General features: G+C 69.5%; 124 protein-coding genes and 2 tRNA genes (2 of these 126 running past the window's edge). 32 read left to right on the top strand and 94 right to left on the bottom strand.

The features are described 5' to 3' along the window. Positions 1-1,679 carry the 3' portion of an MDR family MFS transporter gene (locus tag G6G98_RS14975; protein WP_164234403.1) on the top strand. The gene continues 22 nt to the left of window position 1, outside the view, so 1,679 of the gene's 1,701 nt are visible here — the last part of the coding sequence; the start codon falls outside the window, past its left edge; its stop codon occupies positions 1,677-1,679. Further along, on the top strand, positions 1,666-2,160 hold the full coding sequence (locus tag G6G98_RS14970) for a MarR family winged helix-turn-helix transcriptional regulator (RefSeq protein ID WP_164234402.1): 495 nt from the start codon (positions 1,666-1,668) through the stop codon (positions 2,158-2,160). The genes G6G98_RS14975 and G6G98_RS14970 overlap by 14 nt, the downstream gene beginning before the upstream one ends. Here G6G98_RS14970 and G6G98_RS14965 read toward each other — a convergent pair. Beyond that, on the bottom strand, positions 2,157-3,026 hold the full coding sequence (locus G6G98_RS14965) for a LysR family transcriptional regulator ArgP (RefSeq protein ID WP_208321510.1): 870 nt from the start codon (positions 3,024-3,026) through the stop codon (positions 2,157-2,159). The two genes, G6G98_RS14970 and G6G98_RS14965, sit on opposite strands and share 4 nt — an antisense overlap. 70 nt (positions 3,027-3,096) lie before the next feature. Here G6G98_RS14965 and G6G98_RS14960 point away from each other — a divergent pair, with 70 nt between their 5' ends. Beyond that, positions 3,097-3,771 carry a LysE/ArgO family amino acid transporter gene (locus G6G98_RS14960; protein ID WP_067354467.1) on the top strand — a complete coding sequence of 225 codons (675 nt, stop codon included), beginning with the start codon at positions 3,097-3,099 and terminating at the stop codon, positions 3,769-3,771. A gap of 8 nt (positions 3,772-3,779) precedes the next feature. On the opposite strand, the gene G6G98_RS14955 is transcribed toward G6G98_RS14960, so the two are convergent. From G6G98_RS14955 to rplK, 5 genes are all read right to left on the bottom strand, one after another. Next, positions 3,780-4,562: an amino acid ABC transporter ATP-binding protein gene (locus tag G6G98_RS14955; RefSeq protein ID WP_067354464.1), complete on the bottom strand. Its 783-nt coding sequence runs from the start codon at positions 4,560-4,562 to the stop codon at positions 3,780-3,782. Further along, a complete protein-coding gene (locus tag G6G98_RS14950; protein WP_067354460.1) occupies positions 4,549-5,223 on the bottom strand; it encodes an amino acid ABC transporter permease in 675 nt (224 codons plus the stop codon). The genes G6G98_RS14955 and G6G98_RS14950 overlap by 14 nt, the downstream gene beginning before the upstream one ends. A gap of 3 nt (positions 5,224-5,226) precedes the next feature. Beyond that, entirely contained in the window at positions 5,227-6,045 is an 819-nt protein-coding gene (locus tag G6G98_RS14945; RefSeq protein WP_067354457.1) for an amino acid ABC transporter substrate-binding protein, read from the bottom strand. Between the two features lie 181 nt (positions 6,046-6,226). Further along, entirely contained in the window at positions 6,227-6,916 is a 690-nt protein-coding gene (rplA, locus tag G6G98_RS14940) for a 50S ribosomal protein L1 (RefSeq protein WP_067354455.1), read from the bottom strand. Between the two features lie 11 nt (positions 6,917-6,927). Continuing rightward, positions 6,928-7,359 carry a 50S ribosomal protein L11 gene (gene rplK / locus G6G98_RS14935; RefSeq protein ID WP_067354452.1) on the bottom strand — a complete coding sequence of 144 codons (432 nt, stop codon included), beginning with the start codon at positions 7,357-7,359 and terminating at the stop codon, positions 6,928-6,930. 183 nt (positions 7,360-7,542) lie between these two features. Between rplK and G6G98_RS14930 the strand changes: the two genes are divergently transcribed. Then, positions 7,543-8,079 (top strand): putative glycolipid-binding domain-containing protein, encoded by a 537-nt coding sequence (locus G6G98_RS14930; protein WP_164234401.1) that lies wholly within the window; start codon positions 7,543-7,545, stop codon positions 8,077-8,079. Between the two features lie 19 nt (positions 8,080-8,098). Here G6G98_RS14930 and G6G98_RS14925 read toward each other — a convergent pair whose 3' ends face one another. Continuing rightward, complete coding sequence (locus G6G98_RS14925; protein ID WP_164234400.1) at positions 8,099-9,055, bottom strand: helix-turn-helix transcriptional regulator; 957 nt, start codon at positions 9,053-9,055, stop codon at positions 8,099-8,101. Positions 9,056-9,146: 91 nt separating this feature from the next. On the opposite strand from G6G98_RS14925, the gene G6G98_RS14920 reads away from it, so the two are divergent. Next, complete coding sequence (locus G6G98_RS14920; RefSeq protein ID WP_067354447.1) at positions 9,147-9,545, top strand: VOC family protein; 399 nt, start codon at positions 9,147-9,149, stop codon at positions 9,543-9,545. 69 nt (positions 9,546-9,614) lie between these two features. Here G6G98_RS14920 and nusG read toward each other — a convergent pair whose 3' ends face one another. From nusG to gabT, 9 genes are all read right to left on the bottom strand, one after another. Further along, positions 9,615-10,628 carry a transcription termination/antitermination protein NusG gene (gene nusG, locus G6G98_RS14915; RefSeq protein WP_067354444.1) on the bottom strand — a complete coding sequence of 338 codons (1,014 nt, stop codon included), beginning with the start codon at positions 10,626-10,628 and terminating at the stop codon, positions 9,615-9,617. Between the two features lie 40 nt (positions 10,629-10,668). Then, positions 10,669-10,944 carry a preprotein translocase subunit SecE gene (gene secE / locus G6G98_RS14910; protein WP_067354441.1) on the bottom strand — a complete coding sequence of 92 codons (276 nt, stop codon included), beginning with the start codon at positions 10,942-10,944 and terminating at the stop codon, positions 10,669-10,671. 40 nt (positions 10,945-10,984) lie between these two features. Continuing rightward, positions 10,985-11,057: transfer RNA gene (locus tag G6G98_RS14905), tRNA-Trp, on the bottom strand. 137 nt (positions 11,058-11,194) lie between these two features. Then, on the bottom strand, positions 11,195-12,556 hold the full coding sequence (locus tag G6G98_RS14900) for an NAD-dependent succinate-semialdehyde dehydrogenase (RefSeq protein WP_067354439.1): 1,362 nt from the start codon (positions 12,554-12,556) through the stop codon (positions 11,195-11,197). Positions 12,557-12,594: 38 nt separating this feature from the next. Further along, on the bottom strand, positions 12,595-14,061 hold the full coding sequence (locus G6G98_RS14895; RefSeq protein WP_067354436.1) for an NAD-dependent succinate-semialdehyde dehydrogenase: 1,467 nt from the start codon (positions 14,059-14,061) through the stop codon (positions 12,595-12,597). A 28-nt stretch (positions 14,062-14,089) separates the two neighbouring features. After that, positions 14,090-15,631, bottom strand: coding sequence for an APC family permease (locus tag G6G98_RS14890; RefSeq protein ID WP_067354432.1), 1,542 nt, complete (start codon positions 15,629-15,631; stop codon positions 14,090-14,092). Further along, positions 15,631-16,515, bottom strand: a complete 885-nt coding sequence (locus tag G6G98_RS14885; protein WP_067354429.1) for a universal stress protein — start codon at positions 16,513-16,515, stop codon at positions 15,631-15,633. Before G6G98_RS14885 ends, G6G98_RS14890 begins: the two co-directional genes overlap by 1 nt. Continuing rightward, positions 16,515-17,900 carry a flavin monoamine oxidase family protein gene (locus tag G6G98_RS14880; protein WP_067354425.1) on the bottom strand — a complete coding sequence of 462 codons (1,386 nt, stop codon included), beginning with the start codon at positions 17,898-17,900 and terminating at the stop codon, positions 16,515-16,517. Before G6G98_RS14880 ends, G6G98_RS14885 begins: the two co-directional genes overlap by 1 nt. Before the next feature lie 134 nt (positions 17,901-18,034). Further along, on the bottom strand, positions 18,035-19,396 hold the full coding sequence (gene gabT, locus G6G98_RS14875) for a 4-aminobutyrate--2-oxoglutarate transaminase (protein ID WP_067354422.1): 1,362 nt from the start codon (positions 19,394-19,396) through the stop codon (positions 18,035-18,037). A gap of 98 nt (positions 19,397-19,494) precedes the next feature. Between gabT and G6G98_RS14870 the strand changes: the two genes are divergently transcribed. After that, positions 19,495-21,003, top strand: a complete 1,509-nt coding sequence (locus tag G6G98_RS14870) for a PucR family transcriptional regulator (protein ID WP_067354419.1) — start codon at positions 19,495-19,497, stop codon at positions 21,001-21,003. A 21-nt stretch (positions 21,004-21,024) separates the two neighbouring features. On the opposite strand, the gene G6G98_RS14865 is transcribed toward G6G98_RS14870, so the two are convergent. Next, on the bottom strand, positions 21,025-21,723 hold the full coding sequence (locus G6G98_RS14865) for an MBL fold metallo-hydrolase (RefSeq protein WP_067354415.1): 699 nt from the start codon (positions 21,721-21,723) through the stop codon (positions 21,025-21,027). A gap of 66 nt (positions 21,724-21,789) precedes the next feature. Between G6G98_RS14865 and G6G98_RS14860 the strand changes: the two genes are divergently transcribed. Then, entirely contained in the window at positions 21,790-22,347 is a 558-nt protein-coding gene (locus G6G98_RS14860; RefSeq protein ID WP_067354412.1) for a TetR-like C-terminal domain-containing protein, read from the top strand. Between the two features lie 7 nt (positions 22,348-22,354). On the opposite strand, the gene G6G98_RS14855 is transcribed toward G6G98_RS14860, so the two are convergent. After that, the gene (locus G6G98_RS14855) at positions 22,355-23,806 is read right to left on the bottom strand and encodes a helix-turn-helix transcriptional regulator (RefSeq protein ID WP_067354408.1); all 1,452 of its coding nucleotides are present in this window, start codon (positions 23,804-23,806) and stop codon (positions 22,355-22,357) included. A 139-nt stretch (positions 23,807-23,945) separates the two neighbouring features. Here G6G98_RS14855 and aceB point away from each other — a divergent pair, with 139 nt between their 5' ends. The 4 genes from aceB (at position 23,946) to G6G98_RS14835 (ending at position 28,126) form a co-directional block, all read left to right on the top strand. After that, positions 23,946-25,592 (top strand): malate synthase A, encoded by a 1,647-nt coding sequence (gene aceB / locus G6G98_RS14850; protein ID WP_067354405.1) that lies wholly within the window; start codon positions 23,946-23,948, stop codon positions 25,590-25,592. 28 nt (positions 25,593-25,620) lie between these two features. Beyond that, a complete protein-coding gene (locus G6G98_RS14845; RefSeq protein WP_067354402.1) occupies positions 25,621-27,216 on the top strand; it encodes an isocitrate lyase in 1,596 nt (531 codons plus the stop codon). 102 nt (positions 27,217-27,318) lie between these two features. Continuing rightward, complete coding sequence (locus tag G6G98_RS14840) at positions 27,319-27,657, top strand: hypothetical protein (RefSeq protein ID WP_164234399.1); 339 nt, start codon at positions 27,319-27,321, stop codon at positions 27,655-27,657. Positions 27,658-27,691: 34 nt separating this feature from the next. Further along, the gene (locus G6G98_RS14835) at positions 27,692-28,126 is read left to right on the top strand and encodes a hypothetical protein (RefSeq protein ID WP_067354396.1); all 435 of its coding nucleotides are present in this window, start codon (positions 27,692-27,694) and stop codon (positions 28,124-28,126) included. Positions 28,127-28,145: 19 nt separating this feature from the next. Here G6G98_RS14835 and G6G98_RS14830 read toward each other — a convergent pair whose 3' ends face one another. Continuing rightward, positions 28,146-28,655 carry an Lrp/AsnC family transcriptional regulator gene (locus G6G98_RS14830; RefSeq protein ID WP_067354392.1) on the bottom strand — a complete coding sequence of 170 codons (510 nt, stop codon included), beginning with the start codon at positions 28,653-28,655 and terminating at the stop codon, positions 28,146-28,148. 122 nt (positions 28,656-28,777) lie between these two features. Between G6G98_RS14830 and ald the strand changes: the two genes are divergently transcribed. After that, on the top strand, positions 28,778-29,872 hold the full coding sequence (ald, locus tag G6G98_RS14825) for an alanine dehydrogenase (protein WP_067354388.1): 1,095 nt from the start codon (positions 28,778-28,780) through the stop codon (positions 29,870-29,872). Between the two features lie 85 nt (positions 29,873-29,957). Further along, on the top strand, positions 29,958-31,172 hold the full coding sequence (locus G6G98_RS14820) for a pyridoxal phosphate-dependent aminotransferase (protein WP_164234398.1): 1,215 nt from the start codon (positions 29,958-29,960) through the stop codon (positions 31,170-31,172). 109 nt (positions 31,173-31,281) lie between these two features. Here G6G98_RS14820 and G6G98_RS14815 read toward each other — a convergent pair whose 3' ends face one another. The 8 genes from G6G98_RS14815 to G6G98_RS14780 are packed head-to-tail and all read right to left on the bottom strand — an operon-like array spanning position 31,282 to position 37,670. Further along, positions 31,282-31,683 (bottom strand): VOC family protein, encoded by a 402-nt coding sequence (locus G6G98_RS14815; RefSeq protein ID WP_067354383.1) that lies wholly within the window; start codon positions 31,681-31,683, stop codon positions 31,282-31,284. Positions 31,684-31,714: 31 nt separating this feature from the next. Beyond that, positions 31,715-32,845: a UDP-N-acetylmuramate dehydrogenase gene (locus G6G98_RS14810; RefSeq protein ID WP_067354380.1), complete on the bottom strand. Its 1,131-nt coding sequence runs from the start codon at positions 32,843-32,845 to the stop codon at positions 31,715-31,717. A gap of 1 nt (position 32,846) precedes the next feature. Further along, the gene (locus tag G6G98_RS14805; RefSeq protein WP_067354377.1) at positions 32,847-33,245 is read right to left on the bottom strand and encodes a MaoC/PaaZ C-terminal domain-containing protein; all 399 of its coding nucleotides are present in this window, start codon (positions 33,243-33,245) and stop codon (positions 32,847-32,849) included. Continuing rightward, complete coding sequence (locus G6G98_RS14800; RefSeq protein ID WP_067354373.1) at positions 33,245-33,691, bottom strand: FAS1-like dehydratase domain-containing protein; 447 nt, start codon at positions 33,689-33,691, stop codon at positions 33,245-33,247. Before G6G98_RS14800 ends, G6G98_RS14805 begins: the two co-directional genes overlap by 1 nt. A gap of 30 nt (positions 33,692-33,721) precedes the next feature. Further along, positions 33,722-34,519, bottom strand: coding sequence for a sulfite exporter TauE/SafE family protein (locus G6G98_RS14795; RefSeq protein ID WP_067354370.1), 798 nt, complete (start codon positions 34,517-34,519; stop codon positions 33,722-33,724). A gap of 37 nt (positions 34,520-34,556) precedes the next feature. Then, positions 34,557-36,104, bottom strand: a complete 1,548-nt coding sequence (locus tag G6G98_RS14790) for a tripartite tricarboxylate transporter permease (RefSeq protein ID WP_067354366.1) — start codon at positions 36,102-36,104, stop codon at positions 34,557-34,559. After that, positions 36,104-36,649, bottom strand: coding sequence for a tripartite tricarboxylate transporter TctB family protein (locus tag G6G98_RS14785; protein ID WP_067354363.1), 546 nt, complete (start codon positions 36,647-36,649; stop codon positions 36,104-36,106). Before G6G98_RS14785 ends, G6G98_RS14790 begins: the two co-directional genes overlap by 1 nt. 1 nt (position 36,650) lies before the next feature. Further along, positions 36,651-37,670: a Bug family tripartite tricarboxylate transporter substrate binding protein gene (locus G6G98_RS14780; RefSeq protein WP_067354360.1), complete on the bottom strand. Its 1,020-nt coding sequence runs from the start codon at positions 37,668-37,670 to the stop codon at positions 36,651-36,653. A 162-nt stretch (positions 37,671-37,832) separates the two neighbouring features. Between G6G98_RS14780 and G6G98_RS14775 the strand changes: the two genes are divergently transcribed. After that, positions 37,833-39,053, top strand: coding sequence for a PAS domain-containing protein (locus G6G98_RS14775; protein ID WP_067354357.1), 1,221 nt, complete (start codon positions 37,833-37,835; stop codon positions 39,051-39,053). 100 nt (positions 39,054-39,153) lie between these two features. Beyond that, positions 39,154-40,728, top strand: a complete 1,575-nt coding sequence (locus G6G98_RS14770; protein ID WP_067354354.1) for an AMP-binding protein — start codon at positions 39,154-39,156, stop codon at positions 40,726-40,728. 70 nt (positions 40,729-40,798) lie between these two features. Here G6G98_RS14770 and rplQ read toward each other — a convergent pair whose 3' ends face one another. The 42 genes from rplQ to G6G98_RS14560 all read right to left on the bottom strand — a co-directional run bounded on the left by rplQ (position 40,799) and on the right by G6G98_RS14560 (position 70,656). Next, positions 40,799-41,362, bottom strand: a complete 564-nt coding sequence (gene rplQ / locus G6G98_RS14765) for a 50S ribosomal protein L17 (RefSeq protein WP_067354350.1) — start codon at positions 41,360-41,362, stop codon at positions 40,799-40,801. 34 nt (positions 41,363-41,396) lie between these two features. Further along, positions 41,397-42,386 carry a DNA-directed RNA polymerase subunit alpha gene (locus tag G6G98_RS14760; RefSeq protein WP_050722516.1) on the bottom strand — a complete coding sequence of 330 codons (990 nt, stop codon included), beginning with the start codon at positions 42,384-42,386 and terminating at the stop codon, positions 41,397-41,399. A 163-nt stretch (positions 42,387-42,549) separates the two neighbouring features. Beyond that, a complete protein-coding gene (gene rpsK / locus G6G98_RS14755; RefSeq protein ID WP_045249905.1) occupies positions 42,550-42,948 on the bottom strand; it encodes a 30S ribosomal protein S11 in 399 nt (132 codons plus the stop codon). A gap of 33 nt (positions 42,949-42,981) precedes the next feature. Then, complete coding sequence (rpsM, locus tag G6G98_RS14750; protein ID WP_067354346.1) at positions 42,982-43,356, bottom strand: 30S ribosomal protein S13; 375 nt, start codon at positions 43,354-43,356, stop codon at positions 42,982-42,984. A gap of 131 nt (positions 43,357-43,487) precedes the next feature. Further along, on the bottom strand, positions 43,488-43,604 hold the full coding sequence (rpmJ, locus tag G6G98_RS14745; RefSeq protein ID WP_005050492.1) for a 50S ribosomal protein L36: 117 nt from the start codon (positions 43,602-43,604) through the stop codon (positions 43,488-43,490). 61 nt (positions 43,605-43,665) lie between these two features. Beyond that, entirely contained in the window at positions 43,666-43,887 is a 222-nt protein-coding gene (infA, locus tag G6G98_RS14740; protein ID WP_005050493.1) for a translation initiation factor IF-1, read from the bottom strand. 164 nt (positions 43,888-44,051) lie between these two features. Continuing rightward, positions 44,052-44,714 carry a DsbA family protein gene (locus G6G98_RS14735; RefSeq protein ID WP_067354343.1) on the bottom strand — a complete coding sequence of 221 codons (663 nt, stop codon included), beginning with the start codon at positions 44,712-44,714 and terminating at the stop codon, positions 44,052-44,054. Between the two features lie 132 nt (positions 44,715-44,846). Next, a complete protein-coding gene (gene map, locus G6G98_RS14730) occupies positions 44,847-45,695 on the bottom strand; it encodes a type I methionyl aminopeptidase (RefSeq protein ID WP_067354340.1) in 849 nt (282 codons plus the stop codon). 11 nt (positions 45,696-45,706) lie between these two features. Continuing rightward, positions 45,707-46,303, bottom strand: coding sequence for an adenylate kinase (locus tag G6G98_RS14725; RefSeq protein ID WP_067354338.1), 597 nt, complete (start codon positions 46,301-46,303; stop codon positions 45,707-45,709). Beyond that, positions 46,300-47,622, bottom strand: a complete 1,323-nt coding sequence (secY, locus tag G6G98_RS14720; protein ID WP_067354333.1) for a preprotein translocase subunit SecY — start codon at positions 47,620-47,622, stop codon at positions 46,300-46,302. Before secY ends, G6G98_RS14725 begins: the two co-directional genes overlap by 4 nt. A gap of 153 nt (positions 47,623-47,775) precedes the next feature. Next, positions 47,776-48,396, bottom strand: a complete 621-nt coding sequence (gene rplO / locus G6G98_RS14715; protein ID WP_084788368.1) for a 50S ribosomal protein L15 — start codon at positions 48,394-48,396, stop codon at positions 47,776-47,778. Continuing rightward, positions 48,396-48,581, bottom strand: coding sequence for a 50S ribosomal protein L30 (gene rpmD, locus G6G98_RS14710; protein ID WP_067354331.1), 186 nt, complete (start codon positions 48,579-48,581; stop codon positions 48,396-48,398). The genes rplO and rpmD overlap by 1 nt, the downstream gene beginning before the upstream one ends. Then, entirely contained in the window at positions 48,581-49,261 is a 681-nt protein-coding gene (gene rpsE / locus G6G98_RS14705) for a 30S ribosomal protein S5 (protein ID WP_084788367.1), read from the bottom strand. The genes rpmD and rpsE overlap by 1 nt, the downstream gene beginning before the upstream one ends. Then, a complete protein-coding gene (gene rplR, locus G6G98_RS14700; RefSeq protein ID WP_067354326.1) occupies positions 49,258-49,617 on the bottom strand; it encodes a 50S ribosomal protein L18 in 360 nt (119 codons plus the stop codon). Before rplR ends, rpsE begins: the two co-directional genes overlap by 4 nt. 2 nt (positions 49,618-49,619) lie before the next feature. After that, entirely contained in the window at positions 49,620-50,156 is a 537-nt protein-coding gene (rplF, locus tag G6G98_RS14695; protein WP_067354323.1) for a 50S ribosomal protein L6, read from the bottom strand. A gap of 6 nt (positions 50,157-50,162) precedes the next feature. After that, a complete protein-coding gene (rpsH, locus tag G6G98_RS14690) occupies positions 50,163-50,561 on the bottom strand; it encodes a 30S ribosomal protein S8 (RefSeq protein ID WP_067354320.1) in 399 nt (132 codons plus the stop codon). Positions 50,562-50,702: 141 nt separating this feature from the next. After that, positions 50,703-51,293 carry a 50S ribosomal protein L5 gene (gene rplE / locus G6G98_RS14685; protein WP_067354316.1) on the bottom strand — a complete coding sequence of 197 codons (591 nt, stop codon included), beginning with the start codon at positions 51,291-51,293 and terminating at the stop codon, positions 50,703-50,705. Further along, positions 51,293-51,652 carry a 50S ribosomal protein L24 gene (gene rplX / locus G6G98_RS14680; RefSeq protein ID WP_067354313.1) on the bottom strand — a complete coding sequence of 120 codons (360 nt, stop codon included), beginning with the start codon at positions 51,650-51,652 and terminating at the stop codon, positions 51,293-51,295. The genes rplE and rplX overlap by 1 nt, the downstream gene beginning before the upstream one ends. Before the next feature lie 2 nt (positions 51,653-51,654). Beyond that, positions 51,655-52,023, bottom strand: a complete 369-nt coding sequence (gene rplN / locus G6G98_RS14675; protein WP_067354309.1) for a 50S ribosomal protein L14 — start codon at positions 52,021-52,023, stop codon at positions 51,655-51,657. Further along, entirely contained in the window at positions 52,020-52,337 is a 318-nt protein-coding gene (rpsQ, locus tag G6G98_RS14670) for a 30S ribosomal protein S17 (protein ID WP_025102400.1), read from the bottom strand. The genes rplN and rpsQ overlap by 4 nt, the downstream gene beginning before the upstream one ends. Continuing rightward, positions 52,337-52,654: a 50S ribosomal protein L29 gene (gene rpmC, locus G6G98_RS17240; RefSeq protein ID WP_067121112.1), complete on the bottom strand. Its 318-nt coding sequence runs from the start codon at positions 52,652-52,654 to the stop codon at positions 52,337-52,339. The genes rpsQ and rpmC overlap by 1 nt, the downstream gene beginning before the upstream one ends. Next, positions 52,654-53,073, bottom strand: coding sequence for a 50S ribosomal protein L16 (rplP, locus tag G6G98_RS14660; RefSeq protein ID WP_067354305.1), 420 nt, complete (start codon positions 53,071-53,073; stop codon positions 52,654-52,656). The genes rpmC and rplP overlap by 1 nt, the downstream gene beginning before the upstream one ends. Beyond that, positions 53,073-53,825, bottom strand: coding sequence for a 30S ribosomal protein S3 (rpsC, locus tag G6G98_RS14655; RefSeq protein WP_067354301.1), 753 nt, complete (start codon positions 53,823-53,825; stop codon positions 53,073-53,075). The genes rplP and rpsC overlap by 1 nt, the downstream gene beginning before the upstream one ends. Continuing rightward, positions 53,825-54,223 carry a 50S ribosomal protein L22 gene (rplV, locus tag G6G98_RS14650; protein WP_067354298.1) on the bottom strand — a complete coding sequence of 133 codons (399 nt, stop codon included), beginning with the start codon at positions 54,221-54,223 and terminating at the stop codon, positions 53,825-53,827. Before rplV ends, rpsC begins: the two co-directional genes overlap by 1 nt. Before the next feature lie 25 nt (positions 54,224-54,248). After that, positions 54,249-54,530 carry a 30S ribosomal protein S19 gene (gene rpsS, locus G6G98_RS14645; RefSeq protein ID WP_045249922.1) on the bottom strand — a complete coding sequence of 94 codons (282 nt, stop codon included), beginning with the start codon at positions 54,528-54,530 and terminating at the stop codon, positions 54,249-54,251. 12 nt (positions 54,531-54,542) lie between these two features. Continuing rightward, the gene (gene rplB, locus G6G98_RS14640; protein ID WP_067354294.1) at positions 54,543-55,382 is read right to left on the bottom strand and encodes a 50S ribosomal protein L2; all 840 of its coding nucleotides are present in this window, start codon (positions 55,380-55,382) and stop codon (positions 54,543-54,545) included. 22 nt (positions 55,383-55,404) lie between these two features. Continuing rightward, positions 55,405-55,728 carry a 50S ribosomal protein L23 gene (rplW, locus tag G6G98_RS14635; protein ID WP_067354291.1) on the bottom strand — a complete coding sequence of 108 codons (324 nt, stop codon included), beginning with the start codon at positions 55,726-55,728 and terminating at the stop codon, positions 55,405-55,407. Continuing rightward, positions 55,725-56,387, bottom strand: coding sequence for a 50S ribosomal protein L4 (gene rplD, locus G6G98_RS14630; RefSeq protein ID WP_067354287.1), 663 nt, complete (start codon positions 56,385-56,387; stop codon positions 55,725-55,727). The genes rplW and rplD overlap by 4 nt, the downstream gene beginning before the upstream one ends. A gap of 2 nt (positions 56,388-56,389) precedes the next feature. Continuing rightward, complete coding sequence (gene rplC / locus G6G98_RS14625; RefSeq protein ID WP_067354284.1) at positions 56,390-57,049, bottom strand: 50S ribosomal protein L3; 660 nt, start codon at positions 57,047-57,049, stop codon at positions 56,390-56,392. Positions 57,050-57,057: 8 nt separating this feature from the next. Beyond that, the gene (rpsJ, locus tag G6G98_RS14620; RefSeq protein ID WP_017201594.1) at positions 57,058-57,366 is read right to left on the bottom strand and encodes a 30S ribosomal protein S10; all 309 of its coding nucleotides are present in this window, start codon (positions 57,364-57,366) and stop codon (positions 57,058-57,060) included. An 867-nt stretch (positions 57,367-58,233) separates the two neighbouring features. After that, the gene (locus G6G98_RS14615; protein ID WP_067354280.1) at positions 58,234-58,446 is read right to left on the bottom strand and encodes a hypothetical protein; all 213 of its coding nucleotides are present in this window, start codon (positions 58,444-58,446) and stop codon (positions 58,234-58,236) included. Positions 58,447-58,603: 157 nt separating this feature from the next. After that, positions 58,604-59,797 carry an elongation factor Tu gene (gene tuf / locus G6G98_RS14610; protein ID WP_067354277.1) on the bottom strand — a complete coding sequence of 398 codons (1,194 nt, stop codon included), beginning with the start codon at positions 59,795-59,797 and terminating at the stop codon, positions 58,604-58,606. Positions 59,798-59,945: 148 nt separating this feature from the next. Further along, entirely contained in the window at positions 59,946-62,060 is a 2,115-nt protein-coding gene (gene fusA / locus G6G98_RS14605; RefSeq protein ID WP_067354273.1) for an elongation factor G, read from the bottom strand. Between the two features lie 84 nt (positions 62,061-62,144). After that, a complete protein-coding gene (rpsG, locus tag G6G98_RS14600; protein WP_042538706.1) occupies positions 62,145-62,615 on the bottom strand; it encodes a 30S ribosomal protein S7 in 471 nt (156 codons plus the stop codon). A gap of 5 nt (positions 62,616-62,620) precedes the next feature. Next, positions 62,621-62,989, bottom strand: coding sequence for a 30S ribosomal protein S12 (gene rpsL, locus G6G98_RS14595; RefSeq protein ID WP_013584051.1), 369 nt, complete (start codon positions 62,987-62,989; stop codon positions 62,621-62,623). A 215-nt stretch (positions 62,990-63,204) separates the two neighbouring features. Next, complete coding sequence (locus G6G98_RS14590; protein WP_067354270.1) at positions 63,205-63,852, bottom strand: spermidine/putrescine ABC transporter substrate-binding protein; 648 nt, start codon at positions 63,850-63,852, stop codon at positions 63,205-63,207. A 65-nt stretch (positions 63,853-63,917) separates the two neighbouring features. Next, on the bottom strand, positions 63,918-64,349 hold the full coding sequence (locus G6G98_RS14585) for a hypothetical protein (protein ID WP_164234397.1): 432 nt from the start codon (positions 64,347-64,349) through the stop codon (positions 63,918-63,920). Between the two features lie 68 nt (positions 64,350-64,417). Further along, positions 64,418-65,443: an MFS transporter gene (locus tag G6G98_RS14580; RefSeq protein ID WP_164234396.1), complete on the bottom strand. Its 1,026-nt coding sequence runs from the start codon at positions 65,441-65,443 to the stop codon at positions 64,418-64,420. Between the two features lie 122 nt (positions 65,444-65,565). Next, entirely contained in the window at positions 65,566-65,718 is a 153-nt protein-coding gene (locus G6G98_RS14575; RefSeq protein WP_166706132.1) for a hypothetical protein, read from the bottom strand. A 60-nt stretch (positions 65,719-65,778) separates the two neighbouring features. Next, a complete protein-coding gene (locus tag G6G98_RS14570) occupies positions 65,779-66,822 on the bottom strand; it encodes a PD40 domain-containing protein (RefSeq protein WP_084788366.1) in 1,044 nt (347 codons plus the stop codon). Further along, on the bottom strand, positions 66,819-68,111 hold the full coding sequence (locus G6G98_RS14565) for an MFS transporter (RefSeq protein WP_164234395.1): 1,293 nt from the start codon (positions 68,109-68,111) through the stop codon (positions 66,819-66,821). The genes G6G98_RS14570 and G6G98_RS14565 overlap by 4 nt, the downstream gene beginning before the upstream one ends. 4 nt (positions 68,112-68,115) lie before the next feature. Further along, positions 68,116-70,656 carry a chitosanase gene (locus G6G98_RS14560; RefSeq protein WP_208321509.1) on the bottom strand — a complete coding sequence of 847 codons (2,541 nt, stop codon included), beginning with the start codon at positions 70,654-70,656 and terminating at the stop codon, positions 68,116-68,118. A 169-nt stretch (positions 70,657-70,825) separates the two neighbouring features. Here G6G98_RS14560 and G6G98_RS14555 point away from each other — a divergent pair, with 169 nt between their 5' ends. Beyond that, positions 70,826-72,037: an ROK family transcriptional regulator gene (locus G6G98_RS14555; RefSeq protein ID WP_208321508.1), complete on the top strand. Its 1,212-nt coding sequence runs from the start codon at positions 70,826-70,828 to the stop codon at positions 72,035-72,037. Positions 72,038-72,046: 9 nt separating this feature from the next. On the opposite strand, the gene G6G98_RS14550 is transcribed toward G6G98_RS14555, so the two are convergent. The 3 genes from G6G98_RS14550 to G6G98_RS14540 form a co-directional block, all read right to left on the bottom strand. Continuing rightward, positions 72,047-72,934, bottom strand: coding sequence for a sugar ABC transporter permease (locus G6G98_RS14550; protein WP_067354253.1), 888 nt, complete (start codon positions 72,932-72,934; stop codon positions 72,047-72,049). 1 nt (position 72,935) lies between these two features. After that, positions 72,936-74,540: an ABC transporter permease subunit gene (locus G6G98_RS14545; RefSeq protein ID WP_067354249.1), complete on the bottom strand. Its 1,605-nt coding sequence runs from the start codon at positions 74,538-74,540 to the stop codon at positions 72,936-72,938. A 73-nt stretch (positions 74,541-74,613) separates the two neighbouring features. Further along, on the bottom strand, positions 74,614-75,822 hold the full coding sequence (locus tag G6G98_RS14540) for a sugar ABC transporter substrate-binding protein (protein WP_067354246.1): 1,209 nt from the start codon (positions 75,820-75,822) through the stop codon (positions 74,614-74,616). Positions 75,823-76,010: 188 nt separating this feature from the next. Between G6G98_RS14540 and G6G98_RS14535 the strand changes: the two genes are divergently transcribed. Further along, complete coding sequence (locus G6G98_RS14535) at positions 76,011-76,499, top strand: YajQ family cyclic di-GMP-binding protein (RefSeq protein ID WP_067354243.1); 489 nt, start codon at positions 76,011-76,013, stop codon at positions 76,497-76,499. Positions 76,500-76,728: 229 nt separating this feature from the next. Further along, positions 76,729-77,358 (top strand): GntR family transcriptional regulator, encoded by a 630-nt coding sequence (locus tag G6G98_RS14530; protein ID WP_164234394.1) that lies wholly within the window; start codon positions 76,729-76,731, stop codon positions 77,356-77,358. Position 77,359: 1 nt separating this feature from the next. On the opposite strand, the gene G6G98_RS14525 is transcribed toward G6G98_RS14530, so the two are convergent. The 6 genes from G6G98_RS14525 to G6G98_RS14500 form a co-directional block, all read right to left on the bottom strand. Further along, positions 77,360-78,367 carry an alpha/beta hydrolase gene (locus G6G98_RS14525; RefSeq protein WP_164234393.1) on the bottom strand — a complete coding sequence of 336 codons (1,008 nt, stop codon included), beginning with the start codon at positions 78,365-78,367 and terminating at the stop codon, positions 77,360-77,362. Between the two features lie 28 nt (positions 78,368-78,395). Beyond that, positions 78,396-79,433: a hypothetical protein gene (locus G6G98_RS17080; RefSeq protein WP_067354232.1), complete on the bottom strand. Its 1,038-nt coding sequence runs from the start codon at positions 79,431-79,433 to the stop codon at positions 78,396-78,398. 63 nt (positions 79,434-79,496) lie between these two features. Continuing rightward, the gene (locus G6G98_RS14515) at positions 79,497-80,870 is read right to left on the bottom strand and encodes an FAD-dependent oxidoreductase (RefSeq protein WP_067354229.1); all 1,374 of its coding nucleotides are present in this window, start codon (positions 80,868-80,870) and stop codon (positions 79,497-79,499) included. A gap of 58 nt (positions 80,871-80,928) precedes the next feature. Continuing rightward, positions 80,929-81,990, bottom strand: coding sequence for a polyprenyl synthetase family protein (locus G6G98_RS14510; RefSeq protein ID WP_164234392.1), 1,062 nt, complete (start codon positions 81,988-81,990; stop codon positions 80,929-80,931). Between the two features lie 22 nt (positions 81,991-82,012). Next, positions 82,013-82,747: a class I SAM-dependent methyltransferase gene (locus G6G98_RS14505; RefSeq protein WP_067354221.1), complete on the bottom strand. Its 735-nt coding sequence runs from the start codon at positions 82,745-82,747 to the stop codon at positions 82,013-82,015. 134 nt (positions 82,748-82,881) lie between these two features. Further along, positions 82,882-83,436 carry a hypothetical protein gene (locus tag G6G98_RS14500; protein ID WP_164234391.1) on the bottom strand — a complete coding sequence of 185 codons (555 nt, stop codon included), beginning with the start codon at positions 83,434-83,436 and terminating at the stop codon, positions 82,882-82,884. Between the two features lie 96 nt (positions 83,437-83,532). On the opposite strand from G6G98_RS14500, the gene G6G98_RS14495 reads away from it, so the two are divergent. From G6G98_RS14495 to G6G98_RS14485, 3 genes are all read left to right on the top strand, one after another. Next, complete coding sequence (locus G6G98_RS14495) at positions 83,533-84,783, top strand: isochorismate synthase (protein ID WP_164234390.1); 1,251 nt, start codon at positions 83,533-83,535, stop codon at positions 84,781-84,783. Between the two features lie 174 nt (positions 84,784-84,957). Then, the gene (locus G6G98_RS14490; RefSeq protein WP_208321507.1) at positions 84,958-86,364 is read left to right on the top strand and encodes a purine-cytosine permease family protein; all 1,407 of its coding nucleotides are present in this window, start codon (positions 84,958-84,960) and stop codon (positions 86,362-86,364) included. A 14-nt stretch (positions 86,365-86,378) separates the two neighbouring features. After that, positions 86,379-87,992 carry an amidohydrolase gene (locus G6G98_RS14485; RefSeq protein ID WP_208321506.1) on the top strand — a complete coding sequence of 538 codons (1,614 nt, stop codon included), beginning with the start codon at positions 86,379-86,381 and terminating at the stop codon, positions 87,990-87,992. Between the two features lie 21 nt (positions 87,993-88,013). On the opposite strand, the gene G6G98_RS14480 is transcribed toward G6G98_RS14485, so the two are convergent. From G6G98_RS14480 to G6G98_RS14460, 5 genes are all read right to left on the bottom strand, one after another. Further along, on the bottom strand, positions 88,014-88,856 hold the full coding sequence (locus G6G98_RS14480) for a polyphosphate kinase 2 family protein (RefSeq protein ID WP_164234388.1): 843 nt from the start codon (positions 88,854-88,856) through the stop codon (positions 88,014-88,016). 28 nt (positions 88,857-88,884) lie between these two features. Next, a complete protein-coding gene (menD, locus tag G6G98_RS14475; RefSeq protein WP_164234387.1) occupies positions 88,885-90,549 on the bottom strand; it encodes a 2-succinyl-5-enolpyruvyl-6-hydroxy-3-cyclohexene-1-carboxylic-acid synthase in 1,665 nt (554 codons plus the stop codon). Continuing rightward, positions 90,546-90,896 carry a PLD nuclease N-terminal domain-containing protein gene (locus G6G98_RS14470; RefSeq protein ID WP_164234386.1) on the bottom strand — a complete coding sequence of 117 codons (351 nt, stop codon included), beginning with the start codon at positions 90,894-90,896 and terminating at the stop codon, positions 90,546-90,548. The genes menD and G6G98_RS14470 overlap by 4 nt, the downstream gene beginning before the upstream one ends. Before the next feature lie 80 nt (positions 90,897-90,976). Next, entirely contained in the window at positions 90,977-92,056 is a 1,080-nt protein-coding gene (locus G6G98_RS14465) for a PQQ-dependent sugar dehydrogenase (RefSeq protein ID WP_164234385.1), read from the bottom strand. Positions 92,057-92,097: 41 nt separating this feature from the next. Then, positions 92,098-92,901: an alpha/beta fold hydrolase gene (locus G6G98_RS14460; RefSeq protein WP_164234384.1), complete on the bottom strand. Its 804-nt coding sequence runs from the start codon at positions 92,899-92,901 to the stop codon at positions 92,098-92,100. A 108-nt stretch (positions 92,902-93,009) separates the two neighbouring features. On the opposite strand from G6G98_RS14460, the gene G6G98_RS14455 reads away from it, so the two are divergent. Next, positions 93,010-93,690, top strand: a complete 681-nt coding sequence (locus G6G98_RS14455; RefSeq protein WP_164234383.1) for a hypothetical protein — start codon at positions 93,010-93,012, stop codon at positions 93,688-93,690. Positions 93,691-93,709: 19 nt separating this feature from the next. Here G6G98_RS14455 and arfB read toward each other — a convergent pair whose 3' ends face one another. From arfB to G6G98_RS14425, 6 genes are all read right to left on the bottom strand, one after another. Then, positions 93,710-94,150, bottom strand: coding sequence for an alternative ribosome rescue aminoacyl-tRNA hydrolase ArfB (arfB, locus tag G6G98_RS14450; protein ID WP_067354183.1), 441 nt, complete (start codon positions 94,148-94,150; stop codon positions 93,710-93,712). A 72-nt stretch (positions 94,151-94,222) separates the two neighbouring features. Continuing rightward, the gene (locus G6G98_RS14445) at positions 94,223-95,074 is read right to left on the bottom strand and encodes a universal stress protein (protein ID WP_243842144.1); all 852 of its coding nucleotides are present in this window, start codon (positions 95,072-95,074) and stop codon (positions 94,223-94,225) included. A gap of 2 nt (positions 95,075-95,076) precedes the next feature. Beyond that, a complete protein-coding gene (locus tag G6G98_RS14440; protein ID WP_164234382.1) occupies positions 95,077-96,486 on the bottom strand; it encodes an MBL fold metallo-hydrolase RNA specificity domain-containing protein in 1,410 nt (469 codons plus the stop codon). After that, positions 96,483-97,085, bottom strand: a complete 603-nt coding sequence (locus G6G98_RS14435) for a flavodoxin family protein (RefSeq protein WP_243842143.1) — start codon at positions 97,083-97,085, stop codon at positions 96,483-96,485. The genes G6G98_RS14440 and G6G98_RS14435 overlap by 4 nt, the downstream gene beginning before the upstream one ends. A 94-nt stretch (positions 97,086-97,179) precedes the next feature. Beyond that, positions 97,180-97,845 carry a response regulator gene (locus tag G6G98_RS14430; RefSeq protein WP_164234381.1) on the bottom strand — a complete coding sequence of 222 codons (666 nt, stop codon included), beginning with the start codon at positions 97,843-97,845 and terminating at the stop codon, positions 97,180-97,182. After that, positions 97,842-99,560 carry a sensor histidine kinase gene (locus G6G98_RS14425; protein WP_164234380.1) on the bottom strand — a complete coding sequence of 573 codons (1,719 nt, stop codon included), beginning with the start codon at positions 99,558-99,560 and terminating at the stop codon, positions 97,842-97,844. The genes G6G98_RS14430 and G6G98_RS14425 overlap by 4 nt, the downstream gene beginning before the upstream one ends. Positions 99,561-99,662: 102 nt before the next feature. Here G6G98_RS14425 and G6G98_RS14420 point away from each other — a divergent pair, with 102 nt between their 5' ends. The 4 genes from G6G98_RS14420 (at position 99,663) to G6G98_RS14405 (ending at position 102,213) form a co-directional block, all read left to right on the top strand. Beyond that, a complete protein-coding gene (locus G6G98_RS14420; RefSeq protein ID WP_164234379.1) occupies positions 99,663-100,427 on the top strand; it encodes a universal stress protein in 765 nt (254 codons plus the stop codon). Between the two features lie 22 nt (positions 100,428-100,449). Continuing rightward, positions 100,450-100,947, top strand: a complete 498-nt coding sequence (locus G6G98_RS14415) for a universal stress protein (RefSeq protein ID WP_164234378.1) — start codon at positions 100,450-100,452, stop codon at positions 100,945-100,947. Positions 100,948-101,008: 61 nt separating this feature from the next. Continuing rightward, entirely contained in the window at positions 101,009-101,671 is a 663-nt protein-coding gene (locus G6G98_RS14410) for a response regulator transcription factor (protein WP_164234377.1), read from the top strand. Between the two features lie 122 nt (positions 101,672-101,793). Beyond that, positions 101,794-102,213 (top strand): pyridoxamine 5'-phosphate oxidase family protein, encoded by a 420-nt coding sequence (locus tag G6G98_RS14405; RefSeq protein ID WP_164234376.1) that lies wholly within the window; start codon positions 101,794-101,796, stop codon positions 102,211-102,213. Between the two features lie 88 nt (positions 102,214-102,301). On the opposite strand, the gene G6G98_RS14400 is transcribed toward G6G98_RS14405, so the two are convergent. Beyond that, complete coding sequence (locus tag G6G98_RS14400) at positions 102,302-102,967, bottom strand: BON domain-containing protein (RefSeq protein WP_164234375.1); 666 nt, start codon at positions 102,965-102,967, stop codon at positions 102,302-102,304. Between the two features lie 146 nt (positions 102,968-103,113). On the opposite strand from G6G98_RS14400, the gene G6G98_RS14395 reads away from it, so the two are divergent. From G6G98_RS14395 to G6G98_RS14370, 6 genes are all read left to right on the top strand, one after another. Beyond that, entirely contained in the window at positions 103,114-103,578 is a 465-nt protein-coding gene (locus G6G98_RS14395) for a universal stress protein (protein ID WP_067354153.1), read from the top strand. Next, on the top strand, positions 103,575-105,446 hold the full coding sequence (locus tag G6G98_RS14390; protein ID WP_166706128.1) for a heavy metal translocating P-type ATPase: 1,872 nt from the start codon (positions 103,575-103,577) through the stop codon (positions 105,444-105,446). Before G6G98_RS14395 ends, G6G98_RS14390 begins: the two co-directional genes overlap by 4 nt. Positions 105,447-105,510: 64 nt before the next feature. After that, the gene (locus tag G6G98_RS14385) at positions 105,511-106,257 is read left to right on the top strand and encodes an SDR family NAD(P)-dependent oxidoreductase (protein ID WP_067354147.1); all 747 of its coding nucleotides are present in this window, start codon (positions 105,511-105,513) and stop codon (positions 106,255-106,257) included. Position 106,258: 1 nt separating this feature from the next. Continuing rightward, a complete protein-coding gene (locus G6G98_RS14380) occupies positions 106,259-106,810 on the top strand; it encodes a pyridoxamine 5'-phosphate oxidase family protein (RefSeq protein WP_164234373.1) in 552 nt (183 codons plus the stop codon). 62 nt (positions 106,811-106,872) lie between these two features. After that, positions 106,873-107,232, top strand: a complete 360-nt coding sequence (locus G6G98_RS14375; RefSeq protein ID WP_164234372.1) for a hypothetical protein — start codon at positions 106,873-106,875, stop codon at positions 107,230-107,232. Positions 107,233-107,234: 2 nt separating this feature from the next. After that, positions 107,235-107,597 (top strand): DUF5655 domain-containing protein, encoded by a 363-nt coding sequence (locus tag G6G98_RS14370; protein ID WP_067354137.1) that lies wholly within the window; start codon positions 107,235-107,237, stop codon positions 107,595-107,597. A 248-nt stretch (positions 107,598-107,845) separates the two neighbouring features. Here G6G98_RS14370 and G6G98_RS14365 read toward each other — a convergent pair whose 3' ends face one another. The 4 genes from G6G98_RS14365 to G6G98_RS14350 form a co-directional block, all read right to left on the bottom strand. Further along, a complete protein-coding gene (locus G6G98_RS14365; RefSeq protein WP_067354133.1) occupies positions 107,846-108,049 on the bottom strand; it encodes a hypothetical protein in 204 nt (67 codons plus the stop codon). 193 nt (positions 108,050-108,242) lie between these two features. Continuing rightward, positions 108,243-108,318 (bottom strand) — tRNA-Met (locus G6G98_RS14360). A gap of 102 nt (positions 108,319-108,420) precedes the next feature. Beyond that, entirely contained in the window at positions 108,421-109,692 is a 1,272-nt protein-coding gene (locus tag G6G98_RS14355; protein ID WP_164234371.1) for an HNH endonuclease, read from the bottom strand. A 121-nt stretch (positions 109,693-109,813) separates the two neighbouring features. Beyond that, a protein-coding gene (locus G6G98_RS14350) for a DUF6716 putative glycosyltransferase (RefSeq protein ID WP_164234370.1) crosses the window boundary here: on the bottom strand, positions 109,814-110,476 show its 3' portion. It continues 714 nt past the right edge of the window; 663 of the gene's 1,377 nt are visible here — the last part of the coding sequence; its start codon lies off the right edge, out of view; its stop codon occupies positions 109,814-109,816.

Genomic DNA, 110,476 nt, shown 5'->3' with positions numbered 1-110,476 from the left:
CCATGACGCACCGCCAGGTGCTCGAAGCCCTCACCGGGCTGCTGCTCGGCATGTTCGTCTCGATGATCGCCGGCACGGTGGTCTCGACGTCCATGCCCGTCATCGTCCACGACCTCGGCGGCGACCAGGCCGCCTACACCTGGGTGATCACCTCCACGCTGCTCACCACGGCGATCTCCACCCCGATCTGGGGCAAGCTCGCCGACCTGTTCAATCGCAAGCTGCTCATCCAGATCGCTCTCGTCATCTTCGTCCTCGCGACGGCGGCCGCCGGCTTCGCGCAGGACACGAACATGCTCATCGCGTTCCGCGTCGTGCAGGGCCTCGGCGCCGGCGGACTCGCCGCGCTCAGCCAGGTCATCATGGCCGACATCATCAGCCCCCGCGAGCGCGGCCGCTACATGGGCCTGTTCGGCGCCGTCATGGCGGTCGCCACCGTGGGCGGCCCGCTGCTCGGCGGATGGATCACCGACACCATCAACTGGCGCTGGAACTTCTTCGTCGCCCTGCCGTTCGCCGTCGCCGCACTGATCATCCTGCAGAAGACGCTGCACGTGTCCACCGAGCGGACCCGCAAGGTCTCCATCGACTACGTCGGCATCGTGCTGCTCTCCGCCGCCGTGTCTCTGCTGCTCATCTGGATCACCAGCGCCGGCTCGAGCTTCGACTGGTGGGGCATCGAGACCGCGCTGATGGTGGGCGGCGCCCTCCTCGCCACGATCGCGTTCATCGTCGTCGAGCTGAAGGTGCGCGAGCCGCTCATCCCGCTGACGCTGTTCCGCGGCCGCACCTTCACCCTCTCGGTGCTCGCGTCCATCTCCATCGGCGTCGCGATGTTCGGCACCTCGGTCTACCTCGCCCAGTACATGCAGCTCTCCCGCGGCGCCTCCCCCACCGAGGCCGGCCTCATGACGCTCCCGATGATGGCGGGCCTGCTCATCGCGTCGATGGTCGTCGGACAGCTCGTCACGCGCTTCGGCAGGTGGAAGGGCTACCTCATCCTCGGGTCGCTCCTGCTCATCGCCGGCTCCGCTCTGCTGTCGACGCTGCACTACGACACCGACTTCGTGCTCGTGTCGATCTACATGTTCCTCACCGGCGCCGGCGTCGGCATGACGATGCAGAACCTCGTGCTCATCGTGCAGAACGTCGCCAAGCCCAGCGAGATGGGCGTCGCCAGCTCGGGCGTGACCTTCTTCCGCAGCCTCGGCGGCACGATCGGCGTGTCCGTGATGGGCGCCCTCCTCGCGAACAGGATCACCGACCTGTTCACGAACGGCAAGGAGCAGCTGATGGCCGCGATCGCCCAGACCGGCGACAGGGCGCAGGAGGTCGCCGCCCAGCTCTCGAGCGGCACGCTTCCCGAGGTGCGGCTGCTGCCGGATCCCGTGCGCTCCCTCGTCGAGGACTTCTACGCTCAGGCGATCTCGCACGCCTTCCTCATCGGCATCCCGCTGGCCGTGCTCAGCCTCGTCGCGATCCTGTTCCTGCCGAACGCCCCGCTGACGCGGCTGACGACCAGCGAGCGGGCGAAGGCGGATGCCGCGCAGGGGCATGCCGTCGAAGAGGCCGCCGACGTCGCGATCGCCGACGCCGAGGCGCTGTCCGGCGCCCCGACGGGCACGGTCGCCGTGGTGTCCCACCACCGCACGACGGAGGCCGGCGATGACCGGCTCTGAGAGCGCCGCAGGCCCCGACGAGGCGCGGGCTGACGCGGTCCGCGCCCTCGAAGCGGAGTTCGGAGAGCTGATCACGCACTTCCGACGCGTGATCATGGAGAACGCCAACCGGGTGAGCCCGGGGATGCTGCCCGGCGCCTACAAGACGTTCACGACCATCGCCCGGTGCGGCAGCATCACGGCCTCGGCGCTCGCCGAGCGGATGCTCATGGACAAGGGCCAGATCAGCCGCACCGTGCGCGAGCTCGAGGGACTGGGCCTGATCGAGCGCTCCGCCGATCCGAACGACGGACGCTCCTTCCTGCTGAGCGCCACCGCCCTCGGCGAGCAGCGCCTGGCCGAGGCGCGGCAGCCCCAGGAGGGGCTGCTGATGCGCAACCTCGCGGACTGGAGCGTCGACGACATCGAGAACCTCACCCGGCTGCTGCATGCTCTGGGCACGGGCGCGACGCCCGGGACCGCGCCGGCCGGCGCCGGCTAGGCCAGCACTCGCCGCGCCTCAGCCGCCACCTCGGCGGCGATCGTGTCCAGCAGGGCCGAGCGCAGGTTCCACTGCTGCCAGTGGAGGCGTACCCGCAGCGTCGGGCCGCCGAGCGGGACGAGATCCGGCGCCTGCTGCAGCGTCGGCACCATCCCCCAGCCGAGGCCGAGCTCCACGGCGAGCGCATAGTCGTGGGAGGCGGGCACGTAGTGCCGCGGCACGCCCTGGTGCGGCACGCCCATCGCGTGCAGCCAGTCGTGCTGAAGCGAGTCGCGCCGGTCGAAGTCCACGAAGGGCGCCACGGTCAGCGCCTCGGTCGTGACGCCGCCGGCGAACCATCGACGGGCGAAGGCGGGCTCCGCCATGGCCCGGTATTCGAGCACGCCCAGCGGGGTCACCGCACATCCGGCGACCGGCGTCTCCTCGCTGGTCACCGCGGCCATGACGGTACCCGACTCCAGCAGCCGCGCGGTGAAGTTCTGGTCGTCGCGATGCAGGTCGAAGTCGATGTCGTGCCGCGCGGAGAGGCGCGCGAGCGGCGGCAGGAACCAGGTGGCCATCGAGTCGGCGTTGACGGCGAGCGGGATGCTGATGCGGGGCGCGTCTCCGTCGAGGCCGAGTCCGCCGAGGGCGTCGTGCTCGAGCAGGGCGATCTGCCTGGCGAGCCGCACGACAGCCTCCCCCGCCTCGGTGAGCCGCACCGGCTTCGTCCGCACGACGAGCACGCGGCCGAGCTGCTGCTCCAGGGCCTTGAGCCGCTGGCTGACCGCAGACGGCGTGATGAGCAGCCGGCGGGAGGCCGCGTCCAGGGTGCCTTCGTCGGCGACGGCCGCCACGGTGGCCGCGAGCTCCGGATCGATCCTCACATAAGCCATGCTAATGGAACACAAGGAATCTTCGCTGGTGCTGAATCAGCATCGCTCCTACCGTGGATGCATGCTCACCGTCTTCGCGGGTCTCGGACTCGGCCTCTCGCTCATCGTCGCCATCGGCGCGCAGAACGTCTACGTGCTGCGCCAGGGCATCCGTCGCGAGCACGTCCTGGTCGTGGTCGCGATCTGCGCGCTGTCGGATGCCGTGCTGATCGTCGCGGGCGTCGCCGGGCTCGGCTTCGTGATCTCGGCGGCCCCGTGGCTCGTGGTGGTCGCCCGGTGGGCGGGGGCGGCGTTCCTGCTCGCCTACGGCCTGCTCGCCGCACGACGCGCGTGGCGGGGCGGCGAGCGCCTCGAAGTCGGAGAAGCGGATGCCACCGCGGATGCAGCGGCTCCCGCCGGAGGCACCATCACGCTGACCCGCCCTTCCCGGACCCGCTCGGCGCTCGCGCCCGTGATCCTCACGACGCTGGCGCTCACCTGGCTGAACCCGCACGTGTACCTCGACACCGTGCTGATGCTCGGATCGATCGCCGCGACGCACGGCGAGGAGCGCTGGCTGTTCGCGGCGGGGGCGATCGCGGCGAGCATCCTCTGGTTCACCGCGCTCGGCTACAGCGCCCGGCACCTCGGACGCTGGCTGCAGACGCCGCGCTCCTGGCGGATCCTCGACGCCCTCATCGCCGTGGTGATGATCGCGCTGGCGGTGAGCCTGGTGCTGCCGGTGCTCGCGGGCTGACAGCCGCCTCAGACCCCGTCGAGCGGACGGAGGATGCGCGTGAGGAACCGCTGCGTGCGCTCCTCGCGGGGAGCGCCGAAGATCTGCGCGGGAGGTCCCTCCTCGACCACCGCGCCACCGTCCATGAAGATCACGTGATCGGCGGCCTCTCGGGCGAAGCTGAGCTCGTGGGTGACCACGACCATGCTCCAGCCCTCGTCGGCCAGCTCCTTGATCACGAGCAGCACCTCGCCGACGAGCTCGGGGTCCAGCGCGCTGGTCGGCTCGTCGAACAGCAGCAGGTCGGGCCGCAGCGCCAGCGCGCGCACGATGCCCACCCGCTGCTGCTGGCCGCCGGAGAGCTCGTGGGGCCTGGCACCCTCTCTGCCCTCCAGGCCGACGCGGGCGAGCAGGCCGCGCGCCTCGGCGACGACCTCGGCCTTGGGACGGCCCTGCACCCGCCACGGTCCCTCGATGACGTTCTCCAGCACGGTGAAGTGCGGGAACAGGTTGTGATGCTGGAACACCATCGCCGAGCGGTCGCGGAGCGCGAGGCGCTGTCGCTGAGCGACCGGCGCGGCGAAGTCGATCACGGGTCCGCCGTCGACGGCGATCGTCCCGGCATCCGGCGTCTCCAGGCCGTTCAGGGAGCGCAGCACGGTGGTCTTGCCGGAGCCGCTCGGCCCGATCAGCACGACCACCTCGCCGCGGTGCAGCGTCAGGTCGATGCCCCGGAGCACCTCGTGCTGACCGAAGCTCTTGTGCAGCTGCGTCGCGGTGAGCAGCGGCGGGACGGAATCAGTGCGCGACACGGCTGTCGAGCCTCCTCTCCAGTGCGCTCTGCCCGGCCGACAGCACGAGGCAGATGACCCAGTAGACGAGGGCCGCGGCGAGATAGAGCGCCATGAACTCGTAGGTCGTCGATGCGATCTGCTGCGCGACCTTGAACAGCTCGGTCACGAGGATGAGCGAGGCGAGCGAGGTGTCCTTCACGAGCGAGATGAACGTGTTCGACAGCGGAGGCACCGACACCCGAGCAGCCTGCGGCAGGATGACGCGGGTGAGGGTGCGGGTGCGGTTCATCCCCACCGTGTACGCCGCCTCCCACTGGCCCTTCGGCACGGAGAGGATCGCCGCGCGCACCACCTCGGCGCCGTAGCCGCCGACGTTCAGCGAGAGCGCGATGATCGCGCTCGGCCACGGGTCGATCGTGACGCCGATCGACGGCATCCCGTAGAAGATGACGAACAGCTGGACGAGCAGCGGGGTTCCCCGGATGACGGAGATGTAGAACCTGGCGATGTTCGAGAGCACCGGGTTGACGGAGATCCGCATCAGCGCGATCGCGACCGCGATGAGGAGTCCCAGCGCGAACGAGACCAGGGCGAGCGGCACCGTCACCGTGACGCCTGCGAGGGCGATCGGCCCGAGCGAGCTCAGGAACAGCTGCCAGACGGCATCCGGGGAATCCATCGACTACTCGGTGACGTCCGCGCCGAAGTACTTCTCGCTGATCTCCGCGAGGGTGCCGTCAGCGCGAAGCTCCTCGAGCGCCTCGTCGATCGCCGCGACGAGCGCTTCCTTGTCCTTCGTGAAAGCGAAGGCCTGCTCTCCGGCCTCCTCGGTCTCAGCGGCGATCTTCAGGCCGGTGGGTCCGTCGGTGGTCTCGTAGTCGAGGAACGTGAGCTTGTCGTTGATGGTCGCGTCGACGCGGCCCTGCCGCAGCAGCTCCACGGCCTGCGCCCAGCCTTCGACGGCCTCCACCTTCGCGCCGGACTCGACCGCGAGCTCGTTCCAGTTGCTGGTGAGCGACTGCGCAGCGGTCTTGCCGTCGAGGTCGTCGAAGGAGGAGATGGAGTCGTCGTCCTCGGCGACGACGATCACGCCGGGCGAGACCGTGTACGGCGCGCTGAAGAGGTACTTCGCCTCGCGCTCGTCGTTGATGGTGACCTGGTTCGCGATCACGTCGAAGCGGCCCGCGTCGAGACCCGCGAAGATCGCGTCCCACTGGGTCTCCTGGAACTCGACCTCGAGGTCGAGCTTCTCGGCGACGGCCTGGATGATCTCCACGTCGAAGCCCGTCAGCTCCCCGGTGCCGCCGTCGCCGTGGAAGCTGAACGGACGGTAGGTGCCCTCGGTCGCGACGGTGAGCGTGCCGTCCTTGACGAGCCCGAAGTCGGCGCCGGATCCCTCGCTCGGCGCGCCGGACTCGGACGGAGCGGTGCTGCCGGAGCAGGCGGTGAGGGCGAACGCTCCGACGACGAGGACTGCGGTGGCGATGAGGCGACGAGACATGTGGTTGCCCTCCTGGGGTGCGATGGTGCTCGGGTCCGCGCGGTCTGCTGTGATGCGCGGTGCTCACCCACAGTACGCGGCATCCTCGTCGCATCCCAAGAGCGGATGACGTCGCATGTCGCGGCACCGGCCCGGAACGCGAAATGCCCCCGCCGAGGCGGGGGCATTTCGTGAGTCGGACTCAGAGAGCGTTGACGTCCAGCGGGATGCCGGGGCCGAACGTGGTCGACACGGCGCCCTTCTGGATGTAGCGGCCCTTGGAGCTCGACGGCTTCAGGCGGACGATCTCCTCGAGAGCGGCCTTGATGTTCTCGTCGAGCTGCTCGGCCGAGAACGACGCCTTGCCGACGACGAAGTGCACGTTGGCGTGCTTGTCGACGCGGAACTCGATCTTGCCGCCCTTGATCTCCTCGACGGCCTTGGCCGTGTTCGGGGTCACGGTGCCGGTCTTCGGGTTCGGCATGAGGCCTCGCGGACCGAGGACCTTGCCGAGACGACCGACCTGGCCCATGAGCTCCGGGGTGGAGACGGCCGCGTCGAACGCGGTCCAGCCGCCGGCGACCTTCTCGATGAGCTCGGCGCCGCCGACCTCGTCAGCGCCTGCGGCGATCGCGGCCTCGGCCGCGGGGCCGGTGGCGAACACGATGACGCGGGCGGTCTTGCCGGTGCCGTGGGGCAGGATGACGGTGCCGCGCACCATCTGGTCGGCCTTGCGGGGGTCGACGGAGAGCTTCAGCGCGACCTCGACGGTCGAGTCGAACTTCGCCGAGCCGGTCTCCTTGGCCAGGGCGACAGCCTCGGCGGGAGTGTAGAAACGGTCTGCCTCGATCTTCTCGGCGGCAGCCTTGTAAGCCTTGGACTTCGTAGCCATGATTATTCTCCTCAGCCCTCGACCGTGATGCCCATGGAACGGGCGGTGCCGGCGATGATCTTCGAGGCGGCCTCGATGTCGTTCGCGTTCAGGTCGGCCTGCTTGGTCTCGGCGATCTGACGGACCTGGTCCATGCTGATCTTCGCGACCTTGACGGTGTGCGGGGTCGCAGAGCCCTTCTGGATGCCTGCGGCCTTCTTGATGAGCTCCGCAGCCGGCGGGGTCTTCAGGATGAACGTGAAGCTGCGGTCCTCGTAGACGGTGATCTCCACGGGGATGACGTTGCCGCGCTGCGACTCGGTCGCGGCGTTGTACGCCTTGCAGAACTCCATGATGTTGACGCCATGCTGACCGAGCGCGGGGCCGATCGGCGGCGCCGGGTTGGCTGCACCGGCGTTGATCTGAAGCTTGATCAGGCCGGTCACCTTCTTCTTCGGTGCCATTCTCTTTCCTTTCGTCGAATCGGATGCCGGAGCCCTTCGACTCGGCGCTTCGCGCCTCGCTCAGGACGAGCATCCGCTTCTCCCACAGGCCCGGCATCTCCGGACCGTGGTCGTCCGCGCGCACGCCGAAGCGGCACACAAACCACATGAGTCTACCCGATACAGCGCCGAGCCGCACATCGCATGAGAGACTCCCGGCATGCGGATCCGGTGGCGCGGGAGGACCCCCGCAGCGAAGAGGTGCTCGTCGTCGACGAAAGATGCGAGGGCGGCATCGCCGCGCACTCGAGCGTGACGCGAGAGGGCACGGTGTACGGCTATCGCGTACGGCTGACTCCTCGATGGATCTTCTCGGAACTCGCCGTCCACGACGACCGCGGCCGATCGCTCGCGCTGAGGCGGTCCGAGAGCGGAGCATGGACGGCCGGCGGTCACGACCGCCCGGACCTCGCCGCAGCGGTCGACATCGACCTGTCGTTCAGTCCGTTCACCAACACCCTTCCGGTGCGACGCCTCGGTCTCGGCATCGGTGAGTCCCGTGACATCGTGACCGCGTACGTGACGCCCGCGCTCGACGTCCTCCCCGATCCGCAGCGGTACACCCGCACCGGCGAGCGTCATTACCTGTACGAGTCTCGCGACAGCGACTTCCGTCGCGAGATCCTCGTCGACGCCGACGGCTTGGTCGTGGACTATCCCGGGCTCTTCACGAGGGTCTGACGCCGGACGGGCAGCGTGTTCAGCCGTCGCGATAGCGGTCGACGATGCGCTCCCCCAGCTCGCGCAGGGCGTTGCGGACCTCCTTCGGCTCGACCACCTCAGCCACGCTCGTCCACCCGGCCAGCTGCTCTGCGAGCGCGTCAATCCGATGCGCTCGCACTTCGATCAGGCCGCCATCGTCCTCGAGCATCCGCGCCTGCGCCCCGAAGCGGTCGCAGACGGCCCTGACAGCCCACGGCTCGACACGGATCACGGCGCGCGCCTCACCGCGCAGCCCTTCGACCGACTCCACCATGCGGGCCCACGCCGTCGCTGCGTCGAAGCCCTCGGGCGGTGCGCCGATGTCGTCCCGCACGACGAGGGATCGAATCCGGTCGACGCGGTAGGTGCGCACTCGGTCGACGTCGGCGAGGCCACCCTCGACGGGAGCGGCGAGCAGGTACCAGCGGACGCCCCTGCTGCCCACGACGAGCGGGACGATGACGACGGATGACGCGCCTCTCGCGCCGTCGTACTCGAGCAGCACCGTGCGGCGGGCGGCGATCGCTCGCTGCAGTTCGGCCACCCGTGGGCGCTCGGCGGCATCGTCGGCCTCGCCCCACGGCGCATCGCGCACCGTCGCCTCGGCCACGCGGCGCGCTCCTTCCCGGAACGGCGCGGGCACGGCCCGCATGAGCTTGCGCACCGCCGCCGTGTGTTCCGCGGAGGCCGAGCGGTTCTGGCTCAGCCCGATGAGCAGCGAGGTGACCTCGCTCTGCGTGAGCCCGGTGAGGTCGGTGCGGGCGCCGCCGATCAGACGCCGGCCGCCACCCCGGCCGCGAGTCGGGTAGATCGGGACCCCCGCCATCGACAGCGCCTCGAGATCGCGCCGCGCCGTCGGAACCGATACCTCCAGTTCCGCTGCAAGCTCGGCGGCGGTGATCTGCGGGCGTCCCTGCAGCAGCAGGAGCGCCTGGATGAGGCGGTCGGCACGCATCTCCGAACCCTCTTCTCTGAAGTGCTCAGAAGGTGATCACTTCAGCGTCGAGCATAGAAGAACCAGCCGCACTTCAGAAGGAGAAGAAGACATGTTCCGTGGAATCGCCAACCTCAACCTCGTCGCCGACGACATGGATGCCGCGATCGAGTGGTACTCCGCCGTCTTCGGCGCGGGCCCCTACTTCATCCGCCCGGAGCAGGGGCCGGCGCAGTACGCCGAATGGCGGTTCGGCGACGACGAGGACGAGTTCGCTCTGATGGACGCGCGTTTCCGTCCCGCCCTCCCCCAACCCGGCGGCGCGCTCGTCAGCATGCACGTCGACGACATCCAGGCGTCGTTCGACCGCCTTCTCGCGCTCGGCGCGAAGCCCTTCGACCCGGTCACGCAGCGGGGCGAGGGGTGGTGGTCGGCGTCGGTGAGCGACCCCTTCGGCAACCTCCTCGGCCTCATCCAGAGCCCGCACTGGGCGGCGCTGCACGCCGGCTGACGGCATCCGCCCGGATACGCGAGAACGGCCGCCCCCGGAGGGACGGCCGTTCTCGGGACGCGGGAAGCGTCAGAGCATCTTGGTGACCTGGTCGAACGACAGCTCGACCGGGGTCTCGCGCTCGAAGAGGGAGACGAGCACGGTGAGCTTGCCGCTCTCCGGCTTGATCTCGCTGATCGAACCGGGAAGACCCGCGAACGAGCCCTCCTTGATCGTGATGGTCTCGCCGACCTCGAAGTCGACCTCGGCCTGGACCTGGCGGGCGACGGCCACGCCGCCCTTGGCCGCGATGTTCTTGGCGGTCGGGACGTCCTTGACCTCGACGAGCGCCTTCAGCATGTTGAAGGCCTCCTCGAAGCGCAGCGGCGTCGGGTTGTGGGCGTTGCCCACGAAGCCGGTGACGCCGGGGGTGTGCCGGACGACCGACCAGGTGTCCTCGTTGAGCTCCATGCGCACGAGCACGTAGCCCGGGATGCGCACGCGGTTGACCATCTTGCGCTGGCCGTTCTTGATCTCGACGACGTCCTCCATCGGGACCTCGATCTGGTAGATCTCGTCCTCGACCTCGAGCGTCGACTTGCGCTGCTCGATGTTCGCCTTCACCTTGCGCTCGAAGCCGGCGTAGGAGTGGATGACGTACCACTTGCCGGGGAGCATCCGAAGGTCGGCGCGGAAGGCCTCGTACGGGTCCTCGTCGGCGTCGTCCGCCGCCTCGTCCTCGTCGCCGTTCACGTCGGGGCCGTCGTAAGGCGCGACCTCGGCGGCCGCAGCGGCCTCGAGGTCGGCGACCTCCTCGGCCACGGAATCGTTGAGGACCTCAGCGGCGGCCTCGGACTCTGCCGCTTCGTCCAGGTTGAGAGCGTCGTTCACGATCGCGTCCGCCTCCGGGTCGTCGATGTCGATGTCGTCATCCGTGTCGTCTTCCTCGTCGCCGTCACCCTCGATGTGCAGGGCGACGTGCTCGGCCGAGGTGACCGAGAACTCCTCGGCGGCGAGGACGTTGCCCTCCTGGGCCTCGTCCTCCTCGCTGGACTGCTCTGCCGCGGTCGCCCAGTCGGCGTCGTCGGAATATCGTTCAGACACGTTTAATCTTTCCAATCACTGCGGCCGGAGCCGCAAGGCATCAGGCGCCGGGAACCCCGAACACCACGTGCGTCAGCCACGCGAACAAGGTGTCGAGTCCGTAGACGATGCCCATGACGATCAGAACGAAGACGAGCACCACCGCGGTGAACTTGACCAGCTCCTTGCGGGTCGGGGTGACGACCTTGCGAAGCTCAGCGATGACCTGACGGAAGAACAGGGCGATGCTCCCGAGGAAACCGCCGAGGAAGCCGCGCTTCTTCTCGCGGGTGGCACCGGCCGCGACGACCTCGCCGCGCGGTTCGTCCTGATCCATCCTGAATGTACCTTTCGTGTGCCAGCGTTGCGCTGACGCGCAGGGCGGACAGGAATCGAACCTGCAACCTGCGGTTTTGGAGACCGCTGCTCTGCCAATTGAGCTACCGCCCTAGAGACCGGAGTCTCGGGGATGTCACCTGCTTCCCTCACCAGGCATGGCGAAAGGATGCAGACAACAACTGCTATGCCAGTGTACGGCATCCCCCGGGTGCCGCCGAATCGACGGCGGAACCCGGGGGTGTCGACGCTCAGGCCTTGCGGATGAGCTTCTTGTTCACGAACTCGTCCGCGGCGAGGAAGCCCAGCTCACGGCCGGTGCCGCTGCGCTTGATGCCCCCGAAGGGCAGCTCCGGGCTGTCCGCGAGGACCAGGTTGACGTAGACCATGCCCGCGTCGATCCTGTCCGCGACGCGCTCCGCCTGCTCTGCGTCGGTGGTGAAGACGTACGATCCGAGCCCGAAGGTGGTGTCGTTCGCCAGGGCCACGGCCGCGTCCTCGTCGGCGACCCGGTAGACGACCGCGGCGGGGCCGAAGAGCTCCTCCCCGTAGACGTCCATCTCCGGGGTCACGTCGGCGAGCACCGTGGGCGCGAAGAACGCGCCCTGGCGGGTGCCGCCGGTGAGCACCGTCGCGCCCTGCGCGACGGCCGTGTCGATCTGCTTCTGCAGGTTCGCCGCCGCCGTCTCCGAGGACACCGGGCCGAGGACGGTGTCCTCGAGGGTGGGGTCGGTCGGCTTCACGGCCTCCATCGCGGCCGTGAACTTCTCCACGAAGGCGTCGTACAGCTCGTCGACGATGATGAAGCGCTTGGCGCCGTTGCAGGCCTGCCCGTTGTTGTCCAGACGGGCGTCGACGCCGGCCTGGACGGTGGCGTCGAGGTCGTCCGTGGAGAGCACGATGAACGGATCGGACCCGCCGAGCTCGAGAGCGACCTTCTTCAGGTGACGCCCGGCGATCTCGGCGACCGCCGCGCCTGCGCGCTCGGAGCCGGTGACCGAGACGCCGTGCACGCGCGGGTCGGCGATGATGGTCGCCGCCTGATCGTTCGTGGCGTACACGTTCACGTACGCGCCGTCGGGCAGACCCGCGTCGCGGTAGATCGCCTCGATCGCCGCCGCCGACTCGGGGCACTGCGGGGCGTGCTTGAGGATGATCGTGTTGCCGACCGCCAGGTTGGGCGCCGCGAAGCGGGCGACCTGATACGCCGGGAAGTTCCACGGCATGATGCCGAAGAGCGCGCCCAGCGGCGAGCGGCGCACGACGGCGGTGCCGTCGCCGAGGATGTCCAGCGGCTGGTCGGCCGTGATCTTCTCGATGTTGTCGGCGTAGAACTCGACGATGTCGGCGGCGAACTCCATCTCGCCGACCGCGGCGGCGATCGGCTTGCCCATCTCGCGGACGATGATCGCGCCGAGCTCGTCCTTGCGCTCGCGGTGCAGCTCGGCGATCCGGCGGATCACCGCGGCGCGCTCGGCCGGCGCTGTGGCAGCCCAGACGTCGGCGGCGGCCGCCGCGCGGGCGATCGCCTCCTCGATCTGCGCGTCGGTGGATGTCGGGTAGGTGGCCACGGTCTCCCCCGTGGCCGGGTTCACGACGGCGTAGTCGCTCATGTGTGTGGTCCTTTCTGGCGAACGCTGGCCGGTGCCGGTCAGGCGACCGGGATCAGCGTGTACTTGGTGGACAGGTACTCGTGGATGCCCTCGAAGCCGCCCTCGCGGCCGACACCCGACTGCTTCACGCCTCCGAACGGAGCCGCGGCGTTCGACACCACGCCCACGTTGAGACCCATCATGCCGGTCTCGAGCTTGTCGATCATCCGCTGACCGCGCTGCAGGTTCTCGGTGAACACGTACGAGACCAGGCCGTACTCGGTGTCGTTGGCGAGACGCACGGCCTCGTCCTCGGTCTCGAAGGTGGCGATCGCGAGCACCGGGCCGAAGATCTCCTCACGGAGGATCGCGGAGCCGGGCACGACGTCGGTGAGCACGGTGGGCTCGTAGAACGTGCCGGTGCCCTCGAGGGCCTTGCCGCCGGTGAGCAGCGTGGCGCCGCGGTCGACGGCGTCGCCGACGAGTTCGGCGGCCTTGGCGACGGCGTCCCCGTCGATGAGCGGGCCGATGGCCACGCCCTCCTCGGTGCCGCGGCCGATCTTCATCGCCTGGACGCGCTCGGTGACCTTGCGGCCGAACTCCTCGGCGACGTCCTTGTGGACGATGAAGCGGTTGGCCGCGGTGCAGGCCTGGCCGATGTTGCGGAACTTCGCGAGCAGCGCGCCGTCGACGGCCTTGTCCAGGTCTGCATCGTCGAACACGACGAACGGCGCGTTGCCGCCGAGCTCCATCGAGACGCGGAGGACGCCCTCGGCGGCCTGCGCGATGAGCTTGCGGCCGACCTCGGTGGAACCGGTGAAGGAGAGCTTGCGCAGGCGCGGGTCGGCGATGATCGGGGCCGACAGGGCGCTCGAGCGCGAGGTCTGCACGACGTTGACGACGCCGGCCGGCAGGCCGGCCTTCTCCAGCAGCGTGGTGAAGAACATCGTCGTCAGCGGGGTGAGTGCCGGGGGCTTGATGACCACGGTGCAGCCGGCGGCCAGCGCCGGGGCGATCTTGCGGGTCGCCATCGCGAACGGGAAGTTCCACGGGGTCACGAAGAACGACGGGCCGACCGGCCGCTGCGAGACCACCATGTGACCGGTGCCCTCGGGGTTCAGGCCGTAGCGGCCGGCGATGCGCACGGCCTCCTCGCTGAACCAGCGCAGGAACTCGCCGCCGTAGCCGACCTCGCCGCGCGCCTCGGCGAGCGGCTTGCCCATCTCGAGGGTCATCAGCAGCGCGATGTCCTCCTTGTGCTCCTGCACGAGGTCGAACGCGCGGCGGAGGATGTCGCTGCGCACGCGCGGTGCGGTTGCGGCCCACGACTCCTGAGCGGCGACGGCCGCGTCCAGGGCGCGGATGCCGTCACCAGGGGTCGCGTCGGCGATCGTGCGGATGACCTCGCCCGTGGACGGGTCGTGCACGTCGAAGGTCGCGCCGGTCTCGCCGTCGATCCACTCGCCGCCGATGAAGAGGCCGGTGGGGATGCTCTCGAGCAGCGTCTGCTCGTTCTGAGTGCTCATGGATTCTCTTTCTGTGAGGAGGTGCGGTTCAGCGGCGGATGCTCGCCGGGGCGTCCATTCCCAGCGTCTCCCCGCGGAAGAACGCCGGGCGGCGGATCGACTGCCAGATCATGATCGCGATGCCGACGACGATGATGCCGACGCCGAGCACGAACACGAGTCCGACCCCGCCGATGTTCGACCCGCTCCCGTAGGCCGGGTCCATCGAGTCGATCAGGGTGGTGACGAACAGCACCGCGAGGATGCCGCCGCCGACGAGCGGGAACAGGAAGGTGAAGAAGAAGCTTCGCGCGGAGTCGAACCACTGCCTGCGGAAGTACCAGACGCAGGCGAAGGCCGTGAGCCCGTAGTAGAAGCAGATCATCATGCCCAGCGACAGGATGGTGTCGGTGAGCACGTTCTCGCTGACCAGGCGCATCACCGCGTAGAACACGGAGGCGACCACCGCGGAGACGATCGTGGCGTAGCCGGGGGTGAAGAACCGGGGGCTCACCTGTGCGAACTTCTTCGGCAGGGCGCCGTAGTACCCCATCGCGAGCAGGGTGCGCGCCGGGCCGACCGCGGTCGACTGCAGGGATGCGGCCGAGCTGGACAGCACCGCGAGCGACACGAGGAACGCGAGCGGGCCGAGCACCGGGTCGGACAGCGCGAAGAACACGTTGGCGGAGATGTCCTCGTTGGCCAGTCCCAGCGGACCGTCGCCGACGCCCGCGAACATGATGAGACCGATCGACAGCAGCAGGTACAGGCTCACGACGATGACCACGGTGAGCATGGCCGCGCGGCCGGGGGTCTTCGCCGGGTTCTTCGTCTCCTCGTTCATCGTGAGGACGACGTCCCAGCCCCAGAAGATGAAGATCGACAGCGACAGGCCCGCGGCGAAGGCGCTGAACGTCGGCACCTCGAACGGGTTGAACCACGACCAGGAGAACGTCGTGGGATCCGGCGCCTCGCCGTCGAGCGCCTTGACGATGGCGACGACCGCGAAGACGACGAGCACGACGAGCTGGAAGCCGACCAGGATGTACTGGAACTTCTGCGTGGTCTGCATGTCGCGGTAGGACACGAGGGTCGCGCCGAGCATGAACAGCAGGCAGACGGCCACGTTGATGAACGGGTTGAAGGCGAGGTCCGCGATCTCCGCGTTGCCGGTGATCTGCGAGATCAGCAGGAACAGGAACTCGACCGCGATGCCGGCGAGATTCGAGAGCACGATCACGGTGGCGGCGATGAGGCCCCAGCCCGTCATCCAGCCGATCCACGGGCCGAACGCCCGCACGCCCCAGGTGAACGAGGTGCCGGAGTCCGGCATCACCCGGTTGAGCTCGCGGTACCCGAAGGCCGTGAGCAGCATCGGGATGAACCCGACGAGGATGATCGCCGGCACCTGCGTGCCGACCTCGGCGACCGTCGGGCCGAGCGAGGCGGTCAGGGTGTACGCGGGAGCGATCGTGGAGATGCCGATGACGACCGCGCCGAGCACGCCGACGGCGCCGGCGCTCAGACCCTTCTGGGAGATCCCGGTCGTCACTCCGGATGCGGGCGTCGTCGCCCGATCAGTGCTGGACATCAGCGTTCTCCTGCTTCAGCGCGGGTGCGCGGTACGACGATCATGGGGACGGGCAGCTCGTGCAGCATCTTCGCGGCCGTGGAGCCCAGGAACAGACGCCGCGGCTGGGCGAGCCGCGAGGAGCCCACGAGGATGACCTCGCCGGGCAGCCAGGAGAGACGGGAGACCGCGTCCTCGACGCTGTCGCCAGGCGCCTCCTCGATCACTGCGCCGAGGCCCTCGGGGAGGAGTTCCGAGGCGACTGCCAGGACGTCGTGCGCATGAGCGTTTCCGACCAGGCGGATCATTCCGGTGTCGAGCCCCTGCGGGACGTCGAACGGCACGAGGGAGACGAGGCGCAGATCGGTGCCGGTGTCGCCGGCGAGAGATGCCGCCTCGTCGAGTAGCGGCTCGGCGCCAGGACGGGTGCCGACCGCGACCGTGACGCGGGGGACGACGTGGTCGTCCTCCTGCGCGATGCCGGCGGGCGCCAGCGCGACGGGGATCGTCGAGGAGTGCAGCAGCGCGGATGCGACGCTGCCGAGCCGGTGGCGGCCGAAGAGCCCGCCGCCGGCGGCGCCGACGACGATCATGCGCGCGCCGAACTCCTCGCCGGCGGCGATCAGCCCTTCGGCGAAGGACTCGGCGAAGCGCACGTGCGCCGAACGGGTGAGCTCCTGCGGGAGAGCCGTGACGGCATCCGACAGCCACTGCCGGGCCTGCTCCCTGATGTGCTCCTCGTAGGCGCGCTCCGGCGCGACGAGGGGGCTGCGGGTGCCCTCGGAGGGCAGCACGATCACCAGGTGAAGGGTCGCGCCGAGGCTCCGCGCCAGGCGGGCGCCGAGTGCCGCGGCATCCGCCCCGGCATCCGTCGCCGTGTACCCGACGACGATGGCGCCCGTCATCAGCCGATGCTCTCGACGAGAACGCTGGCCTCGCGGCTAGCGGTGACGATGCCGGCGGCGGCGAGGCGGCCCATGCGGATCGCGCCGTCGACGTGCTGGTAGCCGGCGCCTGCCATGTCGCTGCAGGCGAAGTGGATCGGGCCGACGGCGGCACGGAGGTCTGCGCCGTAGCGGTTCAGGCCGCCCATGTCGAAGCTCGCCGCGTACGCGCCGCGGGTCCACTCCTCCGAGCCCCAGTCGCTCTCGTAGTAGACGACCGGGTTCTTCGCCTCGGGACCGTAGTAGTGCGCCAGCGACTCGAGGATGCGCGCCTTGCGCTCCTCGGCGGAGAGCGTGAACACGTCGTCCGCGTTCTGGTCGCTGACGAAGCCGACCAGGGTGCCGCGCTCGTCGCCGTGGTTGGTGTTGTCGTATGCCTCGTGGCAGAGCTCGTAGGGGCTGAACGCGGTGCCGCTGAGGCCCTGCTCGCGCCAGAACGGGCGGTCGTAGACCGCGTGCACCTTGATGACGAAGCCCATCGAGATGTGCTGGTGCATCTGGTGCTGGCGACGCGGGAGCGGCGGCACGAAGGAGATGCGGTTGTACAGCACCGGAGCGTGCGCGAGGATCGCGTAGCGCGCCCGGACGGTCAGCTCGTCGGTGTGGGCCACCACGCCGGCGTCGCTCCATTCGAGCGTGCGCACGGGCTGGTTCAGGAAGACGTCGTCGCCGAGGCGCTCGGCGAGCAGCAGCGGGACCTGCTGGAGACCGCCCACGACGCGCTTGTCGAGGATGAAGTCGGCGTCGACGAGGTTCGAGTAGGAACCGGCGGATGCCGCCATCAGCAGCGACTGCAGCAGCGAGAACGCGTGCGTCGGCTTGGTGAGCATCGCGGAGCCGGTGGCGAAGGCGAGGTTGCGGACCGCCTCGTCGTCGTCGGTCTGCTGGCGGAGCCAGGCGTCCCAGGTGACGGAGTCCCACTCGGCCGCGTTCGGGTGCTCCCAGGGGCGGTCGGGGTCGATCTCCGCGACCATCGCATCGAGGCGCTCGGTGATCTCGGCGATCACGGCCTCGGTCGCAGGCGACACGGGGAACATCTCGCCGGTGAAGCGGTGCAGCTGTCCGTCGGGGCCGACGTACACGCTGTCGCCCTCGCGGTAGCGGCTGTACGTCTCGAGCCCGAGCTCCTCGATGGTCTCGATCAGGGCGTCCTGGTCCGGCGAGACCCACTGGCCGCCGATCTCGAGCATGGCGCCCTCGATGACATCGGTCCACAGTCGTCCGCCGACACGGTCACGGGCCTCCAGCACGGCGACCGAGAGGCCGGCCTTGCGCAGGTCGTTCGCGGCGGTGGTGCCGGCAGCGCCGGCGCCGATGATGAGCACGTCTCGAGTGATCTCAGCCAACTGCAACTCCTTCGTCAGGGGGACTGATGGGGGATGAGGAATGTGCCGGCCGCGACCCGAAATCCCCCGACACGGGTCGCGACCGGACGTCTTGTGAGCCCGGGGCCGCGCGGGAGCGCGACCCCGGCTCAGGCTCAGTTGGCGGCGAGCGCCTCTGCGACCACGTCGAGGCCCTCGTTCAGCAGCTCGTCGCTGATGGAGAGCGGCGGGAGGAAGCGGATGACGTTGCCGTACGTGCCGCAGGTGAGGACGATGACGCCCTTCGCGATGGCGGCCTTCGCGACGGCGGCGGTGAGCGCGGCGTCGGGAGCGTTGGTCTCCGGGTCCACGAACTCGGCAGCGATCATGGCGCCGTGGCCGCGGATGTCGCCGATGCGGGCGTCGGCCTGCTGGATGCCGGCGAGGCGGCCCTTGAGGAGCTCGCCGATCTCGCGGGCGCGCTCGATGAGGCCGTCGTTCTCGAAGACGTCGATCGAGGCGAGCGCCGCGGCGCAGGCGATCGGGTTGCCTCCGTAGGTGCCGCCAAGGCCACCGGTGTGCGAGGCGTCCATGATCTCGGCGCGGCCGGTGACCGCGGCGAGCGGAAGACCGCCGGCGATGCCCTTGGCCGTCGTGATCAGGTCGGGCTCGATGCCGAAGATCTCGCTGGCGAACATCGCGCCCGTGCGGGCGAAGCCGGTCTGCACCTCGTCGGCGATGAAGACGACGCCGTTCGCGCGGCACCAGTCGACGATCGCGGGGAGGAACCCGTCGGCGGGGACGATGAAGCCGCCCTCGCCCTGGATCGGCTCGATGATGACCGCGGCGAGGTTGTCGGCGCCGATCTGCTTCTCGAGCTGGAGGATCGCGCGGGCCGCAGCCTCCGCGCCGCTGAGTCCGTCGCGGAAGGGGTACGACGCGGTGGCGCGGTACACCTCGGGGGCGAACGGGCCGAAGCCGCTCTTGTAAGGCATCGACTTGGCGGTCAGCGCCATGGTCAGGTTGGTGCGACCGTGGTAGCCGTGGTCGAAGGCCACGACGGCCTGACGGCCGGTGTGCTTGCGGGCGATCTTGATCGCGTTCTCGACGGCCTCGGCGCCGGAGTTGAACAGGGCGCTCTTCTTGGCGAAGTCGCCGGGGGTGACGCGGTTCAGCGCCTCGGCGACCTCGACGTACGACTCGTACGGGGAGACCATGAAGCAGGTGTGCGTGAACTGCGCGGCCTGCGCGGCGACGGCCGCGGCGACCTTCGGGTGCGCGTTGCCCACCGTGGTCACGGCGATGCCGGAGCCGAGGTCGATGAGCGAGTTGCCGTCGGCGTCGACGACGACGCCTCCGCCTGCGGCGACCGCGGCGACGGGAACGGTGTGGCCGACACCGGCGGCGACGGCGTCCGCCTTGCGGGCCAGGATCTCCGCCGAGCGCGGGCCGGGGAGCTCGGTCACGAGGCGACGCTCCTGGGGGAGGTCGGGTCCGCCGAGGGGAACTGCAACAGCTGCGGTGTCGAGAAGGGCCATGTCCGTGAGCGTACGGATGTTCAACAAGCCGGCGCACTCACCACTCTGTACAATCTTGTCGAGCGAATCGCCAGCGTGTACAAAATGAGGAGGATGCCATGGTGACGGCCGACCCCTCGACGCTGCGCGCGCTGCTGCGTCGCCGCGACCTGGGCCTCGCGCTCGTCTCCGCCGAGGATGCGCTGCCGGCCGGCGCCCTGGACCAGCCGCTGCGCTGGGTGCACAGCTCGGACCTCGCCGACCCCACCCCGTTCCTCTCCGAGGACCTCGCCCTCCTCACCACCGGCACGCAGTTCGACGAGGCCGTCGACATCGACCTGTATGTGGGGCGGCTGTCCGATCGCGGAGTGCTCGGGCTCGGCTTCGGCACCGAGGTGCATCGCTCGGGCATCCCGGAGGAGCTGGTCGCCGCCTGCGCCGCGCACGGCATGCCCCTCTTCGAGGTCCCCTACCGCACCCCGTTCATCGCGGTCGCCAGGGCCCACGCCGAGGCGATCGCCGCACAGGCCTACGCTCGGCGATCCTGGGCACTGGACACCCAGCGCGCGCTCGCCCTCGCCGCCCTCCGGCCCCGCGGCCTCGACGCCACCCTCGCCGAGCTCGGGCGCCGGCTGGACGCCTGGGTGGGCATGTACGACGCAGCGGGCGCCCTCGAGATCTCGCATCCGCGCGATCGCCTCCGCCCGGACGTGCTGACCGAGCTCGGCGCGCACGTCACCGAGGTGCTCACCCGCGGACTGGAGGCGGGTCAGTCGCTGACCATCGGCGAGGACACCTTCATGCTGTTCACCGTGGGCCGCGGCGGGCAGCTCCGCGGCGTGATCGCCGTCGCGATCGACGCCCTCGACCAGGAGGCCCGCACGGTCGTCACCTCCGTCATCGCCATGGCCGGCCTCGCCCTCGAGCAGAGCGAGCAGCTGGCTCGCAGCCGCCGGCGCCTGCACACCCAGCTGCTGGGCTCGCTGCTCGGGGACGATCCCGCGCTCGCCCGCCGGGTGCTCGGCAGCGTGCCGCCGGCCCCGATCGTCGTCGCCGTGGCCTCCGATGCCCCTGCGGGTCCGCTCGGCGACTGGTGGGACCGGCAGCGATCCGACCACGGCACGGCGGTGTTCCTCGCCGAGTCCGAGGAGGGCGTCACGATCTGCCTCTCGGCGGAGGACGAGGGGCTGCTCGACGAGGTCGCCACGCGCTTCGGCATCCGCCTCGGCGTGTCAGAGCCCGAGGGCTACGACGCGTTCTCCCGCGCGCACGCCCAGGCGCTGGCCGCTCTCCGGCAGCAGGGCGATGCCGGGGTGTTCCGCTATGCGGACACCGTGGGATCGAGCATCCTCAGCGCGCTGGCGACGGACGAGGCGCGGCTCGTCGCCGAATCGCGCCTCGCACCGCTGCGCGAGCACGACGCACGCACCGGGGCGGAGCTGGAGCGGTCTCTGCGGATCTGGCTGGAGCACGACGCGCGCGCGGAGCCGGCCGCGGTCGCCCTCGGCGTGCATCGGCACACCCTGCGGTCGCGGATCGCCCAGGCCGGTGCGCTTCTGGGCATCGACCTGACGTCCTTCCCCTCCCGCGCCGAGCTCTGGACGCTGTTGCAGACCGCGCGGGACTGACAGCGGTCCGGCGGCGCCGTCTCAGCGCCCGAGCGACGAGAGCAGGTCGGCGGCGGTGCCACGGAAGATCGGGCCGTGACCGACCACGATCGCGCGCTCGGGGAGCGCGCGCAGACGCTCGAGACTCTCGGGCGTGAGGTCGGGGTCATCGCTGAAGGGACCCACCTGCACCTCAGCGGACCCGTTGAGCACGTGTCGCGTGGTGACGGCGTCGCCGACGAAGATCGCGTCGGCCACGGGGACGCGGATCGCGATGGACCCAGGAGAGTGCCCCGGGAGCCCGATGATCTCCGGAGACCCGGGCAGGTCGAGCACATCGCCGTCGCGCACCGTGCGCACGGCGCCGAGGTGCCTCGGGCGCAGGGCCCCGCGGCGCAGCGCCACGGCGAGGAACTGCAGCGTGGGCCCCACCCGCCACCTCCCTCCGGGCGCGCCGGGCGTCTTCTCCCCCTGCGCCCGGCCCGCATCGGCCTCGTGCACGAAGGTCGGGATGCCGTGCTCCGCGCGCAGCCATTCCGCGATGCCGATGTGGTCGCTGTCCCCGTGGGTGAGGACGATGCCGCGGATGTCCGACACATCACGACCGACGGCCGCGAGCGCGCGGCGCAGGATCCGCCGGTCCCCCGGCAGCCCCGCGTCGATGAGCGTGACGCCCTCGTCTGTGACCACGGCGTGCAGGGCGACGATGTCGTCGCCGATGCGGAGGAGCTGAGTCTTCATGATGGCTACGATACATAGCCTTGAAGGCTATGGTCAATAGCCTTATGCTGTTGTCGAGGAGGACGGATGCCCGCGCCACGCAGAGTCAGCACCGCAGAGCTGGTCGCCGCCGTGCGCACCATCGCCGAGCGCGACGGTCTCGACGCGGTGACCATGAGCGCGGTCGCCGCCGCCGTCGGCGTGCGTGCGCCGAGCCTCTACAAGCGGGCCGCCAATCGTCACGAGCTGCTCCGCCTCGCCGCCGACGACGCGGTCGCCGAGCTGACCGCGGAGGTCTCGGCACTCGCCGCCGCGATCGAGGACCCCCGCGAGGTCCTCTCCGGCGTCGCGCGAGCCCTGCGTGCGCTCGCCGGACGCTCTCCCACAGTGATCACCCTGCTCTTCGGCGCACCCGCCCCGCAGGCGGGCCCCTCCCCGGAGGGCGTCGTCCCGCTGATGAACGTCCTGCTGGACTCCGTCGGCGCGATCGCTCCCGCCGACCGCCTTTCGGCGGCGCGCACACTCACCGCCTGGGCGTACGGCTTCTGCATGATGGAGCAGAACGGCGGTTTCCGCCAGGGCGGCGACGTCGACGCGGCCTTCGACCGCGGCCTGGAGATCGTGCTGCGCGGCATCGGCGGCTGAGCACCGCTCAGCGCGGGGCGTGCGCCTCGAGGAACTCGTACACGTCGGTGGTGTCCACGCCGGGGAACGCGCCGGTGGGCAGCGTCGCGAGCAGCGTGCGCGGAGTCTTCACGTTGGGCCAGGAGTTCTGCCGCCAGCGCTCCTCCAGTTCGGCCGGGGCCCGGCGGCAGCACACCTCGACGGAGTGCTTGGACACGCCGCGATGCGGAGTGTCCCTCCCGACGAACCACCTGGTGTCGTCGAAGCGGACGCCCACGCTGACCGAGTGCAGCCCCTCGCTCGACGCCTCCACGCGGGCCGTGCACCAGTACGTGCCGTTGCCGGTGTCGGTGTACTGGTAGTACGGGTTGAACCGGTCGTCCTCGTCGAAGACCACCCGGCTGGTCCACCGGCGGCAGCACATCTGCCCCTCGATCGCGCCCAGCCGGTCGGTCGGGAAGTTCACGTCGTCGTTCTCGTACGCCTTCGTGATGGTCCCCGACTCGTGCACCTTGAGGAAGTGCACCGGGATGTCGAGGTGCCGGGTGGCGAGGTTCGTGAAGCGGTGCGCCGCCGTCTCGTACGACACCGAGTAGGCGTCGCGGAGATCCTCGATCGAGATGGCCCTGCGCGCCTTCGCCTCCTGCAGCATCGGCACCACATGCCCCTCCGGCATGAGCAGGGCCCCGGTGAGGTAGTTCGTCTCCACGCGCTGGCGCAGGAACTCCGCATAGCTGCGCGGCTCGGCGTGACCCAGCATCCGGCTGGAGAGCGCCTGCAGCACCGCCGTCCGGGCGTCGCCCTTGGCCTGCACCTGGCTGGAGAGGTAGAGACGCCCGTTCGCGAGATCGGCCACGCTGCGGGTGGTCTGCGGCAGGTCCGGGGCGTAGTGCAGCGTGAAGCCGAGGTACGCCGCGATCTCGGATGCCGTGCGCTGGGTGAGCGGCCCGCCCGAGTGCCCGACCGCGGTGAGGATCTCGGATGCCTTCTCCTCGAGATCGGCGAAGTGATTGTCCTGCCGGCGCATGAGGTGACGCAGCTCGACGTTCGCGCGCCTCGCCTCCTCCGGAGTGGCGGCCCGCTCGTCCTTCAGCCGGTCGATCTCGCCGTGCAGCGCGAGCATCGCCTTGAGCGCATCCGTCGGCACGCTCTTCGCGATGCGGAACGGCTCGATCCCGAGCGCCTGGAACGTCTGGCCCTTCATGGCGCGCTCCAGGGCGATCTCGACGGCGCTGCGCTCGTCGAGCGGCTCTCCCTCCAGCAGGGCGTCGATCGTGACGCCCAGTGCACGCGCGATCGCCTGCAGCTGCGTGAGCTTGGGCTCGCGTTTGCCGGTCTCGATCATCGACATCTGGCTCGGCGCGCGATCGACGGCCACGGCGAGGTCCTCGAGCGTCATCCCCCGCGCGGTGCGCAGCTGGCGGATGCGGCGGCCGATCGTGAGAGCGTCGGCGTCTTCTTCGACGACTGGGGTGGTCATGCGGAGATTCTGTCACAGAAACAGAATTTCAATCAAACTTCACAGCGCGATTGGTCGGGTGGGCCACTGAACTTCACTCACAGTGGAACCAAGCCACCCGGCGCCGCCGCCAGATCATCCGAAGAAAGGGCTTCCGATCATGAGCACTCCCACCATCACCGCACCGATCCGGACGGCGCAGCAGGGCCCGGCGATCACGGTCACCGGTCCCCTGCGCGATCGCTACGAGGAGATCCTCACCCCCGAGGCGCTCGCCTTCCTCACGGAGCTGCACCACCGGTTCGCCGCCCGCCGTCACGACCGGCTCGCCGACCGCATGCGCCGTCGCTTCGAGATCGGCAACGGCCACGACCCCCGCTTCCGCGAGGACACCGCGCACATCCGCGAGGACCGCGACTGGCGCGTCGCCGGCGCCGGACCCGGCCTGGAGGATCGCCGCGTCGAGATCACCGGACCCACTGACCCGAAGATGACCATCAACGCGCTGAACTCCGGCGCGCGGGTCTGGCTGGCCGATCAGGAGGACGCCACCAGCCCGACCTGGAAGAACGTCATCGAGGGGCAGCTCGCCCTGCGCGACGCCATTCGGGGCGAGCTCGCGTACACCTCCCCCGAGGGCAAGGAATACCGGGTCACCGCCGAGCGCACGCCCACGATCGTGATGCGGCCTCGCGGCTGGCACCTTCCCGAGAAGCACATCGAGTTCACCGACCGGGCGGGGCGCCGCACGGCGGCTTCCGGATCCCTCGTCGACTTCGGCCTGTACTTCCTTCACAACGCGCAGGAGCTCATCGCGAACGGCCGCGGCCCGTACTTCTACATCGCCAAGCTGGAGTCCAGCGAAGAGGCGAAGCTGTGGGACGACGTGTTCTCCTTCGCCGAGGAGTACATCGGGATCCCGCACGGCACCATCCGTGCGACCGTCCTCATCGAGACCCTGCCCGCCGCCTTCGAGATGGACGAGATCCTCTACGAGCTGCGCGACCACTGCGCAGGACTCAACGCCGGACGCTGGGACTACATCTTCTCGATCATCAAGAACTACCGCGGCCGAGGCGCCCGCTTCGTGCTCCCCGACCGCAGCGAGGTCACCATGACCGTGCCGTTCATGCGCGCCTACACGGACCTCCTCGTGCAGACCTGTCACAAGCGGGGCGCCTACGCGATCGGCGGCATGAGCGCGTTCATCCCGAACCGCCGCGACCCCGAGGTCACGCAGCGCGCGATCGAGAAGGTCTCCGCCGACAAGAAGCGCGAGGCCGGCGACGGCTTCGACGGCACCTGGGTCGCCCACCCCGACCTCATCCCGACGGCCCAGGCCGAGTTCGACGCGGTGCTCGGCGAGCGACCGAACCAGATCGAACGCCGGCGCGAGGACGTGCACGTCTCGGCATCCGACCTGATCGACCTCCGCATCGGCCGGCCGATCACCGCGCAGGGCGTGCGTGACAACGTCTCCGTGGCGATCCGCTACCTCGAGGCCTGGCTGCGGGGGCTCGGCGCCGTCGCCATCGACAACCTCATGGAGGATGCCGCCACCGCGGAGATCAGCCGCTCCCAGGTCTGGCAGTGGATCCACCAGGACCGCAGCACCGAGGACGGCACCGCGATCACCGCCGAGTACGTCGAGGGCCTGATCCGCGAGGTGCTCGCCCAGGCGACCCGCTTCGCCGGCGACCGCTTCGACGACGCTGCCGACGTCTTCCGCGAGGTCGCGCTGCAGCCCGAGTTCCCCACCTTCCTCACCCTCGGTGCGTACTCCCGGTACCTCACCGAGACCGACTGACCGCTCCCCCACCCACGAAGGATCTGACATGACCACGTACCAGGACGACATCGACGCGATCCAGGCCCTCAAGGACGCGAACGGCTCCGGCTGGCACGCCATCGACCCCGAATCGGCGGCGCGGATGCGGGCGCAGAACCGCTTCCGCACCGGACTCGAGATCGCGCAGTACACGGCCGGCATCATGCGCCGCGACATGGAGGAGTACGATGCCGACTCCTCGCTGTACACGCAGTCGCTCGGCGTCTGGCACGGCTTCATCGGCCAGCAGAAGCTCATCTCCATCAAGAAGCACCTGAAGTCGACGAACAAGCGCTACCTCTACCTCTCCGGGTGGATGGTCGCCGCGCTCCGCTCCGAGTTCGGCCCGCTGCCGGACCAGTCGATGCACGAGAAGACGGCAGTGCCGGCCCTGATCGAGGAGCTCTACACGTTCCTCCGCCAGGCCGACGCCCGCGAGCTCGACCTGCTGTTCACCCAGCTCGACGCGGCGCGGGCCCAGGGCGACGAGACCGCGATCGAGTTCATCCAGTCGCAGATCGACAACCACGAGACCCACGTGGTCCCGATCATCGCCGACATCGACGCCGGCTTCGGCAACCCGGAAGCCACCTACCTCCTCGCCAAGAAGATGATCGAGGCGGGCGCCTGCGCCATCCAGATCGAGAACCAGGTCTCCGACGAGAAGCAGTGCGGTCACCAGGACGGCAAGGTCACCGTGCCGCACGAGGACTTCCTCGCGAAGATCAACGCGGTCCGCTACGCGTTCCTCGAGCTCGGCATCGACAACGGCATCATCGTGGCCCGCACCGACTCGCTCGGCGCTGGGCTCACCCAGAAGCTCGCCGTCACGCACGAGCCCGGCGACCTCGGCGACCAGTACAACTCCTTCCTCGACGTCGAGGAGATCTCGGAGGCGGAGCTCGGCAACGGCGACGTCGTGATCAAGCGCGACGGGAGGCTGCTGCGCCCGAAGCGGCTGGCGAGCAACCTGTACCAGTTCCGCCCCGGAACGGGCGAGGAGCGCGTCGTGCTCGACTGCATCACCTCCCTGCGCAACGGCGCCGACCTGCTGTGGATCGAGACGGAGAAGCCGCACGTGGAGCAGATCGCAGGCATGGTGGACGCGATCCGCGCGGAGATCCCGAACGCGAAGCTCGTCTACAACAACAGCCCGTCGTTCAACTGGACGCTGAACTTCCGCCAGCAGGTGTACGACCTGCTGGCCGCGCAGGGCGAGGACGTCTCGGCCTACGACCGCGACCGGCTGATGAGCGTCGAGTACGACGACACGGAGCTCGCGCGGCTCGCCGACGAGAAGATCCGCACGTTCCAGCGCGACGGCTCCGCCCGCGCGGGGATCTTCCACCACCTCATCACCCTGCCGACCTACCACACGGCGGCGCTGTCGACCGACGACCTCGCCAAGGGCTACTTCGGCGACGAGGGGATGCTCGCCTACGTCAAGGGCGTCCAGCGCCGCGAGATCCGCGGAGGGATCGCCACCGTCAAGCACCAGAACATGGCGGGAAGCGACATCGGCGACAACCACAAGGAGTACTTCGCCGGAGACGCCGCCCTCAAGGCCGGCGGTCAGCACAACACGATGAACCAGTTCAGCTGACCTCTTCTGCACAGGAGCCCCTCGACCGCACATCCCGCGGCCGAGGGGCTCCGCCTGTGGAGAACTCCCGCGACGCGTCAGGACCCGGTTACGCTCGCCTGCATGCCGAGACGCACAGCCCCCTCGCCCTGGACCATCCGCCTGCGGCGCGGTGCGTCGATGCTGCTGAACCTCCTGACGATCGCCGGGTCGTGCTGGATCATCGGCACGCTGACGACCGAGCGGGGCGTGTACATCGACCCGGTGCCGCGCGAGCTGACGCCCCTCGAGCAGGTCCTCCAGGCGCTGTTCTTCCTCGGCATCCCGCTCCTCATCGCGGCCGTCATCCTCCTCAGCGGGCTGCCGCGGCATCCGCTCTCGCGCAACCTCTGCATCCTCGCCGGCTGCATGTGGGCGCTCGGCGGGCTGTGGCTCCTGACCCAGGTCGCCCTCCTCCTGTGATCGCCCGGCGCCCCCTCGGGCGTAGCCTGATCCCATGACCGACGCGTGGAGCGGCATCGCCGCCGAGTTCCTGCATCTCTACCCTGCCGGCGCCCGGCTGCTGGCTGTGGCAGGGGCGGATGCCGAGCGCTCGCGCCGCGCCGCCGACGACCTCGGGGCTGCGCTCGAAGCAGCCGGGCAGCGGGTGGAGCGCGCGCATTCGGAGGACGGCGACGAGCGGATGCTCCGCGCCGAGGTGGTCGCTCCGCTCCGCGCCGGCCCGAAGCACGATCACGTCGTCGTGGTCTCCGGCCCGGCGGCCCTGCTCGAGGAGGCGACGCGCCGGCTCTGGAACAGCGCCGTCTGGCAGCTCGCCGGCGACGAGCCCGCGAACACCGAGGCCGCGGCGATCGTCGATCTCAGCGACCCTGCGCACCCGGCGCGGCGCTACGCGGACTTCTGCACCTGCGACATCGGCGAGCGGTGGTGAGCTCCGCACCCGCGGCCACTCAGTGGAACGAGGCGGCCACCGAGTTGCGGTGGTAGTCGAACACGATGCTCGTCCGCGTGGATGCGACGCTGGACTGCGCCGAGAGGTGCTCGAGCACGAACTCGCGCATCTCCGAGGAATCGGAGACGGCGATGTGCAGCAGGAAATCGTCGTCTCCGCCGAGGAAGAACACCTGGATCACCTGCGGCAGCACGCGCACCCGCTCGGCGAACTCCACGATGCTCTCCCGCCGCCCGCTCGGGCGCAGCACGACGCCGATGATGGCCTGGAGCCCTGCGCCCAGCATCCGCTCGTCCACGCTCGCGTGGAAGCCGGTGATCACGCCCCGCTCGATGAGCGACCGCAGCCGGGCGTGCGCCGTCGACGGGGCGACGCCGAGGTGCCCGGCGAGCTGCGCGTTCGTCATCCGGCCGTCGGCGCTGAGAAGCCGCACGATCCTGGCGTCGACCGCGTCGAGCGCCGGCGCCCGAAGAGTGTTCGAGGAAAGGCCCTCGGTAGACGTGTCCATGCGAATCATTATTCAGGATCTCGCGCACACACGAATGTTCTTCGACCAATCTGTCGCGTAGCCGACGTTTCTGCGATTCTGGTCTCCGCCCGCAACCACCCGCACCCTGGAAGGAGCCATCAGTGAAGATCGGCGTCCCCACTGAGATCAAGAACAACGAGAACCGCGTCGCCCTCACGCCCGCCGGCGCGGACCGCCTGGTCCGGGAGGGCCACCGGGTGCTCGTGCAGTCCGGCGCAGGCCTCGGCTCGAGCATCTCCGACGAGGCCTACCGTCTGGCCGGCGCGGAGATCGTCGACACCGCCGCCGAAGCCTGGGGCGAGGCCGAGCTGCTCATCAAGGTCAAGGAGCCGATCGCAGAGGAGTACGGCTTCCTCCGCGACGACCTCACGCTCTTCACCTACCTGCACCTCGCCGCCGACCGCGCCCTGACCTCGGCACTCGTCGACGCCGGCACCACGGCCGTCGCCTACGAGACCGTGCAGCTGCCCGATCGCAGCCTGCCGCTGCTCGTGCCGATGAGCGAGATCGCCGGCCGCCTCTCGGTGACCATGGGCTCCTACTCGCTGCTGCGCTCGAACGGCGGCCGCGGCACCCTGCTCGGCGGCATCGCCGGCACCCCGCGGGCGAAGACGGTCGTCATCGGCGGCGGCGTCGCCGGCGAGCACGCGGCGGCGAACGCGCTCGGCCTCGGCTCCAAGGTGACCGTCATCGACATCTCGCTCCCCCGCCTGCGCGAACTGGAGCACCGCTACGGCGGCGCCCTGGAGACCCGCGCGTCCAGCCGCTACGACATCGCCGAGGAGCTCGCCACCGCCGACCTCGTGATCGGCTCGGTGCTCATCCCCGGCGCCGCGGCGCCGAAGCTCGTCACCGACGACATGGTCGCCGCCATGAAGCCCGGCTCGGTTCTCGTCGACATCGCGATCGACCAGGGCGGATGCTTCGAGGGCTCGCGTGCGACCACCCACGACGAGCCCACCTTCGCCGTGCACGACTCCATCTACTACTGTGTCGCGAACATGCCGGGCGCAGTGCCGGAGACCGCCACCCGCGCACTCACGAACGCAACCCTCCCCTACGTGTCGGCGATCGCCGGCAAGGGCTGGGAGCGCGCGGCATCCGAGGACGCCGCCCTCGCCAAGGGACTCAACGTCCAGGGCGGGCGCATCGTGCTCGACGCCGTCGCGCAGGCCCACGGGCTCGTCGCCTCCTGAGGTGTTTGAGGGGCGCGTCAAGAAGCAGACTTCTTGACGCGCCCCTCAGCCTGTCCCGGCACGCCGACACGAGTACGCTTTTACCGTGACCGAACGCGCTCCTCTCTCCCGCAAGCTCTCCGCCATCGCCGAGTCCGCGACCCTCAAGGTCGACGCCAAGGCGAAGGCCCTCAAGGCCGAGGGCAAGCCCGTCATCTCGTATGCCGCCGGCGAGCCCGACTTCGCGACGCCGCAGTTCATCGTCGATGCCGCGGCCGTGGCCCTCGCCGACCCCGCCAGCTACCGCTACACCCCCGCCCCCGGACTCCCGGAGCTGCGCGAGGCGATCGCGGCGAAGACTCTGCGCGACTCGGGCCTCGAGGTCTCCCCGTCGCAGGTGATCGTCACCAACGGCGGCAAGCAGTCCGTCTACCAGGCCTTCCAGGCTGTCGTGAACCCGGGCGACGAGGTGCTGCTGCCCGCGCCCTACTGGACCACCTACCCCGAGGCGATCCGCCTCGCCGACGGCACCCCGGTCGAGGTCTTCGCGGGTGCCGACCAGGACTACAAGGTCACGGTCGAGCAGCTGGAGGCGGCGCGCACCGCGCGCACCACCGTGCTCGTCTTCGTCTCGCCCTCGAACCCGACCGGCTCCGTGTACACGGCCGAGGAGACGAGGGCGATCGCGGAGTGGGCGCTCGAGCACGGCATCTGGGTGATCTCCGACGAGATCTACCAGAACCTCACCTACGAGGGCGTCAAGGCCACCTCGATCGTCGAGGCGCTGCCCGAGATCGCCGGCCAGACGATCCTCGTCAACGGCGTCGCGAAGACGTACGCGATGACCGGATGGCGCGTGGGCTGGATGGTGGGCCCGGCCGACGCGATCAAGATCGCCGGCAACCTGCAGTCGCACCTGTCGAGCAACGTGAACAACGTCGCCCAGAAGGCCGCGGTCGCCGCTCTCAACGGACCGCAGACCGAGGCCGAGCAGATGCGCGAGGCCTTCGACCGCCGCCGCCGGCTCATCGTCTCGGAGCTGTCGAAGATCGAGGGGATGCGCGTGCCGAATCCGCTCGGCGCCTTCTACGTCTACCCCGACGTGCAGGGCCTGCTCGGCCGCACCTGGACGCGGCGCGACGGCAGCACCGTGACGCCGACCACGTCCCTGGAGCTCGCGGACTTCATCCTCGACGAGGCCGAGGTCGCCGTCGTCCCCGGCGAGGCCTTCGGACCGTCCGGCTACATCCGCATGTCCTACGCCCTCGGCGACGACGCCCTGCTCGAGGGCGTGCAGCGCCTGCAGCGCCTGTTCGCCTGAGCATCCGCGGTTCTGCCGTGCGTCGAACGCACGGCTCGTCGCCGAGTGCACGGCTTGTTCACCGCAACCAGCCGTGCACTCGGCGAGATGTCGTGAACCCGACGGCGAGTCAGCCTTCGCCCTCGAAACCGATGAGCCAGCGGATGCCGTAGCGGTCGGTGACCTGTCCGTCGAAGTCGCCCCACGGGCGCTCCTGCAGCGGATCGATCGCCGTGCCGCCCTCGGCGAGCGCGTCGAACCAGCGCGTCAGGGTCAGCGCATCCGTCGTCCCCAGCAGCGAGAACACCGCACCGACGATGTGCACGGCATCCTGATCCGGCCCGGCATCCGCACCGGAGAGTTCGACGGGGCCCTGCAGCATGCCGTGGGCGATCGCGTCACCCGGCCCGTCGTGGCGATCGAAGTCGGCGTAGGTGAACAGCTTCAGCTCACCGCCGAAGACCTCGCGGTAGAAGGTCAGGGCCTCCGCGGCGTTGCCGGGGAAGAACAGGTACGGGATCAGTCCGCTCATCCGGCGAGTGTACGCCGTGCGGCCGCCGTCGCTACAGCTCCACCCCGACGAGCACCGGCTCCGGCTGGAGCACGAGTCCGAACTCGGAGTGCACGCGGCTCTGGATGAAGCGAGCGAGCTCCGACACCTCCGCCGCCGTCGCGCCGCCACGGTTGGTGAGCGCGAGAGCGTGCTTGGTCGACACCGACGCCCGCGAGCGCGGCAGCTTGAACCCCTTCCGGATGCCGGCCTGCTCGATGAGCCAGGCGGCGCTCACCTTGACCTCGGCCTCCACCGCCACCGGCTGCGGCACGAGACCGTCGTAGGAGGACAGCGGGATGACGGTCACGGCGTCGAGATCGGGGGCGACCGGCCAGCGCGGGCACTCCGGCGGGAGGGCGCGCGCCACGGACTCCGGCACGATCGCGTTCTGGAAGAACGAGCCGACTCCGTGCGTGTCGGGATCGTGCTCGTCGAGAAGCATCCCCTTCGAGGCGCGGGTGGCGAGGATGCGCTCCCGGACCCAGCCGAGCGCGACCGGCTCGTCGGAATCGAGTCCCAGGGCCCGGCGCAGCTGCTCTCCGCGCACGACGCGCTCCCCGGTGACGGCGAGGTCGACGGTGACCGACAGGATCACCGCGCGGCGCTCCGGCACGCTGCCGTAGTGGTGCTTGAGCACGGAGGTGCGGAAGCCCAGGCCGAGCTCCGCGGCCGGGACCGTCTCCGGATGATCGGCGTGCTCGTCGATCATCTCGACCTCGACGAGGGTCTCCTGGATCTCCTGCCCGTATGCGCCGATGTTCTGCACGGGAGCCGCTCCCACGGTGCCCGGGATGCCGCTCATCGCCTCGAGCCCCGCGTAGCCGTGCTCCACCGCGTAGGCGACCAGCGCGTCCCAGGAGTGGCCGGCCTGAGCGCGCAGGCGGATGCGCCCGGCGTGCGGCGACGGCAGCTCCTCGATGCCCGAGGTGAGCACCCGGATGACCGTGCCGTCGAACGGCTCATCGCCGACGAAGAGGTTGGAGCCCCCGCCGAGCACGAACCAGTCTTCGCCTCGGGCCCAGACGTCTGCCAGCGCCTCGAGGAGCTCGGCGGTCGTCGACGCCTCCAGCATCCGCTCGGGGGCGGCGCCGGTGCGCAGGGTGGTCAGCTCGGAAAGCCGGATCGGCGCGATCTCCCGCATGTCAGACCGCGACGCGCAGCTGCGCCTTGACCAGCACGGTCGCCTCCGCGAACGTCACCTTCAGGTCGATGCGCGCGGCGATGTCGTCCACGGCGCCCACTGTGGCGAGCACGTGCACGTCGGCGCCGTCGACGGGGTCGACGACGACCGGCTTGGTGAAGCGCACGCCGTAATCGAGGATCCTCGCCCCGGGCTCGAGGGCGGCGACGACCACGGAGGATGCGATGCCCATGGTGAGCATGCCGTGCGCGAGCACGCCGGGAAGGCCCACGGCGGCGGCGATGTCGTCGCGGTAGTGGATCGGGTTGAAGTCTCCGGATGCTCCGGCGTAGCGGACCAGCGACTCGCGCGTGAGGTGCACGGTGCGCTCGGCGATGACGTCTCCGACGGTGAACGGCATCACTCCCCCTCTCCCACGAGCAGCACGCTCGTCGCAGTGACCACAGGGGCGCCCTGGGCATCCGTGATCTCCGCCTCGCTGGTGATCATCGCATTGCCCGCCATCATCCGGATGCCGGTGACGCGCAGCTGGGCGGTGAGCTCGTCGCCCGCCACGATGGGCCGCGTGTAGGAGAACCGCTGCTCCGCGTGGATGGTGCGCGCCAGGACGATGCCCGAGTCGGGCTCGCCCAGCAGCTGCTGGAGGGTGAGGTCCTGGATGACCATCGCGAAGGTCGGCGGCGCCACGACGTCGTCGAAGCCCGCGGCGCGCGCGGCCTCGACGTCGGTGTGCTGCGGAGCGTCGGCGAACACGGCGCGCGCGAACTCGCGCACCTTCTCGCGGCCGACGAGGTAGGGGGCCGTCGGCGGGAACTCCCGGCCGACCAGTTCTTGATTCACTGCCACCCGTCGATCCTACCGAGAGGCGGTCGCGGGTCAGTCCTTCTTGCGCCCGCGCACCGCCTTCATCGCCATCTGCACGCCGATGACCGCGAGGTATGCCGCGAAGAGCATGTTCCCCGCCAGGGGATCGATCATGGTCGCCAGCCAGGCGCCGAGGGCCGTCGTCGTGCAGGCGGCCACTCCCACGATCGCCGCGGCGACGAGATCGACGTTGCGGTTGCGGATGTTCCCGATCGTCCCCGACAGCGCGGTGGGGATCATCATCAGGAGCGAAGTCCCCTTCGCGACCAGGTCGCTCGTTCCGAACGCGATCATCAGCACGGGCACCACGATCACGCCCCCGCCGACCCCGATGAGCCCGGCCAGGATGCCGGTGGCGACGCCGACCGCGACGAGGGCGAGAGCGCTGAGGATGTTGAGGTCGAGCGACGCCTCCCGCGACGGGATGACGATGAAGAGGCTGACGATGACGAGCACGAGGAAGCCGACGAAGCCCCAGCGCAGTGCCGTCTGCGAGATCCTCGGCAGCATCCGGGTGCCGATCTGCGCCCCGACGACGGATCCTGCCGCGAGGATCAGCGCGGGGATCCAGGCCACCGAGTCGTGCACGGCGTACGAGACCACGCCGACGGCGGCCGTCGGCACGATCGCTGCGAGGGATGTGCCCGCGGCGAGCCGCTGGTTGAAGTGCAGGAGCAGGACGAGGAGCGGCACGATGACGGTGCCGCCGCCGACGCCGAAGAGTCCGGAGAGGAGACCCGCGAGGAGCCCGATGCCGATGAAAGCCGCATACGCGCGAGGCCCTCGGTTCAGGGTCTCGGCATCGCTCACCGGTTCAGCCTACCGGGGCTGCTCTCCGGACTCCTCCTCAGATCTCCTGGTCGGCCTTGATCGGCACGGCGATCGATTCCGTGAGCGCCTGCTCGTAGCGGCGCTGACGTCGGCGCAGCCAGAGCCCGCCGGCAACGAGCGCCGCGAGCACGAGGTAGGCCGCACCGGCGAAGGGCTGCAGGACCAGCGTCGACAGGTCGCCCTGGCTGAGCTGCAGCGCCTTGCGCAGGTACTCCTCCCCCATCGGCCCGAGGATCATGCCGACCACGAGGGGTGCGACCGGATATCCGTACCGGCGCATGAAGTACCCGAGGACGCCGATGATCGCGAGGATCAGGATGTCGACCACCGCGAAGTTCAGCGCGTAGGCGCCGAAGGCGGCGAACAGCAGGATGCCGGCGTACAGGTACGGCCGCGGGATCTGCAGCAGCTTCACCCACATGCCCACGAGCGGGAGGTTGAGGATGATCAGGATGACGTTGCCGAGGTAGAGGCTCGCCACCAGCGCCCACACCAGCGCGGGCTGGTTCTGGAACAGCTGCGGCCCGGGCTGCAGGCCGTACGCCTGGAAGGCGACGAGGATGATCGCCGCCGTCGCGGTCGTGGGCAGGCCCAGGGTCAGCAGCGGCACGAGCACGCCGGCCGCCGCCGCGTTGTTCGCGGACTCGGGACCTGCGACGCCCTCGATGGCGCCACGCCCGAACTCGCTCTTGTGCTTCGAGAGCCTGCGCTCGGTGGCGTAGGAGAGGAAGGTGGCGACGTCCGCGCCGCCGGCGGGGATCGTGCCGATCGGGAACCCGATCGCGGTGCCCCGCAGCCACGGCTTCCAGGAGCGCTTCCAGTCGTCCTTCGTCATCCAGCTGCGCCAGCCTCGGGTGACCGGGATGACGTCGACGCCGCCGTGCCGCAGGCGCGCCGCGATGTACAGCGTCTCGCCGACGGCGAAGAGGCCCACCGCGACGAGCACGATGTCGATCCCGTCCGACAGCGGCAGCAGCCCCAGCGTGTAGCGCTGCTGCGCCGTGAGGGTGTCGGTGCCGACGAGGCCCAGGAACAGGCCGACGCCGAGCGAGGTCATGCCCCGGGGGACCGAGCTGCCGATCAGCGCGCCGACGGTGATGAACGCGATCACGATGAGCGCGACGTAGTCGGCGGGCCCCAGGTTGACGGCGAACTGCGCCAGCACCGGGGCGAGCAGGGTGAGGCCGACGGTCGCGATGGTGCCGGCGATGAAGGAGCCGATCGCCGCGGTCGCCAGGGCGGCGGCGCCGCGGCCGAGCTTCGCCATCCTGTTGCCCTCGATGGCCGTGACGATGGATGCCGACTCCCCCGGCGTGTTCAGAAGGATGCTGGTCGTCGAGCCGCCGTACATGCCGCCGTAGTAGATGCCGGCGAAGGTGATGAGGGCCGCGGTGGGGTCGAGCGTGTAGGTGAGCGGCAGCAGAAGGGCGACGGTCATCGCCGGGCCGATGCCGGGCAGCACGCCGACGGCGGTGCCGATGAGCACCCCGAAGAAGGCGAACACGAGGTACTGCGGCTGCATCGCCGTCGCGAAGCCCTCGAGGAGCAGAGTCCAGCTGTCCATCAGAACATCCCTCCCAGCCAGCCGAGAGCCGGCCCCCAGGGCAGCGACAGCCCCATGAGACCGCCGAACACGATCTGCACGACGAGGCCGACCGCGAGGCCGATCGTGAACGCGAGCCACCAGCGCTTGGCGCCCAGCGACCAGGCCACGACGCCGAAGAGCACGGCTGCCGCCGGAGCCCAGCCGATGACGTCGATGAGCAGCAGGTGGGCGACGACCGCGCCGACGATCTTCGCGAGGGTCAGCCAGTCGGTCTTCGCATCGGGGTCGATGTCCTCGGCCTCTTCGACCTCGGCGCGGTTCCCGCGCAGGATCGAGACGAGCACGGCGGCGGCTGAGCCGAGCAGGATGATCGAGACGAAGATCGGGAAGACCGTCGGTCCGACCGTCACCCCCACGGGCACGTGGATGGCGAAGACGCCCGCGAGCGCGAAGACGCCGAGGGCGAGCAGGAGCAGGGCGAAGACGAGTTCACCGAGGGGAACCCGCGGGGCGGGCCGAGTCGCCTCGGCCCGCCCGCTCGCCCCGAGGATCGGGGCTTCCATGTCAGATCAGCCCGATGTTCTTCAGGGTGCCGGTGACATCGGCGATGTTCTCCTCGAGGAAGGCGTCGAAGTCGTCCCCGGTGAGGAAGGCATCCGCCCAGCCCTTGGTCTCGAGCTCCTCTGCCCACGCGTCGGAGTCGTGCAGCTCGGTGACGATGCGCTCGAGCTCTGCGCGCTCCCCATCGGAGATGCCGCCGGGTGCGACCACGCCGCGCCAGTTGGTGAGCACGACGTCGTAGCCGGCCTCGGTGATGGTGGGCACGTCCTTCAGCGATTCGACGGGCTCGGAGCCCGACACCGCGAGCGCCCGCATCGAGCCGTCCTCGATGTACTGCAGGAACTCGCCGACGCCGGAGATGCCCGCCTCGACCTTGTTGCCGACGAGCAGGGACACCGCCTCACCACCGCCGGAGTTCGGCGTGTAGTTCAGCTTCGAGGGGATGTCGGCCCCGTCGACGCCGGCAGCCTCGAGCAGGAGTCCGGCGAGGATGTGATCGGCACCTCCGGCGGAGCCGCCGGTCACCCGCACCTCCTGGCCCTTGTCGACGACGTCCTCCACGAGGTCCTCGAGCGTCTCGTATTTCGAGCTCTCCGGAACCACGACCACGAGCGGCTCGTCCGTGAGCCGCGCGATCGGCGCGGTGTCCTCGAGGCGCACCGCGGACGCGTTGGTCTCGATCGCGCCGACCATGACCAGGCCCATCACCATGAGCGTCGCCGGGTCCTTCTCGTTCGCGAGCTGGGCGAGCCCGACGGTGCCGCCGGCTCCGCCGACGTTGGAGACCGGTGCCGAGCCGACGATCTCGTCGTCCGTGAGCACCTTCGACATGGCGCGGCCGGTCTGGTCCCAGCCGCCGCCCGGGTCGGCGGGCACGACGATCTTGACGTCCTCGATGGCGACAGCCTCCTCCTCGCCGCCTCCCCCGCCTCCCGCGGGTGCGCTTCCGCCGGAGCAGGCGGTGAGTGCCAGTGCGGCGGCTGCGAGAACGGCGCCGACCGTGGCGATGCGTGATTGCTTCATTGCGCTCCTCCTTGAGCGTTCGGGTTGCTGTCCGTCCACCTTGGAGGCGTGGATGCAGCCGCTCAAGCTTCGGAAACCATTGGTCGGAGTTCTGAAACTATTGGTCTCGAACGCCGTCCACGGCCCCTCGTCGCGCACGCGTGCAGCGAGGAGAATGGTCTGGTGGCCTCGAAGATGACGCTCCGGGTGCAGCTGCTCGTGCTGCAGGCGCTGATCGTGTTCCTGGTGACCCTGGCGACCGGCATCGTGGCCGGCGCGTTCCAGGAGCAGGCCCTCCGGGAGTCGTACAAGGACCGCATGCAGGCCGTCGCCCAGTCGATCGCCAGCCTTCCCACGGTGCGCGAGGCCTTCGACGACGAGGACCCCTCCGCGACCATCCAGCCGATCGCCGAGGTCATCCGCGAGGCCTCGGACCTCGCCTACGTGGTGGTGGCGAACGCTGAGGGCATCCGCTACTCGCACCCGAACCCGTACCGGATCGGCGAGAAGGTCTCCACCGACCCGTCCATCCCCCTGTCCGGGCAGATCTACGTCGGCACCCAGACCGGCACGCTGGGCACCTCGTGGCGCGTGAAGGTGCCGATCTTCGCCGACGACGGAGAGGTCATCGGCACGGCGTCCGTCGGCATCCTCGAGTCCGAGCTCAACGACGAGTTCCTCCGGAACCTCGTCTGGCTGATCTCGGCGATGCTCGCGGCCGCGGTGCTCGGCGTGTTCGGGTCGGCCTGGGTGACCTCCGTCATCCGCCGCCGGATCTACCTGCTGGAGCCGCACCAGATCGCCGCGCTCGTGAAGAACCAGGAGACGACGCTGCACGGCCTCAGCGAGGGCGTCGTCTCCGTCGACGGCTCCGGCCGGATCACGCTCGTCAACGACGCCGCCGCGCGCTTCCTCGGCCGGGACGCGGCCGACCTCGACGGCGCCGACGCCGCGGAGGCGCTCGGCGAGGAGCTGCACACCGTGCTCCTCGAGGGCGAGGACGCCGGCCGGCCGGTGATCGTCGGATCGCACGTGCTCGTCGCGCGGAGCACGGGCGGCGAGGTCGACGGGGAGGGCGTCGAGGCGACGCTGCTGCTGCGCGACCACACCGAGCTGCACGACGTGGTGCGGCGCGTGGAGGCCGCGGATGCGATCATCGCCTTCCGTGAGCGGTTCGGCCTGCCGAAGGGGCTCAGCGCAGAGACGCTCGAGCGGGTCGCGGCGGCTCTCGCCGCACGGCCCGACGCCTCGGCGACGGAGATCGGCGAGGACGTGCAGATCTCCCGCGTCAGCGCGCGGCGCTACCTGGAGCATCTCGCCAGCTCCGGACGGGCGATCCGCACGCTCGACTACTCCACCAAGGGTCGGCCGGGCACGCGCTACCGGGCCAACGATCCGGTCTGACCGGAATCCACGCGCACAACCCCTGGGACTGAGTGTCCTGTTGTGCGACACTGGATCGCATCAGACGGTGCCGTCGACAACCCGGATCGAAGGAGATCTCATGGTGCGCAGTCCCTATCCCGACGTGGAGATCCCCGCGGTCTCCATCCACGACTTCCTCTTCGGGGATCTCGACGAATCGCAGCTCGACACCGTCGCGCTCGTCGACGGCATGAGCGGCGCGACGACGACCTATCGCCAGCTCGTGGGCCAGATCGACCTCTTCGCCGGAGCCCTGGCCGCCCGCGGGGTCGGAGTCGGCACCCGCGTCGCCGTGCTGTGCCCGAACGTCCCCGCCTTCGCCACCGTGTTCCATGGCATCCTGCGCGCAGGCGCCACCGCCACGACCGTCAACTCGCTGTACACGGCGGAGGAGATCGCGAATCAGCTCACGGATGCCGGTGCGACCTGGCTGGTCACCGTCACGCCGCTGCTCGCCGGGGCGCAGGCCGCCGCCGAGCGCCTCGGCATCGACGCGGACCATCTCATCGTCCTGGACGGCGCGGAAGGGCATCCCTCACTCCCCTCGATGCTCGCAGAGGGACACGCGGCCCCGACCGTGATGTTCGACCCCGCCACGCACCTCGCGGTCCTCCCTTACTCCTCCGGCACCACGGGCCGGCCGAAGGGGGTCATGCTCACGCACCGCAACCTCGTCGCGAACGTCTCCCAATGCCGCCCCGTGCTCGGCGTCGACGAGACCGACCGCGTGCTCGCCGTGCTCCCCTTCTTCCACATCTACGGGATGACGGTGCTGCTGAACTTCGCTCTGCGGCAGCGCGCCGCGCTCGTCACCATGCCGAAGTTCGACCTCGTCGAGTTCCTGCGGATCATCGCCGAGCACCGCACCACCTGGGTGTTCGTCGCCCCGCCGATCGCGGTCGCGCTGGCGAAGCATCCGATCGTCGACCAGTACGACCTGTCCTCCGTGAAGGTCGTCTTCTCCGGCGCCGCCCCGCTCGACGGCGCCCTCGCCGCCGCCGTCGCCGAACGGCTCGGCTGCACGGTCACCCAGGGCTACGGCATGACCGAGACCAGCCCCGCCGTGAACCTCATCTCCGAGCACCGCGACGACATCGACCGCTCCAGCATCGGCCCTCTCGTGCCGAACACCCAGGCGCGCCTGGTCGACCCGGAGACGGGTGCCGACATCGAGCAGCCGGCCGAGGGTGTCAGCGCGCCCGGCGAGCTCTGGGTGCGCGGCCCCCAGGTCATGACCGGCTACCTCGGACGGGAGGACGCCACGGCGGAGATGATCGACGCGGACGGCTGGCTGCACACCGGCGACATCGCCACGGTCACCCACGACGGCATCTTCCGCATCGTCGACCGGCTCAAGGAGCTGATCAAGTACAAGGGCTACCAGGTCGCTCCGGCCGTGCTGGAGGCGGTGCTCCTGGAGCATCCGGCGATCGCCGACGCCGCGGTGATCGGGGTTCCCGACGACGACGCGCAGGAGGTCCCGAAAGCGTTCGTTGTGCGACAGTCGGGAGCAGAGCTCGACGAGGATGCCGTGATGGCGCATGTCGCCTCCCACGTGGCCCCGCACGAGAAGGTGCGTCGGGTCGAGTTCATCGATGCGATCCCGAAGTCGGCCTCCGGGAAGATCCTGCGCAAGGATCTGCGGGCACGCTGACCCTCGCGCAGATGCGAAGAAGCCCGCCACCCCTGAGGGGGCGGCGGGCTTCTTCGTGCGAGCGGGATGCTTACTCGGACTTCTCCTCGACGGCGTCCTCGGCGGCAGCCTCGGCTGCTTCGCCCTCGACCTGCGACTCGGCGCCGGCCTCGGCGGCCTCGTCGGCGACGGGAGCCTCCTCGACGGGAGCCTCCTCGACGACCTCGGCCGGCTTCTCAGCCTTCTCGGCCTTCGGGGCGGCGGCCTTCTTGGTCGACTTCGCCTTCGGGGTGACGGGCTCGAGGACGAGCTCGATCACGGCCATGGGGGCGTTGTCGCCCTTGCGGTTGCCGACCTTGGTGATGCGCGTGTAGCCACCCTCGCGATCCGCGACGAGCGGAGCGATCTCGTTGAACAGCACGTGCGCGGCGTCCTTGTTGGTGCGCAGCACCGTCAGGGCGCGACGACGCGCGTGCAGGTCGCCGCGCTTGGCCAGCGTGACGAGGCGCTCGGCGAGCGGACGAAGGCGCTTGGCCTTGGTCTCGGTCGTCTTGATCGACTTGTGGGTGAAGAGCTGTGCGGCGAGGTTGGCAAGCAGCAGGCGCTCGTGGGCGGGGCCGCCTCCGAGGCGGGGACCCTTGGTGGGCTTGGGCATAATCGTCTAACTCCTGGTCAGGAAAGGTCGGGTATCAGAAGGACTCGTCTTCGCTGCCGCCGTAGAAGTGGGCGCCGTCGAAACCGGGCACCGAATCCTTGAGCGACAGACCGAGCGAGATGAGCTTGTCGCGCACCTCGTCGACCGACTTCTGGCCGAAATTGCGGATGTTCATGAGCTGCGTCTCCGAGAGGGCGACGAGCTCCGAAACGGTGTTGATGCCCTCGCGCTTCAGGCAGTTGTACGAGCGCACGGACAGGTCGAGGTCCTCGATAGGCATGGACAGCTCGCTGGAGTTCACAGCCTCCACCGGCGCCGGGCCGATCTCGATGCCCTCGGCCTCGACGTTCAGTTCGCGAGCGAGGCCGAACAGCTCGGTGAGCGTCTTCGCCGCCGAGGCGACGGCGTCACGCGGGCTGATCGCGGACTTGGTCTCGACGTCCAGGACGAGCTTGTCGAAGTCGGTGCGCTCACCGGCACGGGTGGCGTCGACGCGGTAGCTGACCTTGAGGACCGGCGAGTAGATCGAGTCGATCGGGATCTGACCGGCCTCGGCGTACTCGTTGCGGTTCTGCGTCGCCGAGACGTAGCCGCGGCCGCGCTCGATGGTGAGCTCGAGCTCGAACTTCGCGGTGTCGTTCAGGGTCGCGATGACGAGCTCGGGGTTGTGCACCTCGACACCGGCCGGAGCCGAGATGTCGGCGGCGGTCACTTCACCGGCACCGGTCTTGCGCAGGTACGCCGTGATGGGCTCGTCGCGCTCCGACGAGACCACGAGCTGCTTGATGTTGAGGATGATCTCGGTGACATCCTCCTTCACGCCGGGGATGGTGCTGAACTCGTGCAGCACGCCGTCGATGCGCACGCTGGTGACGGCGGCACCGGGGATCGACGACAGCAGGCTGCGGCGCAGCGCGTTGCCGATCGTGTAGCCGAAGCCGGGCTCCAGAGGCTCGATGACGAACCGGCTCCGGTTCTCGACGATCTTTTCCTCGGTCAGTGTGGGACGCTGTGCAATAAGCACTCTGTGTTCCTTTCGATCACATGCCCGCTATATGACATGTGGTGGGGTGAGGTCTTGAGTTGTGACGTTGCCTGCGGCCCGTCCAGCGGGGCGCGATGCCCGCGACGGGCTGGCCGCTCGGTCCCTGAGCTTGTCGAGGGGGCCGAGCGGCCATGAGCCTGCGTCAGACGCGGCGGCGCTTCGGCGGGCGGCAGCCGTTGTGCGCCTGCGGGGTGACGTCCTGGATCGAGCCGACCTCGAGGCCGGCGGCCTGCAGCGAGCGGATCGCGGTCTCGCGGCCGGAGCCCGGACCCTTCACGAAGACGTCGACCTTCTTGACGCCGTGCTCCTGCGCCTGGCGCGCAGCGGACTCGGCGGCCATGCCTGCGGCGTACGGGGTGGACTTGCGGGAGCCCTTGAAGCCCACGCCACCGGAGGACGCCCAGCTGATGACAGCGCCGGACGGGTCGGTGATCGAGACGATGGTGTTGTTGAACGTCGACTTGATGTGGGCCTGGCCCAGCGCGATGTTCTTCTTCTCCTTGCGGCGCGGCTTGCGCGCGGCGGCCTTGGGTGCAGCCATGAAAATGTTCTCCTAGTCCCTGGGGGCCGCTGCTTAGCGGGCCTTCTTCTTGCCGGCGACGGTGCGCTTCGGGCCCTTGCGGGTACGGGCGTTGGTCTTGGTGCGCTGTCCGCGGACCGGAAGACCACGACGGTGACGGAGACCCTCGTAGGAGCCGATCTCGACCTTGCGGCGGATGTCTGCGGCGACCTCGCGGCGCAGGTCACCCTCCACCTTGTAGTTGCCTTCGATGTAGTCGCGGAGGGCGACGAGCTGGTCGTCGGTGAGGTCCTTGACGCGGATCGACTCGTCGATCTCGGTGGCCTTGAGGATCTCGACCGAGCGGGTACGGCCGACGCCGTAGATGTAGGTAAGGGCGATCACCACGCGCTTGTCGCGCGGGATGTCAACGCCGGCAAGACGTGCCATGCGGTTCTCCTGGGTGTTGTGGAGGTGTGGAGCAGGATCGGTGCCCGGGCCTCCGCCCCGAGGTGTCCCCCACCGGAGTGGGTTCTGATCCTGCCGTCATGTGTATTGAGTTGTGAGTCGATCCGAAGAGATCAGCCCTGGCGCTGCTTGTGGCGCGGGTTGCTCTTGCAGATCACCATGACGCGGCCGTGACGGCGGATCACCTTGCAGTGATCGCAGATGGGCTTGACGCTCGGGTTGACCTTCATGATGTTTCCTGTTCGCTGTCTTCGTACCGCCCCGAGGGGCAGGCCGTTACTTCTCGACCGATCAGCGGTAGCGGTAGACGATGCGTCCGCGCGTCAGGTCGTAGGGGCTGAGCTCCACGACCACGCGGTCCTCGGGGATGATGCGGATGTAGTTCTGCCGCATCTTGCCGGAGATCGTTGCCAGAACCTTGTGTCCGTTGGTGAGCTCAACGCGGAACATCGCGTTGGGCAGCGCCTCGGACACGACGCCCTCGATCTCGATGACACCGTCTTTCTTAGCCATAGCCTCGCTGACGCTTCTGCAGACCGGTCGATCTGCGGTGGGTGATTTGGATTGCGGCGCCGCGCCGATTCGGACACGCCGAATCAAGGCGCAAGGCACCAAAGATCTATGGTATCCCACGGCTGGGGTTCCGGCAAGCCGGGCGCCCCGCCGCGGATGCCGGATCAGCCGAGCAGCTTCTCCATCTCGGAGATCTCGCCCTTCGCGAGGTCCAGGCGCTTGCCGTTGACCTCGACGGTCGGGGTGCCCTGGATCTCGTGCTTCTCGGTCTGGTCGCCGACGAAGGACATGTAGGTGCCGTCCGCGATGCAGTCCGCCGCGGCGCCCGCACCCGCCTGCTCGGCGAGGGTGGCGAGCTCGTCGTCGCTGAGACCCGGGGTGTTCTCGGCCGGCTGCTGCTCGAAGAGCAGGTTGAAGAAGTCGAGCGCGGCGTCGGGGGCCTTCTCCGCGACGCAGTACATGGCACCGGCGGCGCGGGTCGAGTACTTCGTGTTCTGCGAGTACCGGTCGAGGATCGAGACGGGGTGCACGTTCAGCGTGATGTCGCCGTTCGCCGCGGCGGTCTGCAGCTGCTCGCCGTACTGGCTCTCGAAGTCGCCGCAGATGGGGCACATGAAGTCGACGTAGGTGTCGACCTCGTCCTCACCGTCGCCGAAGGAGATGGCACCCGTCTCCTGGTTGACGATCGCGCTCTCGGGGGCCACCCCGGGCGCCGTGGCCTGGTTGTTCAGGAGCACGACGACGGCGCCGAGCGCGACGAGCACGACCACCACTGCCGCCGAGACTCCGATCGCGAACCAGTTGGTGTTGCTCTTCGCGGCTGCCATTGCTTTCCGTTCTGTCACGGCCCGGACACGGTGCCGGCGGGCCTGAAGCCTGCGGGCGCGGACGCGCCCGCGTCTATTGTGCCCTGAGAATCCTATGCGCCCGTTGTGACGGGCACCCCGTGCGCTGCCGGCTCACGCGAGCGGAACGGGCACCACGCCGAACGGCGCGAGGCCCTCCGCTCCCCCGTCGGGGGCCGTGAGCACCCAGATGCCGTCCGCGTGCACGGCGACGCTGTGCTCCCAGTGCGAGCCGTCGCTGCCGTCGATCGTCGAGACCGTCCAGTCGTCGTCCTCGACGAACGTCGTCTCGCCGCCAGCGGTCACCATCGGCTCGATCGCGACCACGAGTCCGGGCTTGATCTCGGCTCCCGGGTCGGGGGTGCGGTAGTTGAAGACGCTGGGCGCCTCGTGCATCTTCCGGCCGATGCCGTGGCCGACGTACTCGCGGAGGATGCCGTAGGTCTCCCCCGACACCGCCGACGGGCCCTGCGCCTCGATGTACTCCTGGATGGCCGCGCCGACGTCGCCGAGGTGGGAGGCGGACGCCATCGCGGCGATGCCCGCCCACATCGAGCCCTCGGTCACGCGCGAGAGCTCCTCGCGCAGCGCGACGAGCTCCGGTCGCGACTCGTCCGGCACCACCACGGTGATCGCGCTGTCGCCGTTCCATCCCTGGAACTGGGCGCCGCAGTCCACCGACACGATGTCCCCGGGCTGCAGGACGCGGTCTCCGGGGATGCCGTGCACGACCTCCTCGTTCACGGACACGCAGATCGTGTGGTGGTAGCCACGGACCAGCTGGAAGTTCGACTCGGCGCCACGGGCGAGGATCACCCGGTTCGCCTCGGCATCCAGCTCGAGCGTCGTCACCCCCGGACGGATCAGCGGGCGGACGGCCTCCAGCGCCGCCGCCGTGATCAGCCCGGGCTCGACCATGGAGCGCAGCTGAGCCGGGGTCTTGTAGATCGACCGGCGGAACATCGCGGGTCCGCTCAGACGGCGACGCGGAGGCCGCGGGCGTCGAGTGCGGCGAAGATGCGCTCAGTGATCTCGTCGAGCGAGCCCACGCCGTCGATGCGGTCCACGATGCCGCGGGCGCCGTACACCTCGAGGATCGGAGCGGTCTCGTGCTCGTAGATGTCCAGGCGGTGCGCGATGGCCTCGTCGGTGTCATCCGACCGGCCCTGCTCGGTGGCGCGGAGCTTGAGCCTGGTGAGGCTCTCCTCGCGGGGCACGTCAAGCAGGATGACCGCGTCGAGCGCCTCGTCGCGTCCGCCGAGGAATGCGTCGAGGTGCGTCACCTGGGTGGTGTTGCGCGGGTAGCCGTCGAGCAGGAAGCCGTGCGCGGCGTCCTCCTGCGACAGCCGGTCGCGCACGATCTCGCTGGTGAGCTCGTCGGGCACGAGGTCGCCGGCCTCCAGGATCGCGGTCACCTTCTGGCCGAGCTCGGTGCCCGCCTTGATGTTCGCGCGGAAGATGTCACCGGTCGACACGACCGGGATGCCGAACGACTCGGCGATGCGGACACCCTGCGTGCCCTTGCCGGAGCCCTGCGGCCCGACGATGAGAAGACGTGCGGATGCGGTCATCGGAGAAGCCCTTCGTAGTGACGCTGCTGCAGCTGCGCATCGATCTGCTTGACCGTCTCGAGACCCACACCGACGATGATGAGGATCGAGGCGCCGCCGAACGGGAAGTTCTGGTTGGCGCCGACGGTCGCGAGCGCGATCAGCGGGATGAGCGCGATCAGGCCCAGATAGATGGAACCGGGAAGCGTGATGCGGGTGAGCACGTAGTCGAGGTACTCGGCGGTCGGACGACCTGCGCGGATGCCGGGGATGAACCCGCCGTACTTCTTCATGTTGTCGGCCACCTCGACGGGGTTGAACGTGATGGCGACGTAGAAGTAGGTGAACCCGATGATCAGCAGGAAGTACGCGACCATGTAGATCGGGTGGTTGCCCGTGGTGAAGTAGGTGCTGATCCAGACCACCCAGGCGGCCGGCTCGGAGCCGTCCTGCGGAGTGTTGAACTGCGCGATCAGCGCGGGGATGTACAGCAGCGACGAGGCGAAGATGACCGGGATCACACCCGCCATGTTCACCTTGATCGGGATGTAGGTGTTCGTGCCGCCGTACGTGCGGCGACCGACCATGCGCTTCGCGTACTGCACGGGGATGCGGCGCTGCGACTGCTCGACGAAGACCACGAGACCCATCACCAGGATGCCGACGAGGAGGACCAGCAGGAACGTCTCGAAGCCCTTGCTCTCCCAGATCAGCCACATGGCGCCCGGGAAGGTCGCGGCGATCGAGGTGAAGATCAGCAGGGACATGCCGTTGCCGATGCCGCGCTCGGTCACGAGCTCGGCGAACCACATGATGAGGCCGGTGCCGGCGGTCATCGCCATGATGATGAGCAGCTGCGCCCACCACACGTCGTTGGTGAGGAGGTTCTGGCAGGCGGCGACCTCGGTGGTGCCGAAGAGCTGTCCGCTGCGCGCCACCGTGACGAGAGTCGTCGACTGCAGCAGCGCGAGCGCGATGGTGAGGTAGCGCGTGTACTGGGTCAGCTTGGCCTGGCCGGCCTGACCCTCCTTGTGCAGCGCCTCGAAGTGCGGGATGACCACGCGGAGGAGCTGGGTGATGATCGTCGCGGTGATGTACGGCATGACGCCGAGGGCGAAGATCGACAGCTGCAGCAGCGCACCGCCGGAGAAGAGGTTGACCAGGCCGAGCAGTCCCTCGGTGCCGGCGTTCTCCGCCAGACACGCCTCGACGTTCGGGAAGTGCACGAACGGAGCGGGGATGTTGGAGCCGAGCCGGTAGATGGCGACGATGGCCAGGGTGAAACCGATCTTCCGACGCAGGTCTGGCGTGCGGAAGATCCGCGCGATGGCGCTAAACAAAGACGTTCCTCCTGAAAAGGTTGCCGGTCCTGAGGAACGGCTGAAAGACCAGGGTAACTCAAACCCTGGACCCGGTAAGACTAGCCGACCTCCGGAGCGGGGGACGCAACCACAAAGGGGGCCGGAGAAACTCCGGCCCCCTCTGTGCGGTGGTTACTTGACGGAACCGCCCGCTGCGACGATCTTCTGCTCGGCGGAACCCGAGACCTTGTCGACCGACACGGTGAGCTTGACGGCGATGTCGCCGTTTCCGAGAACCTTGACCTTCTCGTTCTTGCGAACGGCGCCCTTGGCGACCAGGTCGCTGACGGTGACGTCGCCACCCTTCGGGTACAGCTCCGCGAGCTTCTCCAGGTTCACGACCTGGTACTCGACGCGGAACGGGTTCTTGAACCCGCGCAGCTTCGGGGTGCGCATGTGCAGCGGCATCTGCCCACCCTCGAAGCCGACGCGAACGGTGTTGCGCGCCTTGGTGCCCTTGGTGCCGCGACCCGCGGTCTTGCCCTTGGAGCCCTCACCACGGCCGACACGGGTCTTGGCGGTGTTGGATCCGGGGACCGGACGCAGGTGGTGGACCTTCAGCACGCCGGGACGGGATGCCGGAGCATCCTTCTTCGGGGCGGCCTTCTTGGCAGTGGGCTTGGCCTCCGCCTTGTCGGCAGCGGCCTTCGCCGGAGCCTTCTTGGCGGCGGGCTTCTTCTCGGCTGCGGCCTTGGGAGCAGCTGCCTTCTTCGGGGCCTTCTCGGCCTCGACGGCTTCGTTCTTCTCAGCCATTAGTCGATCTCCTCAACCTTCACGAGGTGGGCGACGGTCTTGACGTAGCCGCGCGTCTGCGCGTCGTCGGGACGGACGGTGCTGTCACCGATCCGCTTCAGACCGAGGCTGCGCAGCGTCTCGCGCTGGTTCTGCTTCTCGCTCACCTTGGACTTGATCTGCGTGACCTTGAGCCGGGCGGCCATCAGGCACCTACCTTCTGTGCGGCGAGAGCCTCGGCCTCGGCGCGGACAAGACGCGCGGGGGCGACCTGGTCGAACTCGAGACCACGGCGCGCGGCGACCGCACGGGGCTCCTCGAGCTGCTTCAGGGCCTCCACCGTCGCGTGCACGATGTTGATCGTGTTCGACGAGCCGAGCGACTTCGACAGGACGTCGTGGATGCCGGCGCACTCGAGCACGGCGCGAACCGGACCACCCGCGATGACACCGGTACCGGCAGCGGCCGGACGGAGCAGCACGACGCCGGCGGCGGCCTCACCCTGCACGGGGTGCGGGATGGTGCTGCCGACGCGCGGAACGCGGAAGAAGTTGCGCTTGGCCTCTTCGACACCCTTCGAGATGGCGAGCGGGACCTCACGGGCCTTGCCGTAGCCGACGCCCACCAGGCCGTTGCCGTCGCCGACGACCACGAGAGCGGTGAAGCTGAAGCGACGACCGCCCTTCACGACCTTCGAGACGCGGTTGATGGTGACGACGCGCTCCAGGAACTGGTTGTCCCCGCGGTCGCGCGAGTTGCGGTCGCGGCCGCCCTGGTTGCGGTCGCGACCGCCGCGGCGGCCCTCACGCTGGTCGCGAGCGGGCTCGGATGCCTCGGTCGAGGCAGCAGCCGTCTCGGTCACTTCGTTCTCCTTGATGTCACTCACAGTGCCAGCCCCCCTTCACGGGCGCCTTCGGCGATGGCGGCGACGCGACCGGCGTAGCGGTTGCCGCCACGGTCGAACACGGCCTCGGAAACGCCGGCGGCCTTCGCGCGCTCGGCGAGGAGCTCGCCGACCTTGCGGGCCTTGGCGGTCTTGTCGCCCTCGAGAGCGCGCAGGTCGGTCTCGAGCGTCGAAGCGGAGGCCACGGTGTGACCCTTGCTGTCGTCGACGAGCTGCACGAAGACGTGGCGAGCGGAACGGTTGACGACGAGGCGCGGACGCGCCTCGGTGCCGACGACCTTCTTGCGAAGGCGGGCGTGACGACGCGCGCGGGCGTCAGACTTTGACTTGAGAGCCATGGTTACTTACCACTCTTTCCGGCCTTGCGACGCACGACCTCGCCGGCGTAGCGCACACCCTTGCCCTTGTACGGCTCGGGCTTGCGGATCTTGCGGATGTTCGCAGCCGCCTCGCCGACGGCCTGCTTGGAGATACCGCTCACGGTGAGCTTGTTGGTGCCCTCGACCGTGAAGGTGATGCCGGCGGGCGGGTCGACCAGGACCGGGTGCGAGAAGCCGAGGGCGAACTCGACCGAGCTGCCCTTCTGCGCCACGCGGTAACCGGTGCCGACGACCTCGAGACCCTTGGAGTAGCCCTGGGTCACGCCGATGATGTTGTTGTTGATGAGGGTGCGGGTCAGGCCGTGGAGCGACCGCGACGCACGCTCGTCGTCGGGACGGGTGACGAGAACCTGGTTCTCCTCGACCGCGACCTCGATGGGGCTGGCGACCGTCAGGGTGAGCTCACCCTTCGGGCCCTTCACCGCGACCTCGCGGCCGTCGACCGAAACGGTCACGCCCGCGGGAACGTCGATGGGAAGTCGTCCGATACGCGACATGTTCGATTACCACACGTAGGCGAGAACTTCTCCGCCCACGCCCTTCTGCTCAGCCTGACGGTCGGTGAGAAGACCGGAGGAGGTGGACAGGATGGCCACGCCGAGGCCGCCGAGGACCTTGGGGAGCTCCGTCGACTTCGCGTACACGCGGAGACCGGGCTTCGAGACGCGCTTGATGCCGGCGATCGACCGCTCGCGGTTCGGGCCGTACTTCAGCGTGAGGGTCAGGTTCTTGCCGACGCGAGCGTCAGAGGTCTCCCAGCCCGCGATGTAGCCCTCCTGCTGGAGGATCTCGGCGATGTGCGTCTTCAGCTTGCTCGACGGCAGGGTCACGGAGTCGTGGTGCGCCGAGTTCGCGTTGCGCAGACGGGTCAGCAGATCTGCGACCGGGTCTGTCATTGTCATTGTTGTTTTCCTTTGTTCATGAGGTTCCGGCTGCCGTTACACGACAGACGGCCTGCGATGACACGCAATCTTCGATTGTACGGCATGACGGGAGCCGGATGCTGCGCACGAACGCAGCATCCGGCTCTCACATGTCGAGGCTTACGCCTGGGCGTCGTCCGAGCGGAACGGGAAGCCGAGTGCGCGGAGCAGAGCCCGGCCCTCGTCATCCGTCTTCGCGGTGGTGACGACGGTGATGTCGAAACCGCGAACCCGGTCGATCTTGTCCTGGTCGATCTCGTGGAACACGCTCTGCTCCTGGAGACCGAAGGTGTAGTTGCCGTTGCCGTCGAACTGCTTGGCCGAGAGGCCGCGGAAGTCGCGGATACGGGGCAGGGCGAGCGAGACCAGGCGGTCCAGGAACTCCCAGGCGCGGTCGCCACGCAGGGTGACGTGTGCGCCGATGGGCTGGCCCTCGCGCAGCTTGAACTGCGCGATCGACTTGCGAGCCTTGGTGACGATCGGCTTCTGACCGGTGATCTTGGTGAGGTCGTCGACCGCACCATCGATCACCTTGCTGTCACGAGCCGCCTCGCCGACACCGGTGTTGACGACGACCTTGACCAGGCCGGGGATCTGCATGACGTTCGTGTAACCGAACTCCTCCTGCAGAGCCTTCTTGATCTCGGCGTTGTACTTCGCCTTCAGGCGGGGCTGGATCTTGCCAGCCACCGCAGCGTCGGTCGTTGCCATCAGAGGTCCTTACCGCTCTTCTTCGCGTAACGCACGCGGACGGTGCGCTTGACGCCGTCCTTGGTCTGCTCCTCGACCCGGTGGCCGACCTTGGTCGGCTTCTTGGTCGAGGGGTCGACGACTGCGACGTTCGAGATGTGGATGGGAGCCTCGACGGTCTCGAGGCCACCCGTCTTGGTGCCACGCTGCGTCTGGCCGACGCGGCTGTGCTTGGTGACGTAGTTCACGCCCTCGACGACGACGCGGTTCTGCTCGACAAGGATCTCGAGGACCTTGCCCTGCTTGCCGCGGTCGCCGCCCTTGGCCTGAGTCCGTCCGGTGATGACCTGAACCAGGTCGCCCTTCTTGATCTTCGCCATGATCAGATGACCTCCGGTGCCAGCGAGACGATCTTCATGAACTTCTTGTCACGAAGCTCACGACCGACCGGGCCGAAGATGCGGGTGCCGCGGGGCTCCCCGTCGTTCTTCAGGATCACGGCGGCGTTCTCGTCGAACTTGATGTAAGAGCCGTCGGGACGACGGGTCTGCTTCACGGTGCGGACGATGACCGCCTTGACGACGTCGCCCTTCTTGACGTTGCCACCGGGGATCGCGTCCTTGACGGTCGCGACGATGGTGTCGCCCAGGCCCGCGTAGCGGCGGCGCGAGCCGCCGAGGACGCGGATGGTGAGCAGCTCCTTGGCGCCGGTGTTGTCGGCGACCTTGAGTCGGGACTCCTGCTGAATCACTTGGCCTTCTCCAGAATCTCCACCAGACGCCAGCGCTTGGTGGCGCTCAGCGGGCGGGTCTCGTTGATGAGGACCAGGTCGCCGATGCCGGCGGAGTTCGCCTCATCGTGCGCCTTGACCTTCGAGGTGCGGCGGATGACCTTGCCGTAAAGCGGGTGCTTCACGCGGTCCTCGACCTCGACCACGATGGTCTTGTCCATCTTGTCGCTGACGACGTAGCCACGACGAGCCTTGCGGTAGCCACGGGCGTCCGCGTCGCGGACGTCGTGTGCGGCGTGCTCTGCCTCGACGGCGGCTTCCTTCTTGGTGGCCATCACTCAGCCTCTTCCTTCACGGCGTCGTCAGCGGCATCCGCCTTCTTCGCCTTCGACTTGGTCGCCTTCTTGGCCGGAGCCTCGACCGGAGCGGGCGTCGCACGGATGCCCAGCTCGCGCTCGCGGATCACGGTGTACAGGCGCGCGATGTCGCGCTTGACGGCGCGGATGCGGCCGTGGCTCTCCAGCTGGCCGGTGGCCGACTGGAAACGGAGGTTGAACAGCTCCTCCTTGGCCTTGCGCAGCTCCTCAACGAGGCGCTGGTCTTCGAACGTGTCGAGCTCTGCCGGAGCGAGCTCCTTGGTGCCGATCGCCATTACGCGTCGCCCTCCTCGCGCTTGATGATGCGTGCCTTGAGCGGCAGCTTGTGGATTGCTCGGGTGAGTGCCTCGCGAGCGAGCTGCTCGTTGACACCTGCGACCTCGAAGAGGACGCGACCCGGCTTGACGTTGGCGACCCACCACTCGGGCGAGCCCTTACCGGAACCCATTCGGGTCTCAGCCGGCTTCTTGGTGAGCGGGCGGTCCGGGTAGATGTTGATCCACACCTTTCCACCACGCTTGATGTGACGGGTCATCGCGATACGAGCGGACTCGATCTGACGGTTCGTCACGTAGGCCGGGGTGAGCGCCTGGATGCCGAACTCACCGAACGACACCTTGGTGCCACCGGTGGCCTGACCGTCGCGCTTCGGGTGGTGCTGCTTGCGGTACTTGACCTTACGGGGAATAAGCATCAGGCAGACGCTCCTTCTGCGACGGGTGCCTCGTTGCGCGGGCCACGGCGACGGTCGCCACGGTCGTCACGACGGGACTTCGGTGCGTTGGCCTGCTCGCGAGCAAGCTCCTTGTTGGTGAGGTCGCCCTTGTAGATCCAGACCTTCACGCCGATGCGGCCGAAGGTGGTCTTCGCCTCGTAGAAGCCGTAGTCGATGTTCGCGCGCAGCGTGTGCAGCGGCACACGACCCTCGCGGTAGAACTCCGAGCGGCTCATCTCGGCGCCGCCGAGGCGGCCGGAGACCTGGATGCGGATGCCCTTGGCGCCAGCGCGCTGCGCGCCCTGGAGACCCTTGCGCATCGCGCGACGGAACGCCACGCGAGCAGACAGCTGCTCGGCGATGCCCTGGGCGACGAGCTGAGCGTCGGCCTCGGGGTTCTTCACCTCGAGGATGTTCAGCTGGATCTGCTTGCCCGTGAGCTTCTCGAGGTCGCCGCGGATGCGCTCGGCCTCGGCGCCACGACGACCGATCACGATGCCCGGGCGGGCGGTGTGGATGTCGACGCGGACGCGGTCGCGGGTGCGCTCGATCTCGATGTTCGAGACGCCGGCGCGGTCGAGCTGCGTCTGCAGCAGACGACGGATCTTGATGTCCTCGGCCACGTAGTCCGCGTAGCGCTGACCCGGCTTCGTCGAGTCAGAGAACCAGCGCGAGACGTGGTCCGTGGTGATGCCGAGGCGGAAGCCGTACGGGTTGACCTTCTGTCCCATTACTTGCTCGCCTTCTTGTTGCTGTCGCCGGCGACGGCCGGGGCCGCCTCGGGCGTCGAGAGCACGACCGTGATGTGGCTCGTGCGCTTCTTGATCTGGAAAGCGCGACCCTGTGCACGGGGCTGGAAACGCTTGAGCGTCGTGCCCTCGTCCACGTACGCGTTCTTCACGTACAGGTCCTGCTCGTCGAGGTACTCGCCGTCACGATCCGCCTTGACCTGCGCGTTGGCCATGGCCGACGCGACAAGCTTGTAGATCGGCTCACTGGCGCTCTGCTGTGCGAACTTCAGGATCGCCAGAGCCTCCTGGGCCTGCTTGCCCTTGATGAGCGCGACGACACGACGAGCCTTCTGAGGGGTCACGCGGATGTGTCGCACGCGTGCGATGGACTCCACCATTTCTCTCTCCTCTATCGCCCCCGCGTCAGCGGCGGCGGCCCTTCTTGTCGTCCTTCTCGTGGCCGCGGAAGGTGCGGGTGGGCGCGAACTCGCCCAGCTTGTGACCGACCATGGTCTCGGACACAAACACGGGGATGTGCTTGCGACCGTCGTGGACCGCGATCGTGTGACCCAGCATGGCCGGGATGATCATGGACCGGCGCGACCAGGTCTTGATGACGTTCTTCGTGCCGGCTTCGTTCTGGCCGATCACCTTGCGAAGCAGGTGCTCGTCGACGAAGGGGCCCTTCTTAAGACTGCGAGGCATCTTCTCTTACTCCTACTTGCGCTTCTTGCCGGCGTTACGACGACGCACGATGTACTTGTCGCTTTCCTTGTTGGCGTGACGGGTACGACCCTCAGCCTGGCCCCAGGGGGTGACGGGGTGACGACCACCGGACGTCTTGCCCTCACCACCACCGTGCGGGTGGTCCACCGGGTTCATCGCGACACCGCGGACGGTCGGGCGGACGCCCTTCCAGCGCATGCGGCCGGCCTTGCCCCAGTTGATGTTCGACTGCTCGGCGTTGCCGACCTCGCCGATGGTCGCGCGGCAGCGCGCATCGACGTTGCGGATCTCGCCCGAGGGGAGACGCAGCTGAGCGTAGGGGCCGTCCTTGGCGACGAGACGGACGGATGCACCGGCCGAACGCGCCATCTTCGCGCCGCCGCCGGGGCGGAGCTCGATCGCGTGGATGACGGTACCCGTGGGGATGTTCTTCAGCGGGAGGTTGTTGCCCGGCTTGATGTCGGCCGAGGGACCCGACTCGACGATGTCGCCCTGCTTCAGCTTCGCCGGCGCGAGGATGTAGCGCTTCTCGCCGTCGAAGTAGTGCAGCAGCGCGATGCGCGCGGTGCGGTTGGGGTCGTACTCGATGTGAGCGACCTTGGCGTTCACGCCGTCCTTGTCATTGCGACGGAAGTCGATGACGCGGTACTGGCGCTTGTGGCCACCACCGATGTGACGGGTCGTGATGCGGCCCTGGTTGTTGCGACCACCGGTCTTGGCGAGCGGGCGCAGCAGCGACTTCTCCGGCGTCGATCGGGTGATCTCGGCGAAGTCAGCCACCGACGAGCCGCGGCGGCCCGGGGTCGTGGGCTTGTACTTGCGAATAGCCATTATCTAGTCCTTATCCCCCGGGTCAGCCGACTGCCGTGAAGATGTCGATGGTGCCCGACTTCAGGGTCACGATGGCGCGCTTGGTGTCCTTGCGCTTGCCGGTGCCGAAGCGGGTGCGACGAGCCTTGCCGACGCGGTTGATCGTGTTGACCGCAGCGACCTTGACGCCGAAGATCTTCTCGATGGCGAGCTTGATCTCGGTCTTCGAAGCGCGCGGGTCGACGAGGAAGGTGTACTTCCCCTCGTCGATGAGCCCGTAGCTCTTCTCGGACACGACCGGCTTCAGGATGACGTCGCGCGGGTCCTTGTTCAGGGCCGTCTGGAGAACAGATGCCTGCTCGCTCATGCGGAGACCTCCTGGTCAGCGGCGGACTTCGAGGCGATGAAGCCCTCGAGTGCGGCCTGGGTGAAGACGATGTCGTCGGAGACGAGCACGTCGTAGGCGTTGAGCTGGTCGAACGACAGCACGTGGACGTTGCTGAGGTTGCGGATGCTCTTGAGCGCGAGCTCGTCGCCGCGCTCGATGACCACGAGGACGTTCTTCGACGAGGCGACGGACGCGAGGAAGCTCGCGGCGGCCTTGGTCGAGGGCGCGCCCTCGGTGCCGAAGGTGTCGATCGCGTGCAGGCGCTCACCGCGGAAGCGGTCGCTCAGCGCGCCCAGGAGGGCGGCCGCGATCATCTTCTTGGGGGTGCGCTGCGAGTAGTCGCGCGGCTTCGGGCCGTGCACGATGCCACCACCGGTCATGTGCGGCGCGCGGATCGAGCCCTGACGGGCGTTACCCGTGCCCTTCTGCTTGAAGGGCTTGCGGCCTGCACCGGAGACCTCACCGCGACGCTTGGTCGAGTGGGTGCCCTGGCGGGCGGCGGCGAGCTGCGCGACGACGACCTGGTGGATGAGCGGGATGTTCGTCTTGACGTCGAACAGCGCGGCGGGGAGCTCGATCGAGCCAGCCTTCTTGCCGTCTGCCTTGAGGACGTCGAGCGCGAGAGTCGAGTCAGCCATGATCAGGCACCCTTCACTGCGTTGCGGACGTAGACGATGCGGCCGCGAGCACCGGGGACGGCGCCCTTGACGAGCAGCAGACCCTTCTCGGTGTCGATGGCGTGCACCGTGAGGTTGAGGACGGTCACGCGCTCGCCACCCATACGGCCGGCCATGCGCATGCCCTTGAAGACGCGGCTCGGGGTCGACGATGCGCCGATGGAGCCGGGCTTGCGGTGGTTGCGGTGCGCACCGTGCGAAGCCGAGACGCCCTTGAAGTTGTGGCGCTTCATGACACCGGCGGTGCCCTTGCCCTTGCTGGTGCCGACGACGTCGACGAGCTGGCCGGCCTCGAAGGTGCCGTCGACCGTGAGCTCCTGACCGAGCGAGTACTCGCCGGCGTCAGCCGTGCGGATCTCGGTCACGTGGCGGCGCGGCGTGACACCGGCAGCCTCGAAGTGAGCGGTCAGCGGCTTGTTCACCTTGCGCGGGTCGATCTGGCCGTACGCGATCTGCACGGCGTTGTAGCCGTCCTTCTCGGGGGTACGGATCTGGGTGACCACGTTCGGCGCGAGCTCGATGACGGTGACGGGAACGAGCTTGCCGTTCTCGTTCCAGACCTGGGTCATGCCGAGCTTGGTGCCGAGCATGCCCTTGGAAATCTTTGCGTTGATGTCAGCCATGTCGAACCTCAGAGCTTGATCTCGATGTTGACATCGGCCGGCAGGTCGAGACGCATCAGCGAGTCGACAGCCTTGGGCGTCGGGTCGACGATGTCGATCAGACGCTTGTGGGTGCGCATCTCGAAGTGCTCGCGGCTGTCCTTGTACTTGTGCGGCGACCGGATGACGCACACGACGTTCTTCTCGGTCGGAAGGGGCACGGGACCGACGACGGTCGCGCCCGCACGGGTCACGGTGTCGACGATCTTGCGTGCGGACGTGTCGATGACCTCGTGGTCATACGACTTCAGGCGAATGCGGATCTTCTGTCCCGCCATTGTCTGCTCTCTCTCTTTAAGCGTCTTACCGTCCGGGGCCGGGTGACCCTGGGGCATTGGACGCACGTCGGCGCTGTTCGCGCCTCGGCACTCGAACGGCTCTCGCGAGTCGATCTGCTGCACCACTGTTCTGCTGTCAGCCCGCACGCCCTGCGGCGTCCGGATTGCCGACCTCCGCCGCGCACGGCGGAGCCCTCATGATGAAGGTGTCGGGGTTGTCCTGCCACCCGCGGCCTAGGTCCCTGCGCTCCTGCGCCGCCTATGCACTGCCCTGGTGGTGATCCGGCGCACGCACAGCACGCCGAAATGTCGAACCTGTCTATTCTGCCATGGCCGATTTCACTTGTGCAAACCCGGGCGTGTCGCGCTCGCCGAGCATCCGCTGTGAACCCTCCGTCACGGCCTCGGCGCGGTCGGGGACCAGACGCGCCGTCGGGTCAGGCCGGACGGAGGGCGAGCGGGACGAGGCATCCCCATGCCTCGTCCCGCTCCGGGGCGGCGAACGGCGCGAGGGGGCACGCCGAACGCCAGGATCCCGCCGTGGAGGGCAGCGGAATCCTCGATCGAAGGCGCGGTGCAGTGGCGTTCCGCGCGGCCGCGGAGGAACGATGGTGCACTCGGTGCGTGCGCCGCACGATGAACCCCGACATCGTTCTCCCCAGAATCGTCGCGCGAGCGGATCGCACGAACCCGGACGCCGAACCCCTTCGGCATCCTGACTGCAAAGCCCCAGCAGTCGTGTGCAGTCTACTCACTCCGGACCCCGCGCTGTGATATTCCGGTGCGGCGCTCCGCGGTGGCCGCACGCAGAGTAGCGGCGGCCCTCCCGTCAGGGAGGACCGCCGCTCTCAATCCGTGGCGCGGGTCTTACTCGTTGCCGACAGCTCCGTCCGCGCCCTCGCGGATCTCGTCGATCTTGTCCGCGGCGCCGGGTGCGATCTTCTTCGCGAAGTCGGCCACGCCGTCGAGCACCTTGTCGCTGATCTCCTCGGCCTGCTCGCTCTTGACGGCCTCTTCGATCTTGTCCTTGTTCTGCTCGAAGACGTCCTTGCCCTTGTTGACGAGGTCCTCAATGCCCATGCGTTCTCTCCCCTTCTGAGGTGTGTGCTGCCGGCCGATCAGGCCGACCTCCCTCATTCTGCATGGCGGTCGCGGCAAACGGAACCCCCGCGACCCGCGCCTGGACGACAGAGGGGCCGGACCCGAAGGTCCGACCCCTCTGCGAGGAAGCAGATGCTTACTTGATGATCTTCGTGACCGTACCGGCGCCGACGGTGCGTCCACCCTCACGGATGGCGAAGCCGAGGCCCTCCTCCATGGCGATCGGCTGGATCAGCTCGACCGTCATGTCGGTGGTGTCGCCGGGCATGACCATCTCGGTGCCCTCGGGCAGCGAGATGACGCCGGTGACGTCGGTGGTGCGGAAGTAGAACTGCGGGCGGTAGTTCGTGTAGAACGGGTTGTGACGGCCACCCTCGTCCTTGGAGAGGATGTACGCGGTGCCCTCGAAGTCGGTGTGCGGCGTGACCGAACCCGGCTTGACGATGACCTGACCGCGCTCCACGTCCTCGCGCTTGGTGCCGCGGAGGAGCAGACCACAGTTCTCGCCGGCCCATGCCTCGTCGAGCTGCTTGTGGAACATCTCGATACCGGTGACGGTCGTCTTCTGCGTCGGGCGCAGACCCACGATCTCGACCTCGGAGTTGATGGCCAGCGTGCCACGCTCGGCGCGGCCGGTGACGACGGTGCCACGACCGGTGATGGTGAAGACGTCCTCGACGGGCATGAGGAACGGCTTGTCGCGGTCACGCTCCGGGTCCGGAACGCTGTCGTCGACGGCCTGCATGAGCTCGAGGATGGCCTCGGTCCACTTCTCGTCGCCCTCGAGCGCCTTCAGAGCGGAGACGCGCACGACCGGCGCGTTGTCGCCGTCGAAGCCCTGGCTGGAGAGCAGCTCGCGGACCTCGAGCTCGACGAGCTCCAGGATCTCCTCGTCGTCGACCGCGTCGGACTTGTTCAGCGCGACGAGCAGGTACGGAACGCCGACCTGCTTGGCGAGCAGCACGTGCTCACGGGTCTGAGCCATCGGGCCGTCGGTGGCGGCGACCACGAGGATCGCGCCGTCCATCTGCGCGGCACCGGTGATCATGTTCTTGACGTAGTCGGCGTGGCCGGGAGCGTCGACGTGCGCGTAGTGGCGCTTCGGGGTCTCGTACTCGATGTGCGAGATGTTGATGGTGATACCACGCTGACGCTCTTCCGGCGCCGAGTCGATGGAGGCGAAGTCGCGCTGCACGTTGGTGTCGGACGGGTACTTGTCAGCAAGCACCTTCGAGATCGCTGCGGAGAGCGTGGTCTTGCCGTGGTCGACGTGACCGATCGTTCCGATGTTGACGTGCGGCTTGGTCCGCTCGAACTTGGCCTTAGCCACTGGGTCCTCCTCAGGACGTCGTTGTAGAGGTGCCGGGCACTGGATTGCGACCGGTTCTCTACGGGTTAGGTTCTCAGTTTAGTAGAGAGGGAATGTGAAGTTGTAGGTGACCTGGGAGCCGGACCCGGGGGCCCGGCTCCCAGAAGTGTTACTCGCCCTTGGCCTTCTGGACGATCTCGTCGGCCACGGCGCGCGGGACCTCGGCGTAGCTGTGGAACTCCATCGAGTACACAGCGCGACCCGAGGTCTTCGAGCGCAGGTCGCCGATGTAGCCGAACATCTCGGACAGCGGCACCTGAGCGCGGACGACCTTGACGCCGGCGGCGTCCTCCATGGACTGGATCTGGCCACGACGCGAGTTCAGGTCGCCGATGACGTCGCCCATGTACTCCTCGGGAGTACGGACCTCGACGGCCATCAGCGGCTCGAGCAGCACGGGGTTGGCGCGGCGAGCGGCCTCCTTGAAGCCCATGGAGCCCGCGATCTTGAACGCCATCTCCGAGGAGTCGACATCGTGCGCGGCACCGTCGACGAGGGTCGCCTTGACGCCGACCATCGGGTAGCCCGCGAGGACGCCGACGTTCATCGCGTCCTGGAAGCCGGCATCCACAGACGGGATGTACTCGCGCGGCACGCGACCACCGGTCACGGCGTTCACGAACTCGTAGGTCTTGTCGGCGTCGAGCTCGAGCGGCTCGATGTCGAACTGGATCTTCGCGAACTGACCCGAACCACCGGTCTGCTTCTTGTGCGTGTAGTCGTGCTTCTGGACGGCCTTGCGGATCGTCTCGCGGTACGCGACCTGGGGCTTTCCGACGTTCGCCTCGACGCGGAACTCGCGCTTCATGCGGTCCACGAGGATGTCGAGGTGCAGCTCGCCCATGCCCTTGATGGTCGTCTGACCGGTCTCCGGGTTGAGCTCCGTGCGGAAGGTCGGGTCCTCCTCGGCGAGCTTCTGGATCGCGAGACCCAGCTTCTCCTGGTCGGCCTTGGTCTTCGGCTCGATGGCGACCTCGATCACCGGCTCCGGGAACGTCATCGACTCGAGGACGACCGGCTGCGCGATGTCGGCGAGGGTGTCACCGGTGGTGGTGTCCTTCAGGCCGATGACGGCGTAGATGTTGCCGGCGGTCAGCTTGTCGACCGGGTTCTCCTTGTTGGCGTGCATCTGGAAGATCTTCCCGATGCGCTCCTTCTTGCCCTTGGTCGAGTTGATGACCTGAGCGCCCGACTCGAGCTCGCCCGAGTAGACGCGCACGTAGGTCAGACGACCGAAGAACGGGTGCACGGCGACCTTGAAGGCCAGGGCCGCGAACGGGTCCTTCGCGTCGGGGTGACGCTCGATGATCTTCTCCTCGTCCTTCGGGTCGTGCGCCTCGATGGCGGGCACGTCCAGCGGGGAGGGGAGGTAGTCGACGACGGCGTCCAGCATCGGCTGCACGCCGCGGTTCTTGAACGCGGAGCCGCAGAGCACGGGGTAGATCTCCGAGGCGACGACCATCTTGCGGATGGCGCCCTTGATCTCGGCGACGGTGAGCTCCTCGCCGCCGAAGAACTTCTCGAGCAGCACGTCGTCGGTCTCGGCGACGGTCTCCAGGAGGTGCTGACGGTACTCGTCCGCCTTGTCCTTGAGGTCGGCCGGGATCTCCTGGATCTCGTACGACGCGCCCATGGTCACGTCACCCTTGGCGTCGCCGGGCCAGACCAGCGCGCGCATCTCGACGAGGTCGATGACGCCCACGAAGTCGTTCTCCGCGCCGATCGGCAGCTGGATGACGAGCGGCTTGGCGCCCAGACGGCTGATGATCGTGTCGACGGTGAAGTAGAAGTCCGCGCCGAGCTTGTCCATCTTGTTGACGAAGCAGATGCGGGGGACGTTGTACTTGTCGGCCTGACGCCACACGGTCTCGGACTGGGGCTCGACGCCCTCCTTGCCGTCGAACACGGCGACAGCGCCGTCGAGGACGCGGAGCGAGCGCTCCACCTCGACCGTGAAGTCCACGTGACCGGGGGTGTCGATGATGTTGATCTGGTTCTTGTTCCAGAAGCAGGTCACGGCGGCAGACGTGATCGTGATGCCGCGCTCCTTCTCCTGCTCCATCCAGTCGGTGGTCGAGGCGCCGTCGTGCGTCTCGCCGAGCTTGTGGTTGACGCCCGTGTAGAACAGGATGCGCTCGGTGGTGGTGGTCTTGCCAGCATCGATGTGAGCCATGATGCCGATGTTCCGAACCTTGCTCAGGTCGGTGAGCACGTCTTGTGCCACAGGAGTGTCCTTATCTTTCTGGCAGTCGTACTGCGAAGAGGGGGGTGCCCGCCCCCGGCGATCGGCCGGGGGCGGGCGAAGCTGTCACCAGCGGTAGTGGGCGAACGCGCGGTTCGACTCGGCCATCTTGTGGGTGTCCTCGCGGCGCTTGACCGCGGCACCGAGGCCGTTCGACGCGTCCAGGATCTCGTTCTGCAGACGCTCGGTCATCGTCTTCTCACGACGACCCTTGGCGTAGCTCACGAGCCAGCGCAGCGCGAGGGTGTTCGCGCGGTGCGGCTTGACCTCGACCGGAACCTGGTAGGTCGAGCCACCGACGCGGCGGCTCTTGACCTCGAGGGTCGGACGGACGTTGTCGAGCGCCTTCTTCAGCGTGGCGACGGCATCCTGGCCGTTCTTCGCCTCGACGCCCTTGAGGGCGTTGTAGACGATCGACTCGGCCAGCGACTTCTTGCCGTCGACCAGGATCTTGTTGACCAGCTGGCTGACGATCGGAGCGCCGTAGACCGGGTCGTTGACGACGGGACGCTTGGGGGCGGGACCCTTACGAGGCATTGGACTCAGCCCTTCTTCGCGCCGTAGCGGCTGCGAGCCTGCTTACGGTTCTTGACGGCCTGGGTGTCCAGGGCGCCACGGACGATCTTGTAGCGGACACCGGGGAGGTCCTTGACACGACCACCGCGCACGAGCACCAGCGAGTGCTCCTGCAGGTTGTGGCCCTCACCGGGGATGTAGGCGGTGACCTCGGTGCCGTTGCGGAGCTTCACACGGGCGACCTTGCGCATCGCCGAGTTCGGCTTCTTCGGGGTGGTGGTGTAGACGCGGGTGCAGACCCCGGCCTGCTGCGGGTTCGACTTCAGGGCGGGCGCCTTGGTCTTCGAGACCTTGGGCGAGCGACCCTTGCGAACCAACTGCTGAATGGTTGGCACGTTCTCTCCTCATAGTGCTGCACGGTGACAGCGTGATGGATTTCACATCATGACCCACCGGCACGACGGAACCGGCGTGCTTTGTGGTGGTGGGTATGCCGTGGGGGCGGACCGGCAAGGTGCCGACGCCCAGTGCGCACGTCAAGACGTGCACACACCTGGTCAAGTGTAATGCCGCGTAACGTGGCGGTCAAATGAGCCCGGAACCGCCGCCGTCACGGCAGATCGGGGTCGAACGGCGAGTCCAGCGACTGGGTCAGCTCCGCCAGCATCGCCTCGATCTGCGGCTCGACGTGCTGCGAGATCGCGGCCTGGATGTAGAGGCGGTGACGCAGCAGGATGCCGCAGATCTCCCTGCCCACCATGTTCGCGTACTCGTCGGCGAGCGCGACCTCCTGCCGCAGCGCCGCCTTCGCGTCATCGCTGAGCGGGGGCAGCGGCGGCAGCTCGGCCGCGGCATCGTCCGCGAGGCCCGCGATCGTGAACAGGAACGGCGCGCCGGGCACCGGCTCGGGATCGAGCGGCATCCCGTCGAACTCCGGGTCGAGATCCTCGGCGGGACGGTAGCTGCGGGCCCGGTTGCGGGCGGCCTGCTGGTCGAGCTCCCGCTGCAGCATCGGCAGGTTCCTGGCGGTGTACTCGGCGACGGCGTGGTCGACGATCGTCTTGATCCGGGTGGACAGCCCGTGCTGCACGCCGTGCGGCGTGTTCGACCCGATGCCCGCGGCGGAGAGGATGGGCGAGCCCAGGCAGCGGCGGCAGGGCGCGACGCGACCGCGGTGGGTGGCCGGCTCCCAGCGCGGCACCCAGCGCAGCCAGGCCTCGACGGCCTGGGCGACCTGCGTCTCCAGTGAGCGCTCCACCCCTCCAGCGTACGGCGCGCCGGGCGTGTCGACACCGATTTCCCGCGTGACACGACGGGAAGGCGTCACTCCTCCTCTTCGCGCTCCCACGGCCAGCGCGGATGCTGCGCCCTGGTCCGCCGCAGAGCGATGCCGCCCCACGCGGCGACGGCGGCGACCAGCAGCAGCACCGCGCTCGCTCCCCCGCGCACCAGGTCTCCGGCGACGACCGTGGAGACGATGACGTCGCCGGTGCCGAAGAGCACGCCGCTCCACACCGCCACCAGATGGGCGAGGGCCGTCACCAGCGCCGCCGCCGGCACGGCCAGGAACGACGGATGCGGGCGGCGCACGGAGGACCAGAGCATGAGGGCGAAGCCCGCGAGAGCAGCGAGCATCCCGGCCGCGCCGGGGACCTGGCCGAGACCGGGCACCGAGATGATGTCGGTGCCGGTCGCGACGCTGAGGGCGCCGAGCCCGAAGATCGCGAGCGCGAAGAAGGAGACCGTGGCGAGCACCAGCGCCAGGACAGCCGGAACCCCCGCGGGCTCGGGCCCGCGGGGGTTCGGCGTGGTGGTGTCCGTGACTACCTCGACAGCGTCGGGCCGGCCTCGAGGGTGCGCTCGTACTCACGCTGCGCCTCGGCGTTCAGCTCGGTCTTGCGGGCGCCGCTGCGGGAGACCCAGGCGCCGAACCAGATGGTCAGCTCACGGCCGAAGACGAAGGCCGCGATGGCCAGCGGGTGCAGCAGCACCGAGCCGACGAGCTCGGCCCCCTCGGAGGCGGTGAGCAGCCAGAACGGCGCCTCGAACAGCTGACCGAGGATGTAGCCGCCGAAGGCGATGACGCCGACGATGATGCCGAAGACGACCCAGAGTCCCCAGCGCCCGCGGTTGATGAACGCGCCGAGCAGCCAGAAGCCGAGGAAGAAGACGACGACGGGCGTCCAGAAGCCCCAGGTCGTCAGCGGCGCGAGGGCGGCCTCGGCGATGTTCTCGCCGGTGACCTCACCCGCGAGCGCTCCGAGTCCGAGGATCGCGCCGAGGAACAGGACCGCGAAGGCGAGGGTCGCCAGAAGTCCGATGCCGCCGGCCGTGCCGCGGTTGCCGCGCTCACGCGGCGGCTCGGGGGCCTGGACGAAGATCGGCTGCTGCACCGGGGCGACGATGGGCCCTGACGGCACCGGCTCGGACGGCACGATGCGGGTCTCGGCGTCAGCGTCGGCGGTCGCCGCGTAGGCGGCGCCGGCCATCGCCGACTCCTCGTGGGCCGCGGGCGCGTCGATGACGGACGTCGGCTCGTCGTCGGCATCCGCCATGGCGTTGAGCTCGGGGGTCGAGAACGTGCCGGGGTGCGCCTTCTCGGCCTCCTCGAAGGCGGCCAGGTCGGGGTCGACGTCGGCAGCGGCCGGGGCGGTGCTCGCCGCTGCCTCGGCGTCGGCGGCGGGAGCTTCGGCGTCTGCGGAGTCCGCATCCGTCACATCGGCGTCGGAGACCGGAGCGTCCGTGCCCGCGGCAGCCGCCGCCGCGGCGTCGAGGCCGGCGTTCGCACTGTCGACGACGTCATCGACGTCCTTCGGCCTCTCGGGCTGGGGAACCTCGGGGTCACTCATGGGGGTGCGCCTCTCGTCGGAAGTGTGCAGTGCGAGGGTACCGCCGGGCGGCGGCACCCGGCCGGAGGCGTGCCGACGTGTCGTCGACCCCGCTGACCGGGCCGGCGACGGTGTCGGGCACCTCAGGGAAGGAGGGCGCGCAGGCCGTCTCCGACGAACGATGCCATCGCAGGCATGATCGGGATCGCGAACCAGACCAGGCCGGCGATCACGCCGGCGCAGAGGATGCCGGCGATCCAGCTGATCGCCAGGTTCCGTCCCCCCATCCGTGCCATGAGTACACGGTACGACCGGACTCCGGCACTCCCCCGTCGCAACGCCGGACGCGTCTGCGCTCAGCCGCCCACCATCGCCGGAGAGGAGGCGTCCGGGGCGATCAGCCGCGGCTCGCCGCCGCCGTCTGCGGGAACGGACCAGACGTCGTCGCCGATCGCGTAGGCCAGGGTGCCGTCGTCGAGCCACGCCGCCTGGTCGTCGATGTTCCGATCCTCGGCGACCGGATGCTCCTGCATGGTGGCGAGGTCGAGCACGTGCAGCCGCCACGGGTCGTCGACGCCGCCGTTCACCCGCTTCTTGAAGGCCAGCCGGGTGCCGTCCGGCGACAGCGAGGGGCACTCGAGGTTCTCGCGCAGCGCATGCGCGGTCCACTTCTCCACGTCCCCCTCGACGAGGTACGTCCTCCCGCCGGTGGCGACGGTCGCGTAGAAGGTGTTGTCGTCCTCTGCGAAGGTGACGCCCCAGTAATTGACGTCGGGCCGGCGGATGCGCTCTCCGTCGATGTAGAGCTGGAGGTCCTCGATGCTGTCGACGAGGTAGCCGGTCTCCAGGTCGTACATCCCCGTGCGCGTCGAGAAGTTCGTCGACGCGTAGCTGTCCCCGGTGACGAACACCGTCCACGCGATCATGCGCCCGGAGGGCGACACCCGCGCCCTGGTGGGCACGCCGTCGAACTCGAAGCTCTGCAGCACCTGGAGGTCCCCGTCGAGGATCTCGGTCGTCGTCATCGGCTTGAGCCCGCCCTGCGGGCGCAGGCACACCGCCGTGCCGCCCGCCGCGTAGAAGCGGAAGCAGTCGAGGCCGGTGCCGGCTCGCGCCGGCACCGGCTCCCCCTCCCCGGTCTCGACGGCGCCGCCGTCCTGGACGACGACGTAGCCGTCGGCGTCGCGCAGGTACAGCCCGGGATCTCGCGCGGGGGCCGCATCACCGGACGCATGGGCGCTGTCCGAGACGCGCGAGCTCGCGTACACGGAGTAGCCGACGCCGACGGCGGCGAGCAGCACGGCGCCGACGCCGACGAGGAGCAGCCTCCGGCGGAGCGAAGCCGGTGCCGCCTCCTCACCGACGGCCTCGGCGACCGCCGCATCCTGATCGACGCTCATGCATCCCCCGCCTGCGCCGGAGCGGCCCCGGACTCCGGCCGGATCAGCACCGCGGCGACGGCGACGACGGCGAGCAGGAGCGCGGCAGCCACGGCGAACGCCGCGGTCACGCCCCAGAGGGTCCAGGCCGCCCCGAAGAGGACGGCGGCGAAGAGCCGGCCGGTGGCCTGTCCTGTCTGCAGCAGCGCCAGCCCGCCCGCGCGGCGCTCGCGGGGGATGCCGGGGCCGGCGAGCGCCATCAGCACCCCGTCCGTCGCGGCGTAGAAGACGCCGAGGAGCGCGAGCAGAAGCACGAGCAGCACGGGCCCCTCGAACGGCAGCAGCAGGGTCGAGTAGGCGCCCACCAGAGCGAGGTTTCCGAGCAGGAACGGCAGCCGCCGCCCGATCCGGTCGGCCAGGCGACCCATCGGCACCGCGAGAGCGAGGTAGACGAGGGCGCTGCCGAGCGGCAGGAGAGGGAAGAACGCGGCGTCCAGCTGCAGGCGCTCCTGCAGGCCGAGATAGAGGAACCCGTCGCCGACGGTGACGAGCCCGAGGATCGTGGCCGCGATCAGGAGCCGGCGGAAGCGCGGCTCAGCCAGGATCCCGAGGGTCTCGCGCAGCGTGGGCCGCGGAGCACCCGCCGGTGCCGTCTTGGCGCCGGGTACGAAGGCGATGAGGACGAGCACGCCCAGGGTCGCGACGCAGAAGCTGACCATGAACACGGCGTCGAAGGCATCCGTCATCATCCACAGCAGCGCGAACGCTGCCAGCGGCCCCAGGAGCGCGCCCGCCGTGTCCATCGCCCGGTGCACGCCGAACGCCCGTCCCTGGTGGGCGTCGTCCACGGAAAGCGAGATCAGCGCGTCGCGCGGGGCCGTGCGGATGCCCTTGCCGATGCGGTCGACGGCGAGTGTGGCCGAGAGCGCCGTCGTCGAGGCTCCGGAGAGCAGGAGGAACGGCTTGCAGACCGCGGAGAGGCCGTAGCCGATGCCCGCCACGAGCTTGTGCCGCGACCATCGGTCGGCGACGTGCCCGCCGAGAAGGCGGACGAAGGCGGTGACGCCGTTGTAGAGGCCGTCGAGGAAGCCGAAGGCCAGCGGCGACATGCCCAGGCCCACGACGAGGTACAGCGGGAGGACCGCCGTGACCATCTCCGAGGAGAGGTCGGTGAGGAGGCTGACGACTCCGAGGGCTATCGCGGTGCTGCCGACGCCGGCCGCCCGGCGGCCCACCCCCTTCGAATCCGAAGAGGCGTGGACCGCCGAGCCGCCCTCGTCCTGCCGCGTCTTGCTGCCGGCGAGGTACATGTCGTCAGTGGCAGGTGATCGTGCTGGTGTCGAGCACCGCGTTGTCGACCGAGACGAACTTCGTGGTCACCGCGCTGTCCGTGAAGTCCAGCTGGACGACGCCGTACTTGTCGGTGATCCGCTTGGCGCTGTTCGGCTTCACGTTACCCAGGCCGGTCTGGTTCACGCCGCCCAGGCCGCCGATGATCTCGACCGTGCCGGAAGCCGAGGCGGCGCCCGACGCGTTCTGCGGGTTGAAGCGCTCGTACAGGTGGTCGTGGCCGTTGAGCACCAGCTCGACGTTCGCATTCGCGAGCTTCTGCCAGACCGGCTTGGCGAGCGCGGCGTTGCCGTGATCGCCGGAGCTGTACGCGGGGTGGTGGTAGTACGCGACGACGCACTGCTTGGTGTTCGCGGCCAGATCGGCGGTGAGCCAGTCGATCTGCTCCTGCTCGTCGAAGCGGTTGGAGTTCAGGGCGATGAAGTGCCAGTTGCCGTAGTCGTAGCTGTACCACATCTTGCCCTGCGGGGTGGCGCGGGAGCCGAAGTACTGACGGTACGCCGCCTCGTCTCCGAAGCCGGTCTCCTCGTCGTAGTCGGTGTCGTACGACTCGTGGTTGCCGGGCACCGGGTTGGTCTTGTCCTTGAAGCGGCCCCAGGACTTGTCGTAGTTGTTCATGAAGTCCTCGATGTGGCCGTCGTCGTACGCCATGTCGCCCATGGTGATGTAGAACGCCGGGTCGATCGCGGCGGCACGGTCGGCCGTGGCGAAGTGCTGGCAGGTCGGGCTCGGCGAGGAGCATCCCTCGCCGGCGATGTCGCCGGCGCCGACCACCGTGAACGACGTGCCGGGGTTGGGGTTCCCCGTGCCTGCGGTGCCGTAGGCCTCCACCTCGAACAGCGAGTAGCCGTAAGCCGTGCCGCGGGCCGTGCCGTAGATCCGCAGGTAGCGTCCGCTGCCGTTCAGGCCTGTGAACTCGTCGGTGCCGCCGTTGCCGGCCGCCTCGGTGGCGAGCGTGGTCCAGCTGGTGCCGTCGGCGGACATCTCGACGCGGTACTTCGACGCGTACGCCGCCTCCCACTTGAGCACGACCTTCGACACCGTGGCGCCCGCGCCGAGGTCGACGCGGATCCACTGCGGGTCGACGCCCTCCACGCTCGCCCAGCGGCTGGTGGCACTGCCGTCGACGGCCTTACCGCCCTCGAAGCCCGCTGCCTCGACCGAGGAGGTCGCCGTCGGCTTGCCGCTGGAGATGAGCACGGCCGCCGGGGTCGTGGGGGTCGGGGTGGGCGTCGGGGTCGGGGTGGTCGTGGTGCCGGCCGTGCCGTACACCTCGAGCTCGAAGAGCGAGTATCCGTACGCGGTTCCCCGGGCGGTGCCGTAGACGCGCAGGTAGCGGCCGGTGCCGTTGAGGTTCGCGTGCTCGTCAGTGCCGCCGTTGCCCGCCGTCTCGGCTCTCAGCTGCGTCCAGGTGGTGCCGTCGTTCGAGGTCTCGATGCGGTACTTCGAGGCGTAGGCGGCCTCCCACTTGAGGACCACCTTGTCCACCTTGGAGCCCGCACCGAGGTCGACGCGGACCCACTGCGGGTCGACGCCCTCGGCGCTCGCCCAGCGGGTGGTGGCGTTGCCGTCGACAGCCTTGGCCGCCTCGAAGCCCGCACCCTCGACGGAGGATGCCATGACCGGCTTGTTCTTGGAGATCAGGGTGCCGGTCGTCGGGGTGCCGGGGTCCTCGTAGGAGATGTCGGCGGGCCACATCGGAGTGGGGTTGCTCGCGATCGAGAACGCCTCCCCGTACATGGTCCAGTTCAGCGGCGGGTCGAGGTTGAGGTTGCCGGCGTTGAGGAAGAGCCGCTGAGCGGTGTCGACGCGGCTGGTGTCGTCCCACTCCGGTCCGCCGTCCTTCATCACCTGGTGACGGACGTCCATCCACGCCTGCAGGTAGGCCGTCTCGCTGCCGCCGGCCGCCGGCGTCTTCGCCCTGGCGATGGTCTTCGCACGGATCTCGTCGAGGCCTGACTCCCCGTGCATCACGTTGGCGTCGAAGTAGGCGAACTGTCCGAGCGGACCCAGCCCGTCGGCGATGGCCTGGTCGACCGCGACGTTGAAGTACATCCGGTTCACGAGGTCGCGCTGCGCCTGCTGGAATCGCGGCTGGTTCAGGCCCTCCGCCGCCCAGTCCGCCATGAATGCCGGGCCGAGGGGGGCGACGTCGTCCGTGCCGTTCACCTGACGCAGTTCGTCGATCCACTTGGCGAGGTTGTTGTTCGGCACCTTGCTCGTGTAGTACTCGACGAGCTCGAGCATGTCGCCGGTGCCCGACGTGAAGCCGACGATGCCGGCCGTGTATCCCCGGTGATCGGGGATCTCCTCGATGTAGTCGTACTCGTCGTACCAGGTGAGGTCCGAGTTCTCCGCCGAGATCATGATCTCCATGGCGATCTCGCGCTTGATGGGGTCGCGAAGGGTGACGGGAGCGGCCTGGGCGTTGGACGCCACGATCCCGGTGAGGGGTATCAGGATCGCGGCGGCCAGCAGGCCGAGCAGGGGTCGACGTTGACGCATGGTTCCTCCGATGGGGGTCGGTTGAGAAGTTAGGAAACCTTCTTTACGAAGAGTTATACCCTGAGTCGGATGCGGAACGCAATGGCGGGCCGGACACTTCTCGTCGCGTTCACCTGGCCGTTAGTGTCGGTAGCATCCGGATAACCCGATACCGACTCCCGAGGACACCGTGCCCACTCCCCCGACCGGAACCAGCGTCGTCCGCGCCATCAACGCGCGTGCCGCCCTGCGCCTGCTGCTCGACCTCGGCCCCCTGAGCCGACCCGAGATCGCCGCCCGGCTCGGCGTCTCGAAGCCGACGGCATCCCACCTCCTCGCCCAGCTCCGCGACAGCGGCCTGGTGAAGAGCGACGGCAGCCGCGACGGCACTGTCGGGCGCGCGGCCGAGCTCTTCAGCGTGAACGAGAAGGCCGCGTACACGGCGGCGATGAACGTGACCCCGGAGCGCATCACGACCGCGGTCGTCGACCTGACCGGGGCACGGGTCGGGACCTTCGAGCTCACCACCCCCGACGGCGATCCGTCCGATCCGGCCGAGCAGGTGCTGGCGGCGCTCCGCGGCGCGTGCGGGCCCGCCGGCATCCGTCCGTCCGACCTGCGCCTCGTCGTCATCGGCATCCAGGGCGCCATCGATCCCACCTCCGACCGCCTGCGGTTCGCCTCGCACCTGCCCGGCTGGCAGCGTTCCGGACTCACCGCCCTGCTGCAGGAGCGCGTCGGCGCCCCCGTCTCGATCGAGAACGACGTCAATCTCGTCGCCATCGCCGAGCGGTCGCACGGCGTCGCCACCGAGAACGACAGCTTCGCCGTCCTCTGGGTGTCGGACGGCATCGGCATGGGCCTGATGCTCGGCGGACGGATCCACCGCGGCCTCACCGGCGGCGCGGGCGAGATCTCGGATCTGCCGCTGCCGGGAGCCCCGACCGCCCGTGACACGAACGAGTTCGGCGCCAGCGGCATGCAGGCCCTCGCGGGAGCCCCCGCGCTGGGCCGGATCCTCGACGCCAACGGCTTCGCCGCGGACACCCCGGCGGCCGCGATGCGGGCTGCGATCGCCGACGGCGGCGACCGCTCCTCGGCCGCCCTCGACGAGATCGCGAGCCGGCTCGCCCTCGGCCTCTCGGCCGTGGTCGCCATCATCGACCCGGAGCTCATCATCCTCGCCGGAGACTTCGCCCTCGCCGGAGGCGAGCGTCTGCGCAGTCTCGTGCAGCATCACCTGCACGCGGCCGTCGTGGCGCGGCCGCCCGTGCTGCTCTCCGCGCTCGAGGAGGACCCGGTGCTGGGCGGGGCCCTGCGCCTCACGGTGGAGCGGGTGCAGGACGAGGTGCTGAGCACCGTCAGCGGCGGTCAGTCCAAGCCGTCCGGCGACGAGGACTGACCGGCCGCATCAGCCCTTCGTGGCGCCGGCGGTCAGGCCCCCGACGATGTACTTCTGCAGGAACAGGAACAGGATCATCACCGGCACGGCGGCCATCACGGCGCCCGCGGAGAAGGCCGACCAGTCCGCGTAGCGCGGGTTGGCGACGAGCTTGGTGAGTCCGACGACCAGCGTCTGCTTCTCGACGTCGACGAGCATCACGCTGGCGATCACGTACTCGTTCACGGTGCCGATGAACGACAGCAGCGCGACCACCGCGAGGATCGGCGCCACCAGCGGCAGGATCATCGTGAAGAAGATCCGCGCGTGGCCGGCGCCGTCGATGCGCGCCGCCTCGTCGAGCTCCATCGGCAGGGTGTTGAAGAAGCCGTACATCAGGTAGGTGTTCACGCCGAGCGCGCCGCCGAGGTAGACCAGGATCAGGCCGGTGTGCGTGTTCAGCCCGATCGCGGGGAACCAGTCGCCGAGCGTCGACATGAGCAGGAAGATCGCGACGACCGCGAGCAGCTGCGGGAACATCTGCACGACCACGATGGTCACCAGCCCCACCCGGCGGCCGGTGAAGCGCATCCGCGAGAAGGCGTAGGCGGCCAGCGCGCCGATGAACACCGTCGAGGCGCCGGTGACCACGGCGATGATCAGGGTGTTCAGGAACCACATGCCGTATGGAGCCTGCGGGTCGGTCAGGATGCGGACGTAGCTGTCGAAGCCGATCGCGGAGAACAGCTGGTTCGAGCCGGTGAGCGTGCCCTTCGGGTTCAGCGACGCGGAGAGCACGTACAGCAGCGGGAACAGCGCGAAGGCGCTGACGACGACGGCGACGACGTGTCGCCAGCCGGTGTCGGCGAACCAGGCGCCGAACGACCGCCTGCGCGGGGCGAGGATGTCGGTGCTCATGTCAGTTCAGCTCCTCGAGTGCCTTGGTCTTGCGGAAGCTGATGATCGAGATCGTCGCCACCACGATGAAGATCAGGATGGTGAAGGCGGAGGCCAGTCCGTAGTCGCGGTTCTGACCGGTGAACGCCACCTTGTAGACCATCGAGATCAGGATGTCGGTGTGACCGACGGGGATGCTCACGTCCTCGAAGCGGGGTCCGCCGTTGGTGAGCATGTAGATCAGGTTGAAGTTGTTGAAGTTGAACGCGAAGGACGAGATCAGCAGCGGAGCGACCGTCACCAGCAGCAGCGGGAGCTTGATCTGCCGGAAGATCTGCCACGGGTTCGCCCCGTCCATCACCGCGGCCTCGTTCACCTCGCCCGGGATGCCCTGCAGGGCCCCCATGCAGACGAGGAACATGTAGGGGAAGCCGAGCCACAGGTTCACCAGCAGCACCGAGACCTTCGCCAGCGTCGGGTCGGTGAGCCACGGGATCTCGGCGCCGCCGAAGAGCACCTGGTTGATGAAGCCGAAGCTCTCGTTCATCATTCCGGCCCAGACGAGGGCCGAGAGGAAGGCGGGGAACGCGTACGGGAGGATCAGGATGATCCGGTAGCCGTTGCGGAACCGCATCCGGGTGTTGTTGAAGACCAGGGCGAGCAGCAGGCCGAGGAAGAAGGTGGAGGCCACCGAGATCAGCGCGAAGACGAACGTCCAGATGGTGACCGAGATCAGCGGACCGCGGATGGACTCGTCGGTGACGGCGCGGACGAAGTTGTCGAACCCGACCGTGGTCTGCCAGCCCGGCAGCAGCTCGGAGCCGTCCTCCGCGGTGAAGGCGCCGGCGCCGGTGTCGGCGTAGACCGTGCCGGAGTCGGTGTCGGTGATGGTGTCGGCATCCGCGTCGTACTCGAGCGTGGAGACGTAGAGGTAGCCCTTCTGGCCGTCGGGGGCGCGCAGGCTGCCGTCGTTGGGATCCTCGCTGAACGGGACCGAGAGCTTCTCGAGCTCCGCGGAGAGGGTGAAGACCTTCGCGAGCGGGAGGGTGGTCCAGCCTTCGACGGAGACGGCCTGGCCGCCCTCGAACTCGGCGTCGACCTCCTGCAGCGGCTGCTCGGCGGTGCCGAGCAGGGCGTCGCCGGACTCGGGGTCGGTGACCAGCAGGCCGTAGGTGCCGAACTGCTCGACCACGGTGACCGGGTACGTGGCGGAGTCCTCCACGCGCTCCTGGGCGGCGGCGAGGAGCGAAGAGATCGCCTGGTCCTTGGTGCCGTTGTGCCCGGTGCCGTAGTTCGTGAAGCCGATGTACCCGGTGTAGAGCAGCGTGAACACCTGGAAGATCACCAGGAAGATGATGCCGGGGGTGAGGTACTTCGCCGGCACGAGCCTGCGGGAGAAGTAGATCCAGTTCACCAGTGCGGTGACCACGACCACGAGGCCGAGCACCAGCCACTCCTGGTGGGTGAACAGGACGAACGCCGCGTACACCGCGAGGGCGTCGACGATCGCCAGCAGCAGGATCTTCAGCAGCGCCCATCCGGTCCTGTCGGATGCCGCCTCGGCGATCTTCGCCGCCTGGCGCTGGCGCTTGGTGGGAGGAGCCGTGGGCTCAGCGGAATCAGTCATCTCGTCCCCGTCGTGGATCTGCCGGGGCGGACGGAGTCGTCCGCCCCGGCAGAAGTGGTGCTGGAGGGTGTCGTTACTCGATCGCGGCCGTCACGTCGTCGACGAGCTTCTGCCACGTCGTCGCCGGGTCCGAGCCGTTGATGATCGCGGCCTCGGCCACGCCCCAGAACTGCCACACGGAGCCCATCGCGGGGATCGCGGGCATCGGAACGGCGTCGGCGCCGACGGCCTGGAAGCCGGCGATGATCGGGTCGGATGCTGCGGTGTCGGCGGCGGCCTTCAGCGCGGGGAGGATGTTGCCCGCCTCGAACAGCTCGAGCTGGACCTCTTCGGTGCCGATGTAGTTCACCAGGAAGTCGTTCGCGGCGACCTTGTTCTTGGACTCGGCGCTGACGAAGAAGCCCTTGACGCCGGCGAACGGCGAGGCCGTCTCAGCGGTGGGGCTGGGCACCGGGTCGATGGCCACGTTGATGCCGGCGTCGACGGCCGCGCCGACGTTCCACGGGCCGGTCAGCCAGAAGGCGGCGGTGCCGTCGAGGAACTGCTGCTTGGCGATCTCGCCGTCGATGTCGGTGTTCAGCGTGCCCGCTGCGCCCTGCGCCGCCAGCCAGTCGGCGAAGGCGAAGCCGCCCTCGCTGCCGAGCTGGAGATCGGCGGGGTCGTAGCTGCCGGAGGCGTCGGTGCCGAAGACCGGGGCTCCGAAGGCGGTCTGGAACGGGTACAGGTGGTAGGGGTTGCCCTCTGCGCCCTGCTCGACGACGAAGGCTCCCTTGGAGATCATGTCGTCGAAGCTCGTGGGCGCCTCGGCGACGAGGTCGGCGTTGCGGAGCACGGCGATGTTCTCGACGGCGTACGGAAGCATGTAGACGGTGCCGTCGTAGGTCGCGGCCTGGAGGGCCACGTCCAGATAGTCGGATGCCGCGTCGCCGAGCTCGAGCGGAGCGACGACGCCGTTCGTGGACAGCTCGCCCAGCCAGTCGTGCGCGCCCATGACCACGTCGGGGCCCTTGCCGGTCGGGACCTGCTGGATGAAGTCGTCCTTCATCGTCCCGACGTCCTTGCCGACGAGCTCGACCTCGACGCCGGTCTTCTCCTTGTAGGAGTCGGCCGCGCCCTGGAGCGCGTCGACGCGCTCGGCGTCGACCCAGACGGTCAGCGTGCTCGAGCCTTCGCCCTCGGACGAGTCTCCGCCAGTGGTCCCGCCCGCGCAGCCGGCGAGCGACAGGGTCGAAACGATGGCGATGGCGCCTGCGGCGACGATGCCCCTCTTGTTCACCTTCATTGGTGTGTGCCTCTCTGAGTGCTTGGTGGCCTGCAGAACTGCAAGCGCTTACAGTATGCACCCAGCGGAGACTGATTCGCAATGAAAATCGGGGCCGATATCAACCTGTGATGGTGCGAACGGCCCGCCCTGTGCGTGAAAACGCTTCCAAACTCATGAGGAAACACACGTGTCGGTAGAATTCCCCCATGGCTGACAGTTCCTTTGACATCGTCTCGAAAGTGGATCACCAGGAGGCCCAGAACGCCCTGAACCAGGCCCACAAGGAGATCGAGCAGCGCTACGACTTCAAGGGCACCGGCGCCTCGATCGCCTGGAGCGGCGAGCAGGTGCTGATCACCGCGAACTCGGAGGAGCGCGCCAAGGCCGTGCTCGACGTCTTCCAGTCCAAGCTCATCAAGCGCGGCATCTCGCTGAAGAGCCTGGAATCCGGCGAGCCCTTCGCCAGCGGCAAGGAGTTCCGCATCGTCTCGAGCCTCAAGAACGGCATCTCCTCGGAGAACGCGAAGAAGATCGGCAAGATCATCCGCGACGAGGGCCCCAAGGGCGTGAAGAGCCAGATCCAGGGCGACGAGCTGCGCGTGCAGTCCAAGAGCCGCGACGACCTGCAGGCCGTCATCGCGCTGCTGAAGGGGTCCGACCTCGACATCGACCTCCAGTTCATCAACTACCGCTGACGCTCACGGGCCGTACGAGGAAGGGCGGATGCTGCGGCATCCGCCCTTCCTGCGTTCCCCGCGCATATCGACCGGCATGTTGGCATTCCGTCCGAGTTCATGATGTAGTTAGGCGATCCGGGCATGTCATGGGGCCGCCCGGGAACCGGTCAGGTCATGGGGGCTGACCGGGGTGCGGACTCGTCTTCGGACGATCCGCCGCAATGGGAATGCGACTGGGGGCAGTCCAATGCTGAACGAGCAGTCTGGCGTCGGCGGAAGCAAGCAGCTTCTCGCCGACGCGGTATTCCAGCACATCGGCGCGCAGATCGTCGACGGCGTGCTGGCACCGGGGCACCGCATCCGCGACGTCGATGTCGCCGAGGAGCTGCACGTCTCCCGCACGCCGGTGCGCGAGGCCCTGCAGCGCCTGGAGCGTCTCGGCCTGGTGACGATGTACCCGAGCCGCTACACCGAGGTCACCGAGGTGACTCCGGAGGTGGTCGAGCAGTCCCTCGAGTTCGCCGGTTATCAGGCCGGCAACGCGTGCCGGATGGGGCTGCCGCGATTGTCCGAGCAGGAGCGCGTGGAACTGGCGGCGCTCGTCGAGCAGATGTACGACTCGCTCGACGACTACACCCTCACCTCGAACACCAGATGGGCGGTGTTCTCCTACCTGAGCGATCGCAGCGGCAACGCCCAGCACCGCACCGTGGTGAACGAGGCGGGCATGGCGCTGTTCCGCAACCTGCGCGGCTGGCGGGTGCCTGCTGAGGACAGAGAGCGGATGCTGCAGGTGTATCGCGACTTCCACGATGCGGTCCTGCACGGCGACGGCGAGGAGGCCGAGCGTCTCGCCAGGGCGATGCACTACGTCTGAGTCAGCGGGCGGCGTTCCAGCCGCTGACCCAGCGGTCCAGCCGCTGGTACGCGTCCTCGCGCGCCTCGCGGCGTGACAGGAAGACGTCGTGCAGCGCGCCGTCGATGCGCTCGACAGTGACCGACGCGCCGAGCTTCAGCGCGGCTCTGGCGATGTCGTCGACGACGAGAACGGAGTCGGCGCGCGTGAGCTCCTCCGACCATCGAGAGGGCGTGGCCGACTTCGCGGAGAGCAGCACGCAGACGGGCGCTCGGATGCCGAGGCCGGCCGCGACCCTGTTGTGACCGGCCAGGATCGCGTGGAACCAGCCGGCGTGCACGGCCATCGTCTGCGCGGGGCGCCAGCGCAGATCCACCTCCACCGGATCATCGGGATCGGCGACCTCCTGCTGCGCGCGGGTGTAGAAGCCGAGGTCGACCTGCGGGGCGACCTCCCGCGGCGCCCAGCGCGCCTGCAGCTCGGCGACCGGGGCGAGGATGGGTCGCGCCGACGCCCACTGGAACTCGAGCCACGGGCTGTTCAGGATCAGCGCGTCGGCGGCATCCGGATGCCGTGATGCCCACAGGCTCAGCGTGAGCCCGCCGGTCGAGTGCCCGAGCAGCACGAGCCGGCGACCGGATGCCGCGCCGTCGGCGCCGCGCCCCATCGCGTCGAGCGCGGCGGCGATGTCCTCGTCGTAAGCGGCGAGATCCGTTATGTAGCCCGGGGTCTGACCGTCGCGGAGGCTGCGGCCGTACTTGCGGAGGTCGAGCGCGAAGAAGCGGGCGCCGCGGGCGGTCCAGAACCGCGCAAGGCGCTTCTGGAAGAAGTAGTCCGACCAGCCGTGCACGTACAGCACGTCGACGTCGTCGAGCGGGCGGGTGCGCCCGAGCATCCGCCCCCACCAGCCCTGGGGAACCGGCAGCGCGCGGACCAGCGTGGCGACCACGGGACCCTCGTCGTCCGCCTCGAGTTCGAGCGTCAGCTGCTCGAACTCGTCGCCGAGGACGTCGGGGATCCAGTCAGCCATGCCGTCAGGCTAGCCGACCGGGTGCCGGCTACTGCGGAGCGGTGTGCCCGCGGGTCAGGTTGCGGGCGACCGTCGCCGCCAGCGGCTCGGGGTCGGGCGCCCCGGATCCGTCGTCGAGCGTCGTCAGCCGGATCCAGTCGTTTCCCACCCGCAGGTCGAGCACTCTCTCGCCGTGCTCCCCTGAACTCAGGGTTGCTCCGTCCGCGAGTTCGATCTCCACCGGCGTGCCGCCCACCTTCTCGAAGGCCCAGGCGCCGCCCGGCAGGGTCGTGATCATGAGCTGGTTGCCTGCGTACTCCTCGCCTCCGATCGAATAGAGGCAGATCCGCGCCCCGTTCGTCACGTGGTAGACCTCGGCGGGGATGCCCCAGCCGCCGAACGAGTCGACGATCTCGACACCCTCGACGCCCGTGACCTCCGACACCTCGGCGGGTGTGAGGAACCGCTCGCACGCCGCACCGACGATGTCGCTGTCGACGAGTTCGAAGTCGTGCAGGCTCGCATCCGCAGTGCCCGCAAGGTCGCGCAGCGCGTCGCCCGGGACGTCGGGATCGCCCGCCACACCCAGGCCTTCGTCGACGATGTTCGCGGTGAGGAGGACGTCCCCCTCGATGATCTCGAAGTTGCATCCGCGATCGCTGCAGCCTGCCGTCTCGCCCCAGAACCCGTTCCTCTGCGCGGCGCCGTTCGTCACCGCCCCGGCGCCCGGAACGATCGTCACCTCCCAGTAGGACGGCGCTTCACCCGCGGAGCAGGCGATGCCGCCCGCCCGCTGGAACATGTACTGCCCGGGCCCCGGCAGCCACCCCATGGTCGAGATGATGGACATCACGGGCTCGACCGGCGTCGATGGCTCCCCCACCAGGCTCGCCATCACCGCCGCGACATCGTCGCACGTCACATCGAACGCGGCCTCCGGCTCCACGATCGGCTCCGGCGTCGGAGTCGGCGTCGCGGATGCCGTCGGCGACGCCGAGGGCTTCGGCTTCGGAGCCGGCGTCGGAGCGCACCCCGACAGCACCAGAACAGCCGCGACACCCACGGCGAGGACGGAACGCAGTCGCATGCGCTCAGACTACGAGCGCACCGCCCGCGACCCGCCGCACCGAAGACAACGATCCAGTGACGGTCATTCCCCGCGGGAGACGCGCACCATCTCGTCGCGCGGGACGACCTTGACCCGGGCCCGCTCCTGCGGGGCGCCGAGCGCGATCTCGTGCTCGTCGAGCCGGTGCCAGCCCTCGAGATCGGTCCACTTCACGCCGCGCTCCTCGAGCAGAGCGGGGATCGCAGCCTCTGACGGGTCCTCCGGCTGCCACCAGGACCCCTGGTCGTTGATGATGTGCCGCACGGTCTCCATCGCGTCGGACTTGGTGTGGCCGATGAGGCCGACCGGTCCGCGCTTGATCCAGCCGGTGGCGTAGATGCCGGGGACGCGCTGGTTGGAGTCCTTCGCGAGGACCTGGCCTTCACGGTTCGGGATGACGCCGTGCTTCTTGTCGAACGGCACACCGGGCAGCGGCGAGCCGAAGTAGCCGATCGCGCGGTACAGCGCCTGCATCGGCACCTCGCGCAGCTCGCCGGTGCCCACGGCACCGCCCTGGCCGTCGGGCCGGGTGCGCTCGTAGACGAGTGCCGCGACGCGGCCGTCCTCATCCTTGCGCACCTCGACCGGACGCGCCCAGAAGTGCAGGTGCAGGCGACGGGAGGCTGTGCCGCCGGCGTTGTTCACGGAGTCGCGCTTGCGCCACGACTGCAGCACCCGGTCGATGACCATGACCTGCTTGTTGCTGGCGACGGCATCCTTCGAGGCCTCGTCGTAATCGAAGTCCTCGTCGTAGACGACCATGTCGACGTCGCGCAGCTCGCCGAGCTCCCGCAGCTCCAGAGGGGTGAACTTCACCTGCGCGGGGCCGCGGCGACCGAACACGTGCACGTCGGTGACGGCGCTGGCCTTGAGGCCCTGGTAGACGTTGTCGGGCACCTCGGTGACGAGCAGGTCCTCGGCGTGCTTCGCGAGCATCCGCGCGACGTCCAGCGCGACGTTGCCGTTGCCGAGCACGCCGACGGATGCCGCGTCCAGCGGCCACTCGCGCGGCACGTCGGGGTGCCCGTCGAACCAGCTGACGTAGTCGGCGGCGCCGTACGACCCGACGGCGTCGATGCCCGGGATGTCGAGCGCCGAGTCGCGGATCGCGCCGGTCGCGAAGATCACGGCGTTGTAGTGCTTCTTGAGGTCGTCGAGCGTGATGTCCTCACCGAAGCGCACGTTGCCGAAGATCCGGATGTCGCCACGGTCGAGCACGTCGCGCAGCGCCGTGATGATGCCCTTGATGCGGGGGTGGTCGGGGGCGACGCCGTAGCGCACGAGGCCGTACGGCGCCGGCAGCTGCTCGAAGAGGTCGATCGAGACGTCGAACTTGCGCTCCGCCTTCAGCAGGATGTCCGCGGCGTAGATGCCGGCGGGGCCGGCTCCGACGATGGCGAGCCTGAGCTTGGTCATGAAGGTCCTTTCGTCCGGCGGAGCGCTCTGCGGCGCGGCCGCGTTTCGCGGCGCGCGCTCAGCTGGAGCGCTCGGCGAGAGTCTCTGCGAATCGGGTGAGCGCCTCGCGCACGGTGCCGCGAGGCAGCGGGCCCAGGGCGTCGATGGCGTCCCGGGTCCAGGTGAGCGCGAGCTCGAGGGTCTTCTGCGTGACGACGTGATCGCGCAGCTCGGTGAGCGGGCCGTCGAGGATCGCCGGATCCGCGCCCTCTGCGATGCGGGCGACGCCGTCGTCGATGCGCGCGGCGAGATCGGCGGATGCCGGGTCGGTCTCGGCCTTCAGCAGCAGGTAGGGCATCGTCGGCACCCCGGCACGGAGGTCGGTGCCGGGGACCTTGCCGGTGTCCTCAGGCTTCGCGGAGAGGTCGATGACGTCGTCGAGCAGCTGGAAGGCGACACCGATCTTCTCGCCGTAGATCCGCATCGGCTCCTCGTACGCCGAGGGCGCGTTGGAGAAGATGACGCCGGCCTGGGTGGCGGCGGCGATGAGGGAGCCGGTCTTGTCGGCGAGCACCTGGATGTAGAACTCGATCGGCTCGTCGCCGGGCTGCGCGCCGAGGGTCTCGTGCATCTGGCCGAGGACGAGACGCTCGAAGGTGTCGGCCTGCAGGCGGATCGCCCGGTCGCCGAGACGCGACATCAGCTGGCTGGCGCGGGAGAACAGGATGTCGCCGGTGAGGATCGCGATGCTGTTGCCCCACACGGCGTGCGCGGCGGGCACCCCGCGACGGCGGTCGGCGCCGTCCATGACGTCGTCGTGGTACAGCGACCCCAGGTGCGTGATCTCGAGGGCCTTGGCGACGTCGATGACGGCATCCGTGTTCCCGTCGCCCAGCTGGGCGGCGAGAAGCGTGAGCACCGGGCGGATGCGCTTGCCGCCGGCCTCGTAGAGATACCGGCTGGTGGCGTCGGCGAGCGGGTCGGCGACGCGGACGTCCTCGGCGAGGCCGTCCTCGACGCGCTCGAGCCCCTCCTCGATGGCGCGGGCGACGCGGCGGGCGGCGGGGCCGATGAACACGCGGTCGCTGAAGCCGAGACGGCTCGCCAGTCGCGAACCCGGGGCGGTGGGGCTCGAAGTCACGCCCCCAGCCTACCCGTCGCGATCACTCGGGCGTGCCGTCCTGGGGCTTGCGCGCGCGGTGAAGGGCGACGATCCCGAAGGAGAGGTTGCGGTAGGCGACGTCCGTCCAGCCCGCCTCGCGGATCCACGCGGAGAGCTTCCTCTGATCGGGCCATTCCCTGATCGACTCGTTGAGGTAGTCGTAGGCCTCTCCGTTGGTGCCGGCCACGCGGGCGACGCGGGGCAGCACCTGAGCGTTGTAGAACCGGTAGGCGGTGCGGAAAAGGGCTCCCGGAGGTGTGGAGAACTCGTTGATCACCAGGCGTCCGCCGGGCTTGGTCACCCGGAAGAGCTCACGCAGCGCCTTCTTCGGATCGTTCACGTTGCGCAGGGCGTAGGACATCGTGACGGCGTCGAACTCCCCGTCGGCGAAGGGCAGGTTCGTCGCGTCGGCCTCGACGAAGGAGAGGTTGCGCATGCTGCCGTGCCGGCGCTTCCCCTCGGCGAGCATGCCGGGCGAGAAGTCGGCGGCCACCACCTGCGCGCCGCTGCGCGCGAGGGACGCCGAGGACGAGGCGGTGCCCGCGCCGAGGTCGAGGATCCTCTCCCCCGGCTTCGGGGCGACGGCGCGCGTGGTGGCGGCGCGCCAGAGCGCGTCGTTCCCAACGGTCATCGCCGTGTTGGTGCGGTCGTAGCCGGCGGCGACCTGGTCGAACATGCCGCTGACGCGGGCGGGGTCCTTGCCGAGATCGGCGCGGTTGGGCTCGTTCGGGGACATGAGTCGAGTCTAGGCGCGGCGACCCTGTGCGTTCCGGTCGCAGTTCGGAACGGTCCGGTGCGCCGCGACTGTGCCGAAGTGCGACCGGAGCGGGAAGCGACCGGCACGAACTGCGACCGGAAGCAGGACGTCTCTCAGCGGTCGAGGCCCAGCGCGGCCAGGCGGTCGAGCCAGCGATCGGCGACCGCGTCGTCGAAGGGCGGATGCTGGGCGCGGACCCGCTCCTCGAGGTCGAGCGCGAGTCCTTCGAGGCGTTCCATCACGTCGGCGGGATAGCCGAACTGCGCACTGTGCTCCTCCCACTCGTCGCGGTCGTCGACCCAGGTGCCGCGCTCCCCCTCGACGCGCACGACGTCGAGGTCCATGTCGATGCCGACGGCGAGCAGCGGGTCGTCCGACCAGCGCACGTCCCAGCCGAGGTCGATGTAGACGCGCATCTGCTTGGGGTGGTCGCGGTTCACGGTGAGCGCATAGTCCTCACGCCCGGCGGGCACGAGCGTCACGTTCGGATTGCCGGTGCGGAACTCGCGCCCGGGGCGGGCGCTGTGCCAGCCGACGGGCTGGCCGACCCAGTCGCCCCATTCGTCGGCGCCGAGGTACACGCACTCGTGCCTCCAGTGCGGGGAGCCGTCCCACTTGCGCCACTGGAAGATCATCTCGGTGCCGGGGGCGGGACGGGCGTCGCTCATGCTCTCACTCTAGGCATCCGGTCTGACGGAGCTCCCCCTCCGGGCTCACTCCGACGGGTGAGACGAGGCCTCACGGAGCCTGACTAGGCTGAGAGGGTGAGCAGTCTGGTCGTGGAGACCCGCGAGATCGACCCCGTCGAGGATCCTCTGGCGTACGCGGATGCCGCGGTCCCGCTGGCCTGGCTGCGACGGGGTGACGGCATCGTCGCGGTCGGCGACGGCGTCGCGACGACGATCCGCGTCCCCGCCGGGGGCGACGCGCCCCGCTCCGCCGTGATCTCCTCCGCCTGGCGCCGGCTGACGCAGGATGCGGTGATCGACGACCCCCTGGAGCTCCCCGGCACCGGGCTGGTGGCCTTCGGAGCGCTGACGTTCGACGAGGACTCGTCGGCGGACAGCATCCTGATCGTCCCCTCGGCCGTGATCGGCCGGCATCGTGGCCGCACCTGGCTGACGACGATCCGCACCGCGGATGCCGCACCGCCCGCAGCCGCGCCCGAGCCCCAGGGGTACGGCCCGCACTGGGCGGGCACCGTCGGGCCGGGCGCGCAGACGCCGCAGGGCTACCAGGAGTCCGTGCGCCTCGCACTGGGGCGCATCGCCGCGGGCGAGCTCAGCAAGGTCGTTCTCGCGCGCGACCTCACCGGGAGCATCCCGGCCGGCTCGGATCTGCGCCGGCTCGTGCGCGCCCTGTCGACCGGCTACCCCGACACCTGGGCGTTCGCGGTCGACGGGCTGATCGGCGCGAGTCCGGAGACCCTGGTGACCGTCCGCAGCCGCACGGTCACGGCGAGGGTGCTCGCCGGCACGATCGGACGCGGAGCGGATCCGGATGCCGACACCGCGGCATCCGCGCATCTGGCGTCCAGCACGAAGGACCTCGACGAGCACGGATACGCCGTGCAGAGCGTGCTCGCCGCGCTCCGTCCGCACACCCGCGCCCTCGCGGCGAGCGAGCAGCCGTTCCTGCTGAAGCTGCCGAATCTCTTCCACCTGGCGACGGACGTCGAGGGCGAGCTGGCCGACGGCGACTCGGCACTCGACCTCGTCGGCGCCCTGCATCCGACCGCGGCGGTGGCCGGCACCCCCACCTCCGCGGCGATCGCCGCGATCCGCGAGCTCGAGCCGTTCGATCGCGGACGGTACGCCGGTCCGGTCGGCTGGGTCGATGCCGCCGGCAACGGCGAGTGGGCGATCGCGCTGCGGTGCGCGCAGTTCGCGCCGGCCGGGAACGCGATCGCCGTCACCGCGTACGCGGGCGCAGGCATCGTCGCGGGGTCGGATCCCGAATCGGAGCTTCTGGAGACGCGGGTGAAGTTCCGCCCTCTCGTCGACGCGCTCGCCTGAACATTCCCATCCATTCCTGCGATGGATGCTCGACACTTGCATCTACCTGTGTGATGCAGTGCGGCGGGATCCCGTATTGGCCCCGCGTCCCCCGATCCGGTTGACTTCCCGTGTCGCGCCACCGCCGTCCCACCCGAGGGCCCGACAGGCGCAATCCCCCCGATCGGAGACCCAGTGACCGAGTACCCGAAACTCAGCACGAGCACGACCAAGATCATCACCTTCGAGCGCCGCCACATCCGGCCGATCCCCGAGGACGAGCGCACCGGCAAGCCACGCGGCCTGTTCTTCATCTGGCTCGGCATCAACATGCTGCCGCTCACGGTGGTCACCGGCGCCCTCGGACCGACCCTGTTCGCCCTCCCGCTCGAGTGGACGATTCTCGCGATCGTGGTGGGGAACGTGATCGGCGGGTTCGGCGCCGCACTGCACGCCTCCCAGGGACCGCAGCTCGGCATCCCGCAGATGCTGCAGGCTCGCGCCCAGTTCGGCTACTTCGGCGGCAGCCTGCTCGCCTTCATCGCACTGCTCATGTTCCTGGGCTTCTTCGCATCCAACCTCGTCGTGGCCGCACAGAGCTTCGACGCGGTGTTCGGCGGCGGCCTCCTGAACGTGGGGATCATCGTCTGCGCCGTCGTCGCGCTCGTCTTCGCCATCTTCGGCTACGACCTCGTCCGCAAGGCGATGGCGGTGTTCTCGGTGATCATCGGCGTACTGGTGGTCGTCTCGCTGCTCCTCGCGCTCACCAACCCTGCCGCCTACGCGACCACCCGAGACCTGGTCTTCACGCCGGCCGGATTCTTCGGGATGCTCGCCATCGGCGTCACCTGGCAGCTGGCATACGCCCCGTATGTCTCCGACTACTCCCGCTACATGCCGAAGGGCATCGGGTCCCGGCAGGCGTTCTGGGCCACCTACTCCGGCCTCGTGATCGGCACCGTGGGCGTGATGGTCCTCGGCGCGCTCGTCGGCCTGACCACGGGCGACGACGGGAACTCGATGGCCGCCCTCGGCAGCCTTCTCGGCGGCTTCGGCCCCGTCGTCCTCTTCGCCTTCGGAATCGCCTCGGCAGTGATGAACTCCTCGAACATCTACTCCGGGGTGATGTGCGCGCTCACGGTGCTGGAGAGCGTCGCCGCGCGGGTGCGGATCGACACGGGCAAGAGGATCGGCATGACCGTCGGCTACGCGCTGCTGGCCACCCTCGCCGCCGTCTTCGGGCAGAACGACTTCCTGCTCGTGTTCAAGGACTTCGTCTTCGTGCTCCTCTACGTGCTCATCCCCTGGTCGGCGATCAACCTGGTCGACTACTTCGTGCTGCGCAAGGGGCACTACGACGTCGAGGCCATGTTCCGCCGCGACGGCGGCGTCTACGGGCGCTGGAACGGCATCGGACTCGCCTGCTACGCCGCCGGCATCCTCGTGCAGATCCCGTTCATGGTCACGACGATGTACACGGGCCCGCTCGCCGAACCCCTCGGCTACGTCGATCTGGCCTGGGTCGTCGGCTTCATCGTCCCCGCCGTGCTCTACGTCGCCTGGGAGCGGGCTGTCGCCCCTCAGCGGAGCGCGGTGCGGTGATCGCGGATCTCATCGTGACCGGCGGCCAGGTCTGGTCGCCGGAGCCGGGTCCCGCCACCGCCGTCGCCGTCAGCGGCGACAGGATCGCGGCCGTCGGCACAGACGCCGAGATCCGCGAGCTGGCGGGTCGACGCACCGAGATCGTGGATGCCGGGGGCGGAGCGATCCTCCCCGGCTTCCACGACGGTCACATCCACGCCCTCGGCGGCGGACTCGCGCTGCTGGGCTGCGACCTGTCATCCGTCCACTCCCGGCAGGCCTATCTCGCGGTCATCCGCGAGTTCGCCGCCGCGGAGTCCGGCGAGTGGATCGTGGGGAGCGGCTGGTTCGGCGACGTGTTCGACGGCGGACTGCCGGATCGGCGTCTGCTGGACGACGTCATCGGCTCCCGTCCCGCCGTGCTCACCAGCCATGATGCGCACGGGGTGTGGGTGAGCTCCCGCGCGCTGGAGCTGGCCGGCATCGACCGGGACACCCCCGATCCGGCCGCCGGCCGCATCGTGCGCGATGAGTCCGGCGATGCCACCGGAGTGCTCATGGACAGCGCCGGCGAACTGGTCACCTCGCTTCTCCCCGAGCCCGATCTCGCACGCCAGCGCGACGGGATGCTGGCTGCCCAGGAGCATCTCCTCTCGCTGGGCGTCACCGCCTGGCACGACGCCCTGCTCGGACGCTATCTCGCCATGCAGGACCCGCTTCCGGCCTACCTCTCCCTGCGCGCGGAAGGCCTCCTCACGGCACGCGTGAGCGGGTCCGTCTGGTGGCCGCCGGGATGGGGCGCCGATCGCCTCCCCGACGTGATCGCGCGCATCGCGACCGCACGCGCCGACGGCTTCCCGATCACCGGCGTGAAGATCATGCAGGACGGCATCTGCGAGAACTGCACCGCCGCTCTCCTTGCCCCCTATCGGGGCGTGCATCCCGAGACGTCAGGCGACTCCGTCATCCCGCCGGCCGAGCTGGCCTCGATCGTCACCGCGCTGGATGCCGCAGGAGAGCGCGTGCACTTCCACGGCGTCGGCGATCGGGCGGTGCGCGAGTGCCTCGACGCCGTGGCGGCGGCGAGGGCAGCGAACGGCCGGGGACAGCGCCACCAGATCGCGCACCTCGATCTGGTCGATCCGGCCGATCTCCCGCGTTTCCGCGCACTCGACGTCACCGCCAACCTGCAGCCCCTGTGGGCGCGTGCCGATCAGGAGATCCTGGAGCGCAAGCTCCCCCTGCTCGGACCGGAGCGGGCCCGCTGGCATTTCCCCTTCGGCTCGCTCCGCGCGCACGACGCGCACCTGGCGATGGGCAGCGACTGGCCGGTGACCAGCCCGGATCCGCTCTGGGGGCTGCACACCGCCGTCACCCGGACAGCGCCGCCCCAGGACGTGCACGCGGTCGATCCCGCGGCGCATCGGACGATGCAGCCGGAGGAGCGGCTGGACCCGGCCGATGCCGTTCGCGCGTACACGCTCGGTCCGGCCGAGGCGATCGGGGTCGACGACCGGATCGGACGACTGCACCCCGGACATCTCGCCGACCTCGCGGTGCTCACCACCGGCATCACCGGACGGGACTCCTTCGCGGAAGCGCGTGTCGCTGCCACCGTCCTCGGCGGAAAGGTCGTGCATTCGGCCTGACGACCGTGGCGGTCGCCCGGCTCAGCTCGCGGCGAGCCGCTTCTTCTCCGCCTCGACGTCGAAGTCGGCCTTCGGCCACCGCGGGTCGATGTCCTGGAGGGCGGCCAGCAGCAGCTCCTGCACGGCGAGCCGCGCGTACCACTTGTGGTTCGCCGGGATGACGTGCCAGGGGGCGACTTCCGTCGAGGTGCGCTCGATCGCGGCCTGATAGGCCTCCATGTACGTCGGCCACAGCATCCGCTCGTCGACGTCTCCCGGGTTGTACTTCCAGTGCTTGTCGGGGCGGTCGAGACGCTCCATCAGCCGCTCCTTCTGCTCGTCGGAGGAGATGTGCAGCATGACCTTGATGATCCGGATGCCGGAGTCGGTCACCCTCGCCTCGAACTCGTCGATCGCGTCGTAGCGGCGTTCGATCTCCTCGGGCGTCGCGAGGGAGCGGACGCGGCCGATGAGCACGTCCTCGTAGTGCGAGCGGTCGAAGACGCCGATGAACCCGGGCTCGGGGAGCCTCTTCTCGATGCGCCAGAGGAAGTCGTGCGCGAGTTCCTCCTCGGTGGGAGCCTTGAACGCGGTGAGCGTGACGCCCTGCGGGTCGACCCCGCCGACGACGTGCCGCACGATGCCGCCCTTGCCCGCGGAGTCCATCGCCTGCAGCACGAGGAGCACGGCATCCTTCGCGACCCCGGCGCGGCTCTCGGCGAAGAGACGCTCCTGCAGCTCGTTCAGCTCCTCCAGCCCGGCGGCGAGATCGGCCTTCCCCTGCGCCTTGCCCCCTTCGTAGCCGGGAGTGCTCTCCGGATCGACGTCGGCGAGACGGAATCCCTCGCCGACCTGCAGGATGCGAGCCCAGGTGTGCGCGTTCATGTGCTCATCCTGCCAGCAGCCGGCCCGCTCAGCGCGGCAGCGGCACCTCGATGAGCTGGCGACCGCCCGACGGTGCGGTGAGCACCTGGTCGAGCGCCGTGCGGGTCGTGACGCGATGGTGCTCCCAGCCGTAGGCGAGGGCGAGCTGCTCGATCCGCACCTCGTGCGGGGTGTAGAAGGCGCGATCGAGGTCGGCGCGATCAGCGGAGGCAGCCACCTCGAGCCCGTCGAAGATCGTGCCGCCGCCGTCGTTGCCGACGATCACCTGCAGGCGCGGGATCGCCTCGTCCGGGGGCAGCAGCAGCGCACCGACGTCGTGCAGGAAGGCGAGGTCCCCGAGCAGCACGCGCGTAACGCCGGGAGAGCCGTCGGCCTGACTGGCGACGGCGATGCCGGTGGCCGTGGCGACGGTGCCGTCGATGCCGGCGAGGCCGCGATTGGCGTGCACGGGGACCTTCTTGCCTGCCAGCACCGCGTCGGCGACGCGCACCAGGCGCGATGAGCCGAACACGAGCCGGTCGTGCGGCCAGGTCGCACGCCACACGGCGTCGACGAGAAGCTCGCGGGAGAGCGGGCGGCGCACGGCGTCGAGCTCGGCCCGCACGGCGTCGCGGCGGGCCGCGAAGTCCTTGGAGGCGAGGCCGTCGGTGTCCGGCGCGTGCTCGCTGAGGTCGATCGCCTGCGCGGCCGAGGCCGCCATCCAGGCGCCCAGCCAGTCGCGATCGGGTTCTCCGGGAGCGACGTCGACGGATGCCGCGGCCCGTGTCAGCCGGTTGAGGTTCAGCTCCTCGCCGCCGCGGCGGACGGCCACGACGTCGACGTCGGCGCGCGACAGCAGGCGAGCGACCTCGCGGCTGAGGGTCGGGTGGCCGAGCACGACGACTCGCTCGATGCGCCCGCCGAGGGCGGGGTCGGAGAGGAGCGCGCGATATCCGTGCATGAGCCGGCGCCCGAAGCGCGCGCCGCTGACGATCTCGGCGATCAGGGGCCAGGAGCCCGCATGGGCGATCTCCTCGGCGGCCGGTCCGGCGTCGGCGCCGGCGACCACCACGGTCCGCGGTCCGCGGTCGAGCACCACGGGTTCCGCCGGGGCCTGAGCCGGCGCCGGGCCCTGGACGACCTCGAGGGCAGGCAGGGTGCCGGAGAGCGGCTCCCGCGACGGCAGGTTCAGGTGCACGGGGCCGGCGACGCCGGGGGCGCCGTGCGCGGCATCCGCTCCCATCGCCGCGGCCACCGCCGCGGCGGCGAGCCCCGACCAGTCGCCGTCGCCGGGCACGGGGGCATCGAGCTGAAGCCGCACGAACCGGCCGAACAGCCCGGGCTGGATCGTCGCCTGATTCGCCCCCACGCCGCGGAGCTCCGGCGGGCGGTCAGCGGTCAGCAGCAGCAGGGGCACTCCGGAGTGGAAGGCCTCCATGGCGGCGGGGAGCAGATTGGCGACGGCGGTGCCGGAGGTGCAGACGACCGCGGCAGGCACGCCGGTCTCCCGGGAGAGGCCGAGGGCGGTGAAGCCGGCGACCCGCTCGTCGATGCGGACGTGCGCGCGCAGATGCCCCTGGTTCGCCAGGTGCACCGCGGCGAGCGCGAGGGACTGCGAACGGGAGCCCGGCGAGATCACGACGTCACGCACGCCGTTCGCGATGAGGTCCGCGATCAGGGCGGCCGCGGCATCCGTCGCGGGCGACGACGTCACGAACGCGTGTCCGCGGCCGGGCCGTCGTCCGTCTCGTCCTCGAGGCGAGCGAGCTCCTCCTCGAGGCGGCGGATGCGGGCGTCCTGGTCGTACTTGCCGATGTGGCGCAGGAACTCGGGGTCGTCGTCGGGCGCCGGCATGCGGAGGGTGCCCTGGTCGTTCGCGCGACGGCGTCCGATCGTGAACCAGAGGATGCCGCCGATGACCGGGATGAGGACGACGATCGCGATCCAGGCGGCCTTGGGCACGCCCCGGTGCCGCGTCGCCGGCTGCACCGAGCAGTCGACGATGCTGAACACCCAGAACACGGCGGCCAGGAAGCCGCCGATGATCAACAGTCTCGCCACCCTTCCAGTGTAGGCGCGTGGGGACGGGCGAGATCCGGGGTTGACGGGAGACGTGAACGAGGTGGACGAGAGGCCGTCCGTCAGCCGATGAGCCGAACGATCCGGTCGTCGCCGGAGCGCGGGTCCCCGCGCCCGTCGGTGTTGTTCGTGAGGATCCAGATCCCGCCGTCGGGGGCGACGACCACGTCCCGCAGGCGCCCGAGCTCCCCGGTGAACCGCTCGCTACTCGTCGCGAGGTCTCCGAGGGGCACCGCACGGAGCCGCTCGCCGCGGAGGTTCGCGATGAGGATCTCGGTATCCGTCACCGCCAGGCCGCTGGGGCTGGCCGAATCGGGCGTCCACTGCTGCACCGGGTCGATGAAACGCTCGTCGCCCGCGATCCCCTCGACGACCGGCCAGCCGTAGTTCCCGCCGGCTTCGATGACGTTGAGCTCGTCCCACGTGTCCTGTCCGAACTCGCTGGCGTACATCGTCCCGTCGGCGTCCCAGCCGATGCCCTGCGGGTTGCGGTGGCCGTAGCTGTAGACCGGGGAGTCCCCGAACGGGTTGTCGTCCGGGATGCCGCCGCCGGGCTTGATCCGGAGGATCTTTCCCGCGAGGGCATCCCTGTCCTGGGCGCTGTCGCGGTCCCCCGCGTCACCGGTCGTGATGTACAGCATCCCGTCCGGGCCGAAGGCGATGCGCCCGCCGTTGTGGTTGCCGGCGGCCGGGATGCCGTCGATCACGGTCGTCGGGTCGCCGAGTTCGAGCGCGCCGGGATCGCCGCGGAGCTCCCGCCGTTCGACACGGTTCTCCCCCGGAGCAGTGAAGTACGTGTAGAGCTCGCCGTCGTGCACGGCGAGGCCGAGCAGTCCGCCCTCTCCTCCCGCGGCGACCCCGTCGATCACCGCGACCTCGCGCGCCTCGCCGTCGTCGTCGATCTCGAGGATGCGGGCGCCGTCCCGCTCGCTCACGAGCGGCGTCGTCTCGTGGAACGCGATCGACCACGGGGCATCGAGGCCTTGCGCGACGGTCTCCACAGGTCCGGACTCGGCGGATGCCGACGGCTCCGGTCTCGGCTCGGATCCGGGTTGCGGGACGCACGCGGTGAACGCCCAGAGCGCGGATGCCGCGGACACCGCGAAGAAGACCCTGCGGCCGGTGCGTCGTGAGGACCTCATCCCCTCATCCAACGCCGCGCGGCGCCGAGACGGAAGGGCTGTCATCGGACAGCGGACGACGATCCCTCTCCTGCCGCGCGAGCCGCAGCGACGAGCACGGCATCGAGTTCCTCGCCGGTGCAGTCGTGCCCCGCCCCTGCGATCTCGACGAGACGGGCGCGGGGAAGCAGCCGGCAGATCTCGAGCGCCGCGCCCCGAGGGCTGCGCGCGTCGGCGTCACCGCGAACGACCACGGTCGGCACCGGGATGCGCGGCAGGTCGGAACGCAGATCCTGGGCCATCACCGGAAGCAGCGCCGCGGTCGTGCGGGGGCGCCAGTCGTCGAGCAGACGTCGGGCGAGTGCGCGACGCTCCGGCGGGTCTTCGGGCGCGAACACCGAGTCGAGGAAGCCGTCGGCCCATTCCTCGACCGGATGCTCCAGGGTGAATCGTGCAGCGGCCATCCGCTCGGCGAGCGCGTCGGGGGAAAGGGAGCCGCCCCAGCCCGCGTACGCGCCGACGAGCACGAGCCGCCCGACGGATTCCGGATGGTCGCGGGCGAGCAGGAGCGCGAGCACCGAGCCGAGGGAGAAGCCGGCGACAGCGGGCCTGGTCAGCCCGAGAACGCTGAGGAAACCGGCCGCCGTCCTCGCCCAGTTCGCGTCGCTCCAGCCGGCGGGGACGTCGTCGGAGGCACCGCATCCCGGCGCATCCCAGGCGACGACCTCGACGTGCGGGCTGAGTCGCTCCATCTGCCGGGCCCACGCCCGGGAGTCCTCGAACGCCCCGTGGAACAGCACGAGCGCCGGCCCGCTCCCCTGCCTCCGATAGGCGATGCGCAGCCCGTCGACGACGACCTCGGCCATGCGGCGAGCATACGCCCCGGTCCGCGCGCACCGGGATGGTTCCTCGTCGCCGAACAGCACGACGCAAACGCCTGTCCGCTCCGCCGCCGGCAGGTGCACAATGGCGACATGAGCGAACCGTGGTCCCCCGAATCGGATGCCGTGCTCAGCCGGCGCGCGCAGATCCTCGCCACCGAGCACTGGGGCCTGCTGGCGGCGCGGAGCACCGCTCAGAGCGAGGTGCTGACGCGCATCACCATCTTCCTCGCGCTCGTGTCCGCGGGCCTCGTGACGATCGGCCTCCTCGGGCAGGCCTCGGGCTTCTCCGGATGGTTCGGCGGAGCATCCCTCGCCCTCCTCGCCTTCCTCACCGTCATCGGCTTCATGACCCAGGTACGCGTGATGAACGTGTCGGAGGAGGACATGATGTACGTCGTGGCGATGAACCGGATCCGCGGCGCCTACGTCGATCTCGATCCCCACGTGGCCGAGGTGTTCCTCGCCGCCGTCAACGACGACATGGCCGGGATGAAGAGGACCTACTCGTTCCTGCGCACGCGCAGCGCCAGCGTCTTCATCGGCAGCTCGGTCATGCTGCTGATCGTCGTGAACGCGTGCGTCGCGGGGCTGCTGACCGGCTCGGCGATCATCGCCGCCGGCGGCGCGTTCGAGTGGGCGGTGGGCATCGCCACCGGTGTCGGGCTGCTCTACGGCACCGGCTTCGCCGCGTTCGGCGGCTACGGGTACCTCACGACCTGGAAGCACTACGTGCCTCGCCGGCCGACGCCGGAGGAGACGCCTGAGCAGTGAGCATCCGCCCGCGACGGGATCAGGCGTCCCGGGGCGGTCTGCGGAGCTGCTTGACGTCGGACCGGCGATGCTTCGCCTTCAGGTGCCGCTCCTTCGAGCCCCGGCTCGGGCGGGTGGCCCGTCGCGGCGGCCCCGGCGGCTTCAGCGCCTCGTCGACGAGTGCGGCGAGCCTCTCGCGCGCGGCCTCGCGGTTGCGCAGTTGCGCACGGTGCTCTGAGGCGGCGATCGTGAGGACGCCGTTCACCAGCCGGGTCGTGAGCCGGTCGAGCAGCCGCGCACGCTGGACCGGCGAGAGCGCGGCGGACGCCGCGACGTCCCAGACCAGCTCGACGCGCGAGTCGGCGGTGTTCACGCCCTGCCCGCCGGGGCCGGACGACCGCGAGAAGCGCCACGACAGCTCGGTCTCCGGGATCACGAGACTCGCGGAGACCCGCAGACCGGGGCGGTGGGAGGCTGGCATGGGACCATCATCGCCCAGGGGACGGCTCGGATGCGCGGGGCTCCGGGGCGGGAGCCGCAACGGCGACGCGGCCTACCTCACCACGACGGTGACGGTCGCGAGTTCTTCCAGCACCCGCTGACTCGTCGAGCCGAGCAGGAAGCGGGCGAGAGCGCCCTTCCCGTGAGATCCGACGACCGCCAGACGCGCCCGCGACGCCAGCTCGTTGAGCTGCTGCGCCGGCGCCCCCTGCTCCACGACGCGCGTGACGGGCACGCGCGGGTGTGCGGGAGCGATCTCGGCGAGCGCGAGATCGACGGTCTCCTCGGCGAGCGCCTGCGCTCCGGCCAGGTATCCGTGCGGATAGGCGTCCATGCTCATCGGCAGCGGCACAGGCTGCCAGGTGTGGAGGACGGTGAGCGGTTCGCCGCTGCGCTCGGCCTCCTCGAAGGCGAAGCCGAGCGCCCGACGCGCGATCGGCGACCGGTCGATGCCCACCACGATGCCGTGCCGCCCCGCGAGGTCGAAGTCGGGGATCACGGCGACCGGGCAATAGGCTCCGGCGACGATCCGGGTGCCGTGCAGGCCCCGGCGTGGACCGCCGGCCGGCCCCCCGTGATCGCTCCCGATCGCGAGGAGGTCGAAGACCATCGAGGTCTCCACGAGCTCCCCCACCGGATCGCCGCGTGCGACGCGCGTGTCCACGATGACGCCGCGACTGCGCAGCAGCTCCGCCTCGCGCTCCAGCAGTGCGTTCGCGGATCGCAGCGCCTCATCGAGGAGGGGTCCCTCCCCGACCACGCCGAGAGCGCCGCCCACCACCGACACCAGCTCGATCCGGCTGCCGCGTTCCCGCGCGCGCACGGAAACCCACTCCAGCACGCGCCGGCATACCGCCGACTCGGTCACGCCGACCACGATGCTCTGCTCCATGATCTCCTCCATCGTCATCCTTGGAGAGCGGGCTCGGGAGAGACGCGCTCCGTCAGGTCCACTTCCTGCATCGGGTCCGGCACCTTCGCGCTCCACCCGAGCTCCCGTCCGATCCGCAGCCGCAGGGCGTCCGACGCCGCCGGCTCGCCATGCGTCACGTAGACGACACGGGGCTCGCGGGGCGCGCCCTTCATCCACCGGAGCACGCCGTCCGCATCGGCGTGCGCCGACATCGAGTCGACATGCACGACCTCCGCGCGGATCGGCACGTCCCTGCCGAAGATGCGCAGCTCCCGCTCGCCGTCGAGGAGCCGCTTCCCGCGTGTGCCGCCGGCCTGGAATCCGGTGAGCACGATGGCGTTGCGGGCGTCGGGCCCGTAGGCGCGCAGATGGTGGAGGATGCGGCCGCCCGTCAGCATCCCGCTGGCGGAGACGATGACCATCGGCCCTCCCCGCAGGTTGAGGAGCTTCGACTCGTCGACGTCGCGCACCGGCGTCGCGATCGAGTACAGCCGCTCGATCTCGTCCGCGCCGAGGCGGTGCTCCCCGGGATGATCTCGGTAGACGTCTGCGACGCTGATGGCCATCGGGCTGTTCAGGTAGATCGGCACGTCGGGGATCTCTCCCCGATCCCGCAGCCGCGAGAGATGCAGCAAAACGGTCTCGGTGCGCCCGACCGCGAATGCGGGGATCAGGACCACGCCGCCGCGCCGGACCGTGCGGCGCACGACATCTCCCAGCGCGTCCTCGGGGTTCTCCTCGCTGTGATGCCGGTCGCCGTACGTCGACTCCGCGACGAGGACGTCGGCGCCCGCGAAAGGATGCGGGGGACGCATGAGCGGGTCGTCTTCGCGTCCGAGGTCCCCCGTGAAGCAGACGCTGCTTCCCTCCACATCGAGGTACACGCTGCTCGCGCCGAGGATGTGGCCGGCTCCGCGAAGACGCACGGCGACCCCCGGCGCCACGGCGGTCTCGCCGGCCGCGAGCGGAGTGAACCGGTCCACGGCCCTCATCGCATCCTCCACCGTGTACAGCGGCGTCGGATGCTCGTGGCGCGACGAGCCGTGCCTGATCGCCGCCCGCGCCTCCTCCTCGAGGAGGTGCGCGCTGTCTAGCAGCATGATCCGGCAGAGTGCGATCGTGCCCGCGCTGGCGTACACGCGCCCGCGGAACCCGTCGCGCACGAGAGCAGGGAGATAGCCGGAATGATCCAGGTGCGCGTGGGTGAGCACGACAGCGTCGACCGAGGAAGGCAGCACCGGGAACCTCGCCCTGTTCCGCTCTCGCAGCGCCTTGTATCCCTGGAACAGCCCGCAGTCGACGAGCACGCGCGAGGACGAGGCGTCGAGAAGGTAGCGGGAGCCGGTGACCGTGCCCGCGGCGCCGAGGAAGGTGAGGCGGCCTCCGTGCGACCGGCTGCTCATGATCGCGACTCCCGTCGTGCTGCGTCCCCGGTCTCTGCGCGCAGCGCGGCGCCGAGCGTCCGCCCCCATTCGAATGCCCGCTCGGCCTCGCCGGGAAGGAGCCGGCTGTCCTTGTCGACCAGGAAGCTCTCGGGTGGCAGGAACTCCCGCAGCCCGCGCCGCCTCAGGCGCTTCGAGATCGCACCTGCCGCCGAGCCGGTGAAGATCCAGGGCATGTCGATCCTGGTGTCGAACGCCGCGAAGGAGTCCCCGCTCAGCCGGGCCACGGGGATCCATTCCCGAACGCCGATGTCATGGGGACCGGGCTCGAGGGCGAATCGCGCACGATCCCTCGCCCAGCGCCGCCCCTCAGCGCGCGACTCCGGACGGCTCAGGGAATGCGCGTGCGTGGGCGCACCGACCACGACGAGCCGTCGGCCCTCCGCGGAGGGGAGGTCGGCGACCCGGTACACGCCCACCGGGAGGCTCGTCCGGATGCCGTCGGCGATCGCCTCGGCGATTCGCCGGGTGCTGCCGAACATCGACTCGAAGACCAGGAGCACCTCCTCCGAGGCTCCCGCGGCGGTGCCGGCGGACTCGATCTCCTCGGAACGGTTCATCGGTGCTCCTCGTGGACGGGACAGGACGGTCGACTCCGATGATGCGGTGTCCGAGCGCCCCGCCGCGGGCCCAACGTCCCATCGCGCCCGGAGGTCAGGAGAGGCGGTTCGCCGACGAGTCCGGCCCGGATCGCCGAGATGCGGCCACGTAGACGGCCGCCTGCGTGCGCCGCTCCATGCCGAGCTTGGACAGCAGCCCCGTCACATAGTTCTTCACTGTCTTCTCCGCGAGGCCGAGGCGCTCACCGATCTGCCGGTTGGTGAGACCTTCGGCGATCAGCCGGAGGGCCTGACGCTCCCGCAGCGTCAATTCGACGTCGGCGCGCGGCTTCTCCTCCGCACGAGCCCGAAGCTCCTCCTGAACGCGCGCGGCCACCGATGGCGGGATCAGGCTCTCTCCGCGTGCGGCCCGGCGGACGCTCTCCGCGATGTTCGCACCCCGGACGGACTTCAGCACGTACCCCGACGCGCCCGAGACGACGGCCGCGACTGCGGCCGCGTCGTCATCGAACGCGGTGAGGATGAGGCACCTCACCGCGGGCAGCTCCGACCGGATGCGGCGGCACAGATCGATGCCGCTGCCGTCTGGAAGGCGGACGTCGAGGACGACCACATCCGGCACGGTCGCCCTGATCCGCCCGATCGTGCCCTCGACCGCTCCGGATTCGCCCACCACCTCGAGGTCGCGCTCATCGCCGATGATCCGGGAGATGCCCTGCCGCACGATCTCGTGGTCGTCGACGAGGAACACCCGCGTCACGGAACCGCCGCCGTTCGCGAATCCAGCGGGACATGCCAGCGCACGCGGGTCCCGCCCTCCTTCCGCGCCTCCACGTTGAACACGCCTCCGTGAGCGAGGGCGCGCCGGGCGAGGTTCGCGGTGCCGCTCCGCTTCGTCGGCGCTTCAGGCATCCCCACGCCGTCGTCGTCGATCAGCACCGTGACGTGGGATGCCGTGACGGAGACGGTGACCTGCGAGCTGTGCGCCTGAGCGTGCCGCGCGACGTTGCTGAGCGATTCGCGCACCACGGCGACGACGTCATCCGCAAGGGCTCCTGTGACGAGCAGGTCGGCGGGGCCCTCGAAGGTCAGCCGCGGTGCCGCGAGCTGCGGGGACACGTCGCTGACGATGTCGAGGAGGCGATGACGGAGCGACTCGCCTCCTCCGGTCTGCAGCGCGAAGATCGCCGTGCGGAAGTCGGCGATCGCGGCGTCGATCTCGCCCACGTGGGCGGTGATGGCCGGCGCATGCGATGGCAGGGTGGCTGCGAGCGCCTGAAGGCCCAGTCCGGTTCCGAACAGGTGCTGGATGACGTTGTCGTGGAGATCCCTCGCGATCTCGGCGCGCACGCCGATGACGTCCAGGCGCTGACGATCGGCTCTGGCCTGCGCGAGCGCCAGGGCGAGGCCTGCCTGGGCGGCGAACTCGGACAGCGTGGAGAGGTCGTCGGGAGAGAAGCGAGGCGACCCTTCGGCACGGGTCGCGCACAGTGCTCCCGCCGGGGTGCCGGCCACGACGAGCGGCACCGCGATCGTCGGCCCTCCGAGGAGCCGTTCATCCAGGGCCAGCGAATCGGAGAGCCTGTCCGCCGAGAAGGCGATGCCGTCGCCCATGACCCGGCGGATGATCGCCTCCTCGGCGGGGATGTCCGCCCCCTCGACCGATCCCGCCCCGATCCCTCGCGCGGTCTCCACACGGAACCGGTCGGAATCGGGGCTGGGCACGACGATGCACACGAGATCTGCCATCACGAGCGAGGCGACCCTTTCGGCGACGACACCGAACACGTCGCCCGAATCCGAGGCGAGCAGGGCTGCGGTGATCTCGGCGAGGGCGCTGCTGAGCCGCTCCAGCCGGCGCGACTCCTGGTAGCGCCGGGCGTTGTCGATGGCGATCGCGGCGGTGGAGGCGAGTGCGACGACGAGTTCCTCGTCCTCGTCTGTGAAGCTCCCGCCCTTGCGGTTCGTGAGGTAGAGGTTCCCGAAGATCTCGCCCCGCACCCGCACGGGGACGCCGAGGAAGGTGCCCATCGGCGGGTGGTGCGCCGGGAAGCCGGCTGATCGGGGGTCTGCTCCGAGATCCTCCAGGCGGATCGGGTCCTGGCTCTGGATGACGGCGCCGAGGATCCCGTGCCCTCGCGGCAGGTCTCCGATCGCCTCCACGACGTCATCGGGCATGCCGACGTGGATGAACTGCTCCAGCCTCCCGTCACGGTCGATGACGCCGAGAGCGCCGTACTGTGCGTCGACAAGCGTCACCGCGGCCTCGGCGATGTGGCGCAGCACCTGCTCGAGGTCGAGGCCCTCGACGACGATCTGCGTGGCCCGCAGGAGATGGCGCAGCCGTCCTTCAGCCCGCAGCACCTGCTGGGCGCGGTCGATCAGCTCGGCTATCGTCCGTTCGAGCTCTGAACGGCGATAGTCGGGGAACTGGAGGGTCTCGTCGTCCATGGCTCCCGCTTCCGGCCACCTCACGCAGGATCCTACTCCGCAGGCGGAGAGAAGGGACCTTCGGCCCTCGCCCGCCGGAGCGCGCATGCGACTCTCGTACGCATGCCGAGGGAAGGGCGGTCGCCGATGTTCAGTCGCCTCGTCGTCGCCGTCGGGAGTGAGGACGGCGCGGCCGCCGCGGCGTGGGCGTCCGCGCACGCCTCGTGGGCCCCGGCCCCGCCGATCGGGATCCATGTCGTGACCGACGATTCCGCACCGGCACCGCCGTCGTCGCCGTCGTCGCCGTCCAAGATCATCCGGGACCCGGACATCCCGCAGGCGATCGCGGCGTTCGTCCGAGCCGACGACCTGCTCGTGATCGGCACCGGCAAGACGGGGTTCATCCGCAGCCGGATCTTCGGCTCCCTCGGCCTCCGGATCGTATCGGCGGTGCCGTGCGGCGTCGCCGTCATCCCTCAGGTGGACCTGCGGTTCCGTCGAGGCGTGGTCGCGGGCGTGGGCTCCCTCTCCGGCGCCGGTCCGATCGTCTCGGCCGCCGGCGCCGAGGCCGCCGCGCGCGCCGAGACGCTGACGGTGCTGCACTCGTCGTACGAGGGCGTCGTCCCGGCCCCCGTCGAGACCGCCGCCGCCCAGCTGGAACAGCTGATCGCCGACCTCGCGCTCAGCCGGCCGGGGATCGAGAGCCGCGCGCGGAGGACGACCAGGCCACCGGCGGAGGCGCTCCTGGATGCGTCGCGGAACGCCGCCCTTCTCGTCCTGGGCACCCATCGAGGGCGTCCGCCAGGACCGGTCATCCACGACGTGCTGATGAACATCAACGCCCCGGTGCTGATCGTGAACCTGGCCGCCACGGCCGACGGCCGGCGCGCGGTGGTGCCGACGGCCCGATGAACCGACGAGAAGGAGAACAACCATGAACACCGCATCCACTGTCCCGCCCGTGATCGTGGGCGTCGACGGATCCGCCTGCTCCGTCGAGGCCCTGTCCTTCGCGGCGAGGGTCGCGCGGGCGCTGGACGCCCCGCTCGAGGCGATCACGACGTGGACCTATCCCCTGCTGCTCGATCCGTTCGACCCGAGTCTCGACCGGCTGCCGAAGAAGTACGCGGAGCGCGCGGCCAGGGAGGCGATCAAGGCCGCCTTCCAGGGCGCCCCGCCGGAGCGCTTCTCGCATCGCGTGATCCCGGGACCGCCGCGCGAGGTCCTGATCGAGCTCAGCGACAAGGCGTCGATGCTGGTGCTGGGCAGTCATGGACGCGGCGGTCTGGCCGGACTGATCCTCGGCTCGGTGAGCGCATCGTGCGCGGCGCACGCCCGGTGCCCGGTACTGGTCGTGCACGAGGGTGACGCCGCCGCGACCGACACGGCGACGTCCCGGCATCTCGTGGACGCGGTCCCGCCCCACGAGTAGCCTGTGTCGCAGGTCGATCCCGGTCGGCGGCACGCCGTCCGGGCGGGGAGGGAGATGACTCGTGTACCGGATCTTCCTCGTCGATGACCACGAGGTGGTCCGTCGAGGGATCGCCGACCTCATCGAGACTCAGGCGGACCTGACCGTCGTCGGCGAGGCCGCCACATGCGCGGAAGGCTTCGCCGGCGTCGCAAGGACTCTTCCGGACGTCGCGATCGTGGACGGGAGGCTTCCCGACGGCAGCGGCATCGACCTCTCCCGGCGCATCAGGCAACAGCATCCGGGCGTCGCGTGCCTCATCCTCACGGCCTTCGACGACGACGACGCCCTGATGTCGGCGATCCTCGGGGACGCGGCCGGCTACCTGCTCAAGTCCGTGCGGACGGCCGAGATCCTCACCGCAGTCAGGGCGGTCGCTCAGGGCCGACGCCTGCTCAGCCGCTCGATGATCCGCCGGGTCGGCGAGCACGCGGCCGCTGCGGCGGACGACGACCCCAGATTCGGCTCTCTGAACGCGCGCGAGAAGCAGATCCTCGCACTGATCGCGGAGGGACTGACCAACCGCGCCATCGGCGAGCGGCTCGGTCTCGCGGAGAAGACGATCAAGAACTACGTGTCATCGCTGCTCGGCAAGCTCGGCCTGGAACGGCGCACGCAGGCCGCCTTGCTGCAGGTGTCCCATGCGCGCCAGGCCTCAGGGCCGCATCCGGGCTCTCCGGCCTGACGGGACCTTCGACCCCGGAGAGGTGCGGATGCCGCCCGAGGATGTCTTCGTCCGCACCGGTCACAGCGTCGACATCACGTCGAAGGGCCTCTCGGCTGCGGGGATATCGAAGGGGAACGCCGATGGACGAGACCGGATCGCAGACCCGGATGCTGACCGAGACGGAGTGCTGGGATCGCCTGCGGCGAGCGCCCTACGGCCGCCTCGCGGCCGCCGCGGCCGGCGAAGTGGACATCTTCCCGGTCAATCACGCGATCGCGCACGACGTGATCGTGTTCCGCACGTCGGCGGGGACCAAGCTCCTGGAGCTGACGATCCACAGCACCGTCGCATTCGAGGTGGACGGCTTCGACGAGCGCGAGGCGTTCAGCGTCGTCGTCAAGGGAAGGGCCGAGGAGTTCGACCGGGACGCCGAGGTGCTCGACGCGGAGAGGCTCGGCGTCGCCCCCTGGGCTCCCGAGGAGAAGGACAGGTGGGTCCGGATCGTGCCGGCTTCCGTCCAGGGGCGGGCATTCAGCCGTCTGCGGGCCGCGGCTGACTGACGCTCCGGATGGCTCTCCCGCGCGCGACGACCACGCCACGCACGACGAGGGGTGCGGGGCCTGTCCGGTCCCGCACCCCTCCTCGCGGTCAGGCCACCCGCACGACGATGCGGTTGTCGACCTCCGTCACATGCGGGGACGACCACGCGGCCTTCGCCGCCTGACGGCGCTCCGCGCTGGAGCCGACGACGCCGGTCAGCGTCACCTTGTTCCCGATCACCTTCACGCCGATGCCGTCTGCATCCACTGCGGCGCTGCGCATCAGCGCCGCACGGATGCGCTCCTCGGCATCGGCCGCCGATGCCCGCGGCGTGAGCGAGATCATGCTGGTCACGCTGTAGACGCCGCGGAGGTGCTCGACGGCGCGCTTGGCGGCGGCCCGCTGGAACTCCCAGTCGACCTGGCCGACGAGCGTGACGTTGTGCCCGATGATCTCCGCCTTCACCGTCCGCGGCACGTTGACCGCCGCAGCGAGGGCTCGATCCACCTCCTTCGCGACGTCGGTCTCGCTGGTGAACAGCGCGGACCTCGGGTGGACGACCATGTCGTCGACGACCGCCCGCACGCCGCGGACGCGCTCTGCGGCGCGCATCGCGGCAAGTCGCTCCGTGTAGGAGTCGACCTCCCCGGACAGCGTCACGGTGCCGTCCTCGACGGCGACGCCGATGCCGGCGGCATCCACCTCGGGGGTCCATTCGATCTCGTCCCTCACCAGGGTCTGGACGTCGAGATCGCTGAGTGCTGCAGTTCTCATTCTCGTTCCTCTCGGTTCACCGTGCGATCGCACACCTTCACGTTCGGTCAGGTCCCTCCTTCCACGAGGGTCCTAGGTCCTGCCACTCACCGGCGCGTGTGACCTTGGTCCCTGGCTCGGGTTCCGGTGGATCGCACCCTGGACGGATGAACAACGAAGATGCAGAACGGATCGTCGTCGGCGTCGACGGATCCGAGCCCTCGGTGGCAGCTCTGAAGTACGCCGCGAGGATGGCGGAGGCGCTCGGCACCTCGCTGGAGGTCGTGACAGCCTGGGCGCCTCCTCCGCTCGATCCGATGATGGTGATCGACTGGTCGCCCGAGGAAGCGGCGAAGGACGTGCTCGACGGCACCGTGCGTGACGCCTTCGGCGACGACCCGCCTGCAGGCCTCGCCCGGACGGTGAACCCGGGGTCGCCGGCGCGCACGCTGATCCGGATGAGCGAGTCATGCGGGATGCTCGTGCTCGGCAGCCGCGGACACGGAGGCTTCGCCGGGCTCCTTCTGGGCTCGGTGAGCGCCGCCTGCGCCGCACACGCCCACTGCCCGGTGCTCATCGTCCACGCCGACGGTGCCCCGCGACGCGCGGCGGCAGACGAGGGCGACGGTTGACGGCCAGGCCGGCCGTGCGCGCTCCCGGCTGGCGCCCCGTCGTCGTCGCGGCGACGGTGTGCGTCATCCTCGCCGTGCTGACGCTCGACGCGGCCGGGTTCGCCGTGGCCGGCCGATGGCTCGCCGGCATCACCGTCGGGCTGTTCATCTGCGGGACGCTCGTCGGCATGGTGCGGGCGGTGCTGCGAGGTCATGTCGGCCTGGACATCCTGGCGCTGGTGGCGATGTCGGCGGCGCTCGCCGTCGGCGAGCATCTCGCGGCGCTCATCGTCATGCTCATGCTCGCGGGAGGGGAGTCTCTCGAGGACTTCGCGACCCGGCGTGCGCGGAGGGATCTGTCCGCGCTCCTCGATCGCTCGCCGCGCGTCGCCCATGTGCTCAGCCCAGTCGGATCGTCGGCAGCGGACGAGATGATCGATCTGCCGGTCGACGCGGTGGCGGTCGGGAGCGAGCTGCTCGTTCGCCCCTCCGAGATCGTCCCGCTCGACTCCGTGCTCCTCAGCGAGGCGGCGTCCTTCGACGAGTCCTCGCTGACCGGCGAGAGCCTGCCGGTCGGTCACGTCGCCGGCGACCAGGTGCTCTCCGGGTCCGTCAACGGCGAGCGGGCGGTACGCGTCCGGGCCATCAGGCGCAGCGCCGACAGCCAGTATCAGCAGATCGTCGCCCTCGTGCAGGCGGCGGAGGCGTCGAGGGCACCCGTCGTCCGTCTGGCCGACCGCTTCGCGATCCCGTTCACCGCGATCGCCCTCGTCCTCGCCGGCGCCGCCTGGGCGCTGTCCGGCGAGCCGCGACGCTTCGCGGAGGTGCTCGTGCTGGCGACGCCCTGCCCGCTGCTCATCGCGGCGCCGGTGGCCTTCCTCGGCGGGCTGTCCCGGGCTGCGGCGGCCGGCGTGATCGTCAAGGGCGGCGCGGTGATCGAGCAGCTCGCGCGGGTGCGCAGCGCGGCCTTCGACAAGACCGGCACCCTCACCCAGGGGCGTCCCGAGCTCGTCGGCGTCCGTCCGGCCCCGGGTTTCGACGCGGACGAGGTGCTGCGCCTGGCGGCGTCCGCCGAGCAGTACTCCACGCACGCGTTCGCCGACTGCATCCGCCGGGCGGCAGTGTCTCGGGGCCTGGAGCTGCACCCGGCCGCCGAGGCGAGCGAGGCCGCGACGAACGGCGTCACCGCGTTCGTCGACGGCCGGCGGGTGGCGGTCGGCAAACCCGGCTTCGTCTCCGGTCTCGCCCCCGACCTCGTCCGGGAGCCGCTCGATGCCGGGCACGGAGCCGCCTATGTCGCCGTCGATGAGCGATTCGCGGGCGTCCTCCTGCTCGCGGACGCTCCGAGACCTGAAGCAGCCTCCGTCATCCGGTGGCTGCGTGCGCACGAGGTGGAGCGGATCGTCATGCTCACCGGAGATCTCCTGCCGACGGCCCGCGCCGTCGGCGACCGGATCGGCCTGGAGGAGGTGCACGCCGAGCTCCTCCCGCCCGAGAAGGTCCGGCTGGCGGCCGCCATCGGCCCCCGCCCTCTGATGATGGTCGGCGACGGCGTGAACGACGCACCTGTCCTCGCCGCCGCCGATGTGGGGATCGCCATGGGCGCGAGAGGCGCCACGGCCGCGGGGGATGCCGCTCAGGTCGTGATCCTCGTGGATTCGCTCGCGAAGGTGGTCGAGGCGGTCTCGATCGGACGACACACGCTGCGCGTCGCGCTCACCGCCATCTGGATCGGGATCTGGCTGAGCATCGGCCTGATGCTCATCGCGATGACGGGCGCGATACCGGCCGTGGCCGGAGCACTGATCCAGGAGCTCGTCGACCTGACGACCATCCTCTATGCGCTGCGGGCGCTGGGCGGGCGAACGACCGGTCCAGGGGACCTTTGACCCGGTCGTCACCTGCCGGAGCGCGTTGGCTGAGATCCGAACCTCCCGAAGAAAGGAACCACTGATGTCCTCCACCCGCTTCCAGGACCGCACCGTCATCGTCACCGGAGCCGGATCCGGCATCGGTCGCGCGACCGCCGTGCAGCTCGCCGAGGAGTCCGCCCGCGTGATCGGCGTCGACGTGTCGCGCTCCCGCCTCCGGTCTCTCGAGGAGGAGCTGGGCGACGCCGTCCTCACGGTTGACGGAGACCTCACCGACCAGATCACGATCGACCGTGTCCTCGCCCACGCCGATTCCAGCGTCCACGGACTCGCCAACATCGCGGGCATCATGGACGGATTCGAGCCGACGGCCGAGATCAAGGACGAGACCTGGGATCGCGTCCTGGCGGTGAACCTCACGGCGATGATGCGGCTGACCAGGGCGGTGCTGCCCCTGATGATCTCCGCGGGCGGCGGGTCGATCGTCAACGTCAGTTCGGAGGCCGGGCTCCGCGGGTCTGCGGCCGGCACCCCGTACACGACGTCCAAGCATGCGGTGAACGGCTTCACGCTCAGCACGGCGTTCTTCTACACTCCTCACGGCGTCCGCTGCAATGCGGTCGCCCCCGGGCCGGTGGCGACGAACATCGAGGCCCCGTTCCGCTCCGAGATGGCGCAGCGGCGGCTCGGCCCGATCATGCAGGCGACCCTCCCCGAGATCGCGAACGCGGATGCACCGGCGGCGGCGATCATCTGGCTGCTGAGCGATGAGGCCTCCGACGTCTCGGGTGCGATCATCCCCGTCGACGGCGGCTGGGCGGCGATCTGACATGGCCACGCGATCGAGCCGGAGCACTGCTCCCGTCCCGGCGTCCGGTGCTGTCAGCGAGATCGACACCGCGGAATGCTGGCGACTCGCCGAGAAGGCCGACGTCGGCCGGTTCGTCGTGGCCGATGCCGGCGGCCTGCCGGAGGTGTTCCCCGTCAACCATCTGGTGCACGAGGGCAGCATCTACTTGCGTACGGCACCGGGACGCAAGCTGCGAGTGATCGCCGCACAGCCGCTCGCCGCTTTCGAGGTCGACGGCGTCGACGGCGCGCTCCGCTGGAGCGTGGTGATCAAGGGGACCGCCGTGCTCGTGGAGTCGGAGGAGGAGATCCGGGCATCCGGCATCATCGACCTCGCGTCCGCGCACCCGTCGGCGAAGCCTCACATCATCCGCCTGACCCCGCAGACGATCACGGGACGTCGGTTCCCGGCCTCGGATGCATCCGCCGACGACGCACGTCGCACCGGGGCACCCGGCGCCGCCCCCGTCGTGGACAACGGCCTTCGCAAGCCGACCCCGATCCCCCACTTCCCGCCGGCGCTCCCGGCCTGAGCCGGCCGCATCTGCCCGCTGTCCCTCCGCGCGGAGGGGTTCCACAAGGAAGGGAATACGCCATGGACGTCCACGCCGACGGACCGGCCGCCCCCTCTACGCGATTCCGTGCGTGGGTGTGGGGCTCGCTCGCGCTCCTGCCGATCTCGTTCGTCTTCGCCTTCGTCGCAGGCGAAGGCATCGCGACGCTGCTCGGCCCGTCCGACGATGCGAGGCCCCCGCTCTGGATCATGGGGATCGCCCTCACCACTGCCGCGCTCGTCTTCGCCCTGCCTCTCCTCCTCACCGCATGGTTGAGCGGTCGGGCAGCCGCGCGCGGAGAACGCGCCGCGCGAGCGCCATTGCTCGTCGGTGTCATCGTCGTCGCGTCCTTCATCCTCGTGAACGTCGCCAGCGGGCTGCTGGTGCTGACGATCGGCTAGGCATGCGTGCATCCTCGGCGCCTGAGGAGTTCTTCGCCGAGTGCGCCTTGGGTCTCGCCGTCTGCGAACGTCTCACGGCGGCAGCCGCCCCGGATGTCGTCGTGCGCGCGTCGAAGAGCCAGGTGAGCTTCTCACGCGGGCGAGGCTTCGCGTTCCTGTGGCTGCCCGGGCGTTACCTCCGGCATCCGGACGCTGAGGTCGTGCTCTCACTCGCGCTGGATCGCCCCATGGACTCGCCGCGGTTCAAGGAGGTCGTCCAGCCGTCGATGAATCGATGGATGCACCACCTCGAGATCACGTCGCTCGATGATGTCGACGCAGAGGTGATCGGCTGGTTCCGGGAGGCGGCGGAGGAGGCGTGCTGAGCGGACTCCGGCACGTCGCCTCAGCGCATCCCTTCCGGCTCATCCTGAACGGGCACGAGGTCGGCTGCGTGGTAGGCGAAGACCAGGCGCGCGGGCACCTCGCCGGAGCACCTCGCCGACGGCGTCGTCTACGCTCTGCAGATCCCGCCCCTCGGCGATCACCTGCGTGCGTCCCGGGTCGGGAACAGGCCGGCTCATCCTCGAGCCAGGGCGCCCGTCCGGCGGGAGGGAATCCGCGCGGGTAAGGCTCATGCGCCCAGGAGCGCGAGCCCGCAGTACAGGAAATACACGGGCCACACCGCCGCCTGGAGCAGGCCCAGCACGACCATCCAGAACGTCCCATCCGATTCCGAGATGAAGTAGATGGCCGCGCCGACGTAGGCCAGCAGGAAGAAGAACCCCCATGGCCCCGTCTTCTCGACCACCCGCACGGTTCTTCCGGTGCTCTCCATGTCTCTCCTCCTGTCCTCGCCTCATCGTGGCCCGTTCACTCAGCCCATCGCGGGCCCAAGGTCCCGCGGCAACGCGCCGACGGCGGACCGCGGTCGCGGAATCCACCAAGGCCGGACGGGCCGCCCAAGGGAAACGCGGTCGCGTCCCTCTGGGAGGAAGGCTGAGAACGACGGTCCCCGCGGCGGTTCCATGTGGACGCGACGGCGGGAGTCGAACCCGCAGCGCCTTCAGTTATGAGCTGAGGCCCGGGACCGCCCGGATCGCCGCGATGATGACTCGACGGTACTCCCGGATGCGCGGCACACGCCGGAGCGTTGCCTGGGATAACGCTATGAGTCTGACGATGACGGCCGCACCGATGCCGGATTCATCAGAAGGGTGGCGGGGTGTCGTCTTCGGTGAAGGTGACGGTGTTCGGGGGTGGCGGTCGGTCGATGTAGATCTTCCCGGTCGGACTGGTCCAGGCGAACACCCCGCCGCCGAGTTGCTCGACGTGCCAGGGACTGTGGTGTTTCAGGACGTGGTGTCTCCGGCAGAGGGCACCGAGGTTCGTGTCGGTCGTGGACCCGCCGAGGGCGGCGTCATGCGTGTGGTCGAGGTCGCTGTCCTGGGCGGGGTGTCCGCAAGTCGGGAACCGGCAGCGCTGATCCCGGGCCTGCAGATGGCGGCGCAGGCCTGCCGAGGGCCGGTAGCGGTCGACGGCGAGGATCGCGCCGGTGATCGGGTGGGTGAGGATGCGATCCCACCCGGATGCCGCCCCGGCGAGCCGCCTCGCGGTGGCGGTGTCGATCGGGATGTGGCCGTCGAGTTCTGCCGGGGCCGTGTTCAGGCCCATCAGGGTCGTGACGGGGACGGTCACGGAGACCGCGGCCGTGATCTGGGCGAGCAACCCGTCGGGGGTGTCCTGCCCCGCCGGGGCTCCGGTGAGGAGCAGGTCGAGGGCGAGGTCACAGCGGATCTGGTCCAGGGTCCGCGGGTCTGCAACACCGGCATCCGTCGATCCCTGGAGGGTCTTCGCCATCGCCGTGATCCGGTCATGCGCGCCGTGCACGAGAGCAGCCGGCCCGAAGACGGAGTACTCGGCCATCCCGTCCGGGTGATCCTTCACCCACGTGCGCCGGTGCTCCCGCGCATCCTCATGCCGGTCATCCACCGGTTTCGGCTGGAAGCGTTCCGCGAGCCGCCGCGCCATCCGCGCCGTCCGGTTCGGGGACTCCGCCGCCGCGAACTCCAGCATCTGCGCCGCGTACGCGTCACGGTCCGCGGGATCGTCGAGGTGCTCACCGGCGTCGAGGATGACCCGGGCGTGGGCGGCGCTGATCCGCCCGGCGCCCTGCGCCTGCCACACGCGCGGGAACCGCTCCACGAGGAACGACGCCTCGCTCAGCCGGCGTTGCACCGTCCGGTCCGACACCCGCAGCGCCGCGGCGAACTCCGCCGCCACCGCCCGGGTGGCCAGGTCTCCGAAGTCCTCATGCCCGGCCTCCTCCGCGACCTGCAGGGCGAGACGGGCGCCGACGGCGAGCATCCCGTCCCGGGCGGCCTGCAGCATGCTGATCGTCCGGTCCATCTCCACGATCGAATCCGTGAGCGCACCCAACGCGTCCACCTGCTCGATGGTCGCGTCCGCCAGTGCCGTCATACCCCTATGAAACCAGGGGCCACCGACATTGCCACCCCAGATCAGGGGCAGAAAAGAACACTCCCGCGGGCGAGAATCGGACTTCTCACCGAGGCGTCATGCCGCCCCCTGCTCGGTGTCCTCACCGCCGGACCGAGTCGTGGAACGGGTTCGGCTCGAGCGTGTAGTCGGTGGACGCGTCCGCCCACGTGCCGGCATCCGTCGCCTCCCGCCGGCGTCGCACCGCCGACAGGATCCGCGTGGCCGGCACCCCTGCGGCAAGGGCGAGAGTCCCGCCGACGGAGCGGTCCTCGCGGCCGAGCACGCTCGCACGGTGCCACGCCGCATGCAGCCGCCCTCCACGGCCCGCCGGCACGCGCCGGGCCGGCAGCGACCCTGCGCGACGCAGGGCGACGAGCTGCTCCACGTGCTCCCACCACGTCGACTCCGATTCCGGGTGGAAGTAGTTGTCGCGCAGCCAGTCCGGATGCGGATGCCGGAACCGGCCGCTGACGACCTCCTGCCGTCCGCCGAGCAGCCCGCTGCCGACGAACACCGTGTTGAGCAGAGTCTTCGACACCCCGAACGAGTCGAGCGCGATCACCGGGACGCCCTGGGCCACCGCCTCGATCGCCGCCGTCGAGCTCACCGTCACGAGACCCGCGGCCGTCGACAGCGCCTCGGACATCGAGTCGTACGACACCACGAGGTTCGCCGGACGCCTGGCCGGGAGCAGTCCGGTGTACGGGTCGTGCTCGAGGTGCGTCTCCGCCTCCCCCGGCCTCGACCGCAGCTTCACGACGAT

This window comes from Microbacterium hydrocarbonoxydans (assembly GCF_011752045.1).
In the GTDB taxonomy this organism is placed as follows: Bacteria; Actinomycetota; Actinomycetes; order Actinomycetales; family Microbacteriaceae; genus Microbacterium.
Note: the sequence above shows the minus strand (reverse complement) of the source record. Positions and strands in the feature narration are given on the sequence as shown.

Coding starts and splice junctions, on each gene's coding strand:
- G6G98_RS14970 (WP_164234402.1), top strand. CDS start 1,666: ATGACCGGCTCTGAGAGCGCCGCAGGCCCCGACGAGGCGCGGGCTGAC.
- G6G98_RS14960 (WP_067354467.1), top strand. CDS start 3,097: ATGCTCACCGTCTTCGCGGGTCTCGGACTCGGCCTCTCGCTCATCGTC.
- G6G98_RS14950 (WP_067354460.1), bottom strand. CDS start 5,223: ATGGATTCCCCGGATGCCGTCTGGCAGCTGTTCCTGAGCTCGCTCGGG.
- G6G98_RS14945 (WP_067354457.1), bottom strand. CDS start 6,045: ATGTCTCGTCGCCTCATCGCCACCGCAGTCCTCGTCGTCGGAGCGTTC.
- rplA (WP_067354455.1), bottom strand. CDS start 6,916: ATGGCTACGAAGTCCAAGGCTTACAAGGCTGCCGCCGAGAAGATCGAG.
- rplK (WP_067354452.1), bottom strand. CDS start 7,359: ATGGCACCGAAGAAGAAGGTGACCGGCCTGATCAAGCTTCAGATCAAC.
- G6G98_RS14930 (WP_164234401.1), top strand. CDS start 7,543: ATGAGAGACTCCCGGCATGCGGATCCGGTGGCGCGGGAGGACCCCCGC.
- G6G98_RS14925 (WP_164234400.1), bottom strand. CDS start 9,055: ATGCGTGCCGACCGCCTCATCCAGGCGCTCCTGCTGCTGCAGGGACGC.
- G6G98_RS14920 (WP_067354447.1), top strand. CDS start 9,147: ATGTTCCGTGGAATCGCCAACCTCAACCTCGTCGCCGACGACATGGAT.
- secE (WP_067354441.1), bottom strand. CDS start 10,944: ATGGATCAGGACGAACCGCGCGGCGAGGTCGTCGCGGCCGGTGCCACC.
- G6G98_RS14900 (WP_067354439.1), bottom strand. CDS start 12,556: ATGAGCGACTACGCCGTCGTGAACCCGGCCACGGGGGAGACCGTGGCC.
- G6G98_RS14895 (WP_067354436.1), bottom strand. CDS start 14,061: ATGAGCACTCAGAACGAGCAGACGCTGCTCGAGAGCATCCCCACCGGC.
- G6G98_RS14890 (WP_067354432.1), bottom strand. CDS start 15,631: ATGTCCAGCACTGATCGGGCGACGACGCCCGCATCCGGAGTGACGACC.
- G6G98_RS14885 (WP_067354429.1), bottom strand. CDS start 16,515: ATGACGGGCGCCATCGTCGTCGGGTACACGGCGACGGATGCCGGGGCG.
- gabT (WP_067354422.1), bottom strand. CDS start 19,396: ATGGCCCTTCTCGACACCGCAGCTGTTGCAGTTCCCCTCGGCGGACCC.
- G6G98_RS14870 (WP_067354419.1), top strand. CDS start 19,495: ATGGTGACGGCCGACCCCTCGACGCTGCGCGCGCTGCTGCGTCGCCGC.
- G6G98_RS14865 (WP_067354415.1), bottom strand. CDS start 21,723: ATGAAGACTCAGCTCCTCCGCATCGGCGACGACATCGTCGCCCTGCAC.
- G6G98_RS14860 (WP_067354412.1), top strand. CDS start 21,790: ATGCCCGCGCCACGCAGAGTCAGCACCGCAGAGCTGGTCGCCGCCGTG.
- G6G98_RS14855 (WP_067354408.1), bottom strand. CDS start 23,806: ATGACCACCCCAGTCGTCGAAGAAGACGCCGACGCTCTCACGATCGGC.
- aceB (WP_067354405.1), top strand. CDS start 23,946: ATGAGCACTCCCACCATCACCGCACCGATCCGGACGGCGCAGCAGGGC.
- G6G98_RS14845 (WP_067354402.1), top strand. CDS start 25,621: ATGACCACGTACCAGGACGACATCGACGCGATCCAGGCCCTCAAGGAC.
- G6G98_RS14840 (WP_164234399.1), top strand. CDS start 27,319: ATGCCGAGACGCACAGCCCCCTCGCCCTGGACCATCCGCCTGCGGCGC.
- G6G98_RS14835 (WP_067354396.1), top strand. CDS start 27,692: ATGACCGACGCGTGGAGCGGCATCGCCGCCGAGTTCCTGCATCTCTAC.
- G6G98_RS14830 (WP_067354392.1), bottom strand. CDS start 28,655: ATGGACACGTCTACCGAGGGCCTTTCCTCGAACACTCTTCGGGCGCCG.
- G6G98_RS14815 (WP_067354383.1), bottom strand. CDS start 31,683: ATGAGCGGACTGATCCCGTACCTGTTCTTCCCCGGCAACGCCGCGGAG.
- G6G98_RS14810 (WP_067354380.1), bottom strand. CDS start 32,845: ATGCGGGAGATCGCGCCGATCCGGCTTTCCGAGCTGACCACCCTGCGC.
- G6G98_RS14805 (WP_067354377.1), bottom strand. CDS start 33,245: ATGCCGTTCACCGTCGGAGACGTCATCGCCGAGCGCACCGTGCACCTC.
- G6G98_RS14790 (WP_067354366.1), bottom strand. CDS start 36,104: ATGGACAGCTGGACTCTGCTCCTCGAGGGCTTCGCGACGGCGATGCAG.
- G6G98_RS14785 (WP_067354363.1), bottom strand. CDS start 36,649: ATGGAAGCCCCGATCCTCGGGGCGAGCGGGCGGGCCGAGGCGACTCGG.
- G6G98_RS14780 (WP_067354360.1), bottom strand. CDS start 37,670: ATGAAGCAATCACGCATCGCCACGGTCGGCGCCGTTCTCGCAGCCGCC.
- G6G98_RS14770 (WP_067354354.1), top strand. CDS start 39,154: ATGGTGCGCAGTCCCTATCCCGACGTGGAGATCCCCGCGGTCTCCATC.
- rplQ (WP_067354350.1), bottom strand. CDS start 41,362: ATGCCCAAGCCCACCAAGGGTCCCCGCCTCGGAGGCGGCCCCGCCCAC.
- rpsK (WP_045249905.1), bottom strand. CDS start 42,948: ATGGCTGCACCCAAGGCCGCCGCGCGCAAGCCGCGCCGCAAGGAGAAG.
- rpsM (WP_067354346.1), bottom strand. CDS start 43,356: ATGGCACGTCTTGCCGGCGTTGACATCCCGCGCGACAAGCGCGTGGTG.
- rpmJ (WP_005050492.1), bottom strand. CDS start 43,604: ATGAAGGTCAACCCGAGCGTCAAGCCCATCTGCGATCACTGCAAGGTG.
- infA (WP_005050493.1), bottom strand. CDS start 43,887: ATGGCTAAGAAAGACGGTGTCATCGAGATCGAGGGCGTCGTGTCCGAG.
- G6G98_RS14735 (WP_067354343.1), bottom strand. CDS start 44,714: ATGGCAGCCGCGAAGAGCAACACCAACTGGTTCGCGATCGGAGTCTCG.
- map (WP_067354340.1), bottom strand. CDS start 45,695: ATGTTCCGCCGGTCGATCTACAAGACCCCGGCTCAGCTGCGCTCCATG.
- G6G98_RS14725 (WP_067354338.1), bottom strand. CDS start 46,303: ATGACCGCATCCGCACGTCTTCTCATCGTCGGGCCGCAGGGCTCCGGC.
- rplO (WP_084788368.1), bottom strand. CDS start 48,396: ATGGCTGAGAAGAACGAAGCCGTCGAGGCCGAGAAGGCCCCGAAGAAG.
- rpmD (WP_067354331.1), bottom strand. CDS start 48,581: ATGGCCGCCCGGCTCAAGGTCACGCAGATCAAGTCCAAGGTGAGCGAG.
- rplR (WP_067354326.1), bottom strand. CDS start 49,617: ATGGCTCTCAAGTCAAAGTCTGACGCCCGCGCGCGTCGTCACGCCCGC.
- rplF (WP_067354323.1), bottom strand. CDS start 50,156: ATGTCGCGTATCGGACGACTTCCCATCGACGTTCCCGCGGGCGTGACC.
- rpsH (WP_067354320.1), bottom strand. CDS start 50,561: ATGACAATGACAGACCCGGTCGCAGATCTGCTGACCCGTCTGCGCAAC.
- rplE (WP_067354316.1), bottom strand. CDS start 51,293: ATGGCAACGACCGACGCTGCGGTGGCTGGCAAGATCCAGCCCCGCCTG.
- rplX (WP_067354313.1), bottom strand. CDS start 51,652: ATGGCGAAGATCAAGAAGGGCGACCTGGTTCAGGTCATCACCGGACGG.
- rpsQ (WP_025102400.1), bottom strand. CDS start 52,337: ATGGCCACCAAGAAGGAAGCCGCCGTCGAGGCAGAGCACGCCGCACAC.
- rpmC (WP_067121112.1), bottom strand. CDS start 52,654: ATGGCGATCGGCACCAAGGAGCTCGCTCCGGCAGAGCTCGACACGTTC.
- rplP (WP_067354305.1), bottom strand. CDS start 53,073: ATGCTTATTCCCCGTAAGGTCAAGTACCGCAAGCAGCACCACCCGAAG.
- rpsC (WP_067354301.1), bottom strand. CDS start 53,825: ATGGGACAGAAGGTCAACCCGTACGGCTTCCGCCTCGGCATCACCACG.
- rplV (WP_067354298.1), bottom strand. CDS start 54,223: ATGGTGGAGTCCATCGCACGCGTGCGACACATCCGCGTGACCCCTCAG.
- rpsS (WP_045249922.1), bottom strand. CDS start 54,530: ATGCCTCGCAGTCTTAAGAAGGGCCCCTTCGTCGACGAGCACCTGCTT.
- rplB (WP_067354294.1), bottom strand. CDS start 55,382: ATGGCTATTCGCAAGTACAAGCCCACGACCCCGGGCCGCCGCGGCTCG.
- rplW (WP_067354291.1), bottom strand. CDS start 55,728: ATGAGCGAGCAGGCATCTGTTCTCCAGACGGCCCTGAACAAGGACCCG.
- rplD (WP_067354287.1), bottom strand. CDS start 56,387: ATGGCTGACTCGACTCTCGCGCTCGACGTCCTCAAGGCAGACGGCAAG.
- rplC (WP_067354284.1), bottom strand. CDS start 57,049: ATGGCTGACATCAACGCAAAGATTTCCAAGGGCATGCTCGGCACCAAG.
- rpsJ (WP_017201594.1), bottom strand. CDS start 57,366: ATGGCGGGACAGAAGATCCGCATTCGCCTGAAGTCGTATGACCACGAG.
- G6G98_RS14615 (WP_067354280.1), bottom strand. CDS start 58,446: ATGGGCATTGAGGACCTCGTCAACAAGGGCAAGGACGTCTTCGAGCAG.
- rpsG (WP_042538706.1), bottom strand. CDS start 62,615: ATGCCTCGTAAGGGTCCCGCCCCCAAGCGTCCCGTCGTCAACGACCCG.
- G6G98_RS14580 (WP_164234396.1), bottom strand. CDS start 65,443: ATGAGTGACCCCGAGGTTCCCCAGCCCGAGAGGCCGAAGGACGTCGAT.
- G6G98_RS14575 (WP_166706132.1), bottom strand. CDS start 65,718: ATGGCACGGATGGGGGGACGGAACCTGGCGATCAGCTGGATCGCCGGC.
- G6G98_RS14570 (WP_084788366.1), bottom strand. CDS start 66,822: ATGAGCGTCGATCAGGATGCGGCGGTCGCCGAGGCCGTCGGTGAGGAG.
- G6G98_RS14565 (WP_164234395.1), bottom strand. CDS start 68,111: ATGTACCTCGCCGGCAGCAAGACGCGGCAGGACGAGGGCGGCTCGGCG.
- G6G98_RS14560 (WP_208321509.1), bottom strand. CDS start 70,656: ATGCGTCAACGTCGACCCCTGCTCGGCCTGCTGGCCGCCGCGATCCTG.
- G6G98_RS14550 (WP_067354253.1), bottom strand. CDS start 72,934: ATGAGCACCGACATCCTCGCCCCGCGCAGGCGGTCGTTCGGCGCCTGG.
- G6G98_RS14545 (WP_067354249.1), bottom strand. CDS start 74,540: ATGACTGATTCCGCTGAGCCCACGGCTCCTCCCACCAAGCGCCAGCGC.
- G6G98_RS14540 (WP_067354246.1), bottom strand. CDS start 75,822: ATGAAGGTGAACAAGAGGGGCATCGTCGCCGCAGGCGCCATCGCCATC.
- G6G98_RS14535 (WP_067354243.1), top strand. CDS start 76,011: ATGGCTGACAGTTCCTTTGACATCGTCTCGAAAGTGGATCACCAGGAG.
- G6G98_RS14530 (WP_164234394.1), top strand. CDS start 76,729: ATGCTGAACGAGCAGTCTGGCGTCGGCGGAAGCAAGCAGCTTCTCGCC.
- G6G98_RS14525 (WP_164234393.1), bottom strand. CDS start 78,367: ATGGCTGACTGGATCCCCGACGTCCTCGGCGACGAGTTCGAGCAGCTG.
- G6G98_RS17080 (WP_067354232.1), bottom strand. CDS start 79,433: ATGCGACTGCGTTCCGTCCTCGCCGTGGGTGTCGCGGCTGTTCTGGTG.
- G6G98_RS14515 (WP_067354229.1), bottom strand. CDS start 80,870: ATGACCAAGCTCAGGCTCGCCATCGTCGGAGCCGGCCCCGCCGGCATC.
- G6G98_RS14505 (WP_067354221.1), bottom strand. CDS start 82,747: ATGTCCCCGAACGAGCCCAACCGCGCCGATCTCGGCAAGGACCCCGCC.
- G6G98_RS14500 (WP_164234391.1), bottom strand. CDS start 83,436: ATGAGCGACGCCCGTCCCGCCCCCGGCACCGAGATGATCTTCCAGTGG.
- G6G98_RS14480 (WP_164234388.1), bottom strand. CDS start 88,856: ATGAACGCGCACACCTGGGCTCGCATCCTGCAGGTCGGCGAGGGATTC.
- G6G98_RS14465 (WP_164234385.1), bottom strand. CDS start 92,056: ATGAGGTCCTCACGACGCACCGGCCGCAGGGTCTTCTTCGCGGTGTCC.
- G6G98_RS14460 (WP_164234384.1), bottom strand. CDS start 92,901: ATGGCCGAGGTCGTCGTCGACGGGCTGCGCATCGCCTATCGGAGGCAG.
- G6G98_RS14455 (WP_164234383.1), top strand. CDS start 93,010: ATGAGCGAACCGTGGTCCCCCGAATCGGATGCCGTGCTCAGCCGGCGC.
- arfB (WP_067354183.1), bottom strand. CDS start 94,150: ATGCCAGCCTCCCACCGCCCCGGTCTGCGGGTCTCCGCGAGTCTCGTG.
- G6G98_RS14445 (WP_243842144.1), bottom strand. CDS start 95,074: ATGGAGGAGATCATGGAGCAGAGCATCGTGGTCGGCGTGACCGAGTCG.
- G6G98_RS14440 (WP_164234382.1), bottom strand. CDS start 96,486: ATGAGCAGCCGGTCGCACGGAGGCCGCCTCACCTTCCTCGGCGCCGCG.
- G6G98_RS14435 (WP_243842143.1), bottom strand. CDS start 97,085: ATGAACCGTTCCGAGGAGATCGAGTCCGCCGGCACCGCCGCGGGAGCC.
- G6G98_RS14420 (WP_164234379.1), top strand. CDS start 99,663: ATGTTCAGTCGCCTCGTCGTCGCCGTCGGGAGTGAGGACGGCGCGGCC.
- G6G98_RS14415 (WP_164234378.1), top strand. CDS start 100,450: ATGAACACCGCATCCACTGTCCCGCCCGTGATCGTGGGCGTCGACGGA.
- G6G98_RS14405 (WP_164234376.1), top strand. CDS start 101,794: ATGGACGAGACCGGATCGCAGACCCGGATGCTGACCGAGACGGAGTGC.
- G6G98_RS14400 (WP_164234375.1), bottom strand. CDS start 102,967: ATGAGAACTGCAGCACTCAGCGATCTCGACGTCCAGACCCTGGTGAGG.
- G6G98_RS14395 (WP_067354153.1), top strand. CDS start 103,114: ATGAACAACGAAGATGCAGAACGGATCGTCGTCGGCGTCGACGGATCC.
- G6G98_RS14385 (WP_067354147.1), top strand. CDS start 105,511: ATGTCCTCCACCCGCTTCCAGGACCGCACCGTCATCGTCACCGGAGCC.
- G6G98_RS14380 (WP_164234373.1), top strand. CDS start 106,259: ATGGCCACGCGATCGAGCCGGAGCACTGCTCCCGTCCCGGCGTCCGGT.
- G6G98_RS14375 (WP_164234372.1), top strand. CDS start 106,873: ATGGACGTCCACGCCGACGGACCGGCCGCCCCCTCTACGCGATTCCGT.
- G6G98_RS14370 (WP_067354137.1), top strand. CDS start 107,235: ATGCGTGCATCCTCGGCGCCTGAGGAGTTCTTCGCCGAGTGCGCCTTG.
- G6G98_RS14365 (WP_067354133.1), bottom strand. CDS start 108,049: ATGGAGAGCACCGGAAGAACCGTGCGGGTGGTCGAGAAGACGGGGCCA.
- G6G98_RS14355 (WP_164234371.1), bottom strand. CDS start 109,692: ATGACGGCACTGGCGGACGCGACCATCGAGCAGGTGGACGCGTTGGGT.